We start from the raw sequence: 115,343 nt of genomic DNA, 5'->3' as shown, positions 1-115,343 counted from the left end.
GGCGAAAGACTGATGATTCGTGCCAACGATCTGAGCGAGCGCACCCGTTTTGTGTGTATTCGCGGCGGCAATGTGCTGGGTACAAGCGGAAGTGTTGTGCCGTTGTTCAAGCGCCAGATCGCGGAAGGGCAGGATTTGACGCTGACCAGTCCTGATATGACCCGTTTTTTCCTCACGCTTGGAGAGGCTATTGGCTTGCTGCTGAAGGCTTCTGTGGCGGCGATTGGTGGAGAGACGCTGGTTATGAAAATGAAGGGCTGCAACATTGCAGATCTGGCGGAAGTGATGAAGGAGCAGGCGGGCCAGCCATCTTTGAAAGTAAAAGAAATCGGCATACGCGGTGGGGAAAAGCTGCACGAAGTTCTGATTTCTCCTTATGAGGTGCCGCACACGTACCGCTATGATGATCGTTATTTTGTCATTCTCCCACAGCAAGCAGACAAGCGATTACTGAGCCAATATGGCGGGCTGGAACGGGTGAGCTTTGATCAATACCGCTCGGACGATGAGTTAATGGACCGCGCAGGCATTGCTGAGCTATTGCGAGGTGTGGAGTAACGATGAAAGAGGTGGGTATTTTGCAACTTATGGAAAAAATAACTAAAGGCACGGTAAAGGTTGCGGTGATCGGCCTCGGTTACGTGGGACTGCCGATGGCTGTGGAAATGGCACGAGCCGGTTACGACGTGTATGGTGTGGATTCCGATCCGGTCAAAGTAGCCAAGCTGCTTCAAGGACAATCGTACATCATAGATATTGACGATGATGCGTTGGAGGGTCTGATCGGGCAGAGGCTGCATCCGGTTACGGATATCAAGGTGCTGGAGCATTCGGATATCGTCGTCATCTGCGTGCCTACGCCACTGACGGATGACCATCAGCCGGATACGTCCTATATAGAAACGGCTATCGACCAAGCTATCCCCCATTTGCGAAAACAGACGCTGCTGATTTTGGAAAGTACCACATATCCGGGAACGACGGAGGAACTGATCCGCCCGGTGATTGAACAGCGAAGGGGCTGGACGGTAGGCCAGGATTTTTACGTGTGTTTTTCACCAGAGCGCGTCGATCCGGGCAGTGTTCATTTTAACATTCGGAACACGCCCAAGGTGATTGGCGGCTGTACTCCGGATTGCCTGGCAGCAGGAGTAGCCTTTTACGGCTCCTTTCTGGAGCAAATGGTTCCAGTCAGCTCGACAACAGTCGCGGAAGCTGCGAAGCTGTTCGAGAATACGTTTCGCAGTGTCAACATCGGGATGGTCAATGAGCTGACAGCGGCCTGTGAGAAAATCGGCATCAACATATGGGAGGTGCTGGATGCGGCAGCAACGAAGCCCTTCGGCTATATGCCGTTCTATCCGGGGCCTGGCATCGGGGGTCACTGTATTCCGGTCGATCCGCTGTATTTGTCATGGAAATCCGAGCAGCATGGGCTTGAGCTGGAGTTTGTGGATTTGGCAGACCGTATGAATCGGCGTATGCCGCTGTATATTGCGGAGCGAATTGAAACCCTGCTCGCCCAGGAAGGTAAAGCTGTGAACCAGTCCGAGATCGTTCTGGCGGGCGTAGCCTACAAAAAAGACATTGATGATGTTCGGGAATCCCCTGCTCTTGTCCTGTTTGAGCACTTAAAGGAAATGGGCGCTTCGGTGAGCTTCACCGACCCGTATGTAAAGAGCTTTAAGCTGAACGGCGAGGTCATCCAATCTCGTGCGGCGAACACCCGCCTGTGGGAAAGTGCAGATATCGTCGTGATCACGACGGATCATTCTGCCCTGGATTACCAGCAGTTAGTCGACCATGCTCCGCTGGTGTTCGATACACGCAACGCGACGGTACATTGTACAGGCGGTCATGTCGTGATACTGGGGAATCCCGGTGCTGGAGGGGGCGCCGCTGTTGGCTAACCGTGATCAGGTAAATGAGCGCTATTACGGGCAGATTAACTCGGAGGAATCTCATGAGGCTACCCGTAACAGAATTCACTGGATTTGCCGCCATGTGCAGGGTCATACCGTGCTGGATGCTGGATGTAGTCAGGGGATCACGTCCATTTTGCTCGGGCGGGAAGGCTTTGAGGTAACGGCCATTGATTTGGAAGAGGGCAGCATTTCATATGCAAAAAAAGAACTTCGCCAGGAATCTGCACCTGTTCGTGGAAGAGTTCATTTTCAGTTAAAAGATATTTCTCAATTCGAACGTCCGCCCGGTGGATTTGACACGATTATTTTAGGTGAGATTTTGGAGCATTACGCACACCCTCATACATTGCTTGCACAAGCCTATCGTTTGCTTCATAAAAAAGGGACGCTCGTCCTTTCTGTACCCTACGGATATCATCCGTTTCACGATCACAAGTGGACCTACTATGCCGGGAGCCTGTCCAGTGTGCTGTTTCCTTATGTTGATGAACAAGCGCTGGAGGTGCATCACAAATATTTGTGCTTCGCAGGCCGTAAAAAAGCGAAAGAGCTGCGCGAAGCCAATCCGGGGGCAGAGCATTTGGCCCGCTGGATGGCGCTAGATGAGGAACAATTCCGGCTGGTGGAGCAGCAGCATGTTCGCAAAATGAATCAGCGCAAGGCAGCGCTCGACAAGGCGGTACAGCGAATCCGACACATGGAGGAACGGGCATTGCCACCGGAGAGGGCTGCACGTCCTGAAGAGGCGGGCAAGGCGCAGAATGAAGGGAAAGGTGCATATACTGATGGCGGGTCTACCGGGAAATAGACCGGGAATACAGCCAACGGTAAAGGGGATGGCGTGAAGTCATGACGACGGAAATGCCCAAGACGCATAGCTGTAGTGCGGAAGGCTCTATAACTAAACCTCCCGTCACCATCAGCTTGTGTATGATTGTGCAAAACGAGGAGCAGACACTTGCCCGCTGTCTGGATTCGGTGGCGGACCTGATGGATGAAATGATCATCGTGGACACAGGTTCCACGGATCAGACGAAGACGATTGCAGCCCGTTATACGGATCGGCTGTATACATTCGACTGGAACGACGATTTTGCCTCCGCCCGCAACGAATCGTTCGACAAGGCGACCTGTTCCTATGTCCTGTGGCTGGATGCGGACGATGTGCTGCTGGAGCCAGATCGTGAGCGTATGCGTTCGTTGAAGCGGCATTTGTCTATGGACATTGACGCGGTGGTGATGCCACTCCATCTGGCGGAAGGTAAGCAGGGGGAGCCATTATTCACCTCGCGCCGTATTCGTCTCGTGAAGCGGGAGCGTCAATACCGCTGGGCAGGGCGTCTGCATGAGGATCTGGTGATACCCGAGGGGCAAATCGTCCATTCAGATGTGGCTGTAACGCACCGCCGCATGGAAGATCACACGCTCCGTAATCAACGTATCCTTGCCCGCTGGATCAGCGAAAGCGGCAAGCTGGAGGGACGTCTGCTGTATTTTTACGCGAATGAGTGCTTTGATCGTAAGGAATATGTCGAGGCGGCAGAGGCGTTCAATCGCCTGCTGGGAGAGCCGAGCGGCTACCGGGAGGACCGGATTACGGCTTGTGTACGGTTGGCGGAATGCTATCTTCATCTCGTGCAGCCGGAGCAACAACTGGATAGTTTGCTGCGCTCCTTCCGATATGATGTGCCGCAAGCGGATCTGTGCTGCATGATCGGTGACTGGTTCTTCACACGAAAAGAGTGGAGCACAGCCGCCTACTGGTACGAAAAAGCACTGGAGCAGCGGGGCGTATCTGGTTTGAGAGCTGTTCCGCTGCCCTGCTACTCCTGGCTGCCGCATGTACGACTTAGCCATTGCTGTGCCAATCTGGGCAATCTGGACGCTTCATATGAGCATAACCAAAAAGCTTTGCGATACTTGCCTGAGGACCCGCATTTGCTGGATAACGAACTCAAGCTCAGGAGTGCTATTCAAAACCTTTCATCCTCAGCCCGCCCTTCAAAATAGTTCAAGCTGTTCCGGTCCATTGTCCTCCTCGGGTGGCTTGCGGGGTGGAAAAGGCTTAGGCTCCATGCCGAGCATGGTCATGAGCTGCTTGGCGTTAGCGGCGGCATCTCCACCTGAGTTGTTGTTGAAAATAACGCACACCTCGCGGCTTTGCTGCTCCAGCTCCAGCAAACGGTCTTTCCATTCGGCCAGCTCGCTCTCATTATACCGATACAGATAACGAACCTCTCGCCAGTTGGGTGCGGAGCTTTGATTCCAGCCGGACACATTCCGTCCGTGGAGACGTACCACTGTCATATTGCTGTCCGTAGCCTGCGGCACAATCGGGACGGACCCCAGTCCCGCCTGCGGCTCGTCGCATACGCTGTGTATCCAGCCTTCCTCACGCATAAATGCCAGCGTTTGCTTTCGAAACTCGGGTGTGAACCAGCTTTGATTTCTGAATTCAAGTACGGATGGGACATCTCCCATCCTTTTTTTCGTATCACGCAGCACGGCGACGTTCTCACGTGTACAGTCGAACCAGGGTGGATATTGGAACAGCACAGCCTTGAGCTTGCCTGCTTCGCGGAGAGGCTGTATGGATGTATGCAATGCTTCGTACATGGCATCAGTTGTTTTGAAATAAGGCTGTTTGCCGCGCGTATGCCCGGTCATGCCCTGATAGGCTTTGACGAGAAATGAAAATGAGTCAGGGGTTTCGGTCGCCCAGCGTGCCATACGATCTGTGGGCTGCACAGCATAAAAAGAACTATCCATCTCCACCACTGAAAAATGGCTTCCATAGACGCTTAATTTTTGGTTGGCTTTGGTGCCGACTGGATACAGATCATCGTGATCGCCCCAACCCGTCAGTCCGATTTGAATCATAACGTTGTCGCTCCTTTCCTTCATGAATAGCATCAAAAGGCGTTCCCTTGATTCATTTTAATGATAAAATGGGGTGAATCGCATGAAGCTGGTATGAAGTTCCTATGAATATCTAAGCATAAATATGGTTATTGTAACATGTTGCTTAATCGTAATGTTTTTGAGTTTCCAGTTTGAAAAAGCTAATATAGTATGTAATAGAGCGAAATGAGTTCATGGAGGAGAAACAATATGGCAGAATGGTATGAGCAGAGCTTTGGGGAAGATTACTTATTAGTATACAAGCATCGCGACTTTCAGGGAGCCTATCAGGAAGTGCAGAAAATGATCTCCTGGCTCAAATTGCCGCAGGGATCCAGCGTATTGGATTTGTGCTGTGGTATGGGACGTCATTCGCTTGCGCTCGCAGATGCCGGCTATAAGGTAACGGGCGTGGATTTGTCCGGTGTGCTGCTGCGTGAAGCACATGCTTCCGATCCTGAAGGACGGGTTAGCTGGCATCAGGGCGATATGAGAGAGGTGCCGCTGGAGGAAAGCTTTGATGCGGTGGTAAATTTGTTTACTTCCTTCGGTTACTTTGAGGAGGACGCGGAGCAGCTTAGAGTATTAAAAGAAATTTATCGGCTGTTGAAGCCGGGCGGACGTTTTATTATAGATTATTTGAATCCTGCGTACGTAGCCGCTCATCTGGTGCCGCATTCGTCACGGGAGGATGAAGGAAGTCAGATTGAGGAGCATCGGGTTATCGAGGACGGATTTGTGAAAAAACAGATTGCCATTCGTTCAATAGTAGTAGCGGGTGAAGAGCCTGCACGTGTGTATCATGAGCGCGTCAAGCTGTATCCGTATGAAAAATTCCGTGCTTTGCTGGAGGAAGCGGGACTGTCTGTAGAGCAGGTACATGGAAGCTATAACGAAGATGAATATATTGAAAATGCATCGCCCCGAATGATTTTTGTCGGTGTGCGTGCTTGATACGGAAAGGCGGTTGGGAAGCCATGAAGATGCCGGAGCTGACCCCGTGTGAACGGATCGACGGAGGCTTTCAGGTCAAAATATCCATGTCCTTTCCGCTGCGCTGGGTGAACAGCTATGTGCTGAAGGGGCAAGACGGATTTACGATCGTAGACCCCGGCCCGCGCAGTACGGATACGGAGGAAGAATGGGCGCATGTCTTCCGGGAGCTGGGGATGTCCTTTGGTGATATCTCGGACATTGTGGTGACTCATCATCACCCGGATCATTATGGTTTGGCGGGCTGGATGCAGCAGCAAAGTCAGGCTCGTGTACATATGTCAGCGCGAAGCCATAAGGAAGCGATGGTGATGTGGGGCCAGCCAGATTCACAAGCGGATATCTCTATGCCGATGGAGCAGAGGCTGCCAAGCTTTTTTGTCCGTCACGGCTTTCCTGTGGAGCAGGTATCGGCCTTGGAACTGCACATGCAGCAGGCTCATCTGCAAGTGAATCCACAGCCTGATATCACTGTTATTCCTGTCGGGGAGGATGCACGTCTGGAATTGGGTGGGCGTGGCTGGCTGCCCATTGAGACAGGGGGGCATGCGCCCGGACATGTCTCTTTGTATGAGCCGAATAGCGGCGTTATTCTGTGCGGTGACGCGGTTTTGCCAAGGATTTCGCCTAATATCAGTCTGCTGCCGGGAAGTGACCCCCAGCCCTTGCAGTCTTTTTTGAATGGTTTGCAGCGGCTTGGCGAGCTGGAGGTAGCGTGGGCATATCCGGGGCACCGTAATCCGTTTGGTTATTTTCGTGAACGGACGCAGGCGCTGCTGGAGCATCATGAAGAACGGCTGGACAAGTTCCATGAGTTGATCCAGCCAGAGGGCAGTACAGCCTATGAGCTGTGTATCGCTGTATTTAGTGACAAACTGGGGATTCATCAGCTACGGTTTGCCATGTCCGAGACACTGGCCCATCTGGTGGAACTGGAGCGACGCGGTCGGGCCTCTATAAGCGAGACGAACCCTATCGCACGTTTCTACCCGCTTCGCGGAAAGTAATGGCGGAAAGTAATAGAAGGACAACGGCATCCATGCCGGGAAAGAGGCTTTTATGAATTTGCTGCTGCTGGGGGCTACCGGACGTGTGGGGCGTTTTATTCTGGAATATGCATTAGCGGACGGTCATACTGTTACAGCTCTTGTTCGTTCACCGGACAAGCTGGAGGATTACATATTAAGATATGGGACGCTACTCCAGATCGTACAAGGAGATGCCACCAACGCTGAGGATGTAGCGCAAGCGCTGGAGGGTGGGACGACGGCTGTCATCAGCGCGCTGAATACGGGTGGAACCACGACCTTATCCGTGAATATCCATTTGCTGATCCGGCTTATGCAGGAGCAGTCCGTTCCCCGGCTCATTACAGTGGGGACGGCAGGGATTTTACAGAGCCGGACGGAGCCGGGCTTGTATCGGTATGAATCCTCCGAGCCCCGGCGGCGCAGCACCCGTGCGGCTGAGGAACACCGCCGGGTGTACGAACGGCTGCGCGATTCGGCGCTGGACTGGACGATAGTCTGCCCGACATGGCTGCCGGACGGAGCACGGACGGGCATATATCGCGTGGAAAAGGATCTGCTGCCCGAGGATGGCACACAAATTATGACCGCTGACACGGCCGATTTTACCTATCGTCAGTTGAGTAGCAGCGATTTTCTACACACACGGGTAGGCATTGCCTATTGATGCTGTAGCGAGTTTAATATTTGACAAAAATTCAGAATTAGAATACTATGATTCTTGTTGGTAACGTTGTTTCCGAAAAGATCACGTTCAAACTCTATGTTAAAAATAGTAAGGAAGTGCATTAAAAAATGTCCGAGCCATCGCATCCCTATAAAACCTATTCGGAAGTGAAGCTACAGCAGCAGCAATTGCTACGTAAAAATGTCATTGATGCCGCATGTATCCTTCTTGCGGAAGAAGGGCCTGAGGCCGTGACTGTACGACGAGTTGCCCAGAAATTAAGCTGTTCCACCAAGATTATTTACAGTATTTTCGGCAGCAAGGATGGTCTCGCCAATGAGATGTACCTAGATGGATGTCGGCTATTGGCCGAAACCTTTCAACAAGTTCCAAGCACCGATAACGTACTCGCTGATCTGGAAGCCCTAAGTTGGGCATATTGGCAATTTGCACAGCTTCATTCAGCCTATTACAAAATGATGTTTGGCGGGGCTTTATCTGATTTTAAGCCGGATGAACAGAGTCTGGAGGGCACGACTACGGCCCTTTCTCGAATCACGGAAGCCGTAGCACATGCTATGGAGCAGGGTGAACTGGAAGAACATGATCCGCTGCTAGTTGTCCGCATGTTTTGGTCTGCTTTACATGGAGTCATACATCTTCAGTTTGCAGGTCATTTTTCAAATGTAGATATGGCTCAAGGGGTGTATGCATTTACACTGAAGAATACGCTCGCAGCATTTAAAACATCCTCATCCCAATCTTAAGATATAAGGTGTACTGAGGTCGTCATAATAGGTGACTTCAGTTCATTTTGGAACAATGGTAACAATGTTTCTTGAATAAAACAACGATACTATGGAGGTTCATAATCATGTTTATGTACGCAAACAAAACAGCTCTGATCACAGGTGCATCATCCGGTATTGGCGAAGCCTTTGCCTATTCGCTGGCAGCTCAAAAATGCAATCTCATTTTGGTGGCACGTAATGAAACGAAGTTGAAGGCACTGGCTAAAGAGCTCTCTGCTAAATACAATGTAAAGACAACAGTCATCGCACTTGATCTTTCCGCGACAGGAGCGCCGCAAACATTACATCAGGAGGTTCAAAAACATCAACTAAAGGTGGATCTCTTGATTAACAATGCCGGCTTTGCCACCTATGGATACTTTGAGCAGGTTTCAGGAGAACGGCAGCATGAGGAAGTCATGCTCAATGTGGCTGCTTTAGTCGATATCACACATGCATTTATGCCTGATTTATTGCGTAACCGGGATGGCGGATTAATCAATGTTGCTTCCACAGCCGCATTTCAGCCCGATCCGTATATGGCGGTGTATGGAGCAACCAAAGCATTTGTGCTTTCTTTTACTGAAGCGCTATGGGCAGAAAATCGGAAACGGGGGCTTAAAGTTCTGGCCCTTTGTCCAGGCTCAACAGAAACGCCGTTTTTTGATATTGTTGGCGCAAGTGAAGCGTCAATTGGAATTAGGGAAACTCCCCAAACCGTTGTGAAGAACGCGCTGAGAGCATTTGAAAAGGGGCGTAGTCACATCATTTCCGGTCGTCAAAACTATTGGGTAGCTCAGGTATCCCGGTTTTTCTCTCGTCAATCCACGCTGGGAATTGTAGAACGTGCACTGCGCCCACAAAAATAAATTTAGATTGTAACCATCACGTTAGTCTACCCTATGTTCCGGGTCTGATCGTTTCTTATTCAAATCAGACCCGGCATTTCTGCTTATATACAGATCAAGCGCTCAGACCCTACTCCAGCCATGTCTTGTTCTCCTCTTACCCTGAATATATCTGTTGTATTTTATCGCGTCGTTATCTAACGAGTTGTATCCGGGGCGCTTTCCTCCCCAAGCTCCTGCTCGCGTTCTGCTTGCTTGCGATGAGCAATACGACTGCTGGCCGAAGCAGCGATGGCCCCGACAATATCGTCCAGAAACGTATGGATCGGCCCCAGGCTTTTATCGTTCAGTCGTTCCAGCACGCCCGGTTTAAGTTTATCGACATAACCGTAATTCGTAAATCCAATGCTGCCGTATACATTCACAATGGAAAAGGCCAAAATTTCATCCACTCCGTACAGCCCTTCATCATTTTCAATCATATCCTGCAATGGGGGAAGGAGAGCGCCTTGCTCGGCAAGGATATCCAGTTGGATGCCCGTAAGCACCGCATTTTGGACTTCGCGCTTCATCAGCACCTTTTCCACATTCTCAATACATTCTTCCACCGTTAAATTCGGGTAATATTTTTTTTGTAAAAGCATGACCAGCTCTGCGATCTCCGTAATGTTTACACCACGCTTGTGCAGCCATTCGCGGGTGGCATCGGCTACCTTTTTACTATTCAGGCTATAAGGTGCTTTTTTCTTGTCCATAAAGTTGAAGTTTCCCTCCTCGTATCGTTCCTGATTTCTACTGCAATTATGACCAGTGTGTCCAGTCGGATGAAAAAGTAGTTATTTTTTACGCGAGGCTCGTATACATATTAGTACAATCTGTACAAAATTGTTAGGGAGGAACTTCATTTATGAACATAAAACATCCATTGCGCGTAACGTCTGTAGTAGGGCTGCTGTCCCTGCCGTTGTTGTTGTCCGGATGCAGTCTTTTCGGCAATGAATCGGCATCTATTGATCCCCCGCCATCCACGACGGAGCAGTCCATGATTAAGGCGGTGACAGGAAAAGCTCCCATCAGCACTGGACAGCTGAGAGCTGTATTTTTACAGGATCATAACGGTTTGCTAGCCCCGGTATCCTTACCGATTGCTACAGGTGATGTGCAGGCGGATGCCAAGTCGGCGCTGGAAACGCTGGTGGAGGGCGGGCCGTATGCCGGATTATTGCCGGAGGGTTTCAAGGGCGTGCTGCCCCAAGGTACAGAAGTGAAGAGTGTGACGGTGGACAAGAAGAACAAGCTGGCAGTCGTCGAATTCAACAAATCGTTTGGGAGCTACAAGGCACAGGAAGAACGCAAATTAATGGAGAGCTTGACCTGGACCCTGACTGACCGTCCCGATATTCAAAGTGTACAAATCTGGGTGGATGGCAAAAAGCTGAACGAAATGCCTGTTGGCGGCACACCGCTGGATCATCCGCTGACCCGCGCAGTAGGCATTAATCTGGAGGTTGGTCATGGCGTAACGCCGCTAGATTCTAGTCCGGTCACGGTATATTTTTCATCCTCATCTCCCGCTGGAGTTCAATATTATGTGCCTGTAACACGGCTGGTCAGCCCGGAAAAAGATCGTGTTCAGTCCGCGCTGCATCAGTTGATCCAGGGGCCGCAGACCCAGGACGGACTACAGGAAGTCATGACAGGGGAGACGGCTCTGAAATCCGTGGAACGCTCCAAGGATAACGTGATTACGGTATCGCTCTCGGATGATATGTTCGCCAAGGGAGAAGCGGTGCCTGCCGAGTTTCTGGAATCGGTAGTGCTGACGGCGGCAGACAATTCAGAGGATGCGGTTAAAACCAAAATTCGGATTGAGCTGAACGGTGAAAAAAGTGTGATTGGACAAAATAATCAGAATTATGGAGAGCCTGTAACCAAGCCGCAGCACATTAACGAAATTCCTCTTTAAGGGCGACGAATCGTCCTTGGGGTGCTTTTGCCTGCACACTTTGGTAAAATAAACGTATAAGAACAGGTTGCATACGACGTAGGAGGAAAAAGCATGAGTAGATCTAACGGACGAAACGGTGATGAGCTGCGCCCGATGAAATTGACAGCAGGAGTAAATAAGTATGCGGAGGGCTCTGTTTTTATAGAGGTTGGCGAGACGAAAGTCATCTGTACAGCTACCGTGGAAGAACGCGTTCCACCCTTTATGAAGGGACAAGGGAAGGGCTGGGTGACGGCAGAGTATTCCATGCTTCCACGGGCGACTCATACGCGTAATCAGCGCGAAGCTGCACGTGGGAAGCTGACAGGCCGGACGATGGAAATTCAACGTCTGATCGGAAGAGCGCTGCGTTCGGTTGTGAATTTGCAGGCGCTGGGTGAGCGGACGATTACGCTGGATTGTGACGTGATTCAGGCGGATGGCGGCACACGCACGACTTCAATTACCGGTTCCTTCGTAGCGCTGGCGATTGCTGTGAATAAAATTGCGCTACAGCACAAGCTGCCTGTTTTTCCAATTACCGATTTTCTGGCATCCGTCAGCGTGGGGGTTGTTGGCGGCAAAGCGCTGCTCGACCTGAACTATGATGAGGATTCCAAGGCCAAGGTAGACATGAACCTCGTGATGACCAGCGGCGGCAAGTATGTTGAGCTGCAAGGTACAGGTGAAGAAAGTCCGTTCGACCGTCAAGAGCTGGATCAACTGCTCAGCTTGGGTGAACAAGGAATTCTGCAAATGATCGAGCGTCAAAAAGAGGTGCTCGGCCCGATTGCAGACAAGATCGGAGCAGGACGTGCGGGGGCTGGGGCCTGATGCTGTTGGAGGGTCCGGTTGTTATTGTCGCTACGAAGAATAAAGGAAAAGTGCGTGAATTCGCACATGCCTTTGCTCCGTTTGGCAAGGAAGTCAAAAGCATGTACGACTATCCTGACATCCCTGATGTCGTTGAGGATGGTAAAACCTTTGCCGAGAATGCTTTGAAAAAGGCCAAAGCGGTCGGAGATGTGCTCGGATTGCCTGTGCTGGCTGATGATTCCGGCCTGTGCGTGGATTTGCTGGACGGTGCACCGGGCGTATACTCGGCCCGTTATGCCGGAGAAGGTGCCAGCGATCACGAAAACAATATCAAGCTGCTCGACGTTCTGGAATCGAAGCAGCTTGGTGATGATACCGGACAGCCTTTGCTAAGCCCGGCTCAATTCGTCTGCACCTTGATTCTGTATAATCCGCAGACAGGGGAGACCTTGGAATCGACTGGCTCGGTGGAGGGCTGGATTACAACGGAAACCGCAGGCAGCGGGGGATTTGGCTATGATCCGTTGTTTTATTTGCCTGAGTTTGAAAAGACGATGGCCGAGCTGACGCTGGAACAAAAGCAAGCCATTAGCCACCGAGGCGTAGCATTGCGTGACTTGGCGAAAAAGCTTGGGAATCCGCAGGCATAGTTTTTAGCAATGTAGCTGCTGGGCTTGAGTAACCTTTAGATGCGTCTGTTGCCTCACCGTTTTATTGAACGGCTAAATAATTAGGCTAACATATAACAATAATGAAGGATAGCTGATTATACCCCTGTCAAGTAGACAGGGGTATAATCATGTATAGACTTTTGATTTTTCCATTTCCATCAAGCTTACCCAGAATTAAACCTCAGATTAGTCTGGGGTTTAATGGCAGGCGCTGGCGCAAGGAACCAGTTAACCAGCTGAAACAGCAGCAGCCTGGTCGGACCCCTTGTGCGGTTCAATTCCGCAGCGTGCCCCTGATAGATTGGGGGAATTGCCCATATTTTTGTTGAATAATTACAAAAATAAACTTATAATGTAAGAGAAGACAACAAAATGCAATATGCAGCTATTAATAGTGTAGCTGTATTTTGTACGTTCTTTATTAGTCATAAAACACATACAAATAACCTTTTACATAATCAGTCTGATTAATAAAGTCCATTCTTGTCTCGGGCTTGCAAGCATAGCAAGTGCTGCCAGTGATTTTAGTGGTTTCCCTACTTTGCGCCAAGGCGACAGCGGGGGATATGTGAGAGCATTACAAGCAAATTTATGGGCCTATGGACAACAGGGAACCGTAGGAACGATTGATGGAAGTTTTGGTAGCGGTGTGAAATCAGGGCTCCAAAATTTTCAAAGTGCTAAAGGACTAACAGCAGATGGAATAGCTGGTTCGGGGACTTGGAATAGAATGAACTATAATGTCTCTGTTGAAGTTCCAGGAAGATCTTTCTTCTTATCTACTCCTGACAGTTCGACTTATTACGTGTTTTATGGGACAGGAGATAGTGGTAGTGGTATGAGATATGCAGTTTTGTATAAAACCAATAATAGGACCGTTACTTCAGGTACAGTATATTAATAGGAGGGGTTTAATTTGAAAAAACAATTAGTTGCTGTAGCATTAGGTGGCGCACTCGTAATAGGTAGTGGTGCATTTGTATATAATTCCTATGCTGCCGAATCGGAAGTTCCATCACAGGTTCCGGTTGAGACCAAAGCAGAAGCGATTGATGCTTCAACAGCACAAGCGCCGATGGAAACACCAGCAGAGACAGTAGTTGAAAGCTCTACTGATATCGAAGGACTCATAAACATATCTGATGTACCAGCAGAAGATATCCATATTCCTAATCTAGCGCAGGGAGCCTCGCTTAAAACAGCAGCAGCGGCTGGAGACGTAAGTTTGAAACCATTAAACACAACAGCACTAAAAGGCGAGAATGGATTGGTTATTAGACAATCATATCGCGGGAATGATGGAAAAGAAATTATGGTCATTCAAACCGAATCCCACATGGATGAACAGGCTACTATTGAGAGTTTGAAAGACTCATATAAAGAGGAAAAGGTTGAGTCGACTAAAATCAACGACCATACTGCTGTTTATGTCGACGGGCAAGCAAGAAAGGTTGTTCATCTGATTACGAAAGATCACTTTTATACTGTTTCCTCTTTTAATGCCACTCTTGATGAATTGAAGGAAATTGCAAAAAATATTCAAGAGTAATTTTTTGGTCGAACTAATTACTAAAAAACACAAACGATCCGTTTGTGTTTTTTAGTTTCCTTTCCCAATCCAGTCATAATTGAGTAAACCGTGCCATGCACATATCTCCTCCAGTTCACTCTATCCATGGTTCATGTGGGATTTTTTGAGTGTCTAATTTGAAGGGGACGGTACCAAGCTGCGGATAGACTTTTTGACATTTATTATTTTCCATACAACCCGAGCTATTCACGTTTTGCCTTGAGGAAGGTTATGTCAGGTTACGACTAACGCTTACCGAATCGCTACCTTGTAAGTGCGCAGCCAGTTATCCACTTGAGCCAAATACGCGAACAATTGAGGCCCTGACATCAGTTGACCGAACCAGGGCAGGTTGGTAGATGCCTCCGGTGAGGCCGCGATATCCCGTACTTTTTGGGCATCAATCAGCTTGAGCAGCGGGGAGGAGGAATCATCCAATAGATCCAGCGCCTGTTTTTTCACAGCAGCAAGATAGGAGGGGTTATGCGTTTTGGGATACGGGCTTTTTTTGCGATACAGCACATCATCCGGCAGTACACCCTCCAGCGCTTTGCGCAAAATACCTTTTTCACGTCCGCCCGTCATTTTAATACTCCACGGGATGTTCCATACATACTGCACCAGTCGATGGTCGCAATACGGTACCCGCACTTCCAGTCCGGCCCCCATACTCATCCGATCCTTACGGTCCAGCAGAGTAGGCATAAAGCGGGTGATGTTCAGATAGGACATGACGCGCATTTGCGCAGCTTTACCTGTTTCCCCCGGCAGCTTCGGCACTTCTCCTACCGCTTCCGAGTATCGGTCGTTCAAATACTCCAAAGGCTTGATCCAGTCCCGCACCTCGGGAGACAGCAGACTGGCTCTCATGTCGGGAGCGACTGCCCACGGGAACGTACCCGAATTGAGCATTTCTTCACGATGGAACCACGGATATCCGCCAAACACTTCATCCGCCGCCTCACCGGAAATGGCGACAGTGGCTCCTTTTTTTATCTCCCGGCAAAAGAGATACAGCGACGAATCCACATCCGCCATACCGGGCAAATCCCGCGTTAGCGTGGAGTTGTTCAGCGCTGCTACGACCTCGGGCGTATCGAATTCGATCCAGTGATGTTTCGTGCCTAACTCATCGACCATCCGCTGAATCCACGGGGCATCGGCTCCGGGCTGGAACGCATGAGCTTCGAAATGCTTGTCGTTATCCACATAATCGACCGAATACGTATGAACTTGTCCCTGCCCGGTACGCTTGTAATAATCGACAGCCAGCGCGGACAGTGCGCTTGAATCCAGACCGCCCGACAGTAGGGTGCATACCGGAACGTCTGAAATCAGTTGCCGCTCTACCGTGTCCAGCAGCAGCTCGCGTACCTTGAGCGCTGTTTCTTCGGTGTTATCCTCATGCGCAAAGCTTTCCAGCTTCCAGTAGGCTTGAATGCGCACACCGTCGCGGCTGTACGTTAGCGTATGTCCGGGGCGAAGCTCCTTCATGGAAGAATATACGCCGTGTCCGGGGGTGCGTGCAGGACCGATGATAAAAATTTCGGCCAAACCCTCGGCGTCGATTGCGGCTTCTACCGCAGGGTGCTGAAGCAGCGCTTTGGGTTCCGAGCCAAATACGAATACATCTCCGGTTTGGCTATAAAATAACGGCTTGACTCCCAGCCGGTCCCGTGCCAGAAATACCTGCTCCCGCTCACTGTCCCAAACCGCAAAGGCAAAAATGCCATTCAGCCGATCCACACAATCCGGGCCCCACTCCATGTAGGCTTCGAGCAATACCTCTGTGTCGCATTGTGTCCGGAAAAAATGCCCTCGCTGTTGCAGCTCTTTTTTCAGCTCAGGCGCGTTATATATTTCCCCGTTATATACAATCGTATAAGTGATATCCTCAAGCTGCCGGATCATGGGTTGAGCACCGTTTTCCGGGTCCATGACGCTCAGTCTTCTGTGTCCGAAGGCACACGGGTTGGATATCCAGGTGCCTGCAGCATCCGGTCCGCGATCGGAGAGCGTTTGCGTCATATTGAGCAGCAGCTCCGATTGATGCATTAAGTCTCCGTTCCACTGTATGAAACCAGTAATTCCGCACATATGTCTGTTCATCCTCTCTTTGTCGTGTTCATCCAGTGTTGGGATGAAACAAAAACTAAATCCCCAGTTCATCAGTATATATGCCGAAAAGGAGCATAAAATGTCTGTCCGTTCCGAAAACTACAAATGGGGCAACCCGTGTATTCGCAAGGAAGGAGGAAGGCAAATGTACTACATCAAGGATGCTAAAATACGCCGCTTCACCGAACTTGACGGAGTACGCTGCGCAGAGGTAGAGGTGCGGCCAGGCGCGGCAGATGACCCGGAACTGCTGGTCTACATCACTGCCACCAATCAGCAGGACGGTCAGGAAGGCTATGACGTGGTACGCATCATTCGTAACGACGCCGATCTGGCGCTGGATTGGTACGACAATAACCTGCATTCCGCGTTTGAGGAAGTGACGGACAAGGCTTTTACCGACTCCACACACATTACGGCCGGGGAAGAACGGGAAAAGTTTAAAAGGGAGTTACTTTCCTATGGGCAGCTCAGCACGGAATTTGCCAAGGAGTTCGGCGTATGAGAATAGGATGCGCCATGCCTCGGCTTTTGTTGATTTGGGCTCCAGCGCCACCGCGGGATCAGCGTGAAAGGAGGGGGAAATCATAGACGGCAAAGCGAAGTATAAGAAGAACAAAGGCAGCAGTTATATTCATAACAATGAATTTGCGGAAGAAGTGCTTGAGAAAAACGTAAGGCATGAAGTGCCAAAAAGTCCTAGACGTTTCGGTAATAAATAAATTTGTCCATTAAAAATTTTAAAGAAGCCTCCGTATCCCGCTTAACTCGCGGAATGCAGGAGGCTTCTTCTTCAGATTTATGCGGCTTCACGGAGCGTCATAATTCCTTTGTAAATGTTGTAGACAAATACCCCGAGGTAGACCACAGCGAATAGCAGCACAAACCCGATTACAGAACCTGCATGATTCGCCGTTGCGATAAAATACAATAGCGGAATCGCCGCGATAATGGGGAAAATGTGCGACAAAATGGCCTTTTTTGCATGTCCCTGAACATACTCGTCCCGTACCGCAATCCATACAATAACAGGCAACAGAAAAGGGGCGAAAAAAATACTGAAATAACAAAGTGATGACAATAGACCTCTCACGGATTAGATACCTCCTTCGTAGCATGGCCTTTTGTACATAATACCCCGTCAGCGTCCAAATGATTCCTTTTGCAGCCTGTTTACTTGTACGATAAAAAAATGCTTTTGACAGTTAGCAAAAATATGATATAATAATCAATGCGCTGAATACATAAGGTTCCAACGAATACCATTTTGTCCCAGTAGCTCAGCTGGATAGAGCAACGGCCTTCTAAGCCGTCGGTCGGGGGTTCGAATCCCTCCTGGGACGTATAACAGAGAAGCTTCCGTAAGGGAGCTTTTTTGTGTTCCAGTTATGCTCACAGGGTTCACGATATGATGCGATTAATCAGTAGTGACATCGTCTATAATTTCATTAAGCAGAGCTTCGATAGACTGATAGTTCTTATAAAATGTCCCCCTATTTAATAGACATTAATGTATAAAAGTGTTTGCTAGTGAGCAAAATAAGTAGCGTTTGATGATTTTAGCTGATGTGCTTCTTTATACTATAATTGTAAAAGTTGATGAACAACTGTCGAACATTATACAGGATACAGATGCAGACGAGGAGGATAGAAATGAGACTTCAAGACAAAATTGCAGTAGTCACAGGTGCAGCTTCCGGTATGGGTAAAGCTATTGCCAAGCTTTATGCACAAGAAGGGGCCAAGGTAGTGGTGTCCGATATTAATGCAGATGCAGCTACTAATGTGGTAGAAGAAATCAAAGCTAATGGTGGAGATGCTATCGTCGTAGTTGCTAATGTTGCAAAAGAAGAAGATATTCAGAATCTGATTGATACGACCGTTGACACCTATGGTACAGTAGATATTCTGGTAAACAATGCCGGAATTATGGATAACATGGAACCGGCAGGCGATATTAAAGATGACCAGTGGGAAAGAATTTTTGCGATTAATACAACCAGTGTTATGCGTTCTACTCGTAAAGTTCTACCTATCTTTTTAGAAAAACAAAAAGGTGTCATTGTGAACGTAGCTTCTGCAGGTGGGTTGTTTGGTGGGCGAGCTGGTGGAGCTTATACAGCTTCTAAACATGCAGTTGTTGGTTTTACTAAAAATACAGGCTACATGTATGCTCCACAAGGAATACGTTGTAATGCAATTGCTCCAGGTGGTGTGGAAACTAACATCAATTCAACGATAACTAATCTAAATAAATTTGGTGCTTCCAGACAGCAATTGGGAATGGCTATTAATCCACGTCTTGGAAAATCGGAGGAAATAGCACAGGTGGCTTTATTCCTTGCTTCGGATGAATCAGGTTTTGTGAACGCTACAGTGATTACTGCCGATGCAGGTTGGACTGCCTATTAATAATCTGAATTAAGCCACAATACGTGGCTCTATCCCGGGAGTTGGAGCGATGGATTAGCTACGAGTTACTGTGGGAGAATAATTAAATACCAAGAGGCCGTGTCTGACACGGCCTCTTTTACTGGATTCAATAGCTTCGAACCTCAGAACGTGGAACATCAATTAAGTGATAGGAAAAGCTCTGCTTTTGTTTTATACCGTTGCTTTCGCCTTATGCGCAAAAAATTGTGGCAAATGCTCTTTATGCGCTTCCAGCAATTCATCCAGCACCGTTTGGGCGATGTCACCGCTTGGTACAAGCGGATTCAGGGTGAAGGCTTGCAGAGCTGTTGCGTAGTCCCCCGTTACCGCCGCTTCAATCGTCAATTCTTCCATCGCCTTCATCACTTGCAGCAAGCCGCGCTGTGCAGGCGGGAATTTGCCAAAGTTTACAGGTTCTGCACCATGTGCGCGAATCACACTGGTAATTTCAATCGCGCTGTCATAAGGAACATCATCAATTGCACCATTGTTACGTGTGCTAACCACCATCAGTGTGCCTTTGTTGTTATAGATGGAATTAATAATTTCACAGGCTGCATCGCTGTAATGCGCGCCGCCGCGTTTGGATAGTTCCTCCGGTTTGTAATCCAGATTAGGATCTTTATACAGTTCAAACAGGCTTTCTTCCAGACGTTTGACGACTTGACCCCGAGTTCCTTCATTTTTGGCTTCCTCTAGTTCTTCCTTCAGCATGTTATCTGTCATGTAGTAATAACGATGGTATGGACAAGGCAGCATTTTCAAATGACGCACTTGATCATACAGGAAACGCATGTTTCTAATATTTTCAACGACCTTTTCCGGTTTTGCGCCAGGCGCGTACAGTCCTTCAATCACCTGCTCAGTTAATTCGGTCCCTGTTTTGTCATATACTTTATGCCAGTGAAGGTGGTTAATTCCTGCAAATTTAAAGAACAGTTCTTCTTCCGGTTTGTCCAGCACAGCGGATGCACTCTTGATCGCGCCGATTGGAACATTACATAATCCGATGACTTTGTCCCATTGACCATAACGAAGCACGGCTTCGGTGACCATCCCTGCAGGGTTGGTGAAATTAATCAACCACGCATTCGGACACAGCTCTTTCATATCCTCGACAATACTGAGGATGACAGGAATGGTACGGAAGGCCTTGAACATTCCTCCGGCACCGTTGGTTTCCTGACCGATCATACCGTGTTTTAACGGAATACTTTCATCTTTAATCCGGGCTTCGAGCAAGCCTACCCGAAACTGTGTTGTTACAAAATCGGCATCTACCAAGGCTTCACGACGATCCAGCGTCAAATGTACTTCACAATCAATGCCTGCCGCTTTCACCATTCGTTTGGCCATGGCCCCTACAATTTCCAGCTTTTCGCGTCCTGCCTCAATGTCTACCAGCCACAATTCCCGAATAGGGAGCTCTGCATAACGTTTGATGAAGCCTTCTACTAATTCCGGAGTATAGCTGGAGCCGCCACCGATAGTTGCTATCTTTAAGCCTTTTTTCATGATTGTTGCCTCCTGAGTACATTTTTTTAAACCGCTTTCTCAAGCTTCTATTTCACTGTAATCTCTGTAATGCATTACAGGTCAAGGGGGTTGAAAAAAACAATTTTGGGGGTGTGATGAGATTCTGGAGGCTTAGCGCAAAGACATGCTAAAATAGAGAGAACGAGGTGAGGACTATGGCGAATATCCATGAGATTGCAAAGCTTGCGGGTGTATCCTCGGCAACGGTGTCCCGTGTCATTAATAACCACCCGTATGTGAGTGAACCGACAAGACAGCGTGTGCAGGAGGTCATAGACCGACTGGATTACGTTCCTAATTTGAATGCGATTTCTTTAAAAACGGGCATGACAAAGCTCATAGGAATTATTTCAATTTCTTTTAATGATTCATTGAATTTATTTGTGCGTGGTTTTACGATGTATGCTCAGGAGCATGGCTTTAATATAGCCCTTTTTATTACGAATGGGGATAAGGAAAGGGAGCTTGAAGCACTGGAAATGTTGCGAAGAAAGCAGTTGGATGCCTTGGTTTGTATGATTCGCGTCAATGAGTGGAGTGTGATCGAGCATTATACCAAATATGGTCCGATTGTGACATGGCAGCGTGTGACCATAGAGGCAATCCCGTCTGTATTCATGGATCAGTATCAGGGCTATACGCTGGCGCTGGAGCATTTGTATGCCCGAGGATACCGGAAAATTGTAAATGTGTATGGCAATATGCGGGGGCTTAATACGAAGGAACGCATCCGGGCCTATCATGATTTTTGTGAAAAATATGATCTGGACGCTGAGGCCTTCCCGCATTTTTATGGTTTAAATTCAATAGCAGAGGGTGAAAATATCGCCCATTGGTGGATAGAACAAACGGACAAACCGGATGCCTTCGCTTGTTCTACAGATTATTTGGCAGCAGGACTGCTGACCGAAGCACGCAGGCTCGACGTTTCTGTGCCGGATCAATGTGCGGTGGTCGGATTTGATAACACGGAAATTTCGCATTTGCTTGATTTAACAACGATTCATTACCCGATTGATAAACAAGCTGAGAACGCATTCATCATGATTCGCAACACCCTTGAAGGGCTGGATGAAACGTTACATCATTTGGAGTTTAAATTAGTGGAGAGAGCGACTACCTGATTTGGGGAAAGGGCTTTGGTTTGATATGCCAATATCAAGAAAAAGTATATTGACACATGCCAATATTTGGACAATAATCTGAGATAAGATTATAAAATTTGGATTTTTTGTATGAAAGGTGGTTGTGACTTGGAACATACACCTACGATTTTAGCGGAGTTGGAAGAATATCTAAAGCAAAATGACTTGACATTGGCACAATTTGCCGAGTGTTCAGGTGTTCATCAAAGAACACTTAATAATTGGATTCTTAAGCATCGTCCTGTGGCTATACATCAGCTTGATCGAATCACGCTGGCTATGGGATTACCCGAAGGCTTTTTTTACGAACGATACATAGATCATTACATCATCGAACGTTCCCCGGATTGGCGGCGAATTGAGCCAGTATTGTATCGCTGTGCTGAGCTGGATAAGCTGGAAGCGATTAAGCGTGTAGTTGGTCATATCATGGACAAGCTGCTATATTCCCCGAAGCTATTTGATGCAGCGGAAATTTTATTCGCACAAGGTCGGCACGCTGCTGCGTTGTTGCTCTATGAGGGGGTTGCGGAAGGAGAGAAGTACCAGCACTCTGAACGTCTGGCCATCTGTCAGTATCGTATGTTTACAATTCAGGTTGGAGACGATCAGACCCGAAATCTCAGGGCAGCTACGCTATTTGAGCCCTTTGTCGAACGACTGGATGAAATAGATCAGCTTGATGCGTTGAAAGATTTGGCGAATGTGTATCGTTCATTGCGTGAATGGGACAAGCTGGATGAAACAGCGAGAAAAATGAAGGGGAAAGCGGAAATTCAATATACTTTGAAACATCAGCAGAAGAAGCAAAAGTGCGTGGAGCATGATAAAAGGCTGAGTCGTCCCATGTTTGTGTACATCACTTATGCTGACCTGTTGTGTGCAAGTGTCTGTGAAGCCCAAGGCGATTATCAACAAGCTCTAGATTATACATACGCCTACGTTAATTTAGATTGGGTCAAAGAGACGGACGAGGATACCCTGCATTGGATCGGCTTGTTTGGGCACTGGGCAGAGGGTAATGTATTTGTAAATAAACTTCTTTCTGGAGATACAAGTGTGCTTCTGGATTATGTTGAGTATATTGCAGCCACAGATGGAACGGATCAAGAGATGATTACCAAGCTATTGAATGTTTTAATGGCGACTAACCAATATCAGATAAATGTGGATGAAATACTCCAGCGGTTTAAAACGGAGATTGATTCTTTTGCTCAACAGCGACCATCTGCTGACATGTATACCCAACAAGTTGTGCCAGACCAGTATGCACGTTTTGATTATGAGTTAGCTTATTACTATTTACACAAAGGGATTTATGCTGTTGGCTTTAAACATTTGATGAATGCATCGATAAAAGCGAATATACTAAATAATGAGACATATTTTATAAACTGTATGGGATTGTTCGTTCGTTTTCAAGCCCATGCGGTTCCTGAAACTAAAGCGGAGTATTTCAATCTTATTGAAAAGGTGTGGGTAAACAATGTTGAAAAAAATGGTGCTTCTAGTAATAGCAACTAGCTTTCTGTTTATCTTCAGTATGCCTGTTCAAACTTACGGTCATAGCATTGAGCTTCGTGATCAAATTGGTGGAGCTTAAACGTAAATAAAAACAATCCCCGCCAACCAATTAAGGTAACGGGGATTGTTTTTATTATTTACTTTTTTCTGAATATGAATATCCCAATAAGTGCAACAACTATTATAGCGGGAATTCGCCATGAATGCGGTAGAAATTTAGTTAACCATAGGGCAGCAAATACTGTGGCTATTGCCAAATAGCCTAATCGTTCATTGGGTTCAAATTTCTTCCTATTGAAGAATACATTCAAATAGCCTATCGGCGGGGTTATAATGATCATTAAAATTATGACCATTGGTCTTAAATACCACTTTCTTTTCATTCTTCCTCTGTTATTCGTCGTTGTTAATCACAGTTATTAAAGGAATTATCAAATCCATTGTCCATTGTTACAGTCAGAATAGCGCGTTCACCAGTTGGTTATGTTGGTTCGATTACATTAGAAACTTTTTTTCATCAGGAAGCGTTTTGAGATCTCCATCCCCTACATTCGTTGCAAATGCACCTTCATAACCTACATCCCGATTATAAAAGCTTATTCTCATATTCTTTGAATCACTTTTAAGCTTATATGAATCAATAGTTCTATCTGTGCCTAAATCAATCATAACCATCTTATCTTTAGGAAGTAAATAGATTCGATACATAACCCCTAGTGATAACTGAGGAGCTGGTAGTTGGGTAGGTCATAAGCTTGAAGAGTATCCGGACGGGGCGGAAATTAAATTTATTGTTAATTAAATACTTTTTATTAAAAGAAGGTTGTTTTTTTAATTGATTTATTGTTCGACAAATTCCCCCTTACTTCTCATTATACAAAGTGTAATATTTATAACTGTTTGAAATATTTGTATAGGAGGAGAATTATTATGAAAATTTTTAAGAAAGTGTTCGTCCCCTTATTGGCATCAGCATTGCTCTGCGCAACTGTTTTACCTTCGGTAAGTAATGCTGAACAAATTACCACGTCAGAAGAAAATTTGGTCCAAACAGAAGTTGTACAGACTGAAAAAGGTAAAGCTGTTATCACAACAAACTTTGAAAATGATGATCACCGAATCACTACGGTTGTTGAAAATGGAAAAACAACTAAAATTGAATATTTCCCACAAGATCAAAAACTTCTGATTGATGGAGTTAAGCAGGATGAATTAATGGTTAAAGAAATTAATTCAGATTTTTCATTAAACGATGTTCCTTCTGGTGGAACTTTTGCTGGAAAGTTTGATTATTCTTATAATTGGGTAAATGTAGGGATTTCTATAGGTGCAGGGATAATCTCAACGATTACTAAAGTACCTGTTTCAACCATTCTTACTGTGATTAGTATTTCGGCTGGGATGAATACTGTAGCTTACTTTACGGTATATCAATATTCGTATCCTCGAACATGTGGAGTCATACCTTACGCACATCATGTGATATTTTATGAGAGTGCTTCACGGACGAAAGTAACTGGCGTGTTTGACACCGGAAAATTCTTTAGTTCACAGCCCTCCCCTATAGGCTGTACACCATGACTAAATTACTAAAGCGGTACGTAGGGATTATAGTAAGTTATGCTTTAGGTATAGGCATATTCTACGTCCTTGGATATAAGTTTGATATTATGATGCTTTATATCATTTTGACTTCGATTATAATTGGAGAGGTAATCAATTTTGCATTGTCGAAACGAGAGAAATGAACAGATCAGCAACTATACCAAAGGAACCTCTGTCCCCACTTTAGTAGTGGAGACGGAGGTTCTTTTGCGTAGAATTTGAGGCTTCCCAGCTTATGCGAACTTTTGGAACAGCTCCTTTTTTGCTAGGAGCATCATTCGCAAATCCAAAAAACGTCTTTTTATTCTAAAATATGACATATAGGAGGGATCATGCTGATGAATCAAGGTGTGACTTTACTTCGTGTCGAAAGAGCTAGGAGGAAACTGTATCAAGTCCAGAAAAAGTACGGATTTTTAACACATCCCAAAGTAATTGAACAATCTAAGAAACTGGATGATCTGTTGAATCATTACCAAACGGGCAGATCAGATCATTAAGCTAATGTGTATTACGTGTTGCATCATACTATGATTTCAAAAACCAGGCTTGGAGGTAATAAAATTGAATCGACGAAATGCTGTAACCCCTTTTGGGTGGGAGATCAAACAAAAACTGGTTGAGAAAAGAATGGATCAGAAAACGTTTTGTGCTACATACCATATTCCGACCACCAGATTGTCCAATCTCATTCACGGAACACGTAGGGCTACGAGATATAGAAAACAAGTATCCGAATTGCTTGGAATTGAAGAATAAATGTAATTTTCTCTATTTATGGAGAAAGTCAGTTCTATCTATACGCATGCATTCACACCAATAGCGAAATCAGCACAGGGAGTGTAACAAGAGAAATGACCGCACTGATGACGAAAGCAGAGGCTGTTTCCGATTCCAGACTTTCAAAACGTGTAGCAATCATGGCAGCGACGGCTGAGCCAGGGAAGGAAACGAGCAATACCGCCTTCACCGTATCGGCAGACGAAAGGCCGCACAGGTAGGCAATCAGTAGCATTAATAGAGGCTGTACAATCGTTTTTAACAGCGCGATAGCAATGGCAGTTATGCTGAAACTGATATTGCGTACGCCGATGGTTACACCGACCGCGAATAAAGCGGCCCCGGACGTAATATCCCCGATTTGATTGAATGATTTGTTCAATAAATCCGGTGAGTGGAAGCCGAACAAGGTCAAAATAACACCAATAAGCGGCACCAGCGCCAGTGGTTCTCTTAAACCGTGGAGGATGGAGTCCCAAATAAGCTTTCCGAGGTGACCATTCCGCTCTTTCCCTGAGTTCCGGCTGGCGACGGTAGCTATAATGGTAGCCGCCGGATCAAGAACGGCATTGACTACGATCCCGGTAATCGCAATCGGAATGGCAACAGCAGAGGAACCGTAGATGGCACCCAGCACTGGAATGCCCATAAAGGCAAATGTCGGCTGTGCCGAGTTCAAAGCAAACATGGATGCATCCTTTACCGATTGCTTCACCGCAAACCGACCCACCAGCAGGAGGACGGCATAAAAGCCGACAATACCAATGAACAGAGCCAGCAAGAAAGGCCATTGCTCGATAAGAGATTTCCTGCTGGTGGTCGTAATGCCGATAAATAAATGCGCGGGTAGCGCAAATTTGGTAACCAGTGAATTTAGGGCTTTCGAGGAAGAGGCATCGAAGCTTTTGTAATGGCCTGCCAACCACCCTAAAATAATGACGAAGAAAATAGGCACCAAAATATAAAAGATATGTCCGACACTCATGGATTGTTCCTCCTGAAAGCCCTCTTAATGCGGGTGGTGTATTACGTTTTCCACTGCTTTTACCTTCGCATATTCCGGCTTCCACATCGCATCCCGAACGGCTTGCTCGATATTTGCAATGCGTGCCTGAGCCACCTGATCCTGAATCGCGGCCTTCGCTACCGCAACCGCAACAGCGTATGAAACATCCCGTAATTTTCGGATATGAGGGAGCAGCGCACCGCCAGGCTTATTCGAATCTACGCCTTTGGCAACGGCATCTGCTGCGGCTGTAAACATGGCAGGGGTGATCCTTTTGGCTTTGACTACAATTGCGCCCAGACCAAGTCCCGGGAAAACAAAGGCATTGTTTGCCTGTCCAATCTCAAATTTCGTTCCGTTATAGCTGACAGGTTCAAAGGGACTTCCAGTAGCGATTAAGGCTTTGCCATCTGTCCACTGAATCAAATCCTCAGGTACCGCTTCTGCAAGGTTTGTAGGATTGGACATGGGCATAATAATCGGGCGTTCTACATGCTTGGCCATTTCCTTGATGATCTCTTGGGTAAAGGTATCCGCTACACCGGAGGTTCCGATCAATATCGTAGGCTTCACCTGACGGATGACCTCTAGCAGCGGTATTTTTCCGTCATCAGACCGGGTCCATGAGCTGACTTCATCTTTGTTGCGCACATATGGCTTCTGATAATCCAATACATCCTCCATATCGTCCGTTAGCAGACCTCGATAATCAAAGGCCCAAAACGGCTTGAAGGAATCCTTCTCTCCAAGGCCGTCCACGATCATAGCTCCGCGAATTTGGTCGGCGTTGCCGATTCCCGCTGCCCCCGGGCCGAACACAAGTACTTTTTGCTCACGCAGCGGAATCTTGGTGACGCCTACCGCCGAAAGAATTGCAGCCAGGGTGATCGCTCCTGTGCCTTGAATGTCATCGTTAAAGGTGAGAATGCTTTGACCGTATTTTCCGATAATATGGCGTGCGTTCACACTGCCCACATCTTCCCAATGCAAAAGCGCCTTCGGGAATTGAGCTAACGTTTTGCTGACAAAGGTATCAATAAACTGGTTATAAGCCTCTCCGCGAACCCGTTTATGGCGATTGCCGATATACAGCGGATCATTCAGCAGCTTTTCATTATTCGTGCCCACATCCAGCACAATCGGCAGTACCCGCCCGGGATGAATACCAGCCGCAGCCGTATACACAGCCAGCTTGCCAATCGCAATATTAATGCCTCCCACACCCCAGTCACCAATCCCCAAAATACTTTCGGAATCCGTCACTACAATCAGATCCACATTCTCACCACTCAAGCCAGAATTATAGAATGCTTGTCCGATGCCGTTCGGGTCATCTATCGACAAATACACGCCTCCAGGGCGGTTGTACTCATGACTATATTCCTGAATCGCGGTCCCCACCGTAGGTGTGTAGACAACGGGCAGCATCTCACTCAAATGGTCGGTTAGCAGCCGATAGTACAGCACGACATTTCGATTGTGAAGGTCATTCAGGGAAGCGTTTTTGCGCAGCATGGTCGGTTGTGCCAAAAATTGCTGGTACGCCCGGACGCTCTGTTTCTCCAGAGAAAGGATGGTCGGCGGAAGAATTCCTTCAAGACCCAGTGCTTTGCGTTCCTCTTCGGTAAAAGCGACCCCCTTGTTCAAAAGAGGATTGGCTAATATATCCTTTCCCCGCAGCGGGGTGGATAATGACCCGTCCTTATTTACATAAAATGCTTCCATAGAAATAACCTTCTTTCACTTCATATTGATAACCATTCGTAACGAAAGATGACACGTTCTCCATAGTATGGGCGTGTGAATCTGATTTATTCGCCTAGTTTTCTATGACAAAATAACCATAATGAATTCTGTTTTTGATTAAAAAGAACTATATATGAAGAATGGGGTGTAAGGTCTTTTTACACTTATTTTTACAGGGAAAAGTAGGTCTAAATGCTTGTTTTCTGCTAAATGTGAAATATCAGTCTCATTTCGACATTATCCATATATATCAAGATGTGTGAGCTATTTTATTAAAAAATTATGAAGAATTTGCAACCATGTTTAATCCCTATAAGCAAACATTTTTAATTCCTTTTTAAGAAAATAGAACTACCCGGAGAAAAAGGAGATGTTTGTGTGCAGGGACCTATAGCCATTTTTAGCGATAACCACAGGGCTATTGATTATCCCAATGTGATTTATTTTTACGAATATATACAGTGCGAGGATCAGGAGGCCACTTCAGTCTATGAAGACGCATGCTGCTGCCTGATTGATTACAGGGAGCCTGGACAGGCTGTACGGGTAGCGAATCAGATTCGTAGTCGCTTTCCGCAGATGCCGCTGTTACTGGTGACGGATGTATCGCATCCGTTCAGTGATCAGCATATGGTGCAGATTACCGGAATAGGCCGTTTGCGCCTGCTTTTTTGGCAAGCCAATGACAACGAAGAGATGCTTTCCGAAATTCAAAGCTTGCTCTATCCCGAGTATTCGGCCAAAAGCCGGCATATTGCCTTCATCTTGTCTGTATATAACGAGGAGCAGCGTTTTGTTCATGTCAAGAAGTTTGCTGAACGGCTGCAAGCCTTTATCCGCAGTCATATTGTGGAGGGCTCTATTTATCTCATTGATGATGGCAGTCATGATGGGACGAATGCCTTGATCAAAGCGCTGGAGGCGGCGACAGACCTGTCCGTGAACCGGATTAATCAGAATCTGAGTCCGCTGCTTCAAACCAGGGAACTGGGACGCAATACCCGCAAGGCAGGAACGTATCTGGAAGGGATGCGCACCATCGGCGCGGATTACTACGTATTTGTGGATGCGGACGATTCCTTTTTTATTGAGGATATTGCCAGAATGATTAATGTCGTTCAGCAGGGCTACTATGATGTGGTGATTGGAACCAAGGACATGACAGCTGAAAACCGTTCCTTATTACGATCTGTAGTCAGTTTCGGCAAACGTGTCATTTCCCGGCCCTTTTTACCGACAGGCGTGGTGGATTCCCAGACAGGGCTTAAAGTGATGAGCTCGGTCGCTGTGAAGCGTATGTTCCCGCATTTGAAGGAACAGCTCGGGCTGGCGCTGGATCTGGAAATGATGTTTATCGCCAAGCGGCTCCAGCTTCGGGTGCTGCAATTACCAGTCAAATGTATTGACCGGGACGGATCGCACATCCATGTCTGGAAGGATTCCATTCGTTTCTTGCGCTCCATCATTGATATTTGGCGACTGGATCGGCGGGTGAGATAAGCACGTGACAAATCGCTTGCGAACATTGATGTTTCCTGTATTTAATGTGCTGCTGAACGGCTTTAATTTTTTCTTCCATATTGCAGCGAGCTGGTATCTTACCGGACAAGCTTATGGTCAGGCGAATGCGCTGCTGGCCCTCTTTGCACTTTTGTCTGTTTTGGGCCTGTCTATTCAGCTATTAACAGCCAAGCTGGTCTCCAAAGGAGACAGGAAGCTTCCATTGCGTAGCCTGCCACTCGGTTCCCTATTGCTAAAAGCACCACTGTTGCTAACCGTGCTTGCCATAGTCATTTTGCTGGCGTTTCATCCGCTGCTGCGCTCGCTATTAGGCGTGGAGTCTGGCCCGCTGTTCATGCTGTATGGCTTGGTAGGGTTGCATATTCTCGTCAGCTCGTGCCGTGGAGATCTACAGGGCAGGGAACGCATGCTGGCGCTGAATGTGAACTATTACTTGGAGGTTTTAGGAAAGCTGAGCCTGTTTTTTATACTGGCTGCGTCAGGGCTGAAGCTGGAGGCTTTGCTGCTGGCAAGCTGTGGGGGGATGCTGCTGTCGCTGCTTCACGGCTGGGCTGTTTCGGTTCGGGGCTTATCCTTACTCGGTCACACTAAGGAACGTATACCTTCCGGGCTATGGAAATCACTAGGCCAGGATTTTACGGATAGTCTTATTACGAATTTATTTATTTTGTTCTGCATCTCCATTGACATGCTGTATGTGCAGCATTACTTTCCCGAACAGGCCAGTGGCTATGCGATTGCGCTGAAATACAGCCAGTTGGTCTATTACGTGTCGTACAGCCTGATTGCCGCCTTTATTCCAAAGCTCGGTGCGCAGGGTCATGATCGCCAAGCCCTGGGCAAGCTGGTTGCCGTCTATGCCGGATTAATGGCTGTTGCAGCTATCTGTGTATATGTGGGCACCACCTTTGTATTCCCGCCCTCTATTCCCGTACTATTCGGGTCTTCATACCAGTCGGCAGAAGCCTATATTCCGCTGGGAGGATGGGTGTATTGGCTGTTTTCTATCGTGCTGTTCTTTGTTCATGTGCATGTGCTGGTGGGCAGACGCAAATTTATGTTCGGGCTGCTGGCTGGAGCTGCGACTTTATTGGCAGCCTTTCATATTGCACATCAAAACCCGTATGACTTTCTGCTATCTGAATTGATTGTTTACGGCGCCATGTCTCTCTATTTTGTGGTAGATGCCTATGTATATTTGTTCAAAATAAAGATAAGGGGGGATTCAACCCGTGAATACAATACCTGAACAGGATGGTAAAACCGTAGTTCTGTTGCTCTCCTGGCGTGACATTCGTTCGCCTAAAAGCGGGGGAGCCGAAATTTTCACCCACGAAATGCTCAAACGCTCACAGCAAGACCGTTTTCAGTTTATTCATTTTTCGCCCAGGCTTGAGGGGATGCCCGAGGAAGAAATCATAGACGGAATTACGTATATCCGAAAAGGAAACATTTATAGCGTCATTTATTATGCCATGCGCTATTATCGCCATCATCGTAAGCATATTGATTATGTGATTAATCAGGCGAACACGCATCAGTTTTTCACCCGTTTCTGGGTGGAGGCGCCCAAGCGAATTTTCTTTATACATCAGCTAACAAGGGAAATATGGTTTGAAAATGCTGGTTTTCCGCTGAACCATATCGGATATCGCCTGGAGCCCTTGATGCTCAAGCTTGCTCGTAAGGATCGGACAATTACCGTATCCCCGTCTACCCGTTATGATCTGCTCAAGCTGGGCTTTCACCCGGATCGTGTTCATCTGTTGCCTGAAGGCATTGAGTTTGAACACTGGCCTCGGGAACAATTCTTAACCAAGGAGTCCAATCCGACCTTTATGTACGCCGGGCGCTTTGTGAAATATAAAGGCATTGATCTGGTGGTTGAAGCTTTTGGAGAGCTTAAGAAAAAATTTCCTCAGGCTATGTTATGGATCGCTGGAAAAACCGATAAAACCTATGTGGCAGAACAATTATTGCCGATTATGAAACGGTATGGATTGACCTACGGAGAACCGGATGAACAGGGACAATCACAAGCGGATATTACCTTTTACGGATTCGTCTCAGAAGAGCATAAGCTGGAACTGATGAGCCGCGCCCACGCGCTCGTTTTCCCTTCCCTGCGTGAAGGCTGGGGCTTGACGATTACCGAAGCAGCGGCTGTGGGGACTCCCAGCATCGTCAGTAATTCACCCGGACTGGTGGACGCGACGGATTTTGGGAAAAGCGGATATCTGTGCTTCCACGGCGACGTCCGGGGATTATCTGAACAAATGGAAAGAGCAGCCAACGGCGGCGAAGACTATATGGCCATGCGTGAGCGGGCGTATCAGTATGCGCTGGGATTTCATTTTGATCATACGGCGGCTGCATTTGAGCAGTTGATGGGAGATTGGGTAAAGGAGGCGGAACAGAGTGGACAAAGTGGTCATTCTCTTCTCCACGTACAACAATGAACGGACGATAGAGCCTTGTTTGCGGAGCTGTATGTGGCAAAATTACAAGGATCTGCATATCGTGATTGCCGATGACGGCTCGGAGGATCAGACGGTGGAGACGATTCGTACGCTAGCTGCAGGGAGTCCAGTACCCGTAACGATATTGGAGCTTCCTCATGGAGAGCGGGGAGTCGCGAGAGTCAAGGCGGTTGAGGAAGCCGGACGTTTGGGTGCCGAATACATACTTGTATTGGATTCCGATATGATTTTAGCCGAGCATTTGATTCAGCAGAGCATCGACTTTTTTGACCATCATCAGGACATCGGCGCATTGGTCGTTCCCGAGGAGGCCTATTCGGAAGCGACCAACTTTTTTTCCAAAGTCAAAGTCTTTGAGCGGAATGTGATTAACAACGCGGGTGACACCTTGGGAAAACGTTCGATTGAAGCAGCACGCTTCTGGCGAATGAGCGCTTATGAATCGACAGGCGGATTTAACGCAGAGCAGATTGCTTTTGAAGAAATACAGCCGACCCTGCGTTATATAGAGTCTGGCGGAGTCATCCGGCGGGCGGTATTTACACGTGTATATCATGATGAAAAACAGGTCTATCTGCGTGATGTATTACGTAAAAAAGCCTATTACTTCTCGGTGATGGATCGTACGATGTCGTCTGAGGAGGGGGGATTGCGGAAGGCGCTGGAACGGTGGTACTTTTTCCGTCCGGTGCTATATACATGGAGCAATCTGAAAAGCTATATTCGTCACCCGCTGCTAACGGCGGGGATGCTGTGGATGTATGCATGCCTGACCGTGATTGGGGCAGCCGCCGTGTTGAAGGGCGGCGCCCGTCACTCAGGCGATCTCGCTAAGGCGGATAAGGCGTAAGGATGAACGTCCCAGGGTCAGCGTATCCAGCGTATACAGGTCGGGATCGGAAGATTCCGACTCATCATACGGTATATACAGTGAGTGTGCAGTTAACTGAATGCCTTCCTGTTCAGGATGACGAAGCGAGCAGCCGACAGGATACAGCTCAGCGAGTGCAACATGTACAGCGGTTACGAAATCTTGCTCATTAAGCAGCACATAAGGTCGGTATGGAGCATTCAGAATACTGTCTAAAAATACCGATAAGTTGGAAGCCGCGTTCTGGTCTGTATACAGGCGGTTTCGGTTGAGCTTGGCTTCATCAAGCGCCTCGTATAGGATTTTTTTCAGTGTGTCATCATCCAGCTCCAGTGGTTTTGTCAAAAAGCGGAATACGCCCACTTGATTAATCGCGGATAAAATGGTCTGCGTATGCAGGTGACCTGACAAAATGATCCGCACGATATGGGGATAATCCTTCTTGATCATGCGAAGGAAGGTAATCCCGTCCAGACCAGGCATAAGCAGATCGGAAACCACGACATCAATCGGGTGCTGCTCCAGCACCTGCAAGGCTTCTTTGGTGGTATGAGCGGTATGTAAGGTGAACCTTTCTTCCGACAATGTCCGTTCAAGCAGGGACAAAACCATAGGGCTGTCGTCAACAAATAGAATGTTTTGGGGTGTCATAAGAACTGCGCAACTCCAATCAGGAAGTAAGAAATGAGGAACTACATGTATAATATCAGCGTTTTGGCATTTTTGAAAGATGTCAATACAGAACGAGCGCTGCGTCTTTTTTGTGAACGATTCGACTCGGCTGAGCATGAGCTCTGGGAAAAAGGAATGCGTCTGCTTCACCAGTATCATGCTGCACGGCATGCGGGAGTAACCCTGACCGTCTCCAGCTCACTTCAGCATATGGATGATCGTCATGATATTTACATTGTTGATCTGCGCGAGTATAGCGAAGAAGAGCTGGATCGTTTATATATTGCAAAAACCTGCGAGTTGCTGCTGCTGACGGATGGGGCAACGGAAACCGCTGCGAGGTTTGCTGCACTCCAGCGCCGGACTCCCCGGCTGCTGTGCGCACGGCTGCCGCTAGTCAACTACGAACTGGAGTGTCTGATGCAGGCTATTCTGGGCCAACTTGAACCGAATGGAGGAGACAGGGAAGCATGAAGCGATGGGCTTTGTTGAAACCGGGTTGGCAAAAGCTGATCCTGTACCTGCTTGTTCTGGGCGTAACCGTGCTTATGGCCATTGCGCTTCAGTGGTTTATTGTTCGGGAATTCAACGGTCAATTGGCAGACATTCAGGACGAGCAGCTCCGGTATGAAGTGCAGGAATTGTCCAGCCACATATCCGAGCATTACGCGGCATGGCAGGCTGAACTGAATGAGCTGGCCTCCAGCCTTGGCAAAAACATACTGAATCAGGGGACGCGTCAGTATACCGAGGGCTTTAAGCGTGAAAGCGGAGCATTTTATGTGCTGGATGAACAGTATCGCGTAATCGCCGGACGTGACAACCGTGAGATGAAAAGCGCGATACAGCAAATTAAATTGCTGCAAAACGGCTGCGCTGTAAGCCCCTTTGTGACAGAGGATCATCAGCCTGCGCAGTATATCGTATGCAGGATTCAGGGGGCGCAGACGGGCGGATTTATGGTGCGTACCATTGACTCCGGTATGTTCAGCGGTATTATCAAGAGTAAACCGGTCAATCAGCATGAGACTTTATTTTATAATAATCAATTCAAGGTCGTAGCTTCCCTCAACACACCGGATATCAATCGGACAGACATTACGGGTGTGACCCGCAGGCTGCTGGAGGGCAATACGGGCGTTGTTGAAGATCAGGGAGTGAAGCACGGAATAGGGTTCAGCCGCATGGGGGAGGAGGCTCTTTACATTTCCGTTAAGGATGTTGGTCAGGACACTGCCCAGCGGATCAGCTCTTTTCGCAAAAAGGTGTCGCTGGTCATGGTTGTGCTGTTGTTTATGCTGTGGGCCATGCTCGTACAGTTTCGCAAACGGGTCGTGAAGGATGCGCTCGTGAATAATCAGGTGTGGGACCAACGGCGGGATGAAGATATGCGTCAGCAGCAGGATACATATTACTTGCCGTTAATGCAGACGATTGAGCAGCAGCTACAAGAGTTGCAAGAGCAGACTACCCGCCTGACAGGCGGAGACGATTTGAAGCTGTTAGGCTTTTATCATGATCTGGCGAACCGCTTTGAGGCAGCTTCCAGTCAGGGAAAGGGAGCAACTCATGAGGAATTGGAATATTTCCGTGAGCTGAATGAAAATTTCATTCAGGGACGTCTCAAACAGGAATCCTCGCTGGGAGGTCTGCTGACTGGAGTCCGCACCTTGCGTGACGAGCTGGAAGAGAAGATGCACGACAATAGCGGAATCAGTTTCACAGATATGAATGAAGTGTTGTCAGAATCGCTGAAATGGGCGAACCGTTCGTTGAACATGAAGGATATTCAGGTCATCTTGCGGCAAGAGCCTGTTCCGTCCATTGCAGCCCAAGCACCGTTGCTGTACAAGACGATTCAGGGACTGCTGGAAAACGCGGTACAGGCGATGGGACAAGCGGATGAGCTACCAGAGGATCAGCATCGAAGCCGAACGGGTCTGCGCACCAAGCGGCAGACTCAAGTGCTTAAGGTCAGCTCGCGGCTGGAAGAAGGAGAAATCGTTATTACCATTGAGGATACGGGCGGCGGTATCGATGACAAGATGCGTTGGAGCTATTTCCAGCCGGACTATTCCCAAAACTCGCAAGAGCATACGTTCAGCCTGTATCATATGGATGCCTATCTAAAGACGATCAGTGGCCGCTTAAAGCTGCGTAATACGGATCAAGGCTTGCAGGCAATCGTTCGTTTGAGAAGATAATCGGAAATTTCAAGAGAGGAGGGGGGCCAGGCATGGTGAGAAAATGGATATTTCGATATCGCTATGATATGGCAGCAATCTTGCTGATGCTGGCTGCGATTGGCGTATATCTTGCGCCTATCTATGGACCGGGGCAAATCGTATTTAGTGATATTGCCTTTGGAGCCACCTCTCATCGGTATCTGGAGGAAATTATGGGGGTATGGAACGAACGGTGGTCTACCTCTACCATGTTCAATGCTCCCCGTATCCTTTATATCTTGCCCTTCTATGGACTTTCGTTGCTATTCGGAGAAAGCGGCCCGGTATTGCTGAAGTCGTTTATCACGGGTCTGTTGTTTGTTTCGGCATTTTCGATGTATGCCTTTGCCAAGCGGCTGGTCAGTGTGTATTATTCGCCGAGCTTTACGAAAACCCGCATTTTTGCCATCATGATCGGCGCACTGTTTTATGCACTGAATCCGTGGGTTATTTTCCGCATTCAGCATATTTATTTGCTCTGTGGATATAGCTTGTTTCCGTTGATGCTGCGCTTCTTTTTCAGTGCGGTTGATCCCAAATTTCAAATTCAGCAAATTAAAAACTATAATCCCCACAAGCTGTACCAGCGGAACTGGATAGACTTGTTCCTGTTGGCTGCGGTATTTACCGTCAGCGCCGCTGCGATTCATTATTTTTTCTTCGGCATGATCTATTTGGGCTTGTTCACCATGCTCCTACTGATCAAACTGACCTGGACACACCGCAAGGCCGGTCGCACCTATTTACAGCCGTTATACGGCAATTTTTTGCGTAAAGGGATCATTTTTGGCGTGTTCTTCGGTCTGCTCAGTTTTTATTGGTTGTCCCTGTATCTCGGCAGTATGGTGATGGACGCTCAGGCGTCGCAGCATAATATCAACGTCGTCGATACCTTGTCCCTGTTCAGTCGTAACAGCAGCTTATACAATGTGGGCTATTTGCTGAGCTATTGGTGGCCTATGTTTTCCTTTTCCTCACTGCCTGCGATGTTTTATGTGGGCGGAGGGTTTTTACTGCTCTTGATTGGCTATGCGATGGTGACGCGCTCACACAAAAATCCGATCATTCTCATCTTTTCGCTGCTTACGTTATTATTTCTCGTCTTAGCCACCGGGACAACCTTTCCGTCCATTGCCAAGTGGTTTGTCATTTTGGTGACGAAGACCCCTGTGATTGGCTCGGTTTTCCGTGATCCCAACAAGTTTATCGGGCTGATTGCCCTTAATTTCGGGGTATTGCTGACCTTCGGCGTGGTTCAGATTATGGAATGGTTCGGCTCATCGCCGCTGCAACGAGTGTATAAAAGGCTGGTGCTGGTCATTGTCGTCCTGTGCCTTGGCGTGTATTTTGCTCCCTTGCGTACCCAATTCATTGAGGGGTATTACAAGCCGGTTCAAGTGCCGGAGGCTTACAGCGAAATGGCTGAAAAGCTGACAGACCCGGACCGCTTCGACAGCAAAGCCTTGTATTTCCCGATTGCCGACAATATGATTCAGAGCTTTAACGGCGTAGCCACGCCTAAATGGAATAAGGGTAAGACAGCAACCGAGAAGGCAACCGGGGATTTTCAGGTGTACTCATCTCCTAAAAATACGATTTTCCATCATGAAGGCAACGACCCCGGGATTACATACTATATGAACTTTCTGGAGTATTTGCTGGACAACGGACTAAGCTCCCGGTTAGGCTGGCTATTCTCCACTTTTGGGGTCAATCAGCTGGTCTACCATGACGAATATGAGGGACAGGAGAAGCGGCAGGATTTCCACCTGTCTCAGCTGGAGGGTCAGACTAGGCTGAAACGCACGTACAAGAACGGGCTTTTTTCCATATTTAATCTGGATCAGCCGCCCCCTTATATGAACATATTAACGAGCAAAATTGTAACACCTTACGGGTTTAGCCGACTGGAGAGCTACAGCCATCTGCCTGGATTCGATTTTAGTCGCTTCGGCGTATTATTCAGTGCGTTAAAGCCTGAGCTAAAAACCATTCAGACGGTCAACAAGGGGGATTATGTGGAAGCGGCCTCCTTTAACGATTTGCTGTTGTCACAGCTTCCGGCAGAGGATTATTTGCGTCCGTTTGATGTCATTGAAGATGGCAACGCCTTTTTAAAATGGTCCAAAACCTTTGCCTCGACCAACGATTGGTTATGGTATTTATCGTCCCAAAATATACGGAATTTCCCGTTTGATATGGAAATGGACGCTGGAATTGCTGTCACCTTTGCCAGTAAGAAGCTGGATGTGGCCCCTTATCAGATGAGCAGCATTGAGGGGAAAACAGTCGTGGATTTTGATTCCATGCTGCGGACCGAAACCTTTTTCAAGCCGGATAATCCGCAGTTGTTCAGCGTGGAGGCTAACCCGCGTGAGGAATTGAATGATGTGCCAACCCTGCACGGCGAGATTATGAAGGGAGACCCGAGTAATATATGGCAGGTCGCCAGATCCGGTTTGCTGGAAGCTAAGGAAAATAACCCGTATCAGTTTCAGATCACCGTCTCTGGACGCGGCACGAACAAGATGCATGTTAAAATGAGATTTTATGATAAGCAGATGCGTGAGCTGGGGGTTAGCTATGTCGTGGCGCCTTCGGAGGGATATGATTTTGACGGTGTAAAATTTTACGGGGAATATGTGTCCCCGCCGGGCAGCTACTGGATGCGAATGGATTTGCTAACCCTGCAACGCCCGCAGCAAAAGAACTACTGGTGGATTCATGATATCCAATTGCGTGATTTGGGACAATATAGTAAGCCTAACGCATTTACGATGCACAAAAAGCTGGAACAGCCGCAAACCTCGCATGTATATGCGAGAGTGTTTATGAATAAGGCAGGCGGGAAGCTGCAAGTTACGCTGCCGGGTGGAGTGGTCGACATCAAGACCCATGATGAAGGCTTGAATCAGTTCCAATGGGTCGACCTGGGGGAGCATGCTTTTCCCAAAGGGGATACCCCGATTACGGTGAATAACCTGCAAGGCTTTAATGCGGTCAATCAATTTGCGATTGTACCTGTAGACCAACTGGATGAGCTATCTTTTCCGGTGGAGCAGGCATTGAAGCGAGGCAAGCTCTTTTTCACTCTGGAGGCTGAGAGCGATTTTAACGCCCAAGGAAATGTACAGTCAGAGCGTGCTCTGCCGAGGCTCAGCATGGGACGGGGAATCAGCTATCAGCAAGGTACATTAAGCAGGGATGTGGAGATCGCCAAAACCGGAACCTATTCCACAGCTATTTTAGCTGATCTACCTGCCGGGTATCATGGGGCATTGACAATGAAGTGGACGAATGAAGAGACAGGCAAGGTACTGACAAGAACGATCCATACAGGTGAATCGTATACGCGGTTGCCCGTTACCTCTTCATCCGAAAAACAGATCATTGAAACGGTGCCGAATCAGGATGGCTTTGCCAAACAAATCATTCAAATTCCTGGTCTGCTGAACGATTATGGACGTATAGAGTTCAAGAATCTGTTTTTAACCAAAGGGAAGTATCGCTTAACGCTGGTGCTGGACAGTCAGGTGCCGTCCATGAGCGGGTATGGAGATATTCATCGGATGGCTGCGCAGGAAGTGGCGGTTATGCCAGAGGATAACACGAAGGAATCTTTAACCAATGATGTAGGCTGCGTGGCGGATATTCAGCCTGGCAAGACGAGTCTGTCATCAGGCGGCGAGGGGTTGTCCATTCGTTACGCACCGAGCTATTCATGTGATTGGAATATATATGCGTCGAAGAAGATGAAGGCTGAGCCGCTACAAGAGTATGCCGTACAACTGGATGCGCGGTCAGAACAAATTGGAAGTCGGCATATGAAGGTTATTTTTTTGAATAAAGCCTCCCAAATCCTCCAGACCTCTTATATTAACGAGGTGGAGGAGCGAGATAAGGAGCAATGGAATCATTATGATCAGATTGTGAAGGCTCCGGCAGGTAGCGTCTTTATGCAGTTTCAGATTTTGGCACATGCGCATAAGAAGCAGTCAGGCTTATTTCAAATGAAGAATTATTCCATCATCCCTTATCAGGCGATGATTACAGTGGATCAGCTTACGCTGTTTGAGGGGACGGATATGGAAACCTTTTTTACGGCTCCCCATGCTTCAGAAAGTATTCGGGCTTCTCGTGAAAATTCCATGGAACGCAGCTTTACGCTGTATAATCCGACGCATCAGCAGGTGTTGATTCGGGAAACCGAGTCGCCCAATCCACTGTGGGAATTCAGACTGGGAAGTGAAACCCAGCGTGCCCGTCTGTCGGTGAACGGAGTGACTACCGGATTTATAACCAGTGGCAGCGGAAGCGGCAAGGTCGTCATTATTCTGGCTTCCGCCTACCGTTTTGGCTGGATCCTGTTCATACTTGGGATACTTGGTGGAGCGGCTTGTTTTCTTCCTTATCGGCGATGGAAAAAACGAAAGATTCCATAGAAGGAAGTTACCATGATGCAATTCAGTAGCCATTAGAAGGCACGGCTACATCTCGTATTTGTACCCCCGGCCCCAGACGGTACGGATGTGCTGAGGATTTTTGGGGTCACGTTCGATTTTTTTGCGGAGACTGGAGATATGTACGTCAATCGTGCGATCTAGATAGGCACCGTCTCCGCCTTTAATCCGATCCATCAGCTCGCTGCGGGTAAAGACTTTCCCCGGATAGCAGGATAGCTCTTTTATAATGGAAAATTCAATTTGAGTCACTTCAACCTCCCGGTCATCGACCAACAGGCTGCGACGGTAATCATTCACCCAGACCCGCACTTTTTTGAGTTTTTTGGTTATGGCTTGGGACTCGGCAGGTATGTTGCGGCCAGAGCGGCGCAGTAAGGCTTTGATACGAGCATTTAGCTCTCTCAGGTTGAATGGCTTGCATAAAAAATCGTCCGCTCCGTCATCCAATGCTTTAATTCTTATATTCAAAAGGGTATTGTTGGAGATCACCAGCACAGGAACCGTCGTATATTGACGGAGTTGGCCGATTAGCGCGCATTCGACCATACCGGAAAACATAAGATCGGTCACAATAATATCAGGCTTAAAACGCATAAGTGTCGGAAGTGCTTGTTTGGAATCGTAAATAAGTTCGGTATGATAACCTTCTTCCTGAAGATGAAGGGCGATCATATCTGCCAAACTTTTTTCATCTTCAATGATAAGTATTTTAATGGACATGACTGACAGCTCCTGTACAAACAAGTATACAAATACATGATGTAATCATGCATAAATTGCGATTTATGCATACTTATGTAATCGGCAGATTTATGAAAAACGAACAGTGCCAGGTGGCATGTATTTATTAATTTAGAGGAAGAAGGTTGCATAAATGCGTATGATTTTATTATCTGGAGGTTCTGGTAAACGTCTCTGGCCTTTGTCCAATGAGAGTCGCCCCAAGCAGTTTCTTACGATTCTGCGTCATGACGAACGACCTGAAAGTATGCTGCAACGGATTTGGCGGCAGTTATCTGAAGCAAATTTGGCAGGGGAGGCCTATTTTTCAACGAGTGGAACTCAAGCTGAGCTGATCCGTGGGCAAATTGGGGCGGACGCTGTGGTAATTGAGGAGCCAACCCGGCGGGATACATTTCCGGCCATTTCCTTGGCTGCGGCCTACTTATATGACCAGGCAGGTGCGTCGCGCGACGAGATTGTAGGGGTCATGCCGGTGGACGGATATGCGGGGGATGAGTTTTTCGAGCATTTACGCAGGCTTCCATCTATATTGGAGCAATCCGGGAGTGACATCGCACTCATGGGAGCTGTTCCAACGGAGCCTTCTGACAAATATGGCTATATTGTTCCTTCGTCATCTCCCTCCCCCAATCAGCCGTATCTCAGGGTTAGCTCATTTGTGGAAAAGCCGGATCTGATTCGTTCGGAGGCGCTGATCCGGGAAGGAGCACTATGGAATTGCGGTGTGTTCGCTTTCAGGCTTGGTTTTTTATTGGACATGCTGGAGCAAAAGGGTCTATCATCGAACTATGAATCTCTTTCGACAAATTATGCGGAATTACCCAAAACAAGCTTCGATATTGCGGTGGTGGAACAGACCCGTCAGCTTTCGGTGCTTCCGTATCATGGGGAGTGGAGGGATTTAGGAACGTGGGATTCGCTGGTGCGGGAAAGGAGCTCGGAGCTGAGCGGCCCGGGCTATATTTCGGAAGCTTCTCATGATTCGCATATTATCAATGAACTGGAGATTCCAGTTAGCATATGGAATGTCCCGGACATCATCGTCGTTGCCGGACCGGATGGTGTGCTGGTGACCGATCGACAGTCGTCCACAGGGATTAAGGATATGGTGACGGAAATTGAGATTGGCCCTCGCTTTGAGGAGCGTTTTTGGGGGAAACAAACGGTGTTGTCCCACCAACAAGCGACCAGCGGCTTACAGACAGTCACCAAACGGGTAGTCATCTCTGCTGGAAGATTTATCAGTTATCATGAGCATCAGTTCCGTAAAGAGGTTTGGACTATTGTGTCCGGGGTGGGAAGCGTCTGTATCGATGGAATAATGCAAACGGTCAACCCCGGTGAGGTTATCGTCGTAGAGTCGGGTACGAAGCATTATATAGGTGCTGTCGAGGGGGATTTGGAGTTCATCGAATCTCAAATTGGGCATATTGTGTCAGAAACCGATATTATTAGATACGAATTTCCCGACTCCATTTAACACTAGATATCGTATGAAGTAAATCTATAATAATAGGACCCAGCCGGTACAGACGATGCTATCATAAGGTAGTGAAGGCGAGTTAGGAACTGTTTTTCTTCAAAACCTTAAATCATCTGAAAATTCCCCAAAAAGGTATCCATGCGGTGAACGCGTGAATACCTTTTTCTGCATGTAAGCTTGTCCGTAAGACACGGTATAGGACGATGCTTATAAAATCAGTTTCTTGGAAATCAGCCACTCTTTTACCACATCCGTACTGAGATCTCTTTCAGGTGTCCATTCCACTTTATCTACCAGCTTGCCATGTCTGAATTCCGCAATGGTGGGGGTGTACTTTACATTGTATTCCTCTTTGAATTTATTCCATTCTGGCTTGTTCTTATGAATTTTGTGAACATTCAAAAAAGTGATTTTGGAGCCCAAATTGTATTGCTCGATCATCTTGTTAAAGTTAGGCTCAAAGCGGTTGCAGTCACCACAGCTGGGTCTGCCGACATAAACAAACACACTTTGGTCCTGCTGGATCATCTTCTTAAAACCCTCAATTGTAACCGCATTCAAGTGATCGTATATTTCGGGATAATTGCTTTTACTCGCTTGAATCTCTTTGTCTTTCTGCTGAACAACCTGCTCGAGATCCTGAAACTTGAACACAGCCGAAATAGCGATAGCAATGACGAGCAGCACAATCACGCTTAAACCGATAATATATCCTTTTTTCACAGAAATCCTCCTTTATTTAACAGTCTTATACACACCATAAACGATATTTCCATTTTTAGCTGTAATACTTGTCTCATTTTTACTTTTTTTCTACGAATCATGACATAAACATAAAAAAGGATATATTTGTAAAGTGCTTGGCTGAGGGCGAATATAAGCTGCTGTGGAAGGAACGCAAAAGAAGCTCCCCGCAAGGGAAGCTTCTTTTATACGTGAGGTAATGTTACTGTGTTAATTCATGATTAGATAACTACTGTCATCAAGTAGTCTTCACGTTTCACTTCAGATTCTGCTGTTTTCAGAACATCCAGGTACTTAGCAGAATTCGTCACAATGATCGGCGTAGCCGTCGGGTAACCTGCGGCTTTAATTTGCTCAATGTCAAATTCGAGCAGCAGTTGTCCTTGAGTAACGATGTCGCCTTCTTTTACGCGCTTGTCAAAAAATTGTCCTTTCAGCTTCACTGTATTCACGCCAACGTGGATCAAAATTTCTGCTCCGTCATTGGAAGTAATACCGATAGCATGTCCGGTCGGAAATACCGTCGTAATTGTTCCGTTTACAGGAGAAGTCAGTACGCCCTCTGTAGGTTCAATCAGAATTCCTTTACCCATAGCCCCTGAGGCAAAAGCGACATCAGAAGATTCTTCGAGTGGCAACACTTTACCTTGCAGCGGACTTACGAGAATTTCCTTCTCAATCACAGTTTCTTTCTTCTCAGGTGTTGGTGCTGCTTTGACAGTTTCTTCTTTTGGATCATCAAAGCCCAATACCATAACTAGCACCATTGCAAGTACAAAGGCAACGAGCAAGCCGATGACAAGCCACAAGAATCCAGCACCAAAATAAGTAGGCAATGCCAACAAACTAGGCAGGGAGAAGGATTTTGCAGTCGCTCCGCCGGAAGCGATAATAGCCCCGCCAATACCACCGGAAATACAAGCATAAATAAATGGCTTTTTCAATTTCAAAGTTACGCCATAAATCGTTGGTTCTGTAATCCCAAAAACAGCCGCCAGCGTAGAGGAACCTGCCAAAGCCTTCATTTGAGTATTTCGGGATTTCAGGAATACGCCCAATGTTGCACCAGCCTGAGAAAGTACGGCTGCTGTAAGCATCGGAAGCATCGTGTCATAACCCAATGTTGCAATATTCGACAGCATGACCGGAACGAAGCCCCAATGCACGCCGAAAATAACAAACACTTGCCAGAATGCCCCGGCAACAGCACCAGCGACCAGTGGGCTTAAATTGTATACCCAGGTAAAGCCGTTAGCCAAGCCTTGACTGATCATGTTACCTATTGGACCAAAGGCCAGGAATGTCAACGGAATAACGACCAGCAAAACCAGCATCGGAACGATAATATTTTTCACAGATTGATGGATAAAGGAATTGAACCAGCGTTCCACATAGGACTGAACCCAGACTGCGAGAATAATTGGAATAACACTGGAACTGTAATTAATCAGAATGATCGGAATACCCAGAAACGCCAATCTTTCCGGGTTGCTTACCGCTGCTATAACCGCCGGATAGACCAGAGCTCCGGCGATTGCCACCGATACAAAGGTGTTTGTCTTAAATTTACGGGATGATGTAACAGCCAGAAATACTGGCAGGAAATAAAATACGCTGTCCGAAGCAGCGCTTAGGATCAGATACGTACCGCTTTTATCATTAATCCAATGGAGTGACAAAATTAATGCCAGAATCCCTTTGAGCAAACCGGCTCCGGCAAGAGCGCCCAAGAGAGGCGAAAAAATGCTGGAAATGACATCGACGGCTTTACCAAGAAAGTTAGTTTTTTCGGAAGACTCTTCCTTTTTCTCACCTGCATTTTCGGCATCCTGCAAATTCGTTTCTGCCATCATATGCTCAAATACTTGACCTACATTGTTGCCGACGACAACTTGAAACTGGCCGCTGCTTTCAACCACCGTAATGACACCGGGCGTTGCTTCCAATGCAGCTTTGTCTGCTTTTGTACGATCATTTAATTTAAATCTCAAGCGTGTAGCGCAATGGAATACCGAATTGACATTCTCTTCGCCGCCAACGAGGGTCACTATTTTTCTGGATAGCTCTTTATCGCTCATGTTCAGAACTCCTTATGAGTTATTCTTGTTATGGATAGGACTTTCTGTTTACTTCATGTTGCTAAGATGCGCCGGCGTGCATCTTTTTAACCTTGTAAACAAGAAAAACCTAAACTCGTGGTAAAAACAACGCACCCTCTCCATAGAGGAAACGCCGATTTCACCATCAGTTTAGGTTTTGCCTGCCTTACCAGTCACAATCCATGAACGATGAAGGTATGAAGTTTTTAGACAGATTTATGATTCGACTTGTTACTTGGCAATGTTATTCCGCAATATTATTTCGCTCGGTCACTCGATGAATATGAATGGTCAGATATACATATTCGTCCTTGCTTAAATATTGATCGTATGTTTTTTCCAGATATTCATTGATCTTTTGCGCACAAGCGAAAGCTTCGGTATATGTCTGCTTTACCTGGTTGTACAAAAATTCTTCGCCGCTGTGAATGACCTCTTTACGAATCACCCGCATCGCAAAATATTGCAAATGCGTCAAAAATCTCGAATAGCTAAAAGAGGACTCGTCCAGCACAATACCGTAATGATACGTAATAATATTCAATATATGTTGAACAATCTCGGTCATTTTCAGCGTAGACTTCATTTCGTTACCGTCGATCCGAGCATTCACCATATGCAATGCGATAAAGCCCGCTTCGTCTTCGCCCAGCTTCACACCAAGCGTATTTTCAATTTTTTGCAGAGCATCCAGCCCAACCTCAAATTCTTTCTTGTAAAAGCGCTTAATCTCATACAGCATCGCGTTTTGGAGCGCGAGCCCCTTCTCTTGCCGCTGTATCGCAAAATGAATATGATCGGTCAGCGTTAAATAAATATTATCGCTTAATTCCGTATCCAGCACTTCCGTTGCATGGGTTACGATTTCATTCACGACCTCCAGATGAGATACGGGAATATCGTTTAGCAGCTCGGTAAGCTTGGCCGTGAACTCGTTTTCATTTAACATGAAAATCTTATCTATTTTATCATCATCGACTTGGTCCCCAGCCACCTTTTTGAAGGAAATGCCTCTTCCCATCACGATGACCTCTTTGCCTTTGTCGTTTTTAGTCAACAGGACGTTGTTATTGAGCACCTTCTCAATAATCATTGAAGTTCCCCCTCCCATCCTTTACCAATAAAAAATGCCTAAGCACAATTCAACACTATTGTTAGCAATAGCACTCAATTGAACTCAGGCATTGCCCGCATCACCGGTCACAATCCTTTATATAGTGCTATTGTAGCACAAAAAAAAGCGATTTCAACATATTTTATTCTTATTCGACAAAAAACATTATAAACACAGGTCCTTTCGCCTAGCCCCTCAGTTAAGCGTTACTCTATGTAGTCGTGCGCTCAATGAGGCTGTATTGCAGGGGTTGCAGCTCCATTTGGCGACCTACGAGCTGAGGGGAAAGCATGTAAAAGGCATTTTGCGCCTGAGCCTCGATTGGATTCTGAACGGTTGTAATGCCCATCGTATGCGAGAGCTCCGTGTTATCAAACCCGACGATCGCCAGATCTTCCGGCACGCTCAGCAGTTGTCTGCGTGCTTCGCAGAGAATACCAACCGCCACATAATCGTTGGAGCACAGAATAGCCTGTGGGAATTCGTCCCGATACTGTAACAAATCGCGCACCACCTGCTCACCATCACGGATGTTATAGATGGAAGATTGATTCCAATGCTGCAATACAGGAAGATTATGCTGCTCCATGATATACGCATAGGCTCGTTGTCTGCTGTGGGTGTTGATGCTGCTTGGGCGGCCAAAGGCATTGGCTATACGAGTATAGCCTTTTTGTATCAAGTGTTTTAGCGCCAGCATGTATCCTTCGTACTGGTCCATGGCGACGGAGCGAATATCGGTATGATCCATTCGTTGCCACGACACGATCGGGCCATACTTGCAATAAGTGCTTAACAAATCGGTATCATTTACACAGGAAATGATGACCAGCGCATCAATTCTTTTTCTTTTCAGATCTTCGAAGGCCTGAAGCTCTTTCTTCTTGTCTTCTCCCGAAGTATAAATTATCGTTTGAAATTCGTACTGGCCCGCCACCTCTACAAAGCTATTCAGAAATGCGAGAACAATTTCATTAATGGTTGAAGTGATGATGCCAATTTGAAGGGTCTGACCCTTGGATAAGGAAATGGCGTTCCGGTTGGGAACGTAATCCAGCTCCTGCATGATTTTTAAAATCTTACTTCTCGTCTCCCGGCTCACATGGGGGGACTTGTTTAACACTCTGGATACCGTAGCTTTGGAAAAGCCCGCCAGTTTGGCAATTTGATCAAGATTCGACATGCTGCTTCTCCTCACATATGAAAAATATTTGACATGAAACGCGTTACAACGTTTAGGATGCTTATGAGGGCATTACGTCTATTTTATAGCATCTGTCGATGCATTTCAAAAAAACGTTCCTCATGTTGTGGTATTATTCTGGCAATACTTGCGATATCGTAAAGCTAAGCCTTTAGGAAACGAGGGGATTTGCGAAATGACGATTCAAATTGCATATTTAGGATTTGGCAAAAGTACAACCAGATATCATCTGCCCTATGTTCAGATCAGGGACGCCTTTCAAGTATCGAGAGTGTTCACACGCCAAGTGAGGGAGGATATGGAAACGGCCTACCCCGACATTCAGTTCTCGGATCAAATTACGGACGTTCTGGGCGACCCGGAAATATCACTCGTCGTTGTATGTACGCCTTCCTCTACGCATTATGAATATGCAAAATTGGCTCTATCCCATGGCAAGCATGTGCTGGTGGAAAAGCCTTTTTGTGAAAACCTTGAGCAAGCGCAAGAACTGATCCAATTCGCCAAGGAAAATAATCTCATCATCATGCCTTATCAAAACCGGAGGTTTGACAGCGATTATCTGGCGTTCAAGGAAGCACTCCATTCCGGAAAGCTGGGAGACATCGTCGAAATTGAATCCCATTACGATTATTTCCGTCCCAATGCCAGTATGCCCGGCGGCAATCCTGTTAACGGAATGTACTACGGACTCGGTGTTCATACGCTGGACAGGCTCATCGCCTTATTTGGCAGACCGGAGCAAGTCGGATATGACATCAAGTCTATCCGTACTCCTCATGGCGCTGATGATTACAATGAAACTATATTATATTACCCGGACAAAAAAGTGATTGTAAAAACTTCTCTTGTGGTGTGCCTGCCTTACCCGCAGTTCACTATTCACGGCACGAAGGGCAGCTTTGTCAAATGGGGAGATGATCAGCAGGAAACCTGGCTGAAAGCCGGCAAGACCCCGGATGCGGAAGGTTTCGGACTGGATAATCCCGCTTCCTATGGCAAACTTAAATACGTTCCGCCCGGAAGTAGTGAAGCTATCGAGGAAACACTTCCTTCGCCAATAGGAGATTATGGACAATTGTATGACTCGTTGTACGAGTCCATTGTGCACGGAACACCCAAGCTGGTTAAGGACGAGGATATTTTGCTGACAATCGAAATATTGGAAAGCGGCTTTAAGCAGCCTTCCCCGTCAATCGTTGATTTCCGGCGATAGGCTCGCCATCAAGAAAGGAAGTTACGCCATATGAAGCTCGGAATGATTGGAACTGGATGGATCAGCACAGAATGGGTTAAAGCCGTGAAGGAAGCTGGCGGCTGGGAAATTACAGCACTCTTTGTTCGAAATAAGGACAAAGGCGCAGCTTTTGCCGCCGGGTGTCAGCTTGAAAACATTACGCTGTATGACAGTTTGGAAGAGATGGCTCAATCCGATATTGATGCCATTTATATTGCTACGCCCAATTCCTTGCACATGCTGCAAGCGCGTCTTTTTTTGGAGCATGGCAAACATGCGATTGTCGAAAAACCGATCAGCCTGACAGAACAGGAATTGCGAGAAGCTTACGAGTTGGCTGACCGAAATGGTTGCTACCTGCTGGAAGCGGTTCGTCATATCCATGAGCCTAATTTTTTGCGCCTTAAGGACAACTTGAAGCGCGTGGGCAATATCCAGGGTGGCACCTTGTACTCCATGCAATTTTCCTCCCGGTATGATCAGTTGCTTTCAGGAGATACTCCTAATATCTTTTCTCTGTCTTATGGCGGGGGTGCATTAATGGATCTGGGTGTGTATTCGCTGTATTTTGCCATTGATTTGCTTGGAGCCCCTACATCAGGCTTGTACCGTGCCAAAAAGCATGAGAATGGCGTGGATTTGGGCGGCCCGATCCTACTGTCGTATCCCGATTTTACACTGGTGATCCAACTGGCCAAAAATGCTGTAACCACCAACCGTGTTGAAATTTACGGGGACCAGGCCACTATGATCTCCAGTGGTGTCTCTGGTATCACGGACGTATCGGTTCTGGATGTCCGTACTCAGGAAACAGATACTGTAAGTACTCCTGAAACTCATCATTTCATGTTTTACGAGGCTCAGGAATTTTATCGGATCATTGCCGAAAAGGACAAAGACCGCTACGAAGAATTGAAGTCATTGAGCATTGAGGTTCAGAAGATCAGCAATGAACTGCGCCATCAAAATGGCATTTATTTTGAAGATGGACAAAAATAACTAAAGAAGGAGGGGATGTATTATAAGTACTAGTAGCTGCCAACCCATGTGAAGTTGCTTACAATGAGGATGGCAAAGGCTGGTCCATTCAGGTCGTTATGGAATACTCCACAAGTGTTTAACATATCCAATAAGAAAAGAGGCTCTCATACTATGACTAAGATATTAAAAGGATTTCCGAAAAACTTTCTGTGGGGCGGGGCAACCGCAGCTAACCAATTGGAAGGCGCTTTTGACGTAGATGGAAAAGGATTGTCCAGTGCGGACGTGATTGCTTATGTACCCAAAGCAGAGCGCACAAACGATCATGCTATAGAGATTTCGTCCGAGCGACTCGAAGACATTTTGTCTGGTAAGGTAAATGCCCGTTTTCCAAAGCGCGAAGGTGTGGACTTTTTCCATCATTACAAAGAAGATATCGCATTATTTGCGGAAATGGGCTTTAAGGTATTCCGCATGTCCATTAACTGGTCGCGGATTTTCCCGAATGGTGATGATGCGGAGCCGAATGAAGCAGGACTGCAATTTTACGATAATGTATTTGACGAGCTGCGCAAGTATGGGATAGAGCCACTGGTGACATTGTCCCATTACGAAACACCGCTAGGTCTGACACAGAAATATAATGGCTGGCTCGGTCGCGAAGTAATACAGCACTACGTAAATTATGCCGAAACGGTGTTTACACGTTATAAGGATAAAGTGAAATACTGGCTGACTTTTAATGAGATCAATGTGATGACGATGAGTCCGTTCACAGGTGGCGGTGTGGTCATTGATCGTGTAGATAACAAGCAGCAAGCGATCTATCAAGCCCTGCATCACCAGTTTGTGGCGAGCGCATTGGCGACAAAACGAGGCCATGAGATTATTCCTGGCTCTCAAATCGGATGTATGCTGGCTCGTATGGAAAGCTATGCACATACGTGTAACCCGGAAGACGTGCTGAAAAGTCAGCATGAAAACCAGATGAATCTGTTCTTTACGGATGTACATGCCCGTGGGGAATATTCAAATTATATGAACCGTTATTTTGAAGAAAATAATATTGTTTTGCACACAGAACCCGGCGATGCCGAAATTCTGAAAAACAACACGGTCGATTACATCTCATTCAGCTATTACATGACCTTGACTGTCTCTGCAGGTCCGGAAGGCGAGAAAGCAGCGGGGAACCTGATTGGCGGCGTGAAAAATCCATATTTGCAATCCTCTGACTGGGGCTGGCAGATTGATCCGATCGGCCTGCGTGTTACGCTGAACACATTATATGACCGTTATCAAAAGCCGCTGTTCATCGTGGAAAACGGCTTGGGTGCATATGACAAGGTGGAAGAAGACGGCTCCATTCACGACACGTATCGCATTGATTATTTGCGCCAACATATCGCTCAAATGAAGGAAGCGATTGCGGACGGTGTGGATCTGATCGGTTACACTAGCTGGGGACCTATCGACCTTGTGAGTATGTCCACTTCCGAAATGTCCAAGCGTTACGGATTTATTTATGTTGATCTGGACGATGACGGTAACGGAACACTGAAGCGCTCCAAGAAGGATTCTTTTGACTGGTACAAAAATGTAATTGCCACCAACGGCGAAGAACTGTAATCCAAGCTAACTGAATATAACCCAATATGGCCTGGGGGCGGGTGCGGCAGAGAACATCATGAGGATGAATCTGGCTGCGCCCGCCTTTATTTTATAGGCTCATCTTAAGATAACCAAACGACTTCACAAATTTTTCACTTGTAAAAAGCTGAAAGTTTTCTGTATAATAAAAAACAATTTCATATGTCTGGTTGATGTTTGCGGGAGATGGAACGTAAGTTCCGACCGAAGGGGCAAAACTCTCAGGTGCTTGGGCTGATTACAGCAACAAGCGGGACCGTAAACGGACAGAACTCTGGAGAGACCCTTAATTGGGCGCCGAAGGTGCACCGCAGATATCATCTGCTTAAACTCTCAGGCAAAAGGACAGAGACGCGAATAACCTGTGACAGGGGATGCCCTAGGCTTTTTTATGAGCTGTTAGTGGCTGAATCCTGCACAAGATGGTTGTATTTTTTCGTGCCTTTAACCTCTCCAGGAGTCGAATCAGCGGATTTGACTCTTTTTTGTTTTTTAATATGCAGGAGGAGCGGGTTGAAATGAATTTGGTACATGTGTTAGAAACGATTAGCAGTTGGATATGGGGGGCCCCACTGATCATTCTCGTTATGGGAACAGGTCTGTGGCTGACCATACGGTTGAAAATGTTGCAGGTTTTCCGCCTGCCTCTGGCGATCAAGCTGATCGGAAAGGCCCCAAATGAAGGTAGTGGGGATGTCAGCAGCTTTGCGGCCCTGAGTACGGCGCTGGCGGCTACAGTAGGTACAGGAAGTATTGTCGGCGTCGCGACAGCGATAAAACTGGGCGGACCGGGTGCTCTGTTCTGGATGGTTGTTGCAGCCTTTTTCGGGATGGCGACGAAATATGCGGAAGGTGTACTTGCAGTAAAATACCGGGTGAAGGATCGGAATGGACAATTTTCCGGCGGCCCTATGTATTATATTGAAAAAGGGCTTGGACGCCGCTTTAAACCGTTGGCGATGCTGTTTGCTTTTTCCGGGATGCTGGTAGCGCTGTTCGGGATTGGAACATTTCCTCAGGTCAAAGCGATTGTATCCTCAACCGAAAACAGCTTCGGTGTTCCACCAATTGTAACGGCATTGATTATTGCTACCCTTACGGGACTCGTTACTATTGGAGGGCTCAAGAGCATTGCCAAGGTATCGACCAAAGTTGTTCCCTTCAAAACAGGCTTGTACGTGTTGATCTGTATGATCGTACTGATTCGGTTCGCCGATCAGATTCCTGCCGCACTCGCGCTTGTGCTGCATTCGGCGTTTTCGACGACGTCTGCGACGGGTGGATTTGCCGGAGCTACGATTATGCTGGCGATGCGCAGCGGGGTAGCCAGAGGGATTTTTGCCAATGAGGCCGGATTGGGAAGCGCACCGATTGCAGCCGCAGCCGCCAAAACCAAATGGCCTGCGGAGCAAGGGTTGATTTCCATGACAGGTGTGTTTATAGATACGATGATTATTTGCGTGATGACCGGGCTGACGCTGCTGGTTAGCGGCGTATGGAGCGGTCCTACCGATGCGGGCTTGATGACGCAGCAAGCTTTCTCCAGCGCATTCCCGCTTGGTGCGGAACTGCTCACAATCATTCTGATTATGTTCGCGTTCACCACGATGCTTGGCTGGAACTACTATGGAGAACGCTGTGTTGAATATTTGCTGGGTGTCAAATGGATTAAGCCGTACCGTTATCTGTTCATTGCGCTGGTTGCCGGAGGCGCGTTTATTAAGCTGGATGCGATCTGGTTGCTGGCAGATATCTTTAACGCCATGATGGCCTTCCCGAACTTGATTGCACTGCTCGGCTTGTCGGGAATTGTAGTTGCAGAAACCCGTACCTATATGGATTCCTTGTATCCTGACAAGAAAAAGGGAATACTTGCAGGTGCCAGTGCAGGAGCAGCCATAGAAATAGAAGAAAAAGGACAAACAGTCAGCTCGTAAAGTCCGATATATCCGGATTTAAGAATATTGACTCTGCAAGATCATTTGCCAGGATAACGAAAGGGAGTGTCCCTCAGCCATTACAGGCTGGGAGGACACTCCCTTTTTGCGTTTTAGAGCAGGATAAAGCTGACTCAGTAAATCTAATCTTTGACTGCTCCAGCTGCAAGATCGGAAATAAACTGGCGGCTAATGAAAAGAAATAAAATGATAAGCGGCAGTACAGCCAACAGGGTGCCAGCAATGACCATCGCATAATCCGTATTGTAAATACCGTTTAATTGGGACAACGCAATCTGGAGCGTAAATTTGCGCTCATCGGTTAATATGATTAACGGCCATAAATAATCATTCCATGCTCCTATGAAGGTGAATGCGCCGAGAAAAGCGAACGCAGGACGTAGAATCGGGAGCGCCACATTCCAATACAGCCGAAAAAAGCTGCATCCATCCATCCGTCCTGCATCCAGCAACTCCTTTGGAATGGATTCCTCTGCATATTGGCGTATCCAGAAGATGCCGAAGGCATTCACCATCCCCGGAATGATTAGAGCTTTGAACGTGCCCACCCATCCAAAGGCGGCCATCATGACAAAGGAGGGGACAAGCGACAGTTGGGAAGGGACCATCATCGTAGCCAGCAGAATGATGAATAATGCTTTTTTGCCCGGAAAATCAAACTTGGCGAATGCAAACCCGGCCAGTGAATCGAAAAACAGCACCAACAGGGTAACGGAGCTGGCTACAAAAAGCGTATTAAAAAAAGCTCCGGCAAAATCAATCTGCTGCAATACTCTCGTCACATTGCTCCAGAAGTGGCTTCCAAACCATAACTGTGGTGGAAAACGATAGATGTCCGAAGTTGTACGGGTAGCCATGACGATAAGCCAGTAAAAAGGAAACATCGACAGAATCATTCCCGTCGACAGCCCGGTATATAAAATAACGGATTTTACACGTGCCTGCATCATGTTGTAGAACCCCCTTTCTGCCGTTATTTTTTACCTTGTACGAGCTTCCAGTTCACGATGGAGAACAGGGCAATAATGAGGAACATGCCCCATCCGACGGCTGCACCATATCCAAAATAGTTGTTAATGAACGATTCACGATACAGATACAACACAATGGTCATGCCACTTGCTCCGGCACCACCGTCATTACCGACCAGCACCTGCGGCTCGGTGAACAACTGCATTCCGCCAATGGTAGACGTAATTACGGTAAACAGGATGACCGGACGAAGCATAGGAATGGTGATGCGGAAGAAAGCTTGCGCTCCAGTTGCTCCATCTATTTTCGCAGCTTCATACAGCACATGCGGAATACTCTGGAGTCCGGCCAGGTAGATGATCGCGTTATAGCCGGTCCATCTCCATACAACCATGGAGGAAACGGCGATTTGGATCCCCCACGGCACATTAAGCCACTGGATCATAGGCAAGCCCGGGAGTTGCAGCAGGTAATTGAGAAATCCGAAATTATTGGCAAATAAAGCGCCAAAGATGATGGCAACAGCCACAATGGATGTCACGTTCGGCAGAAAAAATCCGACCCTCCACAGGGTACGCATTTTGACAAAAGGTGCATAAAGCAGGAAGGCAATCATCAGTGCAAAAAATAGCATCGGAATCGTTGAATACACCCAGATCGCAAAGGTATTACCCACAGCCTGCCAAAATTCGTTATCTGTCACAAGATAGCCAAAGTTACCCCAGCCGTTATAGGTCATATCTCCGATGCCATCCCATTTGTGAAACGCCAGATATAATGAAAAGCCAATCGGAAACAAGCCGAAGATGCCAAACAGCAGGTAAAACGGCGAGATTGCGGCATATACGGCACGGTGCTTCCATATTTCTTTCAGCATATTGACCACACGCCTTTTTTAAATTTTTGATTTTTTACCGCTGTAATTCCCGTTCGATTCGGTCCATCGTTTCCGTCCATAATGCATCGGGATCGGCATCCTGCTTGGCGACATTGGCAAGGCGACGTGTCACAATGCCGTGAATGACAGGATAACGCTCGCCGAAATAGCTGCTTTTGACATTACGTGCGGAGGCGGCAAAGATCAGTCCGGTGGCCTGACCGCCAAAGAAAGGCTCGGGTGTCTCCATGGCAGGATCGTCATAGACGCCAGGAGTGGACGGGAACAGCCCGATTTTTTGGTAGGCTTCCAACTGGTGTTCCGGGTTTTGCAGCCAGGTCAGGACTTCAAAGGCTTCTTTGGGGTGTTTGCTGGATTTGAGGATGGAAATGAAAGATCCACCCAAATTGCCGTCCCCTCCAGGGGCACGGGCGACTCTCCACTTGCCCGCAGTATCCGGCGCAGCCTCCGTGAGAACTTGCTTCATCCAGATTGCACCTATAAAAGAGGCAACTTTTCCGTTATTGACCGAAGCATTCCATTCGGGGGTCCAGCCATCCGCATTGGCGAGTAGATGCTTCTTGTGAAAAGCCACGGCGGTTTGCCAGCCCAAACGGATATGAGGGGATTGATTACCGATGTAGCTGCCGTCCGGCTTGAAGTACAGGTCTGTATTTTGAGCAAGCATCTGATTGTAAACGTTTACAATATTATCAGCTAAAAACGAACGACTTCCGAGCTTTTGCTGAAGCTGTTTTCCGGCAACCATATAGTCGTCCCATGTGCGAATCGTAGCACTGACCTTTTCAGGATCACTGGGCAGACCCGCCTGTTCAAAGAGATCACTGCGATAGAAGAGGGCGGTAGGGCCTGTGTCCATGGGAAAGGCAATCATGCTGCCATCAGGGGTAATGCCCTGATTCCATTTCCACTCCAAATACTGATCCTTGAATTGATCTGCTCCCAGTGTTCTCAAATCATAAAAACGATCCGCACTAGGAAATAACTCTACCATCCAGTCGTTCAAAGCTACGATGTCCGGTTCACCGGAACGGGCTGCCAGAGTCGTCTTGAGCTTGGCTTTGAAATCACCGCCGATTTTTTGGGTGTTCAATTTAATGTCGGGAAACTGCTTTTCGGCACGAGCGAGTAGTTCATCGTCAATAGAACGGTTCCAGTACCATAATGTAAGCGTTATCTTTTTGTGGTTTGGCAAATTGCTTTCAGATGAATGACTTTCAGAGGACAGAGGGCCGCTACAACCACTAAACATAGTGAGGAAAGCAAGACATAACACCAGCCATCGTACTGTCTTCACGTCATTTCCCTCCTTGCTGTCTGAGTTGGTCTACCTGCTGAACAAGTTGTGAATGGTTTAGCTCCATCATATGAATCTGTTATCCATTTATGTGCATATGCCTTAACCAAAAACAAAAAATTTGAAACGTATATCCACTTGAGCATTTTGCAACAATCCCAAGAGCGATTTCAAATCAGCAATCTATAGATCGAAACGGTTTAGTTGGTCTATCTATTGTACTTTCGAGCGTTGGAAATCGAATGATGCAAAATGCTGACTTAAAAAAGCGCGTGCGTCTCTTACATGAAGATCACACGTGCCTAAGCTCAGGGGTCGGATTACTACATCAACCGTTGTATTTCATCTTTCAGAATTTCGGATCGCGTACCGAAAATAATCTGTACGCAGTTGACATCGCTTACATGCTTATATAATATCAAATTTAAGTTAATAATCGTGACGGAGACAAGAGAGCCACGCAGACATCCCATGTTAGAGCACAGGGGGCGGTTTGTGATGGCTTTTCTTTTTTTGTGCGCGGTGAAAGCGATTGAAAATCGGTTGATCTATTGAGGAGGTAGGTTGTATGTCGCCATACGCAGCCGAATTCATAGGGACGATGATCCTTATTGCCCTAGGTGGCGGAGTGTGCGCAGGGGTGTCCCTGAAAAAATCATTTGCCCACGGCTCTGGCTGGATTGTGATCGGATTGGGGTGGGGGCTCGCGGTCGCCGTTGCGGTATATGCGGTTGGTCAGATCAGCGGAGCACACTTAAATCCGGCGGTGACGCTGGCGCTTGCATTTCAGGGAGCTTTTCCGTGGAGGGATGTTCCGGGCTATATTGCAGCTCAGCTTCTTGGGGCCATGGCGGGTGCCGTGATTGTGGTTTTGCATTATTTGCCCCACTGGAAAGAGACGGAGGACACAGCAACCAAACTCAGTGTATTTGCTACAGGACCGGCTATTGATCATCCGTTCGCTAACGTGCTTAGTGAAATGATCGGTACTTTCATCTTTGTTCTTGCTTTGCAGTCATTCGGTGCCAACTCCTTCGCTGAGGGATTGAATCCACTCATTGTGGGTTTTCTGGTTGTCAGCATCGGCTTGTCCTTCGGCGGGACTACAGGTTATGCTATTAATCCGGCTAGAGATTTGGGCCCGCGTCTTGCGCATTGGTTAATGCCGATTCCCGGTAAAGGAACATCGAACTGGAAATATGCCTGGGTGCCGATTGTAGGGCCATTGCTGGGGGGCTCTTTCGGAGGGTTGTTTTACCAGACCGTATTTAAAGGGAATATGACTCCAGCTTTCTGGATTGTGCTGGGTCTGATTGTAGTGGTGCTTATGCTTACCTTTCGTTTCAGCCGTACTTATAAAAGTGATAAAGCTCATAAAATAACAGCATAAAATGAGCGGATTACAGGGGAGAGATTAACGATGGAAAAATATATTTTGTCACTGGATCAGGGAACAACAAGCTCAAGAGCGATTTTGTTCAACAGTAAAGGGGATGTGGTGTACTCGGCTCAGCGGGAGTTTCCGCAATACTTTCCTCATCCCGGCTGGGTGGAACAGAATGCGAATGAAATCTGGAGTTCCATTCTGGGGGTTATTGCATCCTGTCTATCCGAATCCGGTGTAAAAGCGAACCAGATTGCCGCCATCGGCATTACCAATCAGCGTGAATCGGTAGCCGTATGGGACAAAAATACAGGACTTCCTGTGTATAACGTACTTGTATGGCAGTCGCGCCAAACCTCCGAGATCTGCGAAGAACTGAAGCAGCAAGGGCATCAGGAGCTATTCCACAGTAAAACAGGGCTGTTGATTGACCCGTATTTCTCAGGCACAAAAGTGAAGTGGATACTGGATCATGTAGAAGGTGCGCGGGAAAAGGCAGAACGAGGCGACTTGCTGTTCGGTACGATTGATTCGTGGCTGATCTGGAAGCTATCCGGCGGCAAGGCGCATGTGACCGACTATTCCAACGCAGCCAGAACACTGATGTATAACATTTATGAGCTAAAGTGGGACGAAGAACTGCTGGACATTCTCGGTGTGCCAAAAAACATGCTGCCTGAGGTACGGCCTTCCTCCGAGGTATATGCGCATACGGTGGATTATCATTTCTTTGGTCAAAATATACCGATTGCAGGCGCAGCGGGTGACCAGCAGGCGGCTCTATTTGGTCAGGCTTGTTACGAAAAAGGGATGATCAAGAATACTTACGGCACAGGTTGCTTCATGCTGATGAACACGGGCGATCAACCGGTTGAGTCCAAGCACGGACTTATTACGACCATCGCTTGGGGGCTGGAAGAAGGCAAGGTGCAATATGCGCTGGAGGGGAGTGTCTTTGTAGCGGGCTCGGCGATTCAGTGGCTTCGTGACGGTCTGCGCATGTTCCGTGAAGCCAAAGACAGTGAAGCCTATGCAGCCCGCGTTCCCTCTTCGGAAGGGGTGTATCTGGTACCAGCTTTTGTCGGCCTGGGCAGTCCATACTGGGATAGCGAGGTGCGTGGAGCGATGTTTGGCCTGACACGTGGCACCACGAAGGAGCATTTTATCCGCGCAACACTGGAGGCACTTGCTTACCAGACGAAGGACGTGCTTGCAGCGATGGAAATTGACTCCGGCATTGCCGTGAAGACGTTGCGGGTGGATGGAGGAGCCGTGCTGAACAATTTTCTGATGCAATTCCAGAGTGATATTCTGGATGCCACAGTAGAACGGCCTGTGATCCATGAGACGACAGCACTGGGAGCCGCATGTCTGGCAGGTTTGGCGATTGGATACTGGAAGAGCATGGATGAGCTGCGCAAGCGTGTGAGGGTGGAGCGATCTTTTACCCCCGGTATGGATGAAGAAACGCGCAGCAGTTTGTATGAAGGCTGGAAAAAGGCTGTGAAGGCGACAATGGCCTACAAGTAATAGCTTAAACGAAGGATCTCTTCTAGAGCAACGCAATGTCTTTTTCGGTTACACGTAAGACATTTGAATTGGGCGTTATATTTTATCCGCTCCACCACTGTTGTTTACTCTGATTAAAACTTAAATGCCCCGTAAGATGGACACTTTGAGAGAAAGTGTCCATCTTACGGGGCACAGTCATGTAACACTGAGGTGACTCCCTTTTTTCGTTAAAGAGTTATAGAAAGCTGGCACACTCTATGAGATATGTTATTAGCCCAACTTATCTTAGCCCTTAACCTTCGTATGGTTCCAATTTTGCCGGGCTCCGCAGGAGCTGCGAATGACTAGCTCCGGTTCTACTTTAATACATTTCGTTTCCATTTGTTTATTCATCAGGTCAAATAGCACCATAGCGGCTAGTCGGCCTATTTTTTGTTTATCTTGTTTTACAGTGGTCAGTGGAGGATCGGTGTAACGACAGGCTTCTATATCATCACATCCCACCACAGCAATATCCTCGGGTACCCTCAAGCCGCTTTCCTTGAAAGCACGGATGACACCAAAGGCAAGCAGGTCGGTAGCCGCAAAAATAGCCCTTGGTAAATCTCCTTGCTGTATCCACGTCTTCGCTATCTGGTATCCATCTTCCGCTGCGTAGTCCTTAGCATACACGATCCATTCGGGTCTAACATCAAGACTAAACCGTTTTAGTGAAGCAATAAAGGCTTCTTCTCTCTCCTTAATCACCAGGGATGGGCGTTCAATTCCAATAAAACCCATATCTCGGTAACCATTCATGTAAAAATGCTCAACAACCTTCATTGAGATTTTCTGATTGTCGGACATAATGTAACAGGAACTGGCTCCGGTTAGTTCAATATCCACACCAATGCAGGGGATGGGGCTGGCGTCGAGATCAAAAACGCTCTTCTCCACTTCATCTCCGGCAATAATAATGCACCCGTCCACTGAAAAATATTTCGAACGAGCCAAATAGTCCTCTCCATTGTCCAGAAATTTTTCATTCGAAAAAAACAGCAGGTCGTAACCGAGCAAGCCAATCTGTTTTTTGAAGACATTAATGATATCTACAAAAAAAGGATGGCTAAAATCGACATTCAGCTTGCCAGCGAATATAACGCCTACCAGATTTGATTTTTTGGTAGCAAGCGTTCTAGCCGAGGAAGAGGGTCTGTAGCCTGTTTCCTCCATAATTTTAAGCACCCGCTGCCGGGTTTCCTCACTGATATCCGTGTAATTATTTATAATTTTCGAAACCGTTGCTACAGAAACGCCTGCCATACTCGCTATTGTTTTTATATTCATGAAATCCTCCGAAACTAAACTGGTTTAGTTGAATTGACTTTGCATTCTAAATTTAATGATTACTCGTATTCTATGCTACCTTATAGACGAGAGTCAACAGTGCTTTTAGGATATATTTTAATATATTATGGAAAAATAAGTTTAATTTAGCGGTGGTTCATGTTTTTTTTGATATTTCACAAATCTCTATTTACAAATACAGATCATTCGTTACATAATGGTAAATGTAAATAACGAAACTGCTTTCGTGATGTGTGGATGTATGTATTCTAAAATGTTATGGGGGGATTTTGCAATGCTAAAAAAGAGTTTTTCTTTACTTCTTGTAACCGCTTTAATCGTGGTATTGGCCGCTTGCGGTAAAGGTAGCGGAACTGCACAGGAGGGGAATAAGAAGGTCACGTTAAAGATTATTCATTGGCAACAGGAAAATATTAATAACTATATAAAGGAATTTAATAAAAAGTTTGAAGAGAAGTATCCAGATGTTCAGGTAGAGTATACGACAGTTCCTGCTGACTCAACGTATGATCAATTGATGCAAACACGTATGAATGCTGGTTCATCCGGTGATGCAGACATTATTCCTCTGAAATTCAGCTTCGTAGGCGCTCCGCAGGAATGGTCCAAGGGAGCAGCTGATCCGATGTGGAAGCAATGGATTGACGGAGGACTAATAGCCGATCTGTCGGATCAAGCTTTTATAAAAAACTATAATCCTACAGATGTCAAAAATGCCATGACCTATAAGGACAAGGTATACGGTGTAAATATGGGTAAGGTGGCACTTACAGGTCTGTTCTATAACAAAGAGATTTTTGAAAAATATAATCTTGCTGTGCCCACAACTTGGGATGAGCTGGTAAATGTTATGAAGGTGCTCAAGGACAACGGCGTAGAACCGATTGGTTTCGGCGGTAAGGATGTTTGGCCTATTAATCTTGCAGTCCAAGGGCTTCAAGCCTCTATCCATGATGATCAGCTGGAATATATTAAAGGGCTGTGGACAGGGAAGACGAAGCTGACAGATCCCGTCCAGCTTGAGGTGCTGGAAAAAACACAAATTTTGATGAACAACGCCATTGGTGGATTTATGGGGATTGACTATGGAACCCTGCCAAGCTTGTTTGCTACAGGGCGTGTAGCTATGATTGCAGATGGCACGTGGGATGCAACGACGATCCAGACAGCCAATCCAGAGATGAAATTTGGTTATTTCCCGATTCCAGGCAGCAATGATCCGGCAAAAAATAAGAACCTTGCAGGCAAGTACGATATGACATGGATGGTATTGGAAAAGTCGCCAAACAAGGATTATGCGATCAAATGGCTTGAAATGCTCTCTGAGAAGCAGAACTACACGGATTTTGTGAACGCCGCCGGATTTTTGCCGACACAGCCTGATGTGAAGATAAGTAGTGAATTTGTTAATGAAATCCAGCCTTCACTGGAAAACTTCAAGCTCTCTTGGGATCAGCTGTTTATCAATCGTAAGAATGTTGGACAGTACATTAAGGATGCCAGCATACATGCTGAATTTCTGACGCCTGCCGGTCCGCTAAAGACGCCTTTGGAGCTTGCCCAAAAATCCCAGGCAGACTGGGATGCGGCAGCCCCTAAATAAATCAAAAGGTTTTACATGAGCGCAAATTGGCAACTGTAAAGCTCCCATAATAATGTAAAAAGGTGTGAGGCCCATGTATCCCTTCGGAAAGGGTGCGGCCCGGTTAATGCCGTATCTTTTGCTGAGTATTCCGGTGCTGCTCTATTTGCTTCTTGGCTTTGGTCCCTCAATGGTAACCGTACTGTTTTCCTTTACAGATGCTTCAGGGGTTCCGGGACAAACGTGGAATTTTGTTGGATTCGAGAATTATATGACTTTTTTTACCTCTTCTGATTCTGGAGATCGAATTGCTTCTATTGGCCGTTCCCTATATTTCGCCGTAGCTGTGGTTGTGATTCAAAATGCAGTAGGGCTGTTCATGGCCGTCATTATTAATAAAAAGCTCAAGGGTGATGTGTTTTACCGCGCAGTATTTTTCCTGCCCGTTGTGCTTGGGGTAACAGTATCCGGACTGATCTGGCAGCTGATTTCCAATCCGCTTGGCGGTCCTGCGCAAGCCATGATGAACTTTTTTGGAACCAGCTCCAACTTTTTCGGGGACTATGATATTGCATTTGAACTGATTATTTTTGTGCAAATTTGGATGTACATGGGTTACTCGATGACTATTTTCTTAGCCGGACTCCAATCCATTCCCAATGATTTATATGAAGCAGGGTATATGGATGGCGCTTCTGGGTGGAAAGCGTTCAAAAACATTACCTTTCCGATGATTGCGCCGTCCTTTACAGTCAATATGCTGCTGTCCATTATTGGAGCCTTACAAACCTTTGACATTATTTATGTGCTGACAGGTGGTAAATTCAACACGACGACACTTGCGTTTGATGTGTATGCAACAGCCTTCGGCTCCGGGACGTCGGATTACGGCCTTGCCTCCGCAGTAGCTATGATCCAGTTCCTGTTTGTATTTACGGTGTCGATGATTGCTCTGTATTACTTGCGCAGAAGAGAGGTGGAAATGTAATGAGCAGTACCAAAGGAACAAAATTACTGAGCTATATCATCGTACTGCTCATGCTTTCGTTATATTTATTCCCGCTATTCTACCTCTTTAATGTATCGATGAAGACTCAAAGTGAGTATCTGATTGATCCCGTGGCTATAGCCAAAAGTCTGCGCTTGGAGAATTTCATGGATGCTTGGGAAAAAGGGGATTTCTCTCAGTACATGTGGAACAGTATTTTGTATACGGGCGTATCTACGCTATTAACGTTGGTGATATCCGTGTTTGCAGCTTTTCCATTGGCGCGGGGATACGTTAAGTTCAGCACTTTCTTTTATGTGTTTTTCCTGATATCCATGTATCTTCCGAACCCGCTGATTCCGCAATTTGCTCTCATTAATAGTCTGGGACTTTACAATACCCAGCTTGGTTTTATTTTGCTGAAAACAACGGGTACCGGCATTGCCTTCCTGATGTTTGTGGGATATATCAAGTCTGTCTCCCGAGAGCTGGATGAAGCGGCTGCTATGGACGGGTGCGGATATTCACGCTATTTGTTTACGATTCTTGTACCGCTGATGAAGCCGGTGTTGGCGACAGGCATCATTTTGACAGCGATTGGGGCGTGGAACGATATTATAGGTCCTACCATTTATTTGTCTGATCCCGCGTATCAGCCAGTGACCAAGGGATTGTTCTCCTTCTACGGACAATACATGAACAACTGGCCGCTGCTCGCTTGCGGTATCCTGATTGTTACACTACCGCTGGTTATTTTGTATATTTTCCTCCAGCGCTTTATTGTTGGCGGTGCAATGGCCGGAGCTGTGAAGTCTTAAATCCTGAAAGGATGATACCAAGTATGAGTGAGAATACCTTTTTATTTCCAGCCACTTTTATGTGGGGAACCTCGACCTCTTCTTATCAAATTGAAGGTGGTGTAGCTGAGGGAGGAAGAACGTCTTCCATTTGGGATACTTTCTGTCAAGCACCCGGGAAGGTGATAGGCGATGACAGCGGAGATATGGCTTGTGATCATTTTCACCGCTTTAAGGAAGACGTGCAGTTAATGAAGCAGCTTGGCTTTCTACATTACCGTTTTTCCGTGGCCTGGCCGCGCATTATTCCTGCACCCGGCGTGGTTAACGAACAGGGATTACTCTTCTATGAGCGCCTGCTGGATGAGATTGAGTCGGCCGGGCTAATTCCGATGCTGACACTGTATCACTGGGATCTTCCGCAGTGGATCGAGGACGAGGGGGGTTGGACAAATCGAAGGATTATCCAGCATTTTATGACGTATGCCTCTGTAATCATGGATCGGTTTGGACAACGCATAAACTGGTGGAACACGATCAACGAGCCTTATTGTGCCTCTATCCTGGGCTATGGTACAGGTGAACATGCTCCCGGCCATGAGAACTGGAACGAAGCCTTTACTGCCGCTCACCATGTCCTGTTGTGTCATGGCATTGCCATCCATTTGCACAAGGAAAAGGGTCTGACAGGTAAGATAGGAATTACACTGAACATGGAACATGTGGATGCTGCTTCTGAGCGACCTGAGGACGTAGCCGCTACCGTCCGCCGAGATGGCTTTATCAATCGTTGGTTTGCCGAGCCGTTGTTTAACGGGAAATATCCAGAGGATATGGTGGAATGGTACGGGGCGTATCTGAACGGCTTGGATTTTGTACAGCCTGGTGATATGGAGCTGATTCAGCAGCCGGGGGATTTTTTGGGCATCAATTACTACGCCCGCAGCGTCATTCGAGCGGCTACAGACGCTTCGTTGCTTCAGGCAGAGCAGGTTCGCTTCGAGGAACCGGTAACGGATATGGGATGGGAGATTCACCCCGAATCCTTTTATAAGCTGCTAACTCGGATTGAGAAGGATTTTACCAAGGGCTTGCCCATTCTGATTACGGAAAACGGAGCAGCGATGAAGGACGAATTGATGGATGGGAAGATTGAGGACACTGGACGTCAGCGCTACATTGAGGAGCATTTAAAGGTATGCCATCGCTTCATCGGGGAGGGAGGGCAGCTCAAGGGCTATTTTGTCTGGTCATTCCTTGATAACTTTGAATGGGCTTGGGGCTACAGCAAACGTTTCGGTATTGTACATATTAATTACGAAACGCAGGAACGGACACCCAAACAAAGTGCGCTGTGGTTCAAGCAAGTGATGGCGAATAACGGGTTTTAAATAGATTATCATGATAATTTAAGCTGTCATGCTGCAATAACAGAGCATGACGGCTTTTAAGACTGCATAAATTTTTGTGTAAGGGGGGACTATGCTGAAATATCTTGCATATCCAGTATAACAGGGCAGTGGTCGCTGCCCGTAATATGGCAATCAATGCTTGCATCTATCAACAGCGGGCGAAGTCTGTCCGAGACGAGAAAGTAATCGATCCGCCAGCCGATGTTCCGTTCTCTCACCTTCGGCATGTAGGACCACCAGGAATAAACATCCGTCCTGTCAGGATTAAAGTATCTGAAGGTGTCTATAAATCCAGCGCTCAGCAACTGCGACATTCTGTCACGTTCCTCAGGCGTAAATCCGGCATTTCCGCGGTTGGCTTTCGCATTTTTCAGGTCAATTTCCTGATGAGCCACGTTCAAATCTCCGCAAACAATGACAGGCTTCAATGCATCCAACTGTTGCAGATAGCTGCGGAAACGGTCCTCCCATTCCAGTCTGTATGGCAGTCGGGTCAAATCCCGTTTGGTATTCGGAGTATATACATTAACCAGATAAAATTTCTCAAATTCCAAAGTAATGGTTCTGCCTTCAGGTTCCCCATTTTCTTCAAGTCCATAATGCACAGAAAGAGGTTTGATTTTGGTGAAGATAGCGGTGCCAGAATATCCTTTTTTCTCGGCATAATTCCAGTACTGTGTGTATTCCTCCATATTCTCCATCAGGATTTGTCCCTCTTGAAGCTTGGTTTCCTGTACGCAAAAAATATCAGCATTCGTTTCTTTTAGATAAGTATAAAATCCTTTGGTCACACAGGCTCTTAAGCCATTAACATTCCAAGATATGATTTTCATTTATTAATTCTCCCTTGCCGTACCAAACATGTAAGCATACTGCTTTATTTCTGTGGCACTTCGTCAGTTCATGCTCGTCGGAAAATATTTAACATTAGATGATAGCATTCTCAGCGTTTTTTTGAAGTGGATACGAACTTTTCTACATTAGAATAGAATATATTTTTTTGTGCGGGGTTGTGAAACGAAAAAAAGCTCCCTTACGGAAGCTTCTCACGATAACGTCCCAGGAGGGATTCGAACCCCCGACCGACGGCTTAGAAGGCCGTTGCTCTATCCAGCTGAGCTACTGGGACATAAAATTCAAGCGAAGATTAATATATCACATGGATAAAAAAAATTCAAGCTTTATTTCGCATATATCCGGTATTCAGGCTTTCTTTAGCATAAAAATCAAAGTAGCTATCGTTTTTTTTGCCTCATAAAAGGGTATGTTAGAATACAGGTGAATATGTGGAAGACGAGAGGTTGGACTTCGGCCGCTGTTTCTCATATAATCTACAAATACTTTAGCTTGCGGTGGAGAGGGGGTGCCTTTAATAAAGGACTCCAAGGTGACGACAAAAGAAAATAATATTGTTTTGTTTCCGAAGACACTGGATTACTATCAAATTCAACTCACTGTAATGCTTGAAAACGAGCGTTACGGAGAGGCGATGGCGATGCTGCGTTTTTTGATGCAGTGTCAGGGACAGGAACAGAAGCAATACGAAGAGTGGGAGGCCCTTTTACAATGGCTGGAGGCCGCATTTCCACAGTATGCCGACAGAGGGGCGGACACGGACACTACGGCAGAAGATGAGGTCAATGAAGCAGAGCTGGCTCGCCAACATGCGCGCTTCAAGCAGGAGCAGGATGCAGGCTACGGCAACAAGCTGCTACATATGGCTATGGATGAACCGTTGTCGGAACAGACGATTTTAGCGCTGGAACAACTGTCTTATCTGGATCTGCCAGAAATCGACGATGCGCTGCTTAACTGGATTAAGGAACGGGAAATCCACCCTCTGCTTCAATTCCGTGTTTTGCAGACACTACGACGACGCGGAATGGAAGGGACGATCGAAATCAGCCGGGGAGATGAGAAGGCAGAAATCGAGATTGAGTCTATTCCGTTGCGGCCGGATGAATTTCCTGAACCGATTATGCGTATTCTGGAGCGGGTGGCCGATCAGACTGAAGTGCATGAGCCTACGCTGTTCTATTTTGCGCAGGAGCTATGGTCGCAGTTTGTGATGGCGGTGTACGGTACGAAAGATTACAGGTCAATGCTGGTGGAGGAGGACGGGATGCCGGATATTTGGGCGGCAGCACTCCATCAGACGGTATCGGAGAGTCTGAGTGGCAACAAGGACGAGGAAGAAACCCGTGCTATATATGGCATTACCGATGCATTGCGCTTCCGTTTTGAGCAGGTATATCGGTCGATGCGTCTATTCGTAGCGGCGGGAATGAACACTCCATAACGGCCGGAAACGTTTACCTGTGAAGTCATTCAAGGAGCTGCCCTTGAAAAAGATAGTAATGTTAGATATACTATAGTGGTTATTTTGTGTGCGTTGATCGTATGAAAACTAAGTGAAGATTTTGTTGGAGGGGAAAGCATAAAATGAAAGCAACTTGGGAGAAAATAGAGAAGAACCTTGGGGTTCTTGAAGTTGAGGTTGACGCGGATCGTGTAGCCGCTGCACTCGACAAAGCTTTTAATAAAGTGGCTAAACAAGTAAGTGTACCAGGATTCCGTAAAGGTAAAGTACCACGTCCTATTTTTGAAAAGCGTTATGGTATTGAAAGCTTGTATCAGGATGCAATTGACTTCCTGCTGCCAGAAGCCTACAGCCAAGCTGTAGAAAAAACGGATATTTTCCCGGTAGACAGCCCTGACGTTGAAATTGATCAATTCGCTAAAGGCGAATCTTTCAAATTCAAAGCCAAGGTTACTGTTAAGCCTGAAGTGACTTTGGGTGAGTACAAAGGTGTAGAAGTGCCTGTAAGCAAACTCGAAGTAACTGACGAAGAGCTGGCTCAAGAGCTGGAGCGTTTGCAACAACGTCATGCCGAGCTGGTTGTCGTTGATGAAGATGCTGCACAATCCGGCGATACGGCTATTATCGACTTCGACGGTTCCGTTGATGGTGTACCATTCGAAGGCGGACAAGCTGAGAAGTATTCTCTGGAGCTGGGCTCCAATACGTTCATTCCTGGCTTTGAAGAGCAAGTGGTCGGTTTGCACACAGGCGATTCCAAGGACGTTGAAGTAACGTTCCCTGAGAACTACCATTCTGCTGATCTCGCTGGCAAACAAGCAGTCTTCAAAGTGAAAGTTCATGAACTGAAACGCAAAGTTCTTCCTGAGCTGGATGATGAATTTGCAAAAGACGTAAGTGAATTTGATACACTGGCTGAATTCAAGGAAGACTTGAAAAAGCAACTGCTGGAGCGTAAGGAAAATGAAGCTAAAGCTGCCCGTGAGGGTGCGGTAGTGGAGAAGGTTGCTGAGAACGCAACAATCGACATTCCTGAAGCGATGATCAAAAGTGAAGTGCAAAACATGGTTCGCGATTTTGACAACCGTCTGCGTAGCCAAGGCATGAATCTTGAAATGTTCCTCGGATTCTCCGGCCAAAGCCAGGAAGATCTGGAAGCGCAAATGAAAGTGGATGCTGAGAAGCGTGTACGCAACAACCTCGTGCTGGAGCAAGTGGCTAAAGCGGAAAGCATCGAAGTTTCCGAAGCGGAAATTGATGAAGAGCTGAAAAACATGGCTGAAGCTTACAAACGTTCGGTTGAAGAAATTCGCGGTATTCTGGAAGGTAACGGCTCGTTCGCAAACCTGAAAGAAGAAATTTCACTGCGCAAAACGATCGCTTTGTTGTTGGAAAACAGCAAAGAAGTTGAAGCGCCAGCTGAAGCTGTCGAGTAATTCAAACGATAAAATATACGGGGTATGCCAAACAGGTTGCAACGTAGCAATTAGATAGGGATAAGGCACGTAGTGAAAGTTACGTGCCTTATTTTTACCTTGGGAAATCCATATTTTAGTCTTTTATGGAAAATTCTGTGAGTTGCGCTTTATTGTTGTACATAAGTCACTGCTGTACATTTGCACATACATACGAAACATGGTTAAATATGAGAAGGTCTCGGCTAAGCACGTTGTATAACAGCCCGCACTGCATATATGAGCGGATGCAAATATGACACGAGACTCTGAACATGTTAAAATATTTTGTAAGGTGTTCCCGTTTCATGCTTGCCGCTTCCGTTTTAATGGGACTTAAGGAAGTGGATGAATACTGGTGTTCATTTCAATAAAGAAAAGAGGTTGGTCGTGATGAGTCTCGTCCCTATGGTTGTGGAACAAACGAATCGAGGAGAACGATCTTACGATATTTACTCGCGGTTGCTTAAGGATCGCATTATTTTCCTGAGTGGCCCGATTGATGACGATGTCGCCAATCTCGTCATTGCACAGCTATTATTCCTTTCTGCGGAAGATCCGGAGAAGGATATCAATTTGTACATTAACTCGCCGGGCGGTTCTGTAACTGCGGGCATGGGTATATATGATACAATGCAATTCATTAAGCCAGACGTATCGACGATCTGTGTAGGCATGGCTGCAAGTATGGGCTCTTTGCTACTCACAGCGGGTGCGCCAGGCAAGAGATATGCGCTTACCAACAGCGAAGTTATGATCCATCAGCCGTTGGGTGGCATTCAGGGGCAAGCCTCCGATATGCTGATCCATGCGGACTGGATTCTCAAAACGCGTGCCAAGCTGAATCAAATCTATGTCGAGCGTACGGGTCAGCCCCTCGAAAAAATCGAACGTGATACTGACCGGGATTTCTTCATGGAAGCGGAAGAGGCAAAAGCATACGGCATCATTGACCAGGTGCTGTCTAGACCGATTAATCTGTAAAGGGGTGGCTCTATGTTTAAATTTAATGATGAAAAAGGACAACTGAAATGTTCCTTCTGCGGTAAATCTCAGGATCAGGTTCGCAAGCTAGTTGCTGGACCGGGCGTATATATATGTGACGAATGCATCGAGTTGTGCACAGAAATCGTGGAAGAGGAATTGGGTCATGAGGAAGAAGTAGATCTGAAAGACATTCCGAAACCAATGCAAATCCGTGACATTCTGGATCAATATGTAATTGGTCAGGATCAAGCAAAAAAATCGTTGTCCGTAGCGGTATATAACCACTACAAACGTATTAATACGCAGAACAAAATTGATGATGTGGAACTGCAAAAAAGTAACATTTTGATGCTCGGACCTACAGGTTCAGGTAAAACGTTGCTTGCGCAAACCATGGCTAAAATCTTGAACGTTCCTTTTGCCATTGCAGATGCCACTTCCCTTACGGAAGCAGGTTATGTGGGCGAAGACGTTGAAAACATTTTGCTAAAATTGATTCAAGCTGCCGATTATGATGTGGAAAAAGCTGAACGCGGCATTATCTACATCGACGAAATTGATAAAGTAGCCCGCAAATCCGAAAACCCGTCCATTACGCGTGACGTATCGGGTGAAGGTGTGCAGCAGGCTTTGCTTAAAATTTTGGAAGGCACGGTTGCTTCTGTACCTCCACAAGGTGGTCGTAAGCATCCTCATCAAGAGTTCATTCAAATTGATACCACCAACATCCTGTTCATTTGCGGCGGTGCCTTTGACGGTCTGGAGCAAATGATCAAACGTCGTGTTGGCAAGAAAGTCATCGGCTTCAATGCCACTACAGATCAAAAGGATTTGAAACCGGGCGAATATACTTCTATGGTGTTGCCTGAAGATCTTTTGAAATTCGGTCTGATTCCGGAGTTTGTAGGACGTTTGCCAGTTATTTCTACGCTGGAGCCGCTTGATGAGAACACATTGGTTCGTATTTTGTCTGAGCCCAAAAATGCATTAGTCAAGCAGTATCAGAAGATGCTCGAATTGGATAATGTTACTTTGGAGTTTAAGCAAGATGCTCTGGAAGCCATTGCCCGTGAGGCCATCAAGCGTAACACGGGTGCCCGTGGCCTTCGTGCGATCATTGAAGGCATTATGCTGGATGTGATGTATGAGGTTCCTTCCCGTGATGATATCACGACTTGCGTCATCAATGAGCAAGTTGTAAAAGATAAAATCGCACCGGAACTCGGTGGTACAGATAAGGATAAAAAACAAGAAGAGAGCGCCTAAGGATTGATACTTCGCGATCTCTAAAACATGAGAAGCCGGATCTCCACTTCACTAAACCCATATGAGGTTTTATGGGGTGGAGGTTTGGTGTTAATGGGAGAGAAAAGTACATGTTCTTAAGACAAGACACACGTCCCGTTAAAGTCGGGAATCTGACGATTGGCGGCAGCAATGAAGTCATCATCCAAAGCATGTGTACGACCAAAACAGCAGATGTGGAAGCTACTGTCGCTGAAATTCTCCGTTTGGAAGAGGCGGGTTGCCAACTTGTACGGGTCACCGTCAACAATGAGGAAGCTGCCGCAGCCATTAAGGAAATCAAAAAACAGATCCATATTCCGCTCGTAGCGGATATTCACTTTAACCACAAGCTGGCCTTGCTGGCGATTGAAAACGGAATTGACAAGGTTCGTATCAATCCTGGCAACATTGGTCGTCGTGAAAAAGTGGAAGCTGTCGTTAAGGCATGCAAGGAAAAGGGAATTCCGATTCGGATTGGTGTGAATGCCGGGTCATTGGAACAGCATTTGCTGGATAAGTACGGCTATCCTACGCCGGAAGCGATGGTAGAAAGCGCACTGTATCATATCGGTATACTGGAAGAGCTTGATTTTCACGATATTATCGTGTCGCTGAAAGCATCTGATGTACCTATGGCGATTGCTGCTTATACGAAGGCAGCCGAAATCATCAAATATCCGCTACACCTGGGTATTACCGAAGCGGGTACCCTCTTTACCGGAACCGTTAAGAGTTCAGCGGGAATGGGTGCCTTGCTGGCAGCGGGCATTGGCTCGACCATGCGTATTTCGCTGAGTGCCGATCCAGTGGAAGAAGTGAAGGTTGCGCGGGAACTGCTCAAAACCTTTGGGCTGATCACGAATGCTGCGACTTTGATTTCCTGTCCGACTTGTGGACGTCTGGATATTGATCTGTTCTCAATTGCCAACGAAGTCGAAGATTATATTGCAAAACTCAAGGTGCCGATTAAAGTGTCGGTACTGGGTTGTGCGGTGAACGGCCCGGGGGAAGCTAAGGAAGCCGATATCGGTATTGCCGGAGCGCGCGGGGAAGGACTTCTGTTCCGTTACGGAAAAATGATTCGCAAAGTTCCCGAGGCTGACATGGTTGACGAATTGAAAAAAGAAATTGACATCATCGTCAAGGCGTATGAAGAGACGGGTAAAATTCCGGGTCGCGAGGAACGTCATACAGCCGAGAAGGTATAGGTAAAATCGATTCCCATAAAGAGGAATAATCATATTATATTACCATCATTTAAACGCCGTGGAGGGCAGCTCTGCTACAGAACTGTTCTTCGCGGTGTTTTTGTATTTTCTCTCTGATCTTTTGGAAGACTGCCGTTTAGCTATTGGGGAAAAGGAAATACTGTTTTTCATAGACGGCATTTTAGCGGCATTTTTCAAAATGCTGAGATGAGAAACGGAGGAAATACGATGGACTTTACTATGATTTTGTTGTTGGTGCAAATGTTTTTTGGGATTGTCATCGGTCTATATTTCTGGAACCTTTTGCGGAGCCAAAAGACGAACCGCAGCGCAGTGGACCGGGAATCCCGCAAGGAACTGGATAAGCTGCGCAAACTGCGCTCCATTTCATTAACCAAACCGCTGGCTGAACGCACTCGTCCTGCCACATTACAGGATATTGTCGGTCAGAAGGACGGATTGCGAGCGCTCAAGGCAGCGTTATGCAGTGCGAATCCACAGCATGTTATTATTTATGGCCCACCGGGAGTGGGCAAGACGGCTGCTGCGCGTGTGGTGCTGGAAGAGGCTAAGAAAAACCTGTCCTCCCCGTTCAAGGGAGACGCCAAATTTACGGAGATTGATGCGACGACTGCCCGTTTTGACGAGCGGGGTATTGCAGACCCGTTAATTGGTTCGGTGCATGATCCGATTTATCAAGGTGCTGGAGCAATGGGAGTGGCGGGTATTCCACAGCCCAAGCCCGGAGCTGTAACGAAGGCGCATGGCGGCATGCTGTTCATTGATGAAATTGGCGAGCTGCATCCCACACAGATGAATAAGCTGTTGAAAGTATTGGAGGACCGAAAAGTATTTCTGGAGAGCGCGTACTACAACTCGGAGGATTCGAATACTCCTGCTTATATCCATGATATTTTCCAAAATGGTTTGCCTGCCGATTTCCGTTTGGTAGGTGCGACGACCCGTTCGCCGCACGAGCTGCCGCCTGCCATTCGTTCCCGCTGCATGGAAATTTATTTTCGTGCCCTTCAGCCGCAGGAAATTGCCCGTATTGCTGAGGATGCCGTCCACAAGCTGGGCTTTGGTCCTTGCCCGGAGGCGGTTGAAGTTGTACAGCGCTACGCCACAAATGGCCGGGAAGCCGTCAATATGATTCAGCTTGCTGCCGGATTGGCACTTACGGAGAAACGGGAACGTCTAAACGCCTCGGATGTGGAATGGGTAGCAGGCAGCAGCCAAATTCAACCGCGTCCTGACCGGAAAATACCGGGTCTGCCACAAATCGGATTTGTTAACGGTTTGGCCGTATATGGCCCGAATATGGGCATGCTGCTGGAGATTGAGGTTACAGCAGTTCCGGTTCCTGCGGGAAAGGGAACCTATAATATTACGGGTGTGGTGGATGAGGAAGAGATTGGCGGCGGCTCCCGCACGCTGCGGCGTAAAAGTATGGCCAAAGGCTCTGTAGAAAATGTATTGACCGTTTTGCGTACGCTCGGATTGTCCCCGTCAAATTACGATTTGCATATTAATTTCCCCGGAGGAACACCAGTAGATGGCCCGTCGGCAGGTATTGCAATGGCAACGGCTATTGCTTCCGCAATGCGGGGAATTCCGGTGGATCACGAAATTGCGATGACCGGAGAGGTCAGCATTCACGGTCGTGTCAAACCGATTGGCGGCGTATTAGCGAAGGTTGAGGCTGCTTTTCAGGCAGGAGCTAAAAAGGTGATCATTCCTCAGGACAACTGGCAGTCTCTTTTTGACAGTATTGAAGGCTTGAAAGTCATTCCGGTGCAGTCGGTTACGGAAGTATTCCGGCACGTATTTGGAGAAGAATTGACGTCAGATTTACCTGTGCACACACCAATTGAGACTTTTCGCCCATCCCAATCTTCCCTGTTGCAGGCCGATGGGACGCATAACGGGACGATATCGGACACAGGATCTTGCTAATGAACTACCCTTTCATTGGTTTTTTCATAAAACATTTGATAAAATATGAAAGATAACAACGTGAAGGATTGTAAAATCCGGAACCTGAGAATCACTGGAGGTGCGAAAGCGATGGGACCCAACAAGACAAAAGGTCGTCGTTTTCCTTTGCTGCCTTTAAGAGGACTTCTCGTCTACCCGAGCATGGTGCTGCATCTCGATGTGGGCCGGGAAAAATCGGTCAAGGCTTTGGAAAAAGCGATGGTTGAAGATAATTTGATTCTCCTGTGTTCTCAATCAGAAGTAAATATTGAAGAACCCGCACAAGAGGATATTTTTAGAGTCGGCACGGTAGCCAAAGTGCGCCAGATGCTCAAGCTTCCCAATGGAACGATTCGGGTGCTGGTGGAAGGGCTGGAACGTGCCGAGATTATTCAATATACGGACAATGAGGAATATTACGAGGTACTGGCAAAGGAGCTGCATGAGGCAGAAAACGTGCATCCCGAGACGGATGCGCTCATGCGTACTGTTTTGACCCAGTTCGAGCATTATATCAACTTGTCCAAAAAGGTAACTCCCGAAACTCTCGCTGCGGTATCCGACATTGAGGAGCCCGGACGGCTGGCTGACGTGATTACAAGCCATCTAACGCTCAAAATCAAGGAGAAGCAGGATATACTGGAGACGATCGACGTAACTCAACGTCTGGAGAAGCTTCTGGATATTTTGAATAACGAGCGTGAGGTACTGGAGCTGGAACGTAAAATTAACCAGCGCGTGAAGAAACAGATGGAGAAAACGCAGAAGGAGTATTACCTGCGTGAGCAAATGAAGGCGATCCAGAAGGAGCTTGGCGAGAAGGAAGGTCGCGCGGGAGAAGTAGAAGAACTGCGCAATCAGCTAAGTGAACTGGAACTGCCCGCTCCTGTGAAGGAGAAGGTTGAGAAGGAAATCGACCGTCTGGAGAAAATGCCTGCAAGCTCTGCCGAGGGCGGGGTTATCCGTAATTATGTCGATTGGCTGTTAAGCTTGCCATGGAACAAGTTCACGGATGATGATCTGGATATCGTCAAGGCTGAAGAGGTACTGAATGATGACCACTATGGACTGGATAAGCCGAAGGAGCGGGTGCTGGAGTATCTGGCTGTACGCAAACTGGTGAAGACCATTAAGGGTCCGATTCTGTGTCTCGTAGGGCCACCGGGGGTCGGCAAGACCTCGCTGGCTCGTTCCATCGCCAAGTCCATGGGGAGGGAATTTGTCCGCATCTCGCTCGGGGGCGTGCGGGATGAAGCGGAAATTCGTGGTCATCGCCGCACTTATGTGGGCGCGATGCCAGGGCGTATCATTCAGGGGATGAAGACGGCAGGAACGTCTAATCCAGTCTTTTTGCTGGATGAGATTGATAAAATGGCTTCTGATTTTCGAGGTGACCCTTCGGCGGCGTTGCTGGAGGTGCTTGATCCCGAACAGAACAATACGTTCAGTGACCATTTTGTCGAGCTGCCCTTCGATTTGTCCAATGTGATGTTCGTGACGACAGCCAATGCTGCGCACAACATTCCGCGTCCGCTGATGGACCGGATGGAGACATTGTACATTCCGGGTTACACCGAGCTGGAAAAGCTCGAAATCGCCAATCGTTATCTACTGCCCAAGCAGAAGAGAGAGCATGGTTTGGAAGAGGAGCAACTGGACATCGGGGAGGATACGCTGCTGCGTGTCATCCGCGAATATACCCGTGAATCCGGCGTGCGGAATCTCGAACAGCAAATGGCTTCTCTGTGCCGCAAGGCTGCGAAGTCAGTGGTATCCGGCGGAGAAGGCCCGATTCGAATTACACCGGATAATCTGAAGGATTATTTAGGCGTCGCCAAATTCCGTTACGGTGTAGCGGAGCTGGAAGACCAGATTGGTACGGTTACAGGCTTGGCGTGGACAGAGGTCGGCGGTGAAACGCTGATGATTGAAGTGACGGTCGTGCCCGGCAGCGGTAAGCTGATTCTTACAGGTAAGCTGGGAGACGTTATGAAAGAATCCGCGCAGGCAGCATTTAGCTATACTCGCTCCAAAGCGGTTGAGCTGGGCATTGCTACGGACTTTTATGAGAAAAATGATATTCATATCCACATTCCGGAGGGAGCGATTCCGAAGGATGGGCCATCGGCGGGGATTACCATTGCTACAGCGTTGATTTCAGCGCTGACCAACCGTCATGTATCCAAGGATGTGGCTATGACGGGTGAAATTACCCTGCGCGGCCGCGTATTGCCTATTGGCGGATTGAAAGAGAAGTCGCTGGCAGCCCACCGGGCAGGCTACAAAAAAATTCTGCTTCCCAAGGATAATGAACGGGATCTAAAAGATATTCCCGACAGTATTAGGCAGGATGTTGAATTTGTTCCCGTTGCCCATATGGATCAGGTGCTAGAGCATGCTTTGGTTGAGCAGGCAAGGGTACATTAGAGAGGAATTAAGGACACAATGAAAGTAACAAAAGCAGAATTTATTATTAGCGCGGTTGGCCCCGATCAGTTCCCTGTGGACGCTTTGCCAGAGATTGCTCTGGCGGGGCGTTCCAATGTAGGGAAGTCGTCACTGATTAATCGGTTGATTAGCCGTAAAAACTTGGCGCGCACCAGTTCTACGCCGGGGAAAACACAGCAGCTCAATTATTACCGGATTAATGATGATCTCTATTTCGTCGATTTTCCGGGTTACGGCTACGCAAAGGTATCCAAAACGTCCCGTAAAGCCTGGGGGCAAATGATTGAGTCGTACTTGCTGGAACGGGAGCCGCTCAAGCTGGTGCTTCAAATGGTCGATTTGCGTCATCCACCGTCCAAGGATGATATCATGATGTATGACTGGTTACGCCATAACGGACTCCCGGTATGTGTTGTAGGCACGAAGGCAGATAAAATCCCCAAAACACGACGGGAGAAGCATTATAAAGTAATCAAGCAGGAACTCGGAATACTTCCCGGGGGTTTGTTTATCCCCTTTTCATCTGAAGAAGGCATGGGTAAGGATGAGCTATGGTCGGTCATCTCCAGCTATATTGAGAACGACGAAGACGAGGAACAACCGGAAATCTAAGAAGAAGGACGTCCATGGAGGGCGCTCTATCGGAAAAGATATATGCGAAGAATAACCATGGATTTATTCCATGGTTATTTGTTTTAAGACTGGTTCAAACTATATCAAACGATAGAGAACATTTTGGATGTTGGAGTTTGCCATCCAATTTTCATAAACAATTCATAAAACAGCCGGAGGAGATTCGGACTTCTGTGATATAATTAACATAGTTTATGATAACAGTGGTTATTCTTATTACAGTTTAGGCAGGTGAACTTGCAATGCACATCGTCGTTGTTGGGTTGAATTATCGTACGGCGCCTGTGGAAGTCAGAGAGCGTTTTACATTTGCGGAACAAGATTTACCAAAAGCGCTGGAACAACTCAAACTCACCAAAAGTGTGTTGGAGGGCGTAATTGTCGCAACCTGCAATCGGACTGAAATATATGTCGTGGTGGACCGCCTTCACATGTGCGGTTATTTCATACGCAGTTTTATGGAGCAATGGTTCGGTATTCCCCGCGATCAATTTACACAGCATCTATATATATATGAGGACGAGCAGGCCATTCGGCATTTGTTCCGTGTGACTTGTGGCCTGGATTCTATGGTGATCGGAGAAACACAAATTTTGGGACAGGTGAAGAACGCTTTTCTTCAGGCTCAATCCCAGAAAATTACGGCAACGTGGTTTAATATGCTGTTTAAGCAGGCCGTCACATTGGGCAAGCGTGCCCATTCGGAGACGTCCATTGGAGAAAGCGCCGTATCCGTCAGCTATGCAGCAGTTGAGCTTGGCAAACGGATTTTCGGGATGTTTACCGATAAGAAGGTACTGATTCTTGGTGCGGGTAAAATGAGCGAGCTTACCGTTAAGCATTTGTACAGCGGGGGAGCAGCCGAGGTCATTGTGGCGAACCGGACTTTATCCAGAGCGGAAGATTTGGCTTCCAAGTTTCACGGAACGCCGGTCACGATGGAGGAAGGTATGAATCGGTTGGCGGATGTGGACATTGTCATTAGCTCGACAGGTGCACAAGGATATATTCTGGATCGGGAGCGGGTTGAAGCCAGTATGAAACGCCGTCGGTCCCGGCCTTTGTTTATGATTGATATCGCGGTTCCACGCGATTTGGACCCGGCTATTGGCGAATTGCAGAATGTTTTTCTTTACGATATTGATGATCTGGAAGGCATCGTGGAGAGTAATTTGGAAATGCGTCGTACAGAGGCTGCCAAAATTGAGCATATGATCGAAGGGGAACTTGGCGAGTTTTATCAATGGTTAAAAACGATGGGAGTGCGTCCGGTGATTCGTGCTTTACAGGAAAAAGCAGAGTCCGTGCATCAGGATACGCTCGAAAGCTTGTTCAACAAGCTTCCCGAGTTGGATGAACGACAACGCAAAGTGATTAGCCGTTTGACGAAAAGCATGCTGAACCAGATGATGTATGATCCGATCAATTCGGTGAAGGAACTGGCTGTCCAAAAGCAGGGGAATGAGGCGCTTGAACTGTTTAGCCACATTTTTGCTCTGGAGGATCGTTTGGAGGACGCCGCTCAGAAAGTAGATAAAAGCGATGCATCCGCGTTAATGAAACCGGAGGCCGGTATTCATGAAAAATCCGGTCAGGCCCAATCCTCGCCAGCGTCGTTTGCGCCGGCTGGCCTGTAAAGGCGGGTGAGTGGACGTGGCTTTAAGCACGCTTATATATGATTCGATGATTTATGTTTTTGCCCTGAGCCTTCTGTTTGTATTCTCGGATGGCATTCGCCGTAATGCGAGTGCCAAACGGACAGGTACAGGGCTTCTTGCTGTCGTTCTTGTGCTCCAGCTTATATATATGGGAATGAGAACCTGGAACGAAGGACATCTTCCTATTTTCGTGACCTACGATTTTTTATTTCTGTTTTCATTTATTTTGGTCCTGATTTCTTTAATGCTGTCACGCTATCAGCGGTCGGAATTTGCGGTATTGCTGCTTAATATTATTAGTTTTGCAGTTCTTGTGCTCAATAATATATGGATGGAGCCCACCAACAGTCCGCTTGGAAGTTGGCATACGGTATATGGGCTGCTTCTCATCCATATCGCTTTGGCCAATCTTGGCTTTGTAGCCATGACAGTAGCGGCTGTATTTTCGGGGCTTTATCTGTTTTTGCATCGTAAATTGAAAGTCAAGAAATGGAGTGATACGATCCGGCGTCTGCCAAGTCTGGAAATGATGGATCGGTATACCCATATGGCGCTGTTGATTGGTACTCCTTTGCTTGGGGTCTCCATTGTAGTTGCCGTCATTTCTATTATTGCTGAAGAACGCTGGCGTCTGCTACTGGATACTAAAGTATTGATGACAGCGATAGCCCTGTGCGTGTATATTGTATTTTTAGTGAGCAAAAGATTCAATCAGAAGTCGGGCCTCGTGATGGCAAAATGGGCATTGGTGGGCTACACGCTATTGATTCTCAACTTTTTGCTGAATTCCTGGTCTGTATTTCATCAGTGGACGGGAGAGTGAATGGCCATTTGCAACATTTTGTGCCGATTTCGCTGAATTGTAAAAATAAGATCTGTTGTATTGTGGGCGGCGGAAGGATAGCGGAACGCAAGGTAAAGGGACTGATGGAAAGCGGGGCGTTCATAACCGTCATCAGTCCGAATATAACGCCGGATTTACAGGTTCTGGCCGATCATAAGCAGCTCCACTGGGTAAATCGCGTATACCGCGAGGGTGACCTCCAGGGAGCCTTTCTTGTATATGCGGCGACCGATCGGAGAGATGTGAACGATACGGTTGCGCATGAGGCCGGACAAAGGGGTATACTGGTAAATGTGGCGGACCGTTCGGAAGAGGCGGACTTTATAACGCCGGGCATCATCCGGCGGGGCAGGCTAACGATCAGTGTATCCACCGCAGGTGCAGGTCCGGCTGTTACGTCCGAAATTACATCGGCTTTGGATACGCTGTTTGGTAGGGAATACGAACCGTATCTGGATTTCATGTACGATATGCGGCAAGCGATTAAACGTATCGTATCTTCCCCGCAGCAAAGGGCGAAACTGCTGAGACGTTTGGCGAGTAGCGGAATTTTGGAGCAAATACGACGTCAGGAATTTACTGCATGGACTCAAGAAGAGATAGACACATGGATTGCGCAAAATCAGGAGGAATAGCATGCGAACAATTGTGGTAGGTAGTAGACAGAGCGCGCTTGCGCTAACTCAGACCGGGCATGTCATCGAGGATTTGAACGCGTTGTGCGCGGAGCATGGGCTGGATATGCAGTTTGTCGTAAAAAAAATATTGACCAAGGGCGACCGGATTTTGGATGTAACGTTGTCCAAGGTGGGTGGCAAAGGGCTGTTTGTCAAAGAAATTGAACAGGCCATGCTGGCTGGTGAAATTGATATGGCAGTACATAGTATGAAGGATATGCCGTCAGAATTGCCAGAAGGGCTAGTGAACGGCGCGGTGCCGCGTCGGGAGGACCCGCGGGATTGTCTCGTTACCCTGGGATTCAAGAGCCTGGAGGACCTGCCGCAAGGGGCAAAGGTCGGCACAAGTAGCCTGCGCAGAGCCAGCCAGATCAAGTCATTACGACCGGATCTTCAATTGGAGCCTGTGCGCGGTAATATTGATTCCCGCCTGAAAAAGCTGGAGACTGAAGGATTTGACGCCATTATTTTGGCTGCGGCAGGTTTGAACCGTATGGGCTGGAAAGACCGAATCACGTCCTATATACCGGAGGAAGCCTGCTTGCCAGCAGTCGGACAAGGAGCGCTCGGTATTGAGTGCCGTGCAGACGATGAAGAGTTGCTGGCGTTGCTGCGCCTGTACAACGACGAGGATACCTCGGCTACGGTTGCGGCAGAACGAACCTTCCTGGGCGTGCTGAATGGGGGATGCCAGGTGCCAATCGGGGCTCACGCAGTCTGGGCTGACCAGGAAATCCGCCTCACGGGCATGGTAGGCTCGCCGGATGGCGAAGTTATTTTGAAGGAAACGCTCCAGGGAAATGATCCGCAAAAGCTGGGAGAAGCGGTGGCGGCCAGCTTGATCGCCAAAGGAGCGGAACAGATTCTGGCGCAGGTGAGGGGGTAATGAAATGGCAGGAAAGGTATATTTAGTAGGCGCAGGACCCGGTGACGCAAGACTGATTACAGTCAAGGGTTGGGAATGCATTCAACTGGGTGATGTTATTGTCTATGACAGACTGGCAAGTCCTCGCCTTTTGGGTTTGATGAAGCCAGGTGCCCAAAAAATATATGTTGGCAAGTTGCCGGATCGTCACACCATGAAGCAAGAGGAAATTAATCAGTTGCTGGTGGACTTGGCCTTGGAAGGAAAAACGGTTGTTCGGCTCAAAGGGGGAGACCCCACCATCTTTGGTCGGGTTGGAGAGGAAGCCGGACTGCTGCGTAAACACGGTATTTCCTATGAAATTATACCTGGCATCACTTCAGCAATCAGCGTACCCGCCTATGCGGGCATTCCGGTTACACACCGGGATATGGCCTCATCGCTGTCTATCATTACGGGGCATGAAAGTCCGGACAAGCTCGACAAGAGTATTCATTGGGATAAAGTAACGAACGCAACGGGTACACTGATCTTTATGATGGGTGTAGCGAAGATCGGCTATATCAGTGAGCAGCTGATGAAACACGGCAAATCGCCAAGCACACCCGTTGCTTTAATCCGTTGGGGAACCCGGGCGGAGCAGGATACACTGGTGGGTACGCTGGCAGATATTGAGGCCAAGGTGAAAGCCGCGAATTTTCAGCCTCCCGCCGTTATCGTCGTCGGAGAAGTGGTTAATCAGCGTGAACAGTTAAAATGGGCTGAGGATATGCCTTTGTTCGGCAAGCGGATTTTGGTTACACGTGCGCGTGCCCAGGCCAGCAGTCTGGTTCATCGGATTGAAGAGCTTGGCGGCGAGCCTTATGAATTTCCCGTCATCCAGACGGTTGTCCCTACGGACGAGCCAACGAAACGGCAAATTACTGAGGCGTTTGCACGATTGCCTGAATACGACTGGGTGTTTTTTACCAGCGTTAACGGAGTGGAATACTTTTTCACTCATCTGAAGGAACAAGGCAAGGATGTACGTTCGCTATTTAAGGCGCGTATTGCTGCAGTCGGACCGGCTACAGCGGCGGCACTTCGCACGCACGGAATTGAAGCGGAGCAGATTGAAGGCCCTTTTCAGGCAGAGGGCTTGCTCGAAGCGTTTGAGCAGGATTTGCAGGCAGGGCAGAACGTATTTCTGCCAAGAGGCGATCTCGCTCGGTCCTGGCTGCCGGAGAAGCTGAGAGAGCTGGGACTTGAGGTGACCGAGGCCGATTTGTATCAAACCGTGCTGGCGGCAAACGCACAGGATGATGAACTACTCAAGCTGCTTGAGGAACGTGCCATCCATGCGATTACTTTTACCAGTTCCTCAACAGTAACCTTTTTTCTGGAAGCACTTAGGCAGATGGGAGTCGAAGATCCGCTGTCGCTGCTGGAGGGAGTGACGATCGCTGTGATTGGTCCTCTCACCGGAGAAACAGCGACCCAAGCGGGCCTGACCGTCAGCTTCATGGCGGAAAAGGCAACTATTGAAAGCCTGATTCAATCGCTATGTGACTGGAAACAATCAAGCGCTGTGACATCATAATTATATTTCACCAAATGAATGTATAAAAACTGGGGGTTTGCAATCATGAGTGTTCCTTTTACCAGACATCGCCGTTTGCGTCAATCTGCTGCTATCCGCAGTATGGTACGTGAGACGGTATTGAATCCAGCTGATTTTATCCAGCCCATCTATGTAACATTCGGTACAGGAGTGAAGCGGGAAATCAGCTCCATGCCGGGTGTGTACCGATTTTCTCTGGATCAATTGGAAGAAGAACTGAAAGAAATTAGTGAGCTTGGCATTCCTGCTGTGCTCCTGTTTGGCATTCCAGAGACGAAGGATAGCTTGGGTACTTCAGCTTTTGTTGACGATGGTGTTGTTCAGGAAGCTACACGTCTGATCAAGTCTCGTTATCCCGAGCTGCTGGTTGTGGCTGACACTTGTTTGTGCGAGTTTACGGATCATGGGCACTGCGGTATGGTCCACATGCATGAGCATGATGGTGAGGTATGTGGTGAAGTGCTGAATGACGAATCTCTGAAGGTGCTGGTACGTACAGCCGTTTCCCAGGCGAGAGCGGGCGCTGATATTATCGCGCCATCCAATATGATGGACGGCTTTGTGCAGGCGATTCGACAAGGGCTGGATGAGGAAGGCTTTTCGCATATTCCGATTATGTCGTATTCCGTCAAATATGCGTCTGCTTTTTATGGGCCTTTCCGGGAAGCGGCAGATTCTGCACCGCAATTCGGTGACCGCAAGTCCTATCAGATGGACCCTGCCAATGCGCGTGAAGCATTGCGAGAAGCAGAATCCGACGTGCTGGAAGGTGCGGACATGCTGATGGTGAAGCCGTCCCTTTCGTACCTGGACGTGATGCGCACGATTAAGGATCAATTTGATCTGCCTATGGTGGCTTACAACGTCAGCGGTGAATACGCGATGGTCAAGGCGGCAGCTCTTCAAGGCTGGATTGATGAAAAAGCGATGGTGCTGGAGATTCTGACGAGCATGAAGCGCGCAGGTGCAGACATGATTATTACCTATTCCGCCAAGGATGCGGCAAGATGGTTGAAGCAATAAACGTATCTTCCAGAAGACAGGAGTGATCAGAATGATCAACGAACAACGAACAGTGCGCGAGGATGCGCGCTCCAAAGTAGCCTTTGATGAGGCAAAGCAATATATTCCGGGTGGCGTAAACAGTCCGGTCCGGGCTTTTAAATCCGTCGGCATTACGCCTGTTTATATCGACCGTGGAGAAGGATCGCGGGTATATGATATCGACGGTCAATCCTATATTGACTATGTATGTTCATGGGGACCGCTCATTATGGGACATGCGCATCCTGAGGTCGTTAAGGCTTTACAGGCTGCAGTTGTCAAAGGAACCAGTTTCGGAGCGCCGACGTTAGCGGAAACCGAAATGGCGAAGCTCGTTTGTGAGCGTGTTCCTTCTATGGATATCGTTCGTATGGTCAACTCGGGAACCGAGGCGACGATGAGTGCGATTCGACTCGCACGCGGATTTACGAGCCGCAGCAAAATCCTTAAATTTGAAGGCTCTTATCATGGTCACGCGGACAGCTTGCTGATTAAAGCAGGCTCTGGTGTGGCAACACTGGGTCTGCCCGACAGCCCCGGTGTACCTGAGGTCGTGGCTTCACACACGATCACCGTTCCTTACAATGATTTGGCTTCGGTGAAACTGGCCTTTGAAAAATTTGGCGAGGAAATTGCCGCCATTATTGTCGAGCCAGTAGCCGGAAATATGGGAGTCGTACCGCCACAACCCGGATTTTTGGAAGGACTGCGCGAAGTAACCCGGCAGTATGGAAGCCTGCTGATTTTTGATGAAGTCATGACCGGATTCCGGGTAGGACTTCATTCAGCTCAAGGTCGCTTTGGTGTGACCCCGGATCTCACATGCCTGGGTAAAGTCATTGGCGGAGGTCTGCCTGTAGGTGCTTATGGCGGACGTCGCGATATTCTGGAACAGATTGCTCCTTCCGGTCCGATCTATCAGGCGGGTACGCTTAGCGGAAATCCGCTGGCTATGGCAGCAGGCTATTCGACGCTTAAATTGCTGACGCCAGAAGTATATGATCGACTGGAAGAACGGGCAGCCCGGCTTCAGGCCGGATTCGAGCGTAATGCACGTGAGTTGGGTATACCTGTCACGATCAACCGTGTGGGTTCCATGGTTTGTCCTTTTTTCACGGAGGAGAAGGTTGTCAATTTTGATACAGCCAAAACAAGTAATCAGGACCACTTCCGCCGTTACTTTACCGAATTGGTGAACGAGGGGGTCAGTGTGGCGCCATCCCAATTTGAGGGCATGTTTGTGTCGGGTGTGCATACGGTGGAAGATATTGATGCTACCATTGAAGCGAACTATCGCGCGCTCAAACATCTATGAGCTGGCAGGGCGGCTGGAAAAGACGGGGACCGTGGCTGGAAGTCACACCGGGACGGGAAATCACAGAGGGTGAACATTACACCGATGCTGTAGATCATTGGTTGCTGAACCGTTTGGAGCTACCGGACAAGCTGTGGCGCAGACTGCGACATGAAAAGCAGATTGAACTTGCGGGGGACCGGCTGCGGCTGGCCCTTTTTCCCGTTACAAACCTTGGCGTGATTCCTCGCTGGTATGATTTGAAGGTGCTGTATGAGGATGATTTTTGCTTGGTCGCACACAAACCGGCGGGTATGGCGGTACATCCGGACGGAGCTGTAAAAGAGGGACCACTGACGTTGGATCATGCGGTCGCATCGTATTATGAGATGAATGGCATCCATGCGGCAGTACGGCATGTGCATCGACTGGATACGGATACGACAGGCCCGGTGCTGTATGCCAAAAATGAATTCGCGTTGCTCAAGCTGGACGAGCAGATGCGGGCCAAAGATATCGGTCGCCGTTATGTGGCTTTGGTACGGGGTGAAGTCCCTTCATCACTGCGGACGCTGAATTGGCCGATTGGCAAGGACAGGCATCACAAGCAGCGTCGCCGTGTTTCTTCGACCGGACAGAGCGCGGTTACCCATGTGGAGCTTGGTGAAGTGTGGGGGAGCGGTCAAAAGGCGGTTAGCCTCGTATATTTAACACTGGAAACAGGCCGAACGCACCAGATTCGCGTTCATCTTAGCCATGCGGGCTATCCGTTATTGGGGGATGTATTATACGGGGGACGGGCTGCTGATTTTGGCAGGCAGGCGCTGCACGGAGAGCGTCTTACCTTCCGTCATCCGCTGAGCGGTGAAACGATTACTGTGGAAGATGCTTGGCCGGATGATTTTCAAAAGCTGCATCAACAGCTATAAAAGATGGCATGCCTTCTATTTTGGCGCATATACTTGAACCTAGAAACGGTTTGCAATATGGAGTTTCCGTGCGCCTGACAGGAGTCAGAGGATGTGCGGAGGCTGCCCAAAGGAGGATGCCATCCTTGAACAAACAACAGAATGATCAGCCGCAAGGCTTGCGTTTTGATATTTATGAACGCATTCATTTGACGGAGGAAGCTGCCGGGATTGCTGAGTTGGAGGAAATTGAGCTTCTGCCACGCATTCAGGTTGTAACCCACGGCGACCATGCCGCTTTGCGAGGGCATTTGCTGCTGGAGGGCGTGTACCGCACACCTGAACAGGTAATGAATGAGCTTCATCATTTGATCCCTGTGGAAATTACGATTCCACTGAATCGGGTAGGAAGATTGGAAGACATTTCAGTTGAGATTGAGAATTTCGATGTGGACCTGCTATCATTACGTAGTCTGAATATTACAGGTGTTCTCTCCCTGCACGGGGTGGAAAGCTCCCATGCGGAGGAGACAGCGGTTTGGCTGGATGAGGAATTTACGGTGGTGCACGCACCTGAACATCCCGCTCGCCCCTTTTCCGCGAATGCAGAGCAGCGTCAGGAAGAAACTTATGCCACTCAGAATTCTGTATCCGATCATACGACGGAGTCTGAATCTTCATACAGGGTGCCAGCTCAGCAGGAGTACGCTTCCTGGGAACAGCCATCACAGGAGTATGGGGAGCAGAAGTCATCACCGGAACACCAAGCTTACGAGTCTGCTGTAGACCCGAACCGGATCTATGAGCCTTGGACGGGTAAAGCTGTTGAAGACAGCACTTCCGAGGTAAAGCATGAGCATGAGACACCAGAAGTATGGGGATTTCAGCAAGAGGAAGCATGGACGGGAAGTGAGCCGAAAATATCCTCCACAGCTCCCAATGTGGTCTATGATCCTTTGCTGGCTGAACCGCATCACGCGACGGAGCCAGAGATCTATCTGGAGCCGCAGCTGGAAGCAGGTCAGGTGGATGATTTTAGACGTGAGACATTAGAGCAGGTGGACGCTGTGTCCCAGGACACTGTTGCAGACGATAAACCGGAGATGCGCGTGGCGCTGAACAGCAAAAAGAACGAAAAAGCAGACGAGCCGGACCCGGTGGTCTACTCATCATTGCTACAATCCAGTCGTTCGGTGAAGGAAGCGGAATACCAGCAGCAACTGGAGCAAGAACCGCAGGGGCAGGAAGCCCAAGAAGAGCGTGAGGCTGCCAAATGGAAAAACCTTTTTTTCCATACACAGGATGAAACGCCGTTCCGCAAGGTCCGATTATGCATCGTTCAGCGTGAAGATACACTAGAAACGATCGCTGATCGCTATCAACTCAGCACACGGGAGCTTCAACTGTATAACAAGCTGGCAGAGCATCATGTAGAAGAAGGGCAGGTATTGTACATCCCTTAATTCGGTCATTGGAAAATGAGCAACGGGTGTTGACTATAGTCAATGGGAAATGTATGATGTGGTATAGCTATTGAAAGACTGAGATCGGGAAGAGTAGGCAGCAAGCCCTTCAGAGAGTGGAATTGCAGCGCTGTGAGGTTCCGCAGGAAGCTACTGGCCGAAGTCACCCGGGAGTCGCCTGTTCGAACGGTCCCTCATTTAATCCCAACGGAAGGTACGAGGTTCACGGTAGAATAAGGCCGGTCCGCAGCCGTTATCTGCATAAGTGTCACACCATGTGTAATGGATCAGTGGATACATACACTAGGGGTGAAACAAAGGTGGTACCGCGAGAGAACAGCCTTTCGTCCTTTGAGGATGAAGGGCTTTTTTTATTTGCCAATTGAAAAATCATGGAGGTATCCTGATATGTCAGAACAAGACAACAAGACAACCTTGGAAATGCCGACAACGTACGATCCAAAATCAGCCGAGAAAAAATGGTACAAAACGTGGATGGAGAAGGGGTATTTCCGCGCTGGACGACTTCCAGAGGCAGAGCCTTTTACAATCGTTATTCCACCACCGAATGTTACAGGCATGCTGCACATTGGACATGCTCTTGATTTTACTTTGCAGGACATTATTATCCGCACCAAGCGGATGCAGGGCTATGACGCATTGTGGCTGCCAGGGGCAGACCATGCGGGCATTGCCACCCAGACGAAGGTAGAGCAGAAGCTGCGTGAGGAAGGCTTGACGCGCTACGATCTGGGACGCGAGAAATTTTTGGAGAAGGTTTGGGAATGGAAGGATCTCTACCTGGACAACATTCATAATCAATGGGAAAAAATGGGATTCTCTCTCGATTATTCGCGTGAGCGTTTTACGCTGGATGACGGGTTGTCTCAAGCCGTTCGCGAAGTATTCGTCAAGCTGTACAAGAAGGGCCTGATTTATCGCGGTAAACGCATCATTAACTGGGACCCTGCTGCACGTACGGCTCTATCAGATATTGAAGTGGAATACAAAGAGGTAAACGGAAATCTGTATCACCTGCAATATCCGCTTCAAGATGGCAGTGGGTTTATCACTGTAGCCACCACGCGTCCTGAAACCATGCTGGGCGATACAGCGGTAGCCGTACATCCTGAGGATGAACGGTACAAGCATATGATCGGCAAAACACTCGTGCTTCCGATTATCGGGCGGGAAATTCCGGTCATTGCGGATGACTACGTAGAAAAAGACTTCGGTAGCGGTGCGGTTAAAATTACGCCAGCTCATGATCCGAACGACTTTGAAATGGGGCAACGTCACCAGTTGCCACAGATTACCGTTATGGACGAAACAGGTACGATGAACGCCGAAGCAGGCAAATATCAGGGTCTTGATCGCAGCGATTGCCGTAAGCAAATCGTCGCTGACCTGAAAGAGCAGGGCGTGCTGCTCCGTATCGAGGAGCATGTGCATCAGGTGGGCCACAGCGAGCGTACAGGTGCGGTTGTAGAACCTTATCTGTCTACACAATGGTTCGTGGAAATGAAGCCTCTGGCAGCCAAAGCGATTGAAGTGCAGAAGGCTGGCAATGGTGTAAACTTTGTCCCGGATCGCTTTGAGCGTACTTATCTGCACTGGATTGAAAATGTGCGTGACTGGTGTATTTCCCGTCAATTGTGGTGGGGACACCGTATTCCGGCTTGGTACGATGAAGAAACCGGAGAAGTTATTGTATCGGCAGAGGATCCTACAACCTTGCCTGAATATGCTGGCAGAAAGCTGAAACAGGATGAGGACGTGCTGGATACATGGTTCAGCTCTGGTTTGTGGCCGTTTTCGACATTGGGTTGGCCTGAGCAGACTGAGGATCTCCAACGCTACTACCCGACCAATGTTCTGGTTACAGGGTATGACATTATCTATTTCTGGGTGTCGCGGATGATCTTTACCGCACTGGAGTTTACGGAAGAGATTCCGTTCAAGGACGTGCTTATGCACGGACTGGTTCGTGATGCGGAAGGTAGAAAAATGTCCAAATCCCTTGGCAATGGTGTTGATCCGCTCGACGTAATCGACCAATATGGCACGGATGCCATGCGGTATATGATTTCTACCAGCAGCACGCCTGGACAGGACCTTCGCTTCCGTTGGGAACGGGTAGAGCAGGCACGTAACTTTGCCAATAAAATCTGGAATGCGTCACGCTTTGCGCTGATGAATCTGGAAGGGGTCACTGCGGCCGATATCGACATTACCGGTGATTTGAGCACAGCGGATCGCTGGATCCTTCACCGTTTGAACGAAACTTCACGCGATATCACGCGTCTAATAGATGCTTATGAATTTGGCGAGACAGGCCGCCTTCTGTACAACTTTATTTGGGATGACTTGTGCGACTGGTACATCGAGTTTGCGAAGCTTTCCCTGTATGGCGAGAATGCAGAGGCGAAAAAGAAAACACAGTCCGTACTGGCGTATGTGCTGGATCGGACACTGCGCATGATTCATCCGTTCATGCCGTTTATCTCCGAGGAAATATGGCAGCATCTTCCGCATGAAGGCGAAACGATTACACTGGCCGCTTGGCCTGTTTACGATTCGGCTTTCGAGGACAAGGATGCGGTAGCTGAAATGAATTTGCTGATCGACGTGATTCGCGCAGTGCGGAATATCCGTTCTGAAGTGAACGTGCCGATGAGTAAAAAGATCGAATTGCTCGTAAAACCCGGCGATCAAGCCGTTCTCGATATCATTAACCGCAATGGGGAATATGTACGTCGATTCTGTAATACGTCTGAATTCGACACGGGATTGGAACTCTCTGTTCCAGATAAAGCCATGACTTCTGTAGTCAGCGGAGCAGAGCTATACCTGCCGTTAGCCGGGCTGCTTGATATTGCCCAGGAAATTAGCAGACTGGAAAAAGAGCTTCAGCATTTGAACAGTGAAGTGGAGCGCGTGGAGAAAAAGCTGTCCAACCAAGGCTTCGTGGCGAAGGCACCAGCCAAAGTCATCGAGGAAGAGAAGGCCAAGAAAGCCGATTATTCGGATAAGCGCGCCAAAGTTATCGCACGGATTGAAGAACTCAAGGGATAATTCCACTAACTATAAAATGACCTGAAGGTGAAGAGGATGTCAGATACAATCAGGGGCGGGGGAGTGGCTCCTTTACAAAGCTATGATGAAGCAGTGGAATGGATTAACGGTTTGATTCCGTTCGGAATCAGACCCGGACTGGAACGGATTGAGAAGTTAATGAGCATGTTGGGGGATCCGCAACGGCATCTTAAATTTGTGCATATTGCGGGAACCAACGGCAAGGGCTCGACCTGTGCTTTCTTAACCTCTGTTCTGCTGAAATGCGGTTATGATGTGGGAACCTTTACGTCTCCGTATATCACCCGGTTTACGAACCGATTCCAATTCAACGGGACGGATATTCCCGATGATACACTGGTCTTGCTTGCCAATCGTTTGTATCCGTTGGTCAAGGAAATCGCGGCCAGTGATTTGGGATCACCCACGATGTTTGAGGTATCGACAGCGTTGGCTATTTTATATTATGCAACGGTGACTTTTCCAGATGTTGTGGTATGGGAGACGGGCCTCGGGGGAAGGATGGATGTAACTAATATCGTGAGTCCTATCGTCTCGGTCATTACGAATGTAGGCTATGACCATACGGATATTTTAGGGGATACACTCGAACAGATCGCAGGCGAAAAGGCTGGAATTATCAAGCCAGGCGTACCTGTTGTTAGTTGTGTATCTCAGCCAGAGGCTATTCAGGTTATACGGGAAACGGCGGCAATGCAGGGAGCTACCTTGTATCTAGCAGGAGAACAGTTTACGTATGAACGGCTGAATGGGGACGAAACAGGACAGACTTTTTCGTTTGCGGGACCCTTCCGACACATGGAAATCGGCATCACGTTGTTAGGCGAGCATCAATGTGCTAATGCGGCAGGAGCTTTGATGACGCTTGAGGTGCTTCGTCAGTATATGGCTTTTGTGCTGGATGACGCTGAACTACTGGAGGGCTTTAGAGAAGCAGCCTGGGCAGGTCGTCTGGAACAGGTCAGCAGTTCGCCGCGAATTGTTATTGACGGTGCTCATAATCCAGAAGGGGCGCAGACGCTGGCAAAGAGTCTTCCCCAACTGTATTCGTACCGAAAAATGGTTTTAATGATGGGTATGCTGTCAAACAAGCATCATGAAGCATACTTGCAGCATATACTGCCACTAGTGGATACGCTTATCCTGACCGAGCCCGATTTCCGCCGCAAAATGAATGCCGCTGAACTGGCTCATCTCGTGGAGAAGCTGCGGCCGTCCTATGCCAAAACGGATTTGAAAATTATTGTAGAAGGTGACTGGAAAAAGGCTCTTCGCTTGCTTCAGTCACATACGGAAGCGGAGGATCTGGGGGTGGTGTCCGGAACACTGTATCTCATTGCGGATGTACGGGCTACCCTTATGTATCAAACCGATTCGGAAAAAGGTTGGTGAAATTTGTTGATTACTTCGGAACATGTTCATTTTATCGGTATCGGCGGTTACGGGATGAGCGCGATTGCTCGGGTCATGCTGGAGATGGGATATACCGTGACAGGCTCAGATGTGGCATCACAGGAGCTGACAGAAAAACTGGCGGCGAAAGGCGCAAAAATATATCTCGGGCACACGCCTGAGCACGTTACAGGCGCGGACATTGTCGTTTATTCGACGGCACTGTCCCGTGACAATGTGGAGCGGGTGGCAGCAGAGGAATTGAATATTCCGACCCTGCATCGTTCCCAGATGCTCGCACGGTTGCTTAACGAGCGTAAGGGAGTAGCTGTTGCGGGAGCGCACGGCAAAACGACAACCTCCTCGATGATCGCTCTGGTTATGGAGAGATGTAATGTCGATCCAACATACATTATTGGCGGCGAAATCACGAATTTGGGGACGAATGCCAAAGCAGGCAAAAGCGAGTTTGTCGTTGCCGAGGCGGATGAGAGCGATGGTTCTTTTCTGCAATATCATCCTTGGCAAGGTATCGTAACCAACATTGAAGCCGATCATTTGGAAAATTATGATGGCGACTTTAATCGTCTGAAAAGTGCCTACGTACAGTTCTTGGGTCAAATCCGGCCGGATGGCGCGGCTATCGTATGTGCTGATGATCAGAACGTACGGGAAATGCTGCCTCAGATTCAGACTCGAGTCATTACCTATGGAGTCGAGCATGAAGCAGATTATACGGCAACGGATATCCAGTTGGGTGACCGTCGTTTAAGCTTTACCATGAATCGCAAAGGGACGGCGCTTGGAACCATCGAATTGTCTGTACCGGGTAAACATAATCTGTACAACGCTATGGCTAGTGTAATTTCTTGCTTGGAAGCAGGCATCCCATTTGAGCAAATTGCTGCGGCTATTGTGGAGTTTCACGGAGCGAAGCGTCGTTTTCAGGTGCTAGGCGAAAGCAATGACATTCTTGTTATTGATGACTATGCTCATCATCCAACAGAGATTGAGGCTACGATTAGTGCAGCTACAGTGACTGGTAAGCGTATTATTGCTGTGTTCCAGCCGCAACGCTACAGCCGTACTTTTTTCCTGCTGGATGCGTTCAGTCGTGCGTTCAGTGAGGCGAATGAAGTCATTATTACCGACATTTATTCTCCAGCGGGAGAAAAACAAATTGAAGGTGTGCATTCTTCGAAACTCGTGGATTTAATCGTCCAGAACAGCAACGCGAATGCCATCTATCTGCCAACCAAGGAAGCTGTTATCGACGAGTTGAAGGATCGTCTTCAGCCGGGCGATCTTGTGCTGACAATGGGCGCGGGAGATATCTGGAAAGCAGGCGACGCGCTAGCACGTCATCTGCGCGAGCAGCAAGTGTAACAAGATGCATAAAGTGTTACGCTGATGAAATACTACCATCAAGGGTATTCCGAACACGAAACGTGTCTTCGGGATACCCTTTTTTGTAATGTCCAGGGCATATTTTCTCTTCCTGACTCATACAACAGACTATGAGGAAGTATGGGACAAGGAGGGAGTGCATCCGTGAACAAGGCAAAGATGACATTCCGGTTTGAGCAACAGACGCCGGAGACAAGCCGTGAGGAAAAGCTACAGGTGCTTCCATACAAAAACAGGCCGATAACTAGCCAGCAGCGTGAAACAAATAAAGAAGCAGAACGGTCTGAAAGCGAGAAACAGTATCAAGCTGCTAACCAGCATGAAAGAATGGAAAGAATTAGCGGCATAGGTGCAAACAACGGGACTGAACGAATTTCAGAAATTAACGAGCCTTCGGGCGTGAATAGACCTAGTACGAGGCGGCGTTTTGCTCCTGCCCCCATCGTGAAGGAAGGATGGGATGATCCGTTTGGGCGATCAGCAGCTTCCTGGTCAGATACGGATTTTCTGCCAGATCGTACGGAAGAGGATGAAGAAGAAACTCATCGTTCCAGTCAAGAGTACCGAAAGCGTCCGCCCCATCCCTCCAGATGGAAGCTGATTGGCTCAGTAGCCAGTGCGTTGATGACCGGGGGGATGTTTGGATACATCATGTTGCTGCTTTTTAACGGAGGTGGAGCTGTTCCTGGATCAGATCCGTCAACAGAGGAGGCTATACCGGTTTTTAAAGAATCAGTTAGTACACATACACCATCTGTAAAAGAGAATTCCGCTCCTGTTACAGTTGTATCGGCTCAGGTCCCCCCACAAACCTATTACCTGCTGCAATACGGAGTATTCAGCACCCCTGAACGGGCTTTGCAAGCAAAGGAAGAGCTGTTGAAGGCAGGCATTGCCGCCGGTGGGGACACCGAGGATCAGAACCGAGTCTATGCAGGAATATCGCCAGACAGGGAACAGGCCAAGCTGCTCAGCAATCAACTGAAAACACAAGGAGTTGAGCTGTATGTCCGTGAGCTTCAACTGCCTGGATTCGAAAAAGCAGCTTATGGGGGCGATGGTGAAAAGCTCACTATCTTTTTTCAGCTAAGCAGCACTTTGGTCGGCAAGCTGAGCGGGCTTTCCTCATCCTTGCTTGAAGCAGGCGGATCAGGTAAGGCAAATGCCACCGAAATGAAGGAACTGAACGATCTGCATCAGCAGTGGACACAAAATATCGCTGCGCTTCCCTCCGGTCTGCCGAAGGAAGCGGCTGCTTCCGCATCCACGCTGGAAAAGGCGATGAACAGTGCAGTCTCGGCACTTGGAGAATATAACAAGAACACAGCCAAGGAGCACATTTGGGAAATTCAGTCTTCGATGATGGAATATGTTTTGCATGAGAAGGAATTTATACAATTTATAAAACAATAGATTCTCAATGTTTTCCGGCAAGGAACTGGAAATAGTTCCCCATGCCGGATTTCTGTTTGTATTGCAGTTGAAATCACCGTATAATAATGAAGGTGTCAAAAAATGGCGAGGGAAGATCAGGATGAAAAAAAATGTAGGAATGCTTATACTGTTTTTGTTGCTCGGTTGGCTCTTGGGTGCATGGATTGCCAAAGCCCTTCAATCGATCAAATTCCTTTCCTTTCTGACCCACCCCACTACGATATCCTGGTCGCCGAGAGCGGATCTGGATATTATCAGCTACAACATAACGATAAATTTTGAATTGAGCCTGCTTAGTCTGATCGGCATCATCGCCGCGTTCTGGCTGTACCGCAGGCTCTAACTGATGAAAAGGAGCTTCCCTTATGGACGGGAAAATTACGCCCCGCATTATTCTGGCATCGACTTCACCGAGAAGGAAGGAATTGCTTTCATTTCTTAGACTACCCTTTGACGTGATGCCGAGTCATGCGGATGAAAGCACGCCTGAGAGCTGGACGCCTCAGCAAATTGTGGAGACCCTTGCGGTACGCAAAGCCGAAGTGGTCGTGAACATTGCCAGCCAATCCGAAGAAGGTGGATTAGTAATTGGCAGTGATACCATAGTCGTGCTGGATGGTTTGGTACTGGGTAAGCCTGCCGACCATGCGGACGCGGTTCGCATGCTGACAGCATTGCAGGGAAGAACCCACCTTGTATTCACTGGGGTGGCCTGCATACATACCGTAACCGGCAAAACGCTTGTCAGACACCGCCAAACGGAGGTTACGATGAAGCCTTTGAGCCATGAGCAAATTGTGGCATATGTGAATACGGGCGAACCGTCTGACAAAGCGGGAGCGTACGGCATTCAGGGTTTGGGTGCTACGCTGGTGGAATCTATTCAGGGTTGTTATTTTAACGTCGTAGGATTGCCGCTTTCCCTGCTGTCGGACATGTTGTCCGAATTCGGAGTGAGCGTGTTGCAACCTTAAAGGGGATAAACATATGTTAGAGTCGCCAACACTGATGCTTCGCGACCTCCCTCATGAAGAACGACCAAGAGAGCGCATGATGACATATGGGGCGGAAGCTTTAAGCAACGCGGAGTTGCTGGCAATATTGCTGCGTACGGGAACACAAAATGAGTCATCGTTGCATTTAGCGCAGCGTATTTTGCAGCAGGCGGGGAACTTGCGCCAACTGGTGGATATGAGTATGACCGAATTGACCCAGATTAAAGGCATTGGCAATGCCAAGGCGATACAGCTCAAAGCGGGTATCGAACTGGGGCGACGGTTGGCATTGTCACGCCATTTGGAGACCCCGGTGATCAGTTGCCCACGGGACGTGGCAGATTTGCTGTTTGAGCAGCTTCGTTATTTGCAGAAGGAGCATTTTGTATGCCTGTTCCTGAATACTAAAAATCATGTCATTGCCCAGGAAACGCTATCCATGGGCAGCCTGAATGCCGCCATCGTACATCCTCGTGAAGTATTTCGGGCAGCGATCAAATGCAGCAGTGCTTCGATTATTTGCGCTCATAACCATCCGAGCGGTGATCCGAAGCCAAGCCCGGAGGATGTCCAGTTGACCCGTCGCCTGATGGAAGCGGGCAACATCGTGGGCATCGACGTGCTCGATCATATCGTGATCGGGGACGGAACCTTCGTAAGTTTGAAGGAACAAGGTCTGATATAATATACTATTTAAATCAAACATTTAAATCCGACCGGCTAGGCCGGCCTGAATAAACCGTTTATACATGGATAACAGATTTCAGGGAAGAGAAAAGGAGATTAACATCATGCTGGGTGGCTTTACAAAAGATTTAGGAATTGACTTGGGGACGGCAAACACGCTGGTATACGTAAGAGGAAAAGGGATTGTGGTTCGTGAACCTTCTGTAGTCGCATTACGTACAGACACAAAAACCATTGAAGCGGTTGGTGAATCTGCAAAAAAAATGATTGGTCGTACACCGGGGAATATCCGTGCGATCCGTCCGATGAAGGATGGCGTTATTGCGGATTTTGACACGACTGCAACGATGATCAAATATTTTATTCGTCAGGCGCAAGCCCAACGTTCTTTGTTTCCACGTCATCCGAACGTGATGGTTTGTGTGCCTTCAGGCATTACTGCGGTGGAGCAGCGTGCTGTTGAAGATGCAACGAAGCAAGCAGGCGCGCGGGAAGCGTACACGATTGAGGAGCCGTTTGCAGCTGCAATCGGCGCTGATCTTCCCGTATGGGAGCCAACGGGTAGTATGGTTGTTGATATCGGCGGAGGTACAACCGAGGTAGCGGTTATTTCTCTGGGCGGGATTGTGACGAGCCGTTCCGTGCGTGTGGCTGGTGATGAAATGGACGAGTCCATCATCCAATACGTGAAGCGTCAATATAATCTGATGATTGGTGAGCGGACTTCAGAACAGTTGAAAATGGAAGTCGGGTCCGCAATGCCGCTGGAACAAGTGGAGACGTCGGAAATTCGTGGACGTGATCTGGTAACAGGTTTGCCGAAGACGATTACGATTACTTCGGATGAAATCAGTGAAGCGTTGTCCGATACAGTGAATGCAATTGTGGAAGCAGTCAAAGTGACACTGGAAAAATGCCCTCCCGAGCTGGCGGCGGACATTATGGACAGAGGTATCGTATTGACTGGTGGCGGAGCACTTTTGCGTAACTTGGACAAGTTGTTGGCGGCTGAAACTGGGATGCCGGTTATCGTAGCGGAAAATCCTCTGGATTGCGTGGCAATCGGTACAGGCAGAGCGCTGGAAAATATTCATTTGTTCAAATCGCGCAGCAGTTCCGCCGTCCGTTCCAAACGTTGAATCGGGGGTGTAGGAACTGTTTAAGCTGTTTGGCAATAAAAGACTATTTATTCTATTGATCGGAATCGTTCTGTTTATTGCCCTTATGGGGATTACACTTGGACAGAGAAATTCCTTAACCTGGCCGGAAAAGTTCGCCAGAGATTCAATTGGCTTTGTGCAAGGTATCTTTTACAGGCCCGCTTCAGCAATAGCGGGCTTCTTTGAAGATATCGGGAATATGCGGAGCATTTATAGCGAAAATGAACGGTTGAAAATTGCTGTAGCGCAGTTAACCGCCGAGCAGATTCAGACTTCTAACTTGAAAGAGACAAACGCCAGACTTGAGCAAGAACTGAAATTCACCCAAACGCAAAAGTCCAAAAATCAATATGATTATCGGATTGCACAGGTAAATAGCGTCAGTAATGATTCCAAAACGCTTGTCATTGATATTGGTGAAAAGGATGGGGCCAAGGTTGGTCAGGAAGTCAGATCACTTGAGGGGTTTGTAGGGGTTATTAGTCGCACAGCGAATTTCACTTCTACAGTTACGCTATTGACTACATTAGACCCTAAAAATCCAAATTCTTATGCTATTGCGGCGACAGCACTGGGCAAGGAAAATAATTCGTTTGGTATGATTGAAAGTTATGATCCGGCTACGAACAGATTTCAAATGACTCGCATTGAGGAAAATGATCCAATCGCAAAAGGTGATCAGATCATTACGTCCGGAGCAGGCGGGAAGTTCCGTAAAAATCTGTTGATCGGCACGGTAGAAAAAATCCAGGTTGGCGAGTTCGGACAAACACGTACAGCGATTATCAAACCGGCAGCCAGCTTCGTGGATTGGAAAGAATTGCTCGTTCTTTACACTCCTGAGGTACCGGAATAATGAAGATACGCGGTCAGGTTTTAATACTGCTGCTGTTTGTATTGTTTATAGCTGAAGGAACGATTCTTCCGTGGCTTCTTCCGGATAGTTGGCATCCGAGAATGGTTCCGAATTTCGTGTATGTCGTCATTTTGTTCGTATCCGTATATTATAGTCGCCATACGGCATTGGTACTGGGTATTGTTTTTGGGCTTATTCATGACGTTGTGTATTACGGGTTTATTATCGGACCTTACTCTTTTGCAATGGGATTGTCGGCTTATTTGCTGGGGCTGGTATTTACAGCTCGACGTGCGCCAATGCCTATTATGATGGGAGCTGTGCTGATCGGCAGTTTTCTGCTGGATTCCATGCTTTTTGCCATTGATCATCTGTTCCAGCTGAATCATCAGACTTTTGATTGGGCGCTGGCACAATATATGATTCCTGATTTATTTATCCATTTTCTGTTCGCCCTCATCATTTACGTCCCAGTCCGCAAGCAATTGCAGCGTTTGGATATCCGTGTGAAAAAGGAAGAGAAGGTCTAGGTCTTTTTACACACATTTTGTCCGGGTTAGCAGGGATTTCACGTTCCGGGGACGAAATGATTGAGATAGGAGGGACAGGCTAATGGCGGTGAAATCGAATCATGTCACGATTAAAGGCATCAAAGACGGCCTGGTATTCCTTCTGGACGATCAATGCGAGTTTGAGGATTTGCTGGGTGAGCTGCGTTTCAAGCTGGAGCACAGTCATCAAAATATTTTAACCGGCCCGATTATTCATGTAGACATTAAGCTGGGAAGCCGGGAAGTGACGGAGGAACAGAAGGAAAGCATTCTGGAGATTTTGAGACAGAAGGGGAATCTGCTCATACGGTCTGTCGAATCACCCGGGCTGCCTTCAGAAGTGCAGGGGAAAGCTCCCATCCACACCGTGACAGGGATTATCCGTTCAGGCCAGGTGCTTCATCATAACGGGAATTTGCTCTTTTTGGGAGATGTGAACCCCGGTGGAATTATAACGTGTACTGGTGATATCTATGTCCTCGGTGCCCTGCGAGGTATGGCACATGCGGGGATGGAGGGGAATGGCGAGGCAATTATCGCAGCCTCCTATTTTGCACCAACACAGCTGCGAATTTCCGAAATGATCAGTCGTCCACCCGATGAATGGGAGACGCGTGAATCCGGAATGGAATTTGCGTATCTCAAGGACGGCGCCATGCAAATAGATAAAATGAGTAATATTGTGCGTCTGGGCCGCGATTTTAACGTGTTCAAAGGGGTGTAGCACATGGGAGAGGCTATCGTCGTCACTTCAGGAAAAGGCGGCGTCGGCAAAACGACGACGTCAGCCAATATAGGAACAGCGCTGGCACTGCTCGGCAAAAAGGTGTGCTTGGTGGATACGGATATCGGCTTGCGTAATCTGGATGTTGTTATGGGTCTGGAAAACCGGATTATTTATGATCTGGTCGATGTAGCGGAAGGTCGTTGCCGTTTAAATCAGGCTCTGGTCAAGGATAAGCGCTTTGAGGAGCTGTATATGCTGCCTGCTGCTCAAACTAAGGACAAGAGTGCCGTAACGCCGGAGCAGGTTAAGGATATTATTTTGGAGCTTAAAAAGGATTTTGAATATATATTGATTGACTGTCCTGCGGGTATTGAGCAAGGCTTCAAAAATGCTATTGCCGGAGCGGATCAGGCCATTGTCGTAACGACACCGGAAAACGCTGCTGTGCGTGATGCTGACCGGGTTATCGGATTGCTGGAAAGCTCGCATGTGATCTCACCAAAACTGGTGGTTAACCGTATCCGTAACAGCATGGTCAAATCCGGGGATATGCTGGATATTGACGGCATTTTACAAGTGCTTAGCATAGACCTCATTGGGATTGTGCCGGATGATGAAATGGTAATCAAGTCAGCCAATACAGGAGAGCCTACCGTCATGAATCCGGATTCACAGGCAGCGATTGCCTACCGTAACATTGCTAGACGGATTTTGGGTGACACAGTGCCGCTCATGCAGCTGGATCAGAAGAAAAGCGTGATGACTCGCTTTAAAAAATTTTTTGGTATGGGTGGATGAAGAAAACAGTGAGTTATGGCTGGAGACGGCTCCGCGTGTGATTTGATCTTACGATCGCTGTTGCCACGGGATTCTTTTATTTGTAAAACGTTTAGTGGTAAGAATCCCATGGCAAAGGCGAACGCTTCGCTTCTTCAGATTCAAATCACCCGCTTCGCTACTGCCTGCAAAATTCCTACACTGTTTTAAGTAAGAGTATGGATGTAGAGGAAAGATACGTACGAAGAATTACAGGCTTTTTTAAGCCGCGTAGTCCTTTCATCTTAATAACTAACACTTAAATAAGTAATAAACTTATTTAAGTGTTTTTGGTTTGTCTTTTTAACTTCTATAATTCCTAGTTCTTAATATAAGGCTCACTACATAGCTGCTATATATTCAATCACATCCGGTGCGCTTGCGTCGGATTTTTTCATTTTCAGATACGTAATCCCGAACCGGACAACATAAGTTGAAGCCCGTCCTCATAAGATGTACCAAACATACCTCGCTGGGGGGCTGGAACAGGATGAATAAAAACTCCGGAATCAAGCAGCGCAGAGAAGAACGCATACAGCAGCTGATCGCGAGAAACAAAGCGGAAGAGTATTCCTCAGGCATGAATCAGGACAGGTACAGGAACAAGGAAATGAAGCCGATGCCAGCAGTCAGTACTAACGGACCCAGAGACCCGGAAACCGAATGGAAAAATGAACGACAACGCTGGCAGCAATCTTTTGGGGAGAACCGGCGTCCGTCTTTTTGGGTTTCTTTTTGGCGCAGGTCTGTGTTCGCTACAATGCTATTTGGGTTGGTGTGGGGATTATTTCGCTGGGATGTTCCCTATGCCGTCAATTTGAGAATGTTTATCGCAGATGCCTTAAATAAGGATATGGATTTTGCAGCCGCCGGACAATGGTATGAAACTTATTTTGATGGGGCCCCGTCCTTTTTACCGATCTTTGGAGAGGAGCCTGAGACACACAAGGTAAACGCAGTCCGCAAAGGCTCTCCGCCAATTCAAGGAAATATAACACAGCCATTTGCGCTAAGTCTCAAAGGAGTGGAAATTGCACCCAATGCTGCTGGTAATGAGGCAATCGCTGTCAAAAGTATAGATGCGGGACGTGTGCTGGACATATTTAATCACCCGGAAAGTGGAATTACAATTACGATTCGTCACACTGGAGGTATTACGGTAACGTACGGACGTCTATCCCGCTCTACCTTAAAGGTGAATGATTGGGTCCAGGAGGGGGACGAGGTCGGTGTGCTGCCAGCAGGCCATAGTGGCAGTGAGGCGGCGACTCTGTTTTTTGCGGTGCAGAGAGGAAATCAGTATATTGATCCGGCGGAAGTGGTAGCCCTTGATTAATGTCCGGGGTGTGACTTTGTCTCTGCATCCACTGTTCGTACTGGTGATGCTAACCTCTGTGTTGACAGGACATTTTATCGAGATCATGACTTTGTTTACGCTGGTGTTCATTCATGAGCTGGGGCATGCGACAGCAGCCACGTTGTTGGGGGCGCGGGTGCTGACCATACAGATGCTACCCTTTGGAGGGGTGGCCGTCATTGACGATCAGGGGAAGCTCAACGCGTGGAAGGAGATTGTCATTGCGCTGGCGGGTCCTCTGCAAAACGGAATTATGATTGTCATCCTTCTATTGCTCAGAAATGTGAGCGGGGTGGAGCATGAATATATAAATTATATGATTCAGGGAAATGCCGTCATTGCACTGTTCAATCTGCTCCCGATTTTACCACTGGACGGCGGGAAAATAATGCAGGCGCTGATGAGCTTATTCATCCCGTATCACCGTACTCTAGTTTGGACTTTTCGAGCCAGCATCGTGACCAGCCTGCTATTTTGTATCTATGGTATTTCGCCGTTATTAAGGCAAAATGGACCTGTGCATTTAAATCTGCTGGCGGTAGGGATTTTTTTGCTTTATTCTAATATTGTGGATTATCGTAATATCCCCTATCGTTTTATACGTTTTTTGCTGGGAAGGGACGAGCTCTTTTACCGCGAGGCGGCCAAGGGAAGTATTGCCTTGCCAATTGTATCCTTGCCTATGAAACATTTGGAGCCTGTTTTGCGTCTTTTCAAAAGGGACCGATACCATATGATTTATGTCATGAATGAGCAGGGACGGATAGTAGCTGTATTGCCTGAGCAACGCCTTATTCGCTCTTATTTTGCAGCGCGCCCGCCGGAGGGCGGAAAAACTAAACCTAAATAGAAAAGTTAGAAGTTTTTATGGAGTTGAGGAAAGAGGCTGTATCCAGAGAGGTTGAAAAACCATGAAGCAAATGATTGTACAATGCCAGCAACAGATGACCCAAATGGCACTGTTGGAAGAGGGACGATTGGTAGAATATGCAGCTGAATTGCCACGAAAGCGGGGAATTCTGGGTTCCTTTTTCAAAGCCAGAGTCGTCAATGTACTGCCGGGAATGCAAGCCGCCTTTGTTGACATTGGACAGCGAAAGAATGCCTTTTTATATGTGGATGACGTACTTCACGCCCATTTGGAAAAGCAACCTGAGGTGAAGCCGTCCATTTCCGAGCTGTTGAAGGTGGGACAGGAAATTGTAGTACAGGTGTTGAAAGAGGCCGTGGGTAGCAAAGGGGCCAGAGTAACCACTCATTTTTCACTTCCGGGTCGCTGGATTGTATACATGCCTCGCGCCGATTATGTGGCTGTATCCAAAAAGATCGAGCGTGAGGGAGAACGGGCTCGTCTGAAAGCGATGGGAGAGCAGCTTCGAACAGGTGAAGAAGGAGTCATTATCCGTACAGTTTCGGAGGAAATGAGCAGAGAAGCGATTGAAAATGACCTGAACCAGTTGCGTCAGCAATGGAAAGCCATTCAGCGTAAAGCTACTGAACACTCGGCTCCATGTGAGCTGCACCGGGATTTGAGCATCGTCCAGCGTTTGATTCGGGATGTGTTTACACCGGAGCAGGATGAGCTGATTATTGACAGTGAGGAACAGGCAAAGGAAGCGGAGATATTACTACGTCAAATCAGTCCGCAGAAAGCTCATGTGCGCATATTTCGTGGTGCAGAAGAGACCATATTTAAAGCCTATGGCATCCATGAGCAACTGGAACGTGATTTTGCGCGAAAAGTATGGCTTCAGGGCGGCGGATATATCATCATCGACCATACAGAGGCACTGACTGTCATTGATGTGAACACAGGGAAATTTACGGGGGGCAGCAATCTGGAAGAGACGGTGACCCGGACTAACATCGAAGCGGCTGAAGAGATTGCCCGACTGGTGCGTGTGCGTGATATCGGGGGCATTATCATCATTGATTTTATTGACATGGAACAAGAGGAGAACCGCCGTGAAGTGTCCTCTGTGCTGGAGTCTAGGCTGAAAAAAGACCGAACCAAATCATATGTCGTTGGCTGGACACGGCTAGGTCTTCTGGAAATGACCCGAAAAAAGGTGCGTGAGGAAAAGACGATTTTATAAGGCAATGCGTTTCCAAAATCATTTTAAACTAGAGGTTGAATGTGGACGAAGCTTATGCTACAATCTTTTAGTATGTGTCATGCGTAAGATTGGCTGCACATGCTGTAACCGCTCCAATCAGGTACTGAAGTACAGCATCCTCAGGGATGTTGTCACCTGCGATTAGGCGAGTCTGAGACATAAGGAGGTGCAAGCAAATGTACGCAATTATTGAAACAGGTGGTAAGCAATACAAAGTTCAAGAGGGCGATGTATTGTTCATCGAGAAGTTGGAAGCTACCGATGGTGAAACTGTAACGTTCAACCGTGTTCTGGCAGTATCTAGCGACAATGGCTTGACAACAGGTACACCGCTTCTTTCCGGAGCTACTGTAACAGCTACAGTTGAGAAACATGGTCAAGGCCAAAAGGTCATTGTATACAAATACAAACCTAAAAAGAACTACCATGTGAAGCAAGGTCATCGTCAACCGTACACGAAAGTGACGATTGGAAAAATCCAAGCGTAAGAGGGTGCGATAAGTGATTATCGTGCATATTACACGACTGGAGGATGGCAGCATACAGGGATTTTCCATTAAAGGTCATGCGAATTATGCCAAATCTGGCGAGGATATCGTATGTGCCGGCGTATCAGCGGTAACTGTAGGAACTGTCAATTCGATTGAAGCTCTTACAAACGTTGATATGGAATCGGAAATGGAAAACGGCTTTTTGAGCGCGTATCTTCCCCCTGAAGTTCATCATGATGTGAACGCACAGGTACAACTGTTGCTGGAATCCATGGTGATTATGTTGACAAGTATTGCTGAATCATACGGTAAGTATATTCAAATAGAAAATAAACAAAGAAGGAGGTAGACATCATGTTGAAATTGACATTGGATCTTCAATTATTCGCATCGAAAAAAGGTGTAGGTTCCACGAAAAACGGACGTGACAGTCAATCGAAACGTCTTGGCGTGAAACGTGCTGACGGTCAAGCAGTTACCGGCGGTAGCATCCTGGTTCGTCAACGCGGAACGAAAATTCACCCGGGTACGAACGTGGGTATCGGTAAGGACGACACTCTGTTCGCGAAAGTGGACGGCGTTGTGAAGTTCGAACGTTGGGGCCGTGATCGCAAAAAGGTGAGCATCTACCCGATCGACGTTGCTCCAGTAGCAGCTACTGTAGAAGCTTAATAGCGGCTTAGACACGCTGAAAAGCCTCCGGCAATTTTGTCGGAGGCTTTTTTGTATGATGGTAATGAACTGGAAAGTCAGTCTGTGCTATACTGGATTAAGGTTCTTTATTAATCCATTTTAATTATCGCAGAACGGAGAGAAGCCATGTTCCAGCGGATAAGAGCGCCTCATCTGGCGTTGGGTTCCATTCTGATTCCTTTGGTTTTTTCACTGCTCTATCCTGCAGCACTAACGATTATCATATTAGCCGCGTGGTCCGTTATTGCCGCCTGTTTTAGCATGTGGTATATACAGAGACAGGTTGAAGCTGAGCGGAAAGCTGCTTTGCGTTCTTTGGAGCGTACAGCTATCGCAGCTCTCAATCATCACCGGCATGACTGGATGAATGACTTGCAGGTGCTTTATGGCTATATTCGTATGAATAAGCATGATAAATCGGCTGCTTATGTGGAAACAATAAAAGGGCGCGTGGCAGAGGACAGTAAAATATCAAAGCTGGGTATTCCCTCGTTGGTGTTTTATTTGCAATCTTTTCGCGTGAACGCCGGAAATTTACAGTTGATGGTTCAGGTTGAGGAGCATTTAAAGTTGGACGCTGTCATGTCTCCCGAAGACGGCGAGTCGCTTGCCTCGGCCGTCATAGAAACGGTACGTGCGTATCAATATGGCGGGGGCCGGTCGTCCTGGGGAGAAGTGCGCAGATTGACACTTTATTTCGGTATGGATCAGAATGATGTTATCGTCCGGTTTGAAGGCAGTGACGTACCTGCTGATTTGAATTTGTTAAAGCAGGTCAGATCCGGACACGGAAGTGAACGCATTCGAACAGAGAAGCTTCCTACGGGAGAAATGCTTCAAATTCGGATGCAGTGTCAGACATAAGGAAGGTGTAACCATGTTTGTAGATAAAGCGAAGATTTTTGTTAAGGGCGGCGACGGTGGAGACGGGCTGATTGCGTTTCGCCGTGAGAAATACGTTCCTGAAGGCGGCCCTGGTGGCGGTGATGGAGGTAACGGTGGAGACGTGATCTTCCGCGTCGATGAAGGCTTGCGTACCTTAATGGATTTTCGGTACCAGCGGCATTTTAAAGCTAAACGTGGAGAAAAAGGCCGCAACAAAAGCCAGCATGGAGCCAATGCGGATCATATGATCGTACGCATACCTCCGGGTACAGTCATCATGGATGATGATACGGGTGAAGTAGTGGCAGATATGACACGTCATGGTCAGCAGGTCATCGTGGCCAAAGGCGGACGTGGGGGGCGCGGAAATATCCGTTTTGCCACACCAAACAATCCAGCGCCTGAGCTGGCTGAGAACGGCGGAGAGGGACAGGAACGTTATATTACCCTTGAGCTTAAAGTAATGGCCGACGTAGGCTTGGTTGGTTTCCCTAGCGTAGGGAAATCTACATTGCTGTCAGTTGTCTCCTCCGCAAAACCAAAGATTGGCGCGTACCACTTTACAACGATTACCCCGAATTTGGGGGTTGTGGATGTAGGCGACCATCGCAACTTTGTTATGGCCGATCTGCCTGGATTGATTGAAGGAGCTCATGAAGGCATAGGACTGGGACATGAATTCCTGAGGCATATTGAACGGACACGTATTATTATTCACGTCGTGGATATGGCGGGTTCTGAGGGTCGTGATCCGTTTGAGGATTGGACTAAAATCAACGACGAATTAAAGCAATATAACGCGACATTAGCCGAGCGTCCACAAATTGTGGCGGCGAATAAAATGGATATGCCGGAATCGGAAGAAAATCTGGCTCAATTCAAGGAGCAAATCGCTTCAGTTCGTCCAGATCTCGAAATTATGCCCATTTCCTCGTTGACACGCCAAGGCGTAAAGGAATTGCTCTATCGAGCTGCTGATCTGTTGGATCAAATACCGGACGAGCCAGTTGTTGAGGAAGTAGCGGAAGTGAATGAACGTAAGGTGTTTAAGCTGGATAAGGCAGAGGATGAAGGTTTCACCATTATACGTGAAAACGATACATTCGTGGTGCACAGTGTCAAAATCGAGCGCATGATGAAGCGTATGCAGCTGAATTCGCACGATGCGATTCTAAAGTTAGCAAGAACATTGCGCCACATGGGTGTGGATGCTGAGCTGCGCAAGCGTGGTGCCGTTGATGGAACGCCTGTACGCATTGCCGATTTCGAGTTTGAATTCGTAGAAGGCAGCAGCTATTATTAAAAATGAAATACTTGTCTGAAGTATGGACGGTTACTACGCTATAGGAAACCCTATAGACGGCAGTAGCCGTTTTTTTTACAGTTAGCTTGCCGATTGTCAGGAGTTTCGATATAATGTCCTCTATACAAAAACATAAGTCTTTGAGGAGAGGACGTTCGTGAAAGAGCGCTATTACTTGGTACGGGAAGATATTTTGCCTGAAGCTATCGTTAAGACGATCCAGGTCAAGCTGCTGCTTGCTTCGGGAGATGTTAAAACCGTGCATGACGCCGTGGAGCAAGTTGGGCTAAGTCGAAGTGCCTTTTATAAATATAAGGATGGCATTCATTTGGTCAACCAGTTGGAGCGTGAGCGAATTGTCAATATCTCCATTGATCTGGAGCATCAATCCGGCATGCTGTCCAGAGTTCTCGGCAGGGTGGCAGATTACGGAGGCAATGTGCTAACGATCCAGCAGAGCATCCCGCTGCAAGGCAGAGCCAATGTAGTCATTTCGGTAGAAATGTCCAGACTCAGTGAAGAGCTTGGGGTTCTGCTGGAGGGCCTGGAAACCATCTCCGGTGTGAAGCGCGTTCGCCTGATCGGGCAAGGTTAAGAGCTATAAAGCTCATCAGATATAAGTTAGCAGGAGGGGAATGGATGAAACCGGTCAAAGTAGGATTGTTAGGATTAGGAACGGTAGGAACGGGAGTCGTTCGAATCGTGGAAGGAAATCAAGAAGATTTGAGCAGGCAAGTCGGTTCGCCGATCATTATTGAAAAAATAGCTGTTAAAAATATAGAGAAATATCGTTCCATTGAAGTCGATCCCGCCAAGCTTACAGAGGACCCGTGGGAGGTCATCCGTGATCCAGAGATTGATGTTATTATCGAAGTCATGGGTGGCGTGGATCAGACGAAGAAGTACATTCTGGAAGCGCTGGAGCGCGGCAAGCATATCGTAACAGCGAACAAGGACTTAATGGCTCTGCACGGCTCTGAAGTACTGGCGAAGGCGCAGGAAAAGCAGTGTGATATTTTTTATGAAGCAAGTGTAGCGGGCGGTATTCCGATTATTCGTACGCTGATTGAAGGCTTCTCCTCCGATCGCATTACTCGTATTATGGGGATTGTGAACGGTACAACCAATTTCATTTTAACCAAAATGAGTCAGGAGGGGGCTTCTTACGAGGAAGTTCTCAAGGAAGCGCAGGAGCTTGGATACGCGGAATCTGATCCGACTTCAGACGTGGAGGGACTGGATGCTGCCCGTAAAATGGCTATCCTCGGTACGCTCGGCTTCCGTTCGGATGTAGAGCTTAAGGACGTAAGCGTTACTGGTATTACAAAGGTATCCAGTGAAGATATCGCTTTTGCCAAAACACTCGGCTATGAAATGAAGCTGCTTGGCATTGCGGAGCGTCAGGGTGATGAATTTACGATCAATGTTCAGCCGACGATGGTACGCAAGCAGCATCCTTTGGCCTCGGTGAACGGGGTATTCAACGCAGTTTATGTACACGGTGAAGCCGTGGGTGAAACCATGTTCTACGGTGCGGGTGCAGGAGAAATGCCGACAGCTACATCGGTTGTGGCCGATCTGGTGGCTGTAGTGAAGAACCTCAAGCTCGGCGTGAATGGGCTTAAGGCCATCGTACCTTATAACCCTAAAAAAATCAGCAGTGATGAGGACGTGTATTTCAAAAACTTCGTACTTCTGCATGTAGATGATAAGGCCGGAGTATTGGCGCAGATCACACAGGTATTTGCTGAATTCGACGTCAGTTTGGCATCTGTGGTGCAGCAACCAAATGAGGTCAATCCAGATGCTGAAATTATTATCGTAACCCATTTGGCTAGTAAGGCGAGTATGAAAAAGGTTCTGGAGCATTTTGAATCTCTGGATGTCATTCGCCGTATCAAGAGTGTGTATCGGGTTGAGGGATAGTTCAAAAAAAGCAGGAGGAATTGTTTGTATGACTGTTTTAAAAACAGCAAGAGTGCGTGTGCCTGCAAGTACCGCCAATTTAGGCCCCGGTTTTGATACACTGGGCATGGCGTTGTCCTTGTATGCATGGGTTGAATTGAAAGAAGCCGGACAGACGGCTTTCCATTTATACGGGGACGAAATGAACGGCATTCCCCAGGATAAAACGAATCTGATTTATAAAGTAGCACAAATGGTTTTTCAGGAGGCTGGAGTACCAGTTCCTGAGTTGGATATTTCAATGTATTCGGATATTCCACTTACCCGTGGTTTAGGCAGTAGTGCTTCAGCGATTGTGGGTGCGCTTGTGGCTGCAAATGCGCTGATCGGCTCACCTCTGTCTGATTCCAAGCTGTTTGACATGGCAAGTGCTATTGAAAAGCATCCTGACAATGTGGGAGCCTCCTTGTTTGGTGGCATTATTACAGCGATGTGGGATGGCAAACATGCCAAGCATTTACGGCTTGAGCCGGATGCAAATCTGGAGGTTTTGGTAGTCATTCCAGATTTCCAATTGTCTACCTCCAAGGCCAGAGAGGTTCTACCCGCGCATGTATCCTTGAAAGATGCCGTATATAATGTGAGCCATGCTTCGATGCTCGTAGCGGCATTGGCATCAGGCCAAACCGATTTGATCGCTGAGGCGATGCAGGATCGGCTTCACCAGCCTTATCGGGCGGCGCTTGTGCCGGGTATGGCGGAGATTTTGCAGGAAGCGCACCATTATGGTGCTTTGGGGGTGGCTCTCAGCGGAGCTGGACCGACATTGCTGGCATTGGCGGATCGCCGGGAAAACCGGAGAGATGAACTGGAACAGTATTTAACCGAAACGATGAGCAAGGAAGGAATCACTGCATCTGTTTTAAAATTGCGCCCAGAGAGCGAAGGCGTTAAAGTATATACTGATAAGAAAGAGATTCCTTTTATGGACTTGGTTAAAGGGGAAATTACGATATGAAACGAATTGCACTTCTTCCGGAGGGGACCGTTTCCCATGAAGCGATTCGGTATTTGATAGGGGATACGCCCTGTGAATTGCTGTTTTATAAGTATATAGCAGATGTATTTCAGGCTGTGGACAAGGGAAAGGCTGACTACAGTGTAATTCCGATTGAGAATACAATTGATGGCTCTGTAAGTCTGCATATGGATTGGCTTGTACATGAAGTGGACATTCAGATGCAGGCGGAATGGGTGTACCCTTCTATTCAAAACCTCATTGGATATCGCAATGAATTTACTAATGACCGGGGCGAGCTGGATTTGAGCAATGTGGTCAAAATTATGTCTCATCCCGTAGCACTTCCGCAGTGTAAGGAGTTCATACAGACTACGGCTGCTCAGGCTGAGCTGGAGAGTGCAGGAAGTACGGCGGAAGCCGTCGAAATTGTTAAACATAACCCGGGCAAAGGCTGGACTGCTTTGGGAACCAAGCTTGCGGCTTCCAAGCACGGACTGGATATTTTGGCCAGCAAGGTGACGGATCACGATAATAACTTTACCCGCTTTGTCCTGATCGGCCATCAGCCTATCAGCCTCCCGCGTAAACCTGAAGGTCAACGGACCAGTATTTTGGTGACACCTCCGCAGGATTTTCCGGGGGCGTTGCATCAGGTATTATCTGCATTTGCGTGGCGCAGGTTGAATCTGTCACGGATTGAATCGCGTCCGACCAAAAAGCAACTGGGGAACTACTATTTTTACATTGAAATTTTGGAATCTTTGGAATCCGTCCTGCTTCCCGCAGCATTTGCAGAGATTGAGGCTTTGGGATGCCACGTGCGTATCCTTGGTTCCTATCCAAGCTACAAGTATGTTGAAGTAGTAGAACCTATTTTAGAAGAACAATAATCGGAGGTGCGGTTCTTAATGGCAGAGCAATGGATTTATCTAGATGGACAGCATGTAACTAAGGAAAATGCAAAGGTTTCCGTATATGATCATGGTTTTTTGTACGGGGACGGGATATTTGAAGGCATTCGAATTTACAACGGTAATATTTTTAAATGCAAAGAGCACTTGGACCGTCTGTACGATTCTGCAAAATCAATTCAGTTAAACATTCCGCTGTCTCCTGATGAAATGCTGGAAGCGATGGCGGAAACGATCCGTCTTAACGAGATGCGTAATGGATACATTCGTCTGGTTGTATCGCGTGGTGCTGGAAATCTTGGGCTTGATCCTCTTCGCTGTCCGAAAGCAAGTATTATCATTATCGTGGAGCAACTCGCCATCTATCCCGAGGAAGCTTATCTGACTGGGCTTAAGACGATTTCCGTCTCTCAGCGTCGTAACATTCCAGATGCTTTGAATCCGAAAATCAAATCGTTGAACTACCTCAACAACATCCTGGTGAAAATCCAGTCTAACTATGCTGGTGTGGGCGAGGCTATTATGCTAAATTCCCAAGGATATGTGACGGAAGGTTCCGCGGACAATATTTTTATCGTCAAAAACGGAGTGTTGTATACGCCGCCTTGCTATCTGGGAGCGCTTGAGGGTATCACGCGTAATGCTATTATCGACTTGTGCGCCGAGCTCGGTTATGCGCTCAAGGAGCAGCCTTTTACGCTGCATGATGTGTATGTCGCTGATGAGGTGTTCTTTACGGGAACTGCAGCAGAAGTTATTGCTGCTTATGAAGTAGATGGTCGTACGATTGGTTCTGGAGTTGCGGGTCCGGTGACTTTGGAGTTACTGGCCGAGTTCCGTAAGATCGTGGATCAAGACGGCTATAAAGTGTGGCAGGACTAAAAATATGAATCCTTTTGACTGGATGCCCGCAAGGGGATTCGGTTGAGAGGATTTTTTTGTTTGTATGGGGTCATTCGCCCGGGAAGTGCATAGGATGTAATAACAGAAGCCGGGCGTTTACCCTATCCTGCCCGAACGAATGTCTAGGAGGTTTGTGACCTGTGAAAATACACATCGTCAAGAAAGGCGACACACTGTATTTGCTTGCTCAGAAATATAATGTGTCACTGGAAAAAGTTATTGCGGCCAATCCCCAATTGGCTGACCCGAATCAGTTAAGTATCGGCGAGAAAATCAAAATTCCGGCAGACCCTGTTGCGATGCAAGAACAGCCATCAACGGTTTATCAGCACAAAGTCAAGCAGGGTGATTCATTGTGGAAGTTGTCCAAGGCATGGGGAGTCCCGCTCAAGCTAATTATTGATGCCAATTCCCAACTTAAAAACCCGAACGCTCTACTGGTCGGGGAAACCGTCAATATTCCTCAATACAAAGGCGAGGCGAACAATCCTGCTTCGGATCAAAAGAAGAACACAGGTGTCAAACAAGAGCCAACACAGCCTGAATCAGAGTCACCAGCACCAACTGCAAATAATGAAAACGAAAACCTACCCCAGACCAAGGCGGAACAGACTCAACCTAAAGCGGAGCTAACTCAGCCCAAGCCAGACAACACACCTATCCCTAAAGAGCAGGTGAACCAGCCTAAGGAAATAGTGAACGTTCCCAAGCTGCCTGAATTGAAACTGCCCGAAATTCCGATGGCGCCCGTAAACCCTGCTCCTCAACCTATAGCTTCGCAACCAGTTCAACCAAAACCGCAGCTGCCTGCAAATGTTGAACTGAAGCCTGTAACGGAGAAATTTTGCGGTTGCACGAACTCGGAGCCAGCGACAAATTCCCAATGGCCGATGCAGCAGCCAACGCATGATTACAACTCACCAACAAATACGGGACCAAACTCATGGTACCCAGGCATCGGGGTTGCCCAGCCATGGGGGAATGCGCCAGTAAATACTTCCTTTGCAGAGCAATGGGCTCCTTCGGTAGCCCCCAACCAGGGATATCAGCAAGACTGTGAGCACCCATGGAGTTGGGGAGCTGTACAAACAGCGCCTATAAATGTTCAACCGACACCATATCCTGTCTATCCGGACTGCATGTGCCCGGGGTATCATCCAAGCTATGAAGCGGCTGAGAATACATCCTATCCTGTCTATCCTCCATTTATCCATCAAGGTTACCCGCAACATCCTGAGAGTGCAGTCCAAGGCAGTCAGTGGGGTCATGAATGGGGATCCCCCCATCACAGCTTGCCTATGGGCGGGTATGTATCGGACTATAGCCAGTTACAAGGGCAACAATCCGCGAATCTCCCGCATCACCCGTTCGCCCATGAGAATGCACCTGTGAATCCATTAGAGGGGTATACCACTCCCTATATGTTTTTGCCTGACTGCGGCTGCCGGGAGGGGAACGTGGAGTCAGTACCAGATTTCTCCGGAACGCAGGGAAATGGCGAAAATCTGAATATTGGATCCCAAAACGAAGTTAACTCTTCTCCCAAACATAAAGATAGCAACGTGCGTAAAGGCAAGGGGAAAGATACCTCAGGCAATACAGCCAAAGAAGAGACATCCAAAGCCAAGGTTTCAGGTAAAAATAGTACTGCTAAAAATCAAAATTCCCGCAAGACGGTAGCAACAGCTTCCCATTCCACTGCCCGTAGTTCCCGCTCTCGCAAAAATCCCTGGATTAAGGACTGACAAAAGGGGATTAAAAGTGAAGGTAAACTCCATGAAAGTGAGTTCAGCTTATGATTGACCCAAAAGAGTGAAATGTAAAATAGAAAGGCTGTTATTCCTCGAAAACGGAATGACAGTCTTCTCTTTTCGATTAGAGGTGAGGACATAGAAAATCAATCAAAAAAAATGTTGCTAAGTAACAGGAGAATATGATATATTCTTATAGCTGTCTTTTCTGAGATAGTTAGCAACACAAAGCAGAATGAAAATGCTCGAAAAATTATCTTAAAAAAAGTGTTGCAAAGCCTTAGAAAACATGATATATTATTTAAGTCGCCGCTGAGTTGCGGTGGTGAAAGAAAGTAAAAACAAACGCAAGACATGATGCGGGTTTGATCTTTGAAAACTGAACAACGAGTGAGTACGGATTTTGCTTGCAAAATCCAACGCTGAGATTTTGGTACATGCCGTCAGGCTGTATAAAATGGAAGCGAACAATGAGATATTTTATCTCGTCAGT

General features: G+C 47.5%; 102 protein-coding genes, 2 tRNA genes, 1 pseudogene, 2 riboswitches and 1 other annotated feature (1 of these 108 running past the window's edge). Of the genes and pseudogenes, 84 read left to right on the top strand and 21 right to left on the bottom strand.

Going from position 1 to position 115,343, the window contains the following annotated elements; all coding sequences use genetic code 11:
• The 4 genes from ABIA61_RS17555 to ABIA61_RS17540 all read left to right on the top strand — a co-directional run.
• Positions 1-558: the 3' portion of a polysaccharide biosynthesis protein gene (locus ABIA61_RS17555; RefSeq protein ID WP_404519610.1), read on the top strand. 423 nt of this gene lie to the left of the window's left edge; 558 of the gene's 981 nt are visible here — the last part of the coding sequence; the start codon falls outside the window, past its left edge; the stop codon is at positions 556-558.
• Between the two features lie 2 nt (positions 559-560).
• Positions 561-1,910, top strand: a complete 1,350-nt coding sequence (locus ABIA61_RS17550; protein ID WP_404581076.1) for a nucleotide sugar dehydrogenase — start codon at positions 561-563, stop codon at positions 1,908-1,910.
• On the top strand, positions 1,903-2,733 hold the full coding sequence (locus ABIA61_RS17545) for a class I SAM-dependent methyltransferase (RefSeq protein ID WP_283657278.1): 831 nt from the start codon (positions 1,903-1,905) through the stop codon (positions 2,731-2,733). Before ABIA61_RS17550 ends, ABIA61_RS17545 begins: the two co-directional genes overlap by 8 nt.
• A gap of 89 nt (positions 2,734-2,822) precedes the next feature.
• Positions 2,823-3,935, top strand: a complete 1,113-nt coding sequence (locus ABIA61_RS17540) for a glycosyltransferase (protein ID WP_404581122.1) — start codon at positions 2,823-2,825, stop codon at positions 3,933-3,935.
• Here ABIA61_RS17540 and ABIA61_RS17535 read toward each other — a convergent pair.
• Complete coding sequence (locus ABIA61_RS17535; RefSeq protein WP_404519611.1) at positions 3,927-4,805, bottom strand: DUF72 domain-containing protein; 879 nt, start codon at positions 4,803-4,805, stop codon at positions 3,927-3,929. The genes ABIA61_RS17540 and ABIA61_RS17535 overlap by 9 nt on opposite strands.
• Positions 4,806-5,036: 231 nt before the next feature.
• On the opposite strand from ABIA61_RS17535, the gene ABIA61_RS17530 reads away from it, so the two are divergent.
• From ABIA61_RS17530 to ABIA61_RS17510, 5 genes are all read left to right on the top strand, one after another.
• Positions 5,037-5,780: a class I SAM-dependent methyltransferase gene (locus tag ABIA61_RS17530; RefSeq protein WP_404519613.1), complete on the top strand. Its 744-nt coding sequence runs from the start codon at positions 5,037-5,039 to the stop codon at positions 5,778-5,780.
• A 23-nt stretch (positions 5,781-5,803) separates the two neighbouring features.
• The gene (locus tag ABIA61_RS17525; protein ID WP_283653061.1) at positions 5,804-6,826 is read left to right on the top strand and encodes an MBL fold metallo-hydrolase; all 1,023 of its coding nucleotides are present in this window, start codon (positions 5,804-5,806) and stop codon (positions 6,824-6,826) included.
• A gap of 52 nt (positions 6,827-6,878) precedes the next feature.
• Positions 6,879-7,514, top strand: a complete 636-nt coding sequence (locus tag ABIA61_RS17520) for an NAD(P)-dependent oxidoreductase (protein WP_404581075.1) — start codon at positions 6,879-6,881, stop codon at positions 7,512-7,514.
• 128 nt (positions 7,515-7,642) lie between these two features.
• Entirely contained in the window at positions 7,643-8,281 is a 639-nt protein-coding gene (locus ABIA61_RS17515; RefSeq protein ID WP_404581074.1) for a TetR/AcrR family transcriptional regulator, read from the top strand.
• 107 nt (positions 8,282-8,388) lie between these two features.
• Positions 8,389-9,174, top strand: a complete 786-nt coding sequence (locus ABIA61_RS17510) for an SDR family NAD(P)-dependent oxidoreductase (RefSeq protein WP_404581073.1) — start codon at positions 8,389-8,391, stop codon at positions 9,172-9,174.
• Between the two features lie 176 nt (positions 9,175-9,350).
• Here ABIA61_RS17510 and ABIA61_RS17505 read toward each other — a convergent pair whose 3' ends face one another.
• On the bottom strand, positions 9,351-9,908 hold the full coding sequence (locus ABIA61_RS17505) for a phosphatidylglycerophosphatase A family protein (RefSeq protein WP_283653057.1): 558 nt from the start codon (positions 9,906-9,908) through the stop codon (positions 9,351-9,353).
• A gap of 152 nt (positions 9,909-10,060) precedes the next feature.
• Between ABIA61_RS17505 and ABIA61_RS17500 the strand changes: the two genes are divergently transcribed.
• The 5 genes from ABIA61_RS17500 to ABIA61_RS17480 all read left to right on the top strand — a co-directional run bounded on the left by ABIA61_RS17500 (position 10,061) and on the right by ABIA61_RS17480 (position 14,176).
• Complete coding sequence (locus ABIA61_RS17500; protein WP_283653056.1) at positions 10,061-11,119, top strand: GerMN domain-containing protein; 1,059 nt, start codon at positions 10,061-10,063, stop codon at positions 11,117-11,119.
• Positions 11,120-11,212: 93 nt separating this feature from the next.
• Positions 11,213-11,974: a ribonuclease PH gene (gene rph / locus ABIA61_RS17495; RefSeq protein ID WP_404581072.1), complete on the top strand. Its 762-nt coding sequence runs from the start codon at positions 11,213-11,215 to the stop codon at positions 11,972-11,974.
• Positions 11,974-12,606 carry an XTP/dITP diphosphatase gene (locus ABIA61_RS17490; protein ID WP_044648295.1) on the top strand — a complete coding sequence of 211 codons (633 nt, stop codon included), beginning with the start codon at positions 11,974-11,976 and terminating at the stop codon, positions 12,604-12,606. The genes rph and ABIA61_RS17490 overlap by 1 nt, the downstream gene beginning before the upstream one ends.
• Before the next feature lie 589 nt (positions 12,607-13,195).
• Entirely contained in the window at positions 13,196-13,528 is a 333-nt protein-coding gene (locus tag ABIA61_RS17485) for a peptidoglycan-binding domain-containing protein (RefSeq protein WP_283653053.1), read from the top strand.
• Positions 13,529-13,543: 15 nt separating this feature from the next.
• Complete coding sequence (locus ABIA61_RS17480; RefSeq protein ID WP_404581071.1) at positions 13,544-14,176, top strand: DUF4367 domain-containing protein; 633 nt, start codon at positions 13,544-13,546, stop codon at positions 14,174-14,176.
• Between the two features lie 273 nt (positions 14,177-14,449).
• Here ABIA61_RS17480 and asnB read toward each other — a convergent pair whose 3' ends face one another.
• Positions 14,450-16,294 carry an asparagine synthase (glutamine-hydrolyzing) gene (gene asnB / locus ABIA61_RS17475; protein ID WP_404581070.1) on the bottom strand — a complete coding sequence of 615 codons (1,845 nt, stop codon included), beginning with the start codon at positions 16,292-16,294 and terminating at the stop codon, positions 14,450-14,452.
• 166 nt (positions 16,295-16,460) lie between these two features.
• Here asnB and ABIA61_RS17470 point away from each other — a divergent pair, with 166 nt between their 5' ends.
• A complete protein-coding gene (locus ABIA61_RS17470) occupies positions 16,461-16,820 on the top strand; it encodes a hypothetical protein (RefSeq protein WP_404581121.1) in 360 nt (119 codons plus the stop codon).
• Positions 16,821-17,114: 294 nt separating this feature from the next.
• Here ABIA61_RS17470 and ABIA61_RS17465 read toward each other — a convergent pair whose 3' ends face one another.
• Positions 17,115-17,408 carry a magnetosome magnetite crystal formation protein family gene (locus tag ABIA61_RS17465; RefSeq protein WP_134912986.1) on the bottom strand — a complete coding sequence of 98 codons (294 nt, stop codon included), beginning with the start codon at positions 17,406-17,408 and terminating at the stop codon, positions 17,115-17,117.
• A gap of 176 nt (positions 17,409-17,584) precedes the next feature.
• On the opposite strand from ABIA61_RS17465, the gene ABIA61_RS17460 reads away from it, so the two are divergent.
• Both ABIA61_RS17460 and ABIA61_RS17455 read left to right on the top strand, forming a co-directional pair.
• A tRNA-Arg gene (locus tag ABIA61_RS17460) sits at positions 17,585-17,658 on the top strand.
• A 310-nt stretch (positions 17,659-17,968) separates the two neighbouring features.
• The gene (locus ABIA61_RS17455; RefSeq protein ID WP_283653048.1) at positions 17,969-18,727 is read left to right on the top strand and encodes an SDR family oxidoreductase; all 759 of its coding nucleotides are present in this window, start codon (positions 17,969-17,971) and stop codon (positions 18,725-18,727) included.
• Between the two features lie 192 nt (positions 18,728-18,919).
• On the opposite strand, the gene ABIA61_RS17450 is transcribed toward ABIA61_RS17455, so the two are convergent.
• Positions 18,920-20,263: a 6-phospho-beta-glucosidase gene (locus ABIA61_RS17450; RefSeq protein WP_283653047.1), complete on the bottom strand. Its 1,344-nt coding sequence runs from the start codon at positions 20,261-20,263 to the stop codon at positions 18,920-18,922.
• Between the two features lie 176 nt (positions 20,264-20,439).
• On the opposite strand from ABIA61_RS17450, the gene ABIA61_RS17445 reads away from it, so the two are divergent.
• Together ABIA61_RS17445 and ABIA61_RS17440 are read left to right on the top strand one after the other, a co-directional pair.
• Positions 20,440-21,408, top strand: coding sequence for a LacI family DNA-binding transcriptional regulator (locus tag ABIA61_RS17445; RefSeq protein ID WP_283653046.1), 969 nt, complete (start codon positions 20,440-20,442; stop codon positions 21,406-21,408).
• A gap of 129 nt (positions 21,409-21,537) precedes the next feature.
• Entirely contained in the window at positions 21,538-22,953 is a 1,416-nt protein-coding gene (locus ABIA61_RS17440; protein ID WP_283653045.1) for a helix-turn-helix domain-containing protein, read from the top strand.
• Positions 22,954-23,448: 495 nt separating this feature from the next.
• Here ABIA61_RS17440 and ABIA61_RS17435 read toward each other — a convergent pair whose 3' ends face one another.
• Positions 23,449-23,628 carry a hypothetical protein gene (locus tag ABIA61_RS17435; RefSeq protein WP_404581069.1) on the bottom strand — a complete coding sequence of 60 codons (180 nt, stop codon included), beginning with the start codon at positions 23,626-23,628 and terminating at the stop codon, positions 23,449-23,451.
• 22 nt (positions 23,629-23,650) lie between these two features.
• On the opposite strand from ABIA61_RS17435, the pseudogene ABIA61_RS26645 reads away from it, so the two are divergent.
• The 4 genes and pseudogenes from ABIA61_RS26645 to ABIA61_RS17420 all read left to right on the top strand — a co-directional run.
• Positions 23,651-23,755, top strand: a pseudogene (locus ABIA61_RS26645) (NucA/NucB deoxyribonuclease domain-containing protein); the annotation flags it as partial.
• A 128-nt stretch (positions 23,756-23,883) separates the two neighbouring features.
• Positions 23,884-24,534, top strand: coding sequence for a hypothetical protein (locus tag ABIA61_RS17430; protein WP_283653044.1), 651 nt, complete (start codon positions 23,884-23,886; stop codon positions 24,532-24,534).
• A gap of 356 nt (positions 24,535-24,890) precedes the next feature.
• Entirely contained in the window at positions 24,891-25,058 is a 168-nt protein-coding gene (locus ABIA61_RS17425) for an aspartyl-phosphate phosphatase Spo0E family protein (protein WP_082067123.1), read from the top strand.
• 64 nt (positions 25,059-25,122) lie between these two features.
• Positions 25,123-25,317 carry an XRE family transcriptional regulator gene (locus ABIA61_RS17420; protein WP_283653043.1) on the top strand — a complete coding sequence of 65 codons (195 nt, stop codon included), beginning with the start codon at positions 25,123-25,125 and terminating at the stop codon, positions 25,315-25,317.
• 52 nt (positions 25,318-25,369) lie between these two features.
• On the opposite strand, the gene ABIA61_RS17415 is transcribed toward ABIA61_RS17420, so the two are convergent.
• Both ABIA61_RS17415 and ABIA61_RS17410 read right to left on the bottom strand, forming a co-directional pair.
• Positions 25,370-26,323 (bottom strand): AEC family transporter, encoded by a 954-nt coding sequence (locus ABIA61_RS17415; RefSeq protein WP_404581068.1) that lies wholly within the window; start codon positions 26,321-26,323, stop codon positions 25,370-25,372.
• Between the two features lie 24 nt (positions 26,324-26,347).
• A complete protein-coding gene (locus ABIA61_RS17410) occupies positions 26,348-28,069 on the bottom strand; it encodes an NAD-dependent malic enzyme (RefSeq protein ID WP_404581067.1) in 1,722 nt (573 codons plus the stop codon).
• A 399-nt stretch (positions 28,070-28,468) separates the two neighbouring features.
• Here ABIA61_RS17410 and ABIA61_RS17405 point away from each other — a divergent pair, with 399 nt between their 5' ends.
• Genes ABIA61_RS17405 through ABIA61_RS17390 form a run of 4 tightly spaced genes read left to right on the top strand, consistent with a single transcriptional unit; the run spans position 28,469 to position 32,941 of the window.
• Positions 28,469-29,590 (top strand): glycosyltransferase family 2 protein, encoded by a 1,122-nt coding sequence (locus ABIA61_RS17405; protein ID WP_283653040.1) that lies wholly within the window; start codon positions 28,469-28,471, stop codon positions 29,588-29,590.
• Positions 29,591-29,594: 4 nt separating this feature from the next.
• The gene (locus ABIA61_RS17400) at positions 29,595-30,860 is read left to right on the top strand and encodes an MATE family efflux transporter (RefSeq protein ID WP_283653039.1); all 1,266 of its coding nucleotides are present in this window, start codon (positions 29,595-29,597) and stop codon (positions 30,858-30,860) included.
• Entirely contained in the window at positions 30,844-32,070 is a 1,227-nt protein-coding gene (locus tag ABIA61_RS17395) for a glycosyltransferase family 4 protein (protein WP_283653038.1), read from the top strand. Before ABIA61_RS17400 ends, ABIA61_RS17395 begins: the two co-directional genes overlap by 17 nt.
• Positions 32,030-32,941: a glycosyltransferase family A protein gene (locus tag ABIA61_RS17390; RefSeq protein ID WP_283653037.1), complete on the top strand. Its 912-nt coding sequence runs from the start codon at positions 32,030-32,032 to the stop codon at positions 32,939-32,941. The genes ABIA61_RS17395 and ABIA61_RS17390 overlap by 41 nt, the downstream gene beginning before the upstream one ends.
• Here ABIA61_RS17390 and ABIA61_RS17385 read toward each other — a convergent pair.
• Positions 32,909-33,613: a response regulator gene (locus tag ABIA61_RS17385; protein ID WP_283653036.1), complete on the bottom strand. Its 705-nt coding sequence runs from the start codon at positions 33,611-33,613 to the stop codon at positions 32,909-32,911. The genes ABIA61_RS17390 and ABIA61_RS17385 overlap by 33 nt on opposite strands.
• A gap of 45 nt (positions 33,614-33,658) precedes the next feature.
• Between ABIA61_RS17385 and ABIA61_RS17380 the strand changes: the two genes are divergently transcribed.
• Genes ABIA61_RS17380 through ABIA61_RS17370 form a run of 3 tightly spaced genes read left to right on the top strand, consistent with a single transcriptional unit; the run spans position 33,659 to position 40,301 of the window.
• Entirely contained in the window at positions 33,659-34,108 is a 450-nt protein-coding gene (locus tag ABIA61_RS17380; RefSeq protein ID WP_283653035.1) for a hypothetical protein, read from the top strand.
• Positions 34,105-35,838, top strand: a complete 1,734-nt coding sequence (locus ABIA61_RS17375) for an ATP-binding protein (protein ID WP_283653034.1) — start codon at positions 34,105-34,107, stop codon at positions 35,836-35,838. Before ABIA61_RS17380 ends, ABIA61_RS17375 begins: the two co-directional genes overlap by 4 nt.
• Before the next feature lie 35 nt (positions 35,839-35,873).
• Positions 35,874-40,301 carry a hypothetical protein gene (locus ABIA61_RS17370; protein ID WP_404581120.1) on the top strand — a complete coding sequence of 1,476 codons (4,428 nt, stop codon included), beginning with the start codon at positions 35,874-35,876 and terminating at the stop codon, positions 40,299-40,301.
• Between the two features lie 45 nt (positions 40,302-40,346).
• Here ABIA61_RS17370 and ABIA61_RS17365 read toward each other — a convergent pair whose 3' ends face one another.
• Positions 40,347-41,042: a response regulator transcription factor gene (locus ABIA61_RS17365; protein WP_283653033.1), complete on the bottom strand. Its 696-nt coding sequence runs from the start codon at positions 41,040-41,042 to the stop codon at positions 40,347-40,349.
• Positions 41,043-41,196: 154 nt separating this feature from the next.
• On the opposite strand from ABIA61_RS17365, the gene ABIA61_RS17360 reads away from it, so the two are divergent.
• Entirely contained in the window at positions 41,197-42,546 is a 1,350-nt protein-coding gene (locus ABIA61_RS17360) for a sugar phosphate nucleotidyltransferase (protein ID WP_404581066.1), read from the top strand.
• A gap of 210 nt (positions 42,547-42,756) precedes the next feature.
• On the opposite strand, the gene ABIA61_RS17355 is transcribed toward ABIA61_RS17360, so the two are convergent.
• From ABIA61_RS17355 to ABIA61_RS17340, 4 genes are all read right to left on the bottom strand, one after another.
• Positions 42,757-43,272 (bottom strand): thioredoxin family protein, encoded by a 516-nt coding sequence (locus ABIA61_RS17355; protein WP_283653031.1) that lies wholly within the window; start codon positions 43,270-43,272, stop codon positions 42,757-42,759.
• A 242-nt stretch (positions 43,273-43,514) separates the two neighbouring features.
• Positions 43,515-45,371 (bottom strand): beta-glucoside-specific PTS transporter subunit IIABC, encoded by a 1,857-nt coding sequence (locus ABIA61_RS17350; protein WP_044645625.1) that lies wholly within the window; start codon positions 45,369-45,371, stop codon positions 43,515-43,517.
• A gap of 265 nt (positions 45,372-45,636) precedes the next feature.
• Positions 45,637-46,485 (bottom strand): BglG family transcription antiterminator LicT, encoded by an 849-nt coding sequence (gene licT, locus ABIA61_RS17345; protein ID WP_137059994.1) that lies wholly within the window; start codon positions 46,483-46,485, stop codon positions 45,637-45,639.
• A gap of 232 nt (positions 46,486-46,717) precedes the next feature.
• The gene (locus ABIA61_RS17340; protein ID WP_404519633.1) at positions 46,718-47,689 is read right to left on the bottom strand and encodes a LacI family DNA-binding transcriptional regulator; all 972 of its coding nucleotides are present in this window, start codon (positions 47,687-47,689) and stop codon (positions 46,718-46,720) included.
• A gap of 196 nt (positions 47,690-47,885) precedes the next feature.
• Here ABIA61_RS17340 and ABIA61_RS17335 point away from each other — a divergent pair, with 196 nt between their 5' ends.
• From ABIA61_RS17335 to ABIA61_RS17320, 4 genes are all read left to right on the top strand, one after another.
• Entirely contained in the window at positions 47,886-48,926 is a 1,041-nt protein-coding gene (locus tag ABIA61_RS17335) for an oxidoreductase (protein ID WP_404581065.1), read from the top strand.
• A gap of 30 nt (positions 48,927-48,956) precedes the next feature.
• The gene (locus ABIA61_RS17330; RefSeq protein WP_283653029.1) at positions 48,957-49,946 is read left to right on the top strand and encodes a Gfo/Idh/MocA family protein; all 990 of its coding nucleotides are present in this window, start codon (positions 48,957-48,959) and stop codon (positions 49,944-49,946) included.
• A 153-nt stretch (positions 49,947-50,099) separates the two neighbouring features.
• The gene (locus ABIA61_RS17325; protein ID WP_283653028.1) at positions 50,100-51,557 is read left to right on the top strand and encodes a glycoside hydrolase family 1 protein; all 1,458 of its coding nucleotides are present in this window, start codon (positions 50,100-50,102) and stop codon (positions 51,555-51,557) included.
• 191 nt (positions 51,558-51,748) lie between these two features.
• Positions 51,749-51,825: riboswitch (glycine riboswitch) on the top strand.
• Between the two features lie 17 nt (positions 51,826-51,842).
• Positions 51,843-51,937: riboswitch (glycine riboswitch) on the top strand.
• A 159-nt stretch (positions 51,938-52,096) separates the two neighbouring features.
• Positions 52,097-53,515 carry an alanine/glycine:cation symporter family protein gene (locus ABIA61_RS17320; protein ID WP_283653027.1) on the top strand — a complete coding sequence of 473 codons (1,419 nt, stop codon included), beginning with the start codon at positions 52,097-52,099 and terminating at the stop codon, positions 53,513-53,515.
• Between the two features lie 143 nt (positions 53,516-53,658).
• Here ABIA61_RS17320 and ABIA61_RS17315 read toward each other — a convergent pair whose 3' ends face one another.
• Genes ABIA61_RS17315 through ABIA61_RS17305 form a run of 3 tightly spaced genes read right to left on the bottom strand, consistent with a single transcriptional unit; the run spans position 53,659 to position 56,703 of the window.
• Positions 53,659-54,486, bottom strand: coding sequence for a carbohydrate ABC transporter permease (locus tag ABIA61_RS17315; protein ID WP_283653026.1), 828 nt, complete (start codon positions 54,484-54,486; stop codon positions 53,659-53,661).
• Between the two features lie 23 nt (positions 54,487-54,509).
• Positions 54,510-55,385, bottom strand: a complete 876-nt coding sequence (locus ABIA61_RS17310) for a carbohydrate ABC transporter permease (RefSeq protein ID WP_283653025.1) — start codon at positions 55,383-55,385, stop codon at positions 54,510-54,512.
• Positions 55,386-55,419: 34 nt separating this feature from the next.
• Entirely contained in the window at positions 55,420-56,703 is a 1,284-nt protein-coding gene (locus tag ABIA61_RS17305; protein ID WP_283653024.1) for an ABC transporter substrate-binding protein, read from the bottom strand.
• Positions 56,704-57,271: 568 nt separating this feature from the next.
• Between ABIA61_RS17305 and ABIA61_RS17300 the strand changes: the two genes are divergently transcribed.
• Positions 57,272-58,093 (top strand): MIP/aquaporin family protein, encoded by an 822-nt coding sequence (locus ABIA61_RS17300; protein WP_404581064.1) that lies wholly within the window; start codon positions 57,272-57,274, stop codon positions 58,091-58,093.
• Positions 58,094-58,123: 30 nt separating this feature from the next.
• Positions 58,124-59,617: a glycerol kinase GlpK gene (gene glpK, locus ABIA61_RS17295; protein WP_283653022.1), complete on the top strand. Its 1,494-nt coding sequence runs from the start codon at positions 58,124-58,126 to the stop codon at positions 59,615-59,617.
• Between the two features lie 267 nt (positions 59,618-59,884).
• Here glpK and ABIA61_RS17290 read toward each other — a convergent pair whose 3' ends face one another.
• Positions 59,885-60,925 (bottom strand): LacI family DNA-binding transcriptional regulator, encoded by a 1,041-nt coding sequence (locus tag ABIA61_RS17290; RefSeq protein ID WP_404581063.1) that lies wholly within the window; start codon positions 60,923-60,925, stop codon positions 59,885-59,887.
• 295 nt (positions 60,926-61,220) lie between these two features.
• Between ABIA61_RS17290 and ABIA61_RS17285 the strand changes: the two genes are divergently transcribed.
• The 4 genes from ABIA61_RS17285 (at position 61,221) to ABIA61_RS17270 (ending at position 65,704) form a co-directional block, all read left to right on the top strand.
• Positions 61,221-62,549, top strand: coding sequence for an ABC transporter substrate-binding protein (locus ABIA61_RS17285; RefSeq protein WP_404581062.1), 1,329 nt, complete (start codon positions 61,221-61,223; stop codon positions 62,547-62,549).
• 73 nt (positions 62,550-62,622) lie between these two features.
• Positions 62,623-63,516 carry a carbohydrate ABC transporter permease gene (locus ABIA61_RS17280; RefSeq protein WP_404581060.1) on the top strand — a complete coding sequence of 298 codons (894 nt, stop codon included), beginning with the start codon at positions 62,623-62,625 and terminating at the stop codon, positions 63,514-63,516.
• Positions 63,516-64,334 carry a carbohydrate ABC transporter permease gene (locus ABIA61_RS17275; protein ID WP_404581059.1) on the top strand — a complete coding sequence of 273 codons (819 nt, stop codon included), beginning with the start codon at positions 63,516-63,518 and terminating at the stop codon, positions 64,332-64,334. Before ABIA61_RS17280 ends, ABIA61_RS17275 begins: the two co-directional genes overlap by 1 nt.
• 23 nt (positions 64,335-64,357) lie before the next feature.
• The gene (locus ABIA61_RS17270) at positions 64,358-65,704 is read left to right on the top strand and encodes a GH1 family beta-glucosidase (RefSeq protein WP_404519644.1); all 1,347 of its coding nucleotides are present in this window, start codon (positions 64,358-64,360) and stop codon (positions 65,702-65,704) included.
• Between the two features lie 89 nt (positions 65,705-65,793).
• On the opposite strand, the gene ABIA61_RS17265 is transcribed toward ABIA61_RS17270, so the two are convergent.
• Together ABIA61_RS17265 and ABIA61_RS17260 are read right to left on the bottom strand one after the other, a co-directional pair.
• Entirely contained in the window at positions 65,794-66,558 is a 765-nt protein-coding gene (locus ABIA61_RS17265) for an exodeoxyribonuclease III (RefSeq protein ID WP_404581058.1), read from the bottom strand.
• A 222-nt stretch (positions 66,559-66,780) separates the two neighbouring features.
• A tRNA-Arg gene (locus tag ABIA61_RS17260) sits at positions 66,781-66,854 on the bottom strand.
• Between the two features lie 234 nt (positions 66,855-67,088).
• Between ABIA61_RS17260 and ABIA61_RS17255 the strand changes: the two genes are divergently transcribed.
• From ABIA61_RS17255 to ABIA61_RS17045, 43 genes are all read left to right on the top strand, one after another.
• Entirely contained in the window at positions 67,089-68,024 is a 936-nt protein-coding gene (locus tag ABIA61_RS17255; RefSeq protein ID WP_283653017.1) for a hypothetical protein, read from the top strand.
• Between the two features lie 143 nt (positions 68,025-68,167).
• The gene (tig, locus tag ABIA61_RS17250) at positions 68,168-69,481 is read left to right on the top strand and encodes a trigger factor (protein WP_404581057.1); all 1,314 of its coding nucleotides are present in this window, start codon (positions 68,168-68,170) and stop codon (positions 69,479-69,481) included.
• Positions 69,482-69,892: 411 nt separating this feature from the next.
• Positions 69,893-70,483 (top strand): ATP-dependent Clp endopeptidase proteolytic subunit ClpP, encoded by a 591-nt coding sequence (gene clpP / locus ABIA61_RS17245; protein WP_044645652.1) that lies wholly within the window; start codon positions 69,893-69,895, stop codon positions 70,481-70,483.
• 12 nt (positions 70,484-70,495) lie between these two features.
• Positions 70,496-71,752, top strand: a complete 1,257-nt coding sequence (gene clpX / locus ABIA61_RS17240) for an ATP-dependent protease ATP-binding subunit ClpX (RefSeq protein ID WP_025684004.1) — start codon at positions 70,496-70,498, stop codon at positions 71,750-71,752.
• A 110-nt stretch (positions 71,753-71,862) separates the two neighbouring features.
• On the top strand, positions 71,863-72,981 hold the full coding sequence (gene ispG / locus ABIA61_RS17235) for a flavodoxin-dependent (E)-4-hydroxy-3-methylbut-2-enyl-diphosphate synthase (RefSeq protein ID WP_283653015.1): 1,119 nt from the start codon (positions 71,863-71,865) through the stop codon (positions 72,979-72,981).
• Positions 72,982-73,209: 228 nt separating this feature from the next.
• The gene (gene lonB, locus ABIA61_RS17230) at positions 73,210-74,937 is read left to right on the top strand and encodes an ATP-dependent protease LonB (protein WP_283653014.1); all 1,728 of its coding nucleotides are present in this window, start codon (positions 73,210-73,212) and stop codon (positions 74,935-74,937) included.
• A gap of 111 nt (positions 74,938-75,048) precedes the next feature.
• Entirely contained in the window at positions 75,049-77,385 is a 2,337-nt protein-coding gene (gene lon, locus ABIA61_RS17225) for an endopeptidase La (protein ID WP_283653013.1), read from the top strand.
• 18 nt (positions 77,386-77,403) lie between these two features.
• Positions 77,404-78,018 (top strand): ribosome biogenesis GTP-binding protein YihA/YsxC, encoded by a 615-nt coding sequence (gene yihA, locus ABIA61_RS17220; protein ID WP_044645655.1) that lies wholly within the window; start codon positions 77,404-77,406, stop codon positions 78,016-78,018.
• A 263-nt stretch (positions 78,019-78,281) separates the two neighbouring features.
• Positions 78,282-79,676 carry a glutamyl-tRNA reductase gene (gene hemA, locus ABIA61_RS17215; RefSeq protein WP_404581056.1) on the top strand — a complete coding sequence of 465 codons (1,395 nt, stop codon included), beginning with the start codon at positions 78,282-78,284 and terminating at the stop codon, positions 79,674-79,676.
• Between the two features lie 16 nt (positions 79,677-79,692).
• Positions 79,693-80,520, top strand: a complete 828-nt coding sequence (ccsA, locus tag ABIA61_RS17210) for a cytochrome c biogenesis protein CcsA (RefSeq protein WP_404519653.1) — start codon at positions 79,693-79,695, stop codon at positions 80,518-80,520.
• Between the two features lie 8 nt (positions 80,521-80,528).
• A complete protein-coding gene (locus tag ABIA61_RS17205) occupies positions 80,529-81,176 on the top strand; it encodes a precorrin-2 dehydrogenase/sirohydrochlorin ferrochelatase family protein (protein WP_404581055.1) in 648 nt (215 codons plus the stop codon).
• A 1-nt stretch (position 81,177) separates the two neighbouring features.
• On the top strand, positions 81,178-82,104 hold the full coding sequence (gene hemC / locus ABIA61_RS17200; RefSeq protein ID WP_404519656.1) for a hydroxymethylbilane synthase: 927 nt from the start codon (positions 81,178-81,180) through the stop codon (positions 82,102-82,104).
• Positions 82,105-82,108: 4 nt separating this feature from the next.
• Positions 82,109-83,662 carry a uroporphyrinogen-III C-methyltransferase gene (gene cobA, locus ABIA61_RS17195; protein WP_404519658.1) on the top strand — a complete coding sequence of 518 codons (1,554 nt, stop codon included), beginning with the start codon at positions 82,109-82,111 and terminating at the stop codon, positions 83,660-83,662.
• Between the two features lie 45 nt (positions 83,663-83,707).
• A complete protein-coding gene (hemB, locus tag ABIA61_RS17190) occupies positions 83,708-84,706 on the top strand; it encodes a porphobilinogen synthase (protein ID WP_404581054.1) in 999 nt (332 codons plus the stop codon).
• A 31-nt stretch (positions 84,707-84,737) separates the two neighbouring features.
• Positions 84,738-86,042: a glutamate-1-semialdehyde 2,1-aminomutase gene (gene hemL, locus ABIA61_RS17185; RefSeq protein WP_283653005.1), complete on the top strand. Its 1,305-nt coding sequence runs from the start codon at positions 84,738-84,740 to the stop codon at positions 86,040-86,042.
• A complete protein-coding gene (locus ABIA61_RS17180) occupies positions 86,039-86,950 on the top strand; it encodes an RluA family pseudouridine synthase (protein ID WP_283653004.1) in 912 nt (303 codons plus the stop codon). The genes hemL and ABIA61_RS17180 overlap by 4 nt, the downstream gene beginning before the upstream one ends.
• Before the next feature lie 125 nt (positions 86,951-87,075).
• Positions 87,076-88,392: a LysM peptidoglycan-binding domain-containing protein gene (locus ABIA61_RS17175; RefSeq protein WP_404581053.1), complete on the top strand. Its 1,317-nt coding sequence runs from the start codon at positions 87,076-87,078 to the stop codon at positions 88,390-88,392.
• A gap of 408 nt (positions 88,393-88,800) precedes the next feature.
• Positions 88,801-91,467 carry a valine--tRNA ligase gene (locus ABIA61_RS17170; RefSeq protein WP_283653002.1) on the top strand — a complete coding sequence of 889 codons (2,667 nt, stop codon included), beginning with the start codon at positions 88,801-88,803 and terminating at the stop codon, positions 91,465-91,467.
• 36 nt (positions 91,468-91,503) lie between these two features.
• Positions 91,504-92,880, top strand: a complete 1,377-nt coding sequence (locus ABIA61_RS17165; RefSeq protein WP_283653001.1) for a bifunctional folylpolyglutamate synthase/dihydrofolate synthase — start codon at positions 91,504-91,506, stop codon at positions 92,878-92,880.
• Positions 92,881-92,886: 6 nt separating this feature from the next.
• The gene (gene murC, locus ABIA61_RS17160) at positions 92,887-94,266 is read left to right on the top strand and encodes a UDP-N-acetylmuramate--L-alanine ligase (RefSeq protein WP_283656315.1); all 1,380 of its coding nucleotides are present in this window, start codon (positions 92,887-92,889) and stop codon (positions 94,264-94,266) included.
• A 165-nt stretch (positions 94,267-94,431) separates the two neighbouring features.
• On the top strand, positions 94,432-95,700 hold the full coding sequence (locus ABIA61_RS17155) for an SPOR domain-containing protein (protein WP_283653000.1): 1,269 nt from the start codon (positions 94,432-94,434) through the stop codon (positions 95,698-95,700).
• A 121-nt stretch (positions 95,701-95,821) separates the two neighbouring features.
• The gene (locus ABIA61_RS17150) at positions 95,822-96,064 is read left to right on the top strand and encodes a DUF4321 domain-containing protein (RefSeq protein WP_044645689.1); all 243 of its coding nucleotides are present in this window, start codon (positions 95,822-95,824) and stop codon (positions 96,062-96,064) included.
• 22 nt (positions 96,065-96,086) lie between these two features.
• Positions 96,087-96,695: a Maf family protein gene (locus ABIA61_RS17145; protein ID WP_283652999.1), complete on the top strand. Its 609-nt coding sequence runs from the start codon at positions 96,087-96,089 to the stop codon at positions 96,693-96,695.
• Between the two features lie 13 nt (positions 96,696-96,708).
• Positions 96,709-97,401, top strand: a complete 693-nt coding sequence (radC, locus tag ABIA61_RS17140; protein ID WP_404581051.1) for a RadC family protein — start codon at positions 96,709-96,711, stop codon at positions 97,399-97,401.
• A gap of 106 nt (positions 97,402-97,507) precedes the next feature.
• On the top strand, positions 97,508-98,542 hold the full coding sequence (locus tag ABIA61_RS17135) for a rod shape-determining protein (RefSeq protein WP_283652998.1): 1,035 nt from the start codon (positions 97,508-97,510) through the stop codon (positions 98,540-98,542).
• A gap of 49 nt (positions 98,543-98,591) precedes the next feature.
• Positions 98,592-99,419, top strand: coding sequence for a rod shape-determining protein MreC (mreC, locus tag ABIA61_RS17130; protein WP_327204664.1), 828 nt, complete (start codon positions 98,592-98,594; stop codon positions 99,417-99,419).
• Positions 99,419-99,949, top strand: a complete 531-nt coding sequence (mreD, locus tag ABIA61_RS17125; protein WP_283652997.1) for a rod shape-determining protein MreD — start codon at positions 99,419-99,421, stop codon at positions 99,947-99,949. Before mreC ends, mreD begins: the two co-directional genes overlap by 1 nt.
• 82 nt (positions 99,950-100,031) lie before the next feature.
• Positions 100,032-100,694, top strand: coding sequence for a septum site-determining protein MinC (gene minC / locus ABIA61_RS17120; RefSeq protein ID WP_014277588.1), 663 nt, complete (start codon positions 100,032-100,034; stop codon positions 100,692-100,694).
• 3 nt (positions 100,695-100,697) lie between these two features.
• Positions 100,698-101,495, top strand: a complete 798-nt coding sequence (gene minD, locus ABIA61_RS17115; protein ID WP_014277587.1) for a septum site-determining protein MinD — start codon at positions 100,698-100,700, stop codon at positions 101,493-101,495.
• A 508-nt stretch (positions 101,496-102,003) separates the two neighbouring features.
• The gene (locus ABIA61_RS17110; RefSeq protein WP_283652996.1) at positions 102,004-102,849 is read left to right on the top strand and encodes a M23 family metallopeptidase; all 846 of its coding nucleotides are present in this window, start codon (positions 102,004-102,006) and stop codon (positions 102,847-102,849) included.
• Entirely contained in the window at positions 102,842-103,720 is an 879-nt protein-coding gene (locus tag ABIA61_RS17105; RefSeq protein ID WP_283652995.1) for a M50 family metallopeptidase, read from the top strand. The genes ABIA61_RS17110 and ABIA61_RS17105 overlap by 8 nt, the downstream gene beginning before the upstream one ends.
• A gap of 61 nt (positions 103,721-103,781) precedes the next feature.
• Positions 103,782-104,966 carry an Rne/Rng family ribonuclease gene (locus ABIA61_RS17100; RefSeq protein WP_283652994.1) on the top strand — a complete coding sequence of 395 codons (1,185 nt, stop codon included), beginning with the start codon at positions 103,782-103,784 and terminating at the stop codon, positions 104,964-104,966.
• A 96-nt stretch (positions 104,967-105,062) separates the two neighbouring features.
• Positions 105,063-105,150, top strand: a sequence feature (ribosomal protein L21 leader region).
• Between the two features lie 13 nt (positions 105,151-105,163).
• The gene (gene rplU / locus ABIA61_RS17095; RefSeq protein ID WP_014277583.1) at positions 105,164-105,475 is read left to right on the top strand and encodes a 50S ribosomal protein L21; all 312 of its coding nucleotides are present in this window, start codon (positions 105,164-105,166) and stop codon (positions 105,473-105,475) included.
• Positions 105,476-105,488: 13 nt separating this feature from the next.
• Entirely contained in the window at positions 105,489-105,827 is a 339-nt protein-coding gene (locus tag ABIA61_RS17090; RefSeq protein ID WP_283652993.1) for a ribosomal-processing cysteine protease Prp, read from the top strand.
• A 5-nt stretch (positions 105,828-105,832) separates the two neighbouring features.
• Complete coding sequence (gene rpmA, locus ABIA61_RS17085) at positions 105,833-106,150, top strand: 50S ribosomal protein L27 (RefSeq protein WP_014277581.1); 318 nt, start codon at positions 105,833-105,835, stop codon at positions 106,148-106,150.
• 147 nt (positions 106,151-106,297) lie between these two features.
• Positions 106,298-107,035: a Spo0B domain-containing protein gene (locus ABIA61_RS17080; RefSeq protein ID WP_283652992.1), complete on the top strand. Its 738-nt coding sequence runs from the start codon at positions 106,298-106,300 to the stop codon at positions 107,033-107,035.
• Positions 107,036-107,048: 13 nt separating this feature from the next.
• A complete protein-coding gene (obgE, locus tag ABIA61_RS17075; RefSeq protein ID WP_404519669.1) occupies positions 107,049-108,359 on the top strand; it encodes a GTPase ObgE in 1,311 nt (436 codons plus the stop codon).
• A gap of 157 nt (positions 108,360-108,516) precedes the next feature.
• Positions 108,517-108,954, top strand: a complete 438-nt coding sequence (locus ABIA61_RS17070) for an ACT domain-containing protein (RefSeq protein ID WP_007431685.1) — start codon at positions 108,517-108,519, stop codon at positions 108,952-108,954.
• A gap of 44 nt (positions 108,955-108,998) precedes the next feature.
• The gene (locus ABIA61_RS17065; RefSeq protein ID WP_283652990.1) at positions 108,999-110,285 is read left to right on the top strand and encodes a homoserine dehydrogenase; all 1,287 of its coding nucleotides are present in this window, start codon (positions 108,999-109,001) and stop codon (positions 110,283-110,285) included.
• Between the two features lie 28 nt (positions 110,286-110,313).
• Positions 110,314-111,282 carry a homoserine kinase gene (gene thrB, locus ABIA61_RS17060; RefSeq protein WP_283652989.1) on the top strand — a complete coding sequence of 323 codons (969 nt, stop codon included), beginning with the start codon at positions 110,314-110,316 and terminating at the stop codon, positions 111,280-111,282.
• The gene (gene pheA / locus ABIA61_RS17055) at positions 111,279-112,175 is read left to right on the top strand and encodes a prephenate dehydratase (protein ID WP_283652988.1); all 897 of its coding nucleotides are present in this window, start codon (positions 111,279-111,281) and stop codon (positions 112,173-112,175) included. The genes thrB and pheA overlap by 4 nt, the downstream gene beginning before the upstream one ends.
• An 18-nt stretch (positions 112,176-112,193) precedes the next feature.
• Positions 112,194-113,078, top strand: coding sequence for a branched-chain-amino-acid transaminase (gene ilvE, locus ABIA61_RS17050; protein ID WP_149094823.1), 885 nt, complete (start codon positions 112,194-112,196; stop codon positions 113,076-113,078).
• A 161-nt stretch (positions 113,079-113,239) separates the two neighbouring features.
• Positions 113,240-114,844: a LysM peptidoglycan-binding domain-containing protein gene (locus tag ABIA61_RS17045; protein ID WP_283652987.1), complete on the top strand. Its 1,605-nt coding sequence runs from the start codon at positions 113,240-113,242 to the stop codon at positions 114,842-114,844.
• A gap of 307 nt (positions 114,845-115,151) precedes the next feature.
• On the opposite strand, the gene ABIA61_RS17040 is transcribed toward ABIA61_RS17045, so the two are convergent.
• On the bottom strand, positions 115,152-115,343 hold a 192-nt coding region (locus ABIA61_RS17040), incomplete at its 5' end, for a hypothetical protein (protein ID WP_404519671.1).

This window comes from Paenibacillus sp. RC21, from assembly GCF_044907935.1.
Classification (GTDB): domain Bacteria; phylum Bacillota; class Bacilli; order Paenibacillales; family Paenibacillaceae; genus Paenibacillus; species Paenibacillus terrae_A.
This window is presented reverse-complemented; position numbering and strand designations above follow the sequence as displayed.

Coding starts and splice junctions, on each gene's coding strand:
- ABIA61_RS17550 (WP_404581076.1), top strand. CDS start 561: ATGAAAGAGGTGGGTATTTTGCAACTTATGGAAAAAATAACTAAAGGC.
- ABIA61_RS17535 (WP_404519611.1), bottom strand. CDS start 4,805: ATGATTCAAATCGGACTGACGGGTTGGGGCGATCACGATGATCTGTAT.
- ABIA61_RS17530 (WP_404519613.1), top strand. CDS start 5,037: ATGGCAGAATGGTATGAGCAGAGCTTTGGGGAAGATTACTTATTAGTA.
- ABIA61_RS17525 (WP_283653061.1), top strand. CDS start 5,804: ATGAAGATGCCGGAGCTGACCCCGTGTGAACGGATCGACGGAGGCTTT.
- ABIA61_RS17520 (WP_404581075.1), top strand. CDS start 6,879: ATGAATTTGCTGCTGCTGGGGGCTACCGGACGTGTGGGGCGTTTTATT.
- ABIA61_RS17515 (WP_404581074.1), top strand. CDS start 7,643: ATGTCCGAGCCATCGCATCCCTATAAAACCTATTCGGAAGTGAAGCTA.
- ABIA61_RS17510 (WP_404581073.1), top strand. CDS start 8,389: ATGTTTATGTACGCAAACAAAACAGCTCTGATCACAGGTGCATCATCC.
- ABIA61_RS17505 (WP_283653057.1), bottom strand. CDS start 9,908: ATGGACAAGAAAAAAGCACCTTATAGCCTGAATAGTAAAAAGGTAGCC.
- ABIA61_RS17500 (WP_283653056.1), top strand. CDS start 10,061: ATGAACATAAAACATCCATTGCGCGTAACGTCTGTAGTAGGGCTGCTG.
- rph (WP_404581072.1), top strand. CDS start 11,213: ATGAGTAGATCTAACGGACGAAACGGTGATGAGCTGCGCCCGATGAAA.
- ABIA61_RS17490 (WP_044648295.1), top strand. CDS start 11,974: ATGCTGTTGGAGGGTCCGGTTGTTATTGTCGCTACGAAGAATAAAGGA.
- asnB (WP_404581070.1), bottom strand. CDS start 16,294: ATGTGCGGAATTACTGGTTTCATACAGTGGAACGGAGACTTAATGCAT.
- ABIA61_RS17470 (WP_404581121.1), top strand. CDS start 16,461: ATGTACTACATCAAGGATGCTAAAATACGCCGCTTCACCGAACTTGAC.
- ABIA61_RS17455 (WP_283653048.1), top strand. CDS start 17,969: ATGAGACTTCAAGACAAAATTGCAGTAGTCACAGGTGCAGCTTCCGGT.
- ABIA61_RS17450 (WP_283653047.1), bottom strand. CDS start 20,263: ATGAAAAAAGGCTTAAAGATAGCAACTATCGGTGGCGGCTCCAGCTAT.
- ABIA61_RS17445 (WP_283653046.1), top strand. CDS start 20,440: ATGGCGAATATCCATGAGATTGCAAAGCTTGCGGGTGTATCCTCGGCA.
- ABIA61_RS17435 (WP_404581069.1), bottom strand. CDS start 23,628: ATGGTTATGATTGATTTAGGCACAGATAGAACTATTGATTCATATAAG.
- ABIA61_RS17430 (WP_283653044.1), top strand. CDS start 23,884: ATGAAAATTTTTAAGAAAGTGTTCGTCCCCTTATTGGCATCAGCATTG.
- ABIA61_RS17425 (WP_082067123.1), top strand. CDS start 24,891: ATGCTGATGAATCAAGGTGTGACTTTACTTCGTGTCGAAAGAGCTAGG.
- ABIA61_RS17415 (WP_404581068.1), bottom strand. CDS start 26,323: ATGAGTGTCGGACATATCTTTTATATTTTGGTGCCTATTTTCTTCGTC.
- ABIA61_RS17410 (WP_404581067.1), bottom strand. CDS start 28,069: ATGGAAGCATTTTATGTAAATAAGGACGGGTCATTATCCACCCCGCTG.
- ABIA61_RS17385 (WP_283653036.1), bottom strand. CDS start 33,613: ATGACACCCCAAAACATTCTATTTGTTGACGACAGCCCTATGGTTTTG.
- ABIA61_RS17380 (WP_283653035.1), top strand. CDS start 33,659: ATGTATAATATCAGCGTTTTGGCATTTTTGAAAGATGTCAATACAGAA.
- ABIA61_RS17375 (WP_283653034.1), top strand. CDS start 34,105: ATGAAGCGATGGGCTTTGTTGAAACCGGGTTGGCAAAAGCTGATCCTG.
- ABIA61_RS17365 (WP_283653033.1), bottom strand. CDS start 41,042: ATGTCCATTAAAATACTTATCATTGAAGATGAAAAAAGTTTGGCAGAT.
- ABIA61_RS17360 (WP_404581066.1), top strand. CDS start 41,197: ATGCGTATGATTTTATTATCTGGAGGTTCTGGTAAACGTCTCTGGCCT.
- ABIA61_RS17350 (WP_044645625.1), bottom strand. CDS start 45,371: ATGAGCGATAAAGAGCTATCCAGAAAAATAGTGACCCTCGTTGGCGGC.
- licT (WP_137059994.1), bottom strand. CDS start 46,485: ATGATTATTGAGAAGGTGCTCAATAACAACGTCCTGTTGACTAAAAAC.
- ABIA61_RS17340 (WP_404519633.1), bottom strand. CDS start 47,689: ATGTCGAATCTTGATCAAATTGCCAAACTGGCGGGCTTTTCCAAAGCT.
- ABIA61_RS17335 (WP_404581065.1), top strand. CDS start 47,886: ATGACGATTCAAATTGCATATTTAGGATTTGGCAAAAGTACAACCAGA.
- ABIA61_RS17330 (WP_283653029.1), top strand. CDS start 48,957: ATGAAGCTCGGAATGATTGGAACTGGATGGATCAGCACAGAATGGGTT.
- ABIA61_RS17325 (WP_283653028.1), top strand. CDS start 50,100: ATGACTAAGATATTAAAAGGATTTCCGAAAAACTTTCTGTGGGGCGGG.
- ABIA61_RS17320 (WP_283653027.1), top strand. CDS start 52,097: ATGAATTTGGTACATGTGTTAGAAACGATTAGCAGTTGGATATGGGGG.
- ABIA61_RS17315 (WP_283653026.1), bottom strand. CDS start 54,486: ATGATGCAGGCACGTGTAAAATCCGTTATTTTATATACCGGGCTGTCG.
- ABIA61_RS17310 (WP_283653025.1), bottom strand. CDS start 55,385: ATGCTGAAAGAAATATGGAAGCACCGTGCCGTATATGCCGCAATCTCG.
- ABIA61_RS17300 (WP_404581064.1), top strand. CDS start 57,272: ATGTCGCCATACGCAGCCGAATTCATAGGGACGATGATCCTTATTGCC.
- glpK (WP_283653022.1), top strand. CDS start 58,124: ATGGAAAAATATATTTTGTCACTGGATCAGGGAACAACAAGCTCAAGA.
- ABIA61_RS17290 (WP_404581063.1), bottom strand. CDS start 60,925: ATGAATATAAAAACAATAGCGAGTATGGCAGGCGTTTCTGTAGCAACG.
- ABIA61_RS17285 (WP_404581062.1), top strand. CDS start 61,221: ATGCTAAAAAAGAGTTTTTCTTTACTTCTTGTAACCGCTTTAATCGTG.
- ABIA61_RS17280 (WP_404581060.1), top strand. CDS start 62,623: ATGTATCCCTTCGGAAAGGGTGCGGCCCGGTTAATGCCGTATCTTTTG.
- ABIA61_RS17275 (WP_404581059.1), top strand. CDS start 63,516: ATGAGCAGTACCAAAGGAACAAAATTACTGAGCTATATCATCGTACTG.
- ABIA61_RS17270 (WP_404519644.1), top strand. CDS start 64,358: ATGAGTGAGAATACCTTTTTATTTCCAGCCACTTTTATGTGGGGAACC.
- ABIA61_RS17265 (WP_404581058.1), bottom strand. CDS start 66,558: ATGAAAATCATATCTTGGAATGTTAATGGCTTAAGAGCCTGTGTGACC.
- tig (WP_404581057.1), top strand. CDS start 68,168: ATGAAAGCAACTTGGGAGAAAATAGAGAAGAACCTTGGGGTTCTTGAA.
- clpP (WP_044645652.1), top strand. CDS start 69,893: ATGAGTCTCGTCCCTATGGTTGTGGAACAAACGAATCGAGGAGAACGA.
- clpX (WP_025684004.1), top strand. CDS start 70,496: ATGTTTAAATTTAATGATGAAAAAGGACAACTGAAATGTTCCTTCTGC.
- ispG (WP_283653015.1), top strand. CDS start 71,863: ATGTTCTTAAGACAAGACACACGTCCCGTTAAAGTCGGGAATCTGACG.
- lonB (WP_283653014.1), top strand. CDS start 73,210: ATGGACTTTACTATGATTTTGTTGTTGGTGCAAATGTTTTTTGGGATT.
- lon (WP_283653013.1), top strand. CDS start 75,049: ATGGGACCCAACAAGACAAAAGGTCGTCGTTTTCCTTTGCTGCCTTTA.
- yihA (WP_044645655.1), top strand. CDS start 77,404: ATGAAAGTAACAAAAGCAGAATTTATTATTAGCGCGGTTGGCCCCGAT.
- hemA (WP_404581056.1), top strand. CDS start 78,282: ATGCACATCGTCGTTGTTGGGTTGAATTATCGTACGGCGCCTGTGGAA.
- hemC (WP_404519656.1), top strand. CDS start 81,178: ATGCGAACAATTGTGGTAGGTAGTAGACAGAGCGCGCTTGCGCTAACT.
- cobA (WP_404519658.1), top strand. CDS start 82,109: ATGGCAGGAAAGGTATATTTAGTAGGCGCAGGACCCGGTGACGCAAGA.
- hemB (WP_404581054.1), top strand. CDS start 83,708: ATGAGTGTTCCTTTTACCAGACATCGCCGTTTGCGTCAATCTGCTGCT.
- hemL (WP_283653005.1), top strand. CDS start 84,738: ATGATCAACGAACAACGAACAGTGCGCGAGGATGCGCGCTCCAAAGTA.
- ABIA61_RS17180 (WP_283653004.1), top strand. CDS start 86,039: ATGAGCTGGCAGGGCGGCTGGAAAAGACGGGGACCGTGGCTGGAAGTC.
- ABIA61_RS17170 (WP_283653002.1), top strand. CDS start 88,801: ATGTCAGAACAAGACAACAAGACAACCTTGGAAATGCCGACAACGTAC.
- ABIA61_RS17165 (WP_283653001.1), top strand. CDS start 91,504: ATGTCAGATACAATCAGGGGCGGGGGAGTGGCTCCTTTACAAAGCTAT.
- ABIA61_RS17150 (WP_044645689.1), top strand. CDS start 95,822: ATGAAAAAAAATGTAGGAATGCTTATACTGTTTTTGTTGCTCGGTTGG.
- ABIA61_RS17145 (WP_283652999.1), top strand. CDS start 96,087: ATGGACGGGAAAATTACGCCCCGCATTATTCTGGCATCGACTTCACCG.
- radC (WP_404581051.1), top strand. CDS start 96,709: ATGTTAGAGTCGCCAACACTGATGCTTCGCGACCTCCCTCATGAAGAA.
- ABIA61_RS17135 (WP_283652998.1), top strand. CDS start 97,508: ATGCTGGGTGGCTTTACAAAAGATTTAGGAATTGACTTGGGGACGGCA.
- mreD (WP_283652997.1), top strand. CDS start 99,419: ATGAAGATACGCGGTCAGGTTTTAATACTGCTGCTGTTTGTATTGTTT.
- minC (WP_014277588.1), top strand. CDS start 100,032: ATGGCGGTGAAATCGAATCATGTCACGATTAAAGGCATCAAAGACGGC.
- minD (WP_014277587.1), top strand. CDS start 100,698: ATGGGAGAGGCTATCGTCGTCACTTCAGGAAAAGGCGGCGTCGGCAAA.
- ABIA61_RS17110 (WP_283652996.1), top strand. CDS start 102,004: ATGAATAAAAACTCCGGAATCAAGCAGCGCAGAGAAGAACGCATACAG.
- ABIA61_RS17100 (WP_283652994.1), top strand. CDS start 103,782: ATGAAGCAAATGATTGTACAATGCCAGCAACAGATGACCCAAATGGCA.
- rplU (WP_014277583.1), top strand. CDS start 105,164: ATGTACGCAATTATTGAAACAGGTGGTAAGCAATACAAAGTTCAAGAG.
- rpmA (WP_014277581.1), top strand. CDS start 105,833: ATGTTGAAATTGACATTGGATCTTCAATTATTCGCATCGAAAAAAGGT.
- ABIA61_RS17080 (WP_283652992.1), top strand. CDS start 106,298: ATGTTCCAGCGGATAAGAGCGCCTCATCTGGCGTTGGGTTCCATTCTG.
- obgE (WP_404519669.1), top strand. CDS start 107,049: ATGTTTGTAGATAAAGCGAAGATTTTTGTTAAGGGCGGCGACGGTGGA.
- ABIA61_RS17065 (WP_283652990.1), top strand. CDS start 108,999: ATGAAACCGGTCAAAGTAGGATTGTTAGGATTAGGAACGGTAGGAACG.
- thrB (WP_283652989.1), top strand. CDS start 110,314: ATGACTGTTTTAAAAACAGCAAGAGTGCGTGTGCCTGCAAGTACCGCC.
- pheA (WP_283652988.1), top strand. CDS start 111,279: ATGAAACGAATTGCACTTCTTCCGGAGGGGACCGTTTCCCATGAAGCG.
- ilvE (WP_149094823.1), top strand. CDS start 112,194: ATGGCAGAGCAATGGATTTATCTAGATGGACAGCATGTAACTAAGGAA.